83 protein-coding genes, 2 tRNA genes and 1 pseudogene (1 of these 86 running past the window's edge) are annotated in these 115,343 nt (G+C 74.6%); 45 read left to right on the forward strand and 41 right to left on the reverse strand.

Annotated features, from left to right (window positions below):
* From ACFV8H_RS14095 to ACFV8H_RS14135, 9 genes and pseudogenes are all read left to right on the forward strand, one after another.
* Window positions 1–238, forward strand: a pseudogene (locus ACFV8H_RS14095) (DNA polymerase III subunit gamma and tau); the annotation flags it as partial.
* A gap of 92 nt (window positions 239–330) precedes the next feature.
* Window positions 331–672 (forward strand): YbaB/EbfC family nucleoid-associated protein, encoded by a 342-nt coding sequence (locus tag ACFV8H_RS14100; RefSeq protein WP_360227091.1) that lies wholly within the window; start codon window positions 331–333, stop codon window positions 670–672.
* 182 nt (window positions 673–854) lie between these two features.
* Window positions 855–1,454 (forward strand): recombination mediator RecR, encoded by a 600-nt coding sequence (gene recR, locus ACFV8H_RS14105; protein ID WP_375887690.1) that lies wholly within the window; start codon window positions 855–857, stop codon window positions 1,452–1,454.
* Window positions 1,447–2,151: a DUF5063 domain-containing protein gene (locus tag ACFV8H_RS14110; RefSeq protein ID WP_375887687.1), complete on the forward strand. Its 705-nt coding sequence runs from the start codon at window positions 1,447–1,449 to the stop codon at window positions 2,149–2,151. Before recR ends, ACFV8H_RS14110 begins: the two co-directional genes overlap by 8 nt.
* A gap of 413 nt (window positions 2,152–2,564) precedes the next feature.
* Window positions 2,565–3,845: an aspartate kinase gene (locus tag ACFV8H_RS14115; protein ID WP_375887685.1), complete on the forward strand. Its 1,281-nt coding sequence runs from the start codon at window positions 2,565–2,567 to the stop codon at window positions 3,843–3,845.
* A gap of 28 nt (window positions 3,846–3,873) precedes the next feature.
* Window positions 3,874–4,935 (forward strand): aspartate-semialdehyde dehydrogenase, encoded by a 1,062-nt coding sequence (locus tag ACFV8H_RS14120; RefSeq protein WP_380399474.1) that lies wholly within the window; start codon window positions 3,874–3,876, stop codon window positions 4,933–4,935.
* Window positions 4,936–5,323: 388 nt separating this feature from the next.
* On the forward strand, window positions 5,324–5,869 hold the full coding sequence (locus ACFV8H_RS14125; RefSeq protein WP_254802531.1) for a SigE family RNA polymerase sigma factor: 546 nt from the start codon (window positions 5,324–5,326) through the stop codon (window positions 5,867–5,869).
* Window positions 5,862–7,028 carry a hypothetical protein gene (locus tag ACFV8H_RS14130; RefSeq protein ID WP_380399476.1) on the forward strand — a complete coding sequence of 389 codons (1,167 nt, stop codon included), beginning with the start codon at window positions 5,862–5,864 and terminating at the stop codon, window positions 7,026–7,028. Before ACFV8H_RS14125 ends, ACFV8H_RS14130 begins: the two co-directional genes overlap by 8 nt.
* Before the next feature lie 208 nt (window positions 7,029–7,236).
* The gene (locus ACFV8H_RS14135; protein ID WP_380399477.1) at window positions 7,237–8,040 is read left to right on the forward strand and encodes an SURF1 family protein; all 804 of its coding nucleotides are present in this window, start codon (window positions 7,237–7,239) and stop codon (window positions 8,038–8,040) included.
* 9 nt (window positions 8,041–8,049) lie between these two features.
* On the opposite strand, the gene ACFV8H_RS14140 is transcribed toward ACFV8H_RS14135, so the two are convergent.
* The 4 genes from ACFV8H_RS14140 to ACFV8H_RS14155 form a co-directional block, all read right to left on the reverse strand.
* Window positions 8,050–8,706, reverse strand: a complete 657-nt coding sequence (locus ACFV8H_RS14140; RefSeq protein ID WP_380399479.1) for a hypothetical protein — start codon at window positions 8,704–8,706, stop codon at window positions 8,050–8,052.
* Window positions 8,703–10,553: a S9 family peptidase gene (locus ACFV8H_RS14145; RefSeq protein WP_380399480.1), complete on the reverse strand. Its 1,851-nt coding sequence runs from the start codon at window positions 10,551–10,553 to the stop codon at window positions 8,703–8,705. Before ACFV8H_RS14145 ends, ACFV8H_RS14140 begins: the two co-directional genes overlap by 4 nt.
* A gap of 158 nt (window positions 10,554–10,711) precedes the next feature.
* Window positions 10,712–12,175 (reverse strand): DHA2 family efflux MFS transporter permease subunit, encoded by a 1,464-nt coding sequence (locus ACFV8H_RS14150; RefSeq protein ID WP_380399482.1) that lies wholly within the window; start codon window positions 12,173–12,175, stop codon window positions 10,712–10,714.
* Between the two features lie 246 nt (window positions 12,176–12,421).
* Complete coding sequence (locus ACFV8H_RS14155) at window positions 12,422–12,799, reverse strand: nuclear transport factor 2 family protein (RefSeq protein ID WP_375887667.1); 378 nt, start codon at window positions 12,797–12,799, stop codon at window positions 12,422–12,424.
* Between the two features lie 178 nt (window positions 12,800–12,977).
* On the opposite strand from ACFV8H_RS14155, the gene ACFV8H_RS14160 reads away from it, so the two are divergent.
* On the forward strand, window positions 12,978–15,791 hold the full coding sequence (locus ACFV8H_RS14160) for an ATP-binding protein (protein WP_380399484.1): 2,814 nt from the start codon (window positions 12,978–12,980) through the stop codon (window positions 15,789–15,791).
* A 274-nt stretch (window positions 15,792–16,065) separates the two neighbouring features.
* Here ACFV8H_RS14160 and ACFV8H_RS14165 read toward each other — a convergent pair.
* The 3 genes from ACFV8H_RS14165 to ACFV8H_RS14175 form a co-directional block, all read right to left on the reverse strand.
* Window positions 16,066–16,139: transfer RNA gene (locus ACFV8H_RS14165), tRNA-Pro, on the reverse strand.
* Window positions 16,140–16,239: 100 nt separating this feature from the next.
* Window positions 16,240–17,184, reverse strand: coding sequence for a metallophosphoesterase (locus tag ACFV8H_RS14170; protein ID WP_375887655.1), 945 nt, complete (start codon window positions 17,182–17,184; stop codon window positions 16,240–16,242).
* Window positions 17,185–17,208: 24 nt separating this feature from the next.
* Window positions 17,209–17,916, reverse strand: coding sequence for a CGNR zinc finger domain-containing protein (locus tag ACFV8H_RS14175; RefSeq protein WP_380399487.1), 708 nt, complete (start codon window positions 17,914–17,916; stop codon window positions 17,209–17,211).
* 180 nt (window positions 17,917–18,096) lie between these two features.
* Here ACFV8H_RS14175 and ACFV8H_RS14180 point away from each other — a divergent pair, with 180 nt between their 5' ends.
* A complete protein-coding gene (locus ACFV8H_RS14180) occupies window positions 18,097–18,549 on the forward strand; it encodes a GatB/YqeY domain-containing protein (protein WP_375887651.1) in 453 nt (150 codons plus the stop codon).
* Window positions 18,550–18,678: 129 nt separating this feature from the next.
* Here ACFV8H_RS14180 and ACFV8H_RS14185 read toward each other — a convergent pair whose 3' ends face one another.
* Window positions 18,679–20,934, reverse strand: a complete 2,256-nt coding sequence (locus ACFV8H_RS14185; RefSeq protein WP_380399489.1) for a transglycosylase domain-containing protein — start codon at window positions 20,932–20,934, stop codon at window positions 18,679–18,681.
* A gap of 504 nt (window positions 20,935–21,438) precedes the next feature.
* Between ACFV8H_RS14185 and ACFV8H_RS14190 the strand changes: the two genes are divergently transcribed.
* Window positions 21,439–21,762: a WhiB family transcriptional regulator gene (locus ACFV8H_RS14190; protein WP_033333275.1), complete on the forward strand. Its 324-nt coding sequence runs from the start codon at window positions 21,439–21,441 to the stop codon at window positions 21,760–21,762.
* A gap of 156 nt (window positions 21,763–21,918) precedes the next feature.
* Here the strand turns inward: ACFV8H_RS14190 and ACFV8H_RS14195 are convergent, their stop codons facing one another.
* Window positions 21,919–23,046, reverse strand: a complete 1,128-nt coding sequence (locus ACFV8H_RS14195) for an ArsA family ATPase (RefSeq protein WP_380399617.1) — start codon at window positions 23,044–23,046, stop codon at window positions 21,919–21,921.
* An 83-nt stretch (window positions 23,047–23,129) separates the two neighbouring features.
* Window positions 23,130–24,203, reverse strand: a complete 1,074-nt coding sequence (locus ACFV8H_RS14200) for an ArsA-related P-loop ATPase (RefSeq protein ID WP_380399491.1) — start codon at window positions 24,201–24,203, stop codon at window positions 23,130–23,132.
* A gap of 338 nt (window positions 24,204–24,541) precedes the next feature.
* Here ACFV8H_RS14200 and ACFV8H_RS14205 point away from each other — a divergent pair, with 338 nt between their 5' ends.
* From ACFV8H_RS14205 to ACFV8H_RS14225, 5 genes are all read left to right on the forward strand, one after another.
* Window positions 24,542–24,700: a DUF4177 domain-containing protein gene (locus tag ACFV8H_RS14205; RefSeq protein ID WP_094743074.1), complete on the forward strand. Its 159-nt coding sequence runs from the start codon at window positions 24,542–24,544 to the stop codon at window positions 24,698–24,700.
* Window positions 24,697–25,164 (forward strand): RidA family protein, encoded by a 468-nt coding sequence (locus ACFV8H_RS14210; RefSeq protein WP_360227042.1) that lies wholly within the window; start codon window positions 24,697–24,699, stop codon window positions 25,162–25,164. Before ACFV8H_RS14205 ends, ACFV8H_RS14210 begins: the two co-directional genes overlap by 4 nt.
* A 69-nt stretch (window positions 25,165–25,233) precedes the next feature.
* The gene (locus tag ACFV8H_RS14215) at window positions 25,234–26,103 is read left to right on the forward strand and encodes an NUDIX hydrolase (RefSeq protein WP_380399493.1); all 870 of its coding nucleotides are present in this window, start codon (window positions 25,234–25,236) and stop codon (window positions 26,101–26,103) included.
* A gap of 94 nt (window positions 26,104–26,197) precedes the next feature.
* Complete coding sequence (locus tag ACFV8H_RS14220) at window positions 26,198–26,371, forward strand: hypothetical protein (protein ID WP_380399495.1); 174 nt, start codon at window positions 26,198–26,200, stop codon at window positions 26,369–26,371.
* Between the two features lie 49 nt (window positions 26,372–26,420).
* Window positions 26,421–27,254 carry an MBL fold metallo-hydrolase gene (locus ACFV8H_RS14225; protein ID WP_375887634.1) on the forward strand — a complete coding sequence of 278 codons (834 nt, stop codon included), beginning with the start codon at window positions 26,421–26,423 and terminating at the stop codon, window positions 27,252–27,254.
* A 102-nt stretch (window positions 27,255–27,356) separates the two neighbouring features.
* Here the strand turns inward: ACFV8H_RS14225 and ACFV8H_RS14230 are convergent, their stop codons facing one another.
* Together ACFV8H_RS14230 and ACFV8H_RS14235 are read right to left on the reverse strand one after the other, a co-directional pair.
* Window positions 27,357–28,031, reverse strand: coding sequence for a Crp/Fnr family transcriptional regulator (locus tag ACFV8H_RS14230; RefSeq protein ID WP_030288117.1), 675 nt, complete (start codon window positions 28,029–28,031; stop codon window positions 27,357–27,359).
* A gap of 152 nt (window positions 28,032–28,183) precedes the next feature.
* Entirely contained in the window at window positions 28,184–29,221 is a 1,038-nt protein-coding gene (locus ACFV8H_RS14235) for a DUF5937 family protein (protein ID WP_380399497.1), read from the reverse strand.
* A 110-nt stretch (window positions 29,222–29,331) separates the two neighbouring features.
* On the opposite strand from ACFV8H_RS14235, the gene ACFV8H_RS14240 reads away from it, so the two are divergent.
* Window positions 29,332–30,150 (forward strand): isocitrate lyase/phosphoenolpyruvate mutase family protein, encoded by an 819-nt coding sequence (locus ACFV8H_RS14240; RefSeq protein ID WP_380399498.1) that lies wholly within the window; start codon window positions 29,332–29,334, stop codon window positions 30,148–30,150.
* Window positions 30,151–30,218: 68 nt separating this feature from the next.
* On the opposite strand, the gene ACFV8H_RS14245 is transcribed toward ACFV8H_RS14240, so the two are convergent.
* Entirely contained in the window at window positions 30,219–30,845 is a 627-nt protein-coding gene (locus ACFV8H_RS14245; protein ID WP_380399500.1) for an RraA family protein, read from the reverse strand.
* Between the two features lie 211 nt (window positions 30,846–31,056).
* On the opposite strand from ACFV8H_RS14245, the gene nth reads away from it, so the two are divergent.
* From nth to ACFV8H_RS14265, 4 genes are all read left to right on the forward strand, one after another.
* Window positions 31,057–32,031, forward strand: coding sequence for an endonuclease III (nth, locus tag ACFV8H_RS14250; RefSeq protein WP_380399502.1), 975 nt, complete (start codon window positions 31,057–31,059; stop codon window positions 32,029–32,031).
* A complete protein-coding gene (locus ACFV8H_RS14255; RefSeq protein ID WP_375887621.1) occupies window positions 32,028–32,762 on the forward strand; it encodes an NUDIX hydrolase in 735 nt (244 codons plus the stop codon). The genes nth and ACFV8H_RS14255 overlap by 4 nt, the downstream gene beginning before the upstream one ends.
* Window positions 32,763–32,808: 46 nt before the next feature.
* Window positions 32,809–33,993 carry a MarP family serine protease gene (locus ACFV8H_RS14260; protein ID WP_375887619.1) on the forward strand — a complete coding sequence of 395 codons (1,185 nt, stop codon included), beginning with the start codon at window positions 32,809–32,811 and terminating at the stop codon, window positions 33,991–33,993.
* Between the two features lie 143 nt (window positions 33,994–34,136).
* On the forward strand, window positions 34,137–34,838 hold the full coding sequence (locus ACFV8H_RS14265; RefSeq protein ID WP_375887618.1) for a metal-dependent hydrolase: 702 nt from the start codon (window positions 34,137–34,139) through the stop codon (window positions 34,836–34,838).
* A 62-nt stretch (window positions 34,839–34,900) separates the two neighbouring features.
* Here the strand turns inward: ACFV8H_RS14265 and ACFV8H_RS14270 are convergent, their stop codons facing one another.
* The 4 genes from ACFV8H_RS14270 to nhaA all read right to left on the reverse strand — a co-directional run bounded on the left by ACFV8H_RS14270 (window position 34,901) and on the right by nhaA (window position 38,500).
* On the reverse strand, window positions 34,901–35,101 hold the full coding sequence (locus ACFV8H_RS14270) for a hypothetical protein (RefSeq protein ID WP_375887616.1): 201 nt from the start codon (window positions 35,099–35,101) through the stop codon (window positions 34,901–34,903).
* Window positions 35,102–35,253: 152 nt separating this feature from the next.
* A complete protein-coding gene (locus tag ACFV8H_RS14275; RefSeq protein WP_380399505.1) occupies window positions 35,254–36,297 on the reverse strand; it encodes an alpha/beta fold hydrolase in 1,044 nt (347 codons plus the stop codon).
* An 83-nt stretch (window positions 36,298–36,380) separates the two neighbouring features.
* On the reverse strand, window positions 36,381–36,857 hold the full coding sequence (locus ACFV8H_RS14280; RefSeq protein WP_380399507.1) for a phage holin family protein: 477 nt from the start codon (window positions 36,855–36,857) through the stop codon (window positions 36,381–36,383).
* A 248-nt stretch (window positions 36,858–37,105) separates the two neighbouring features.
* The gene (nhaA, locus tag ACFV8H_RS14285; RefSeq protein ID WP_380399509.1) at window positions 37,106–38,500 is read right to left on the reverse strand and encodes a Na+/H+ antiporter NhaA; all 1,395 of its coding nucleotides are present in this window, start codon (window positions 38,498–38,500) and stop codon (window positions 37,106–37,108) included.
* 377 nt (window positions 38,501–38,877) lie between these two features.
* Between nhaA and ACFV8H_RS14290 the strand changes: the two genes are divergently transcribed.
* On the forward strand, window positions 38,878–40,311 hold the full coding sequence (locus ACFV8H_RS14290) for a serine hydrolase domain-containing protein (protein WP_380399511.1): 1,434 nt from the start codon (window positions 38,878–38,880) through the stop codon (window positions 40,309–40,311).
* A 135-nt stretch (window positions 40,312–40,446) separates the two neighbouring features.
* Here ACFV8H_RS14290 and acs read toward each other — a convergent pair whose 3' ends face one another.
* The 3 genes from acs to ACFV8H_RS14305 all read right to left on the reverse strand — a co-directional run bounded on the left by acs (window position 40,447) and on the right by ACFV8H_RS14305 (window position 46,784).
* Entirely contained in the window at window positions 40,447–42,414 is a 1,968-nt protein-coding gene (acs, locus tag ACFV8H_RS14295) for an acetate--CoA ligase (RefSeq protein WP_380399513.1), read from the reverse strand.
* A gap of 463 nt (window positions 42,415–42,877) precedes the next feature.
* A complete protein-coding gene (locus ACFV8H_RS14300; protein ID WP_380399515.1) occupies window positions 42,878–45,241 on the reverse strand; it encodes a SulP family inorganic anion transporter in 2,364 nt (787 codons plus the stop codon).
* Window positions 45,242–45,776: 535 nt separating this feature from the next.
* Entirely contained in the window at window positions 45,777–46,784 is a 1,008-nt protein-coding gene (locus ACFV8H_RS14305; RefSeq protein ID WP_380399517.1) for an ATP-binding protein, read from the reverse strand.
* A 219-nt stretch (window positions 46,785–47,003) separates the two neighbouring features.
* Here ACFV8H_RS14305 and ACFV8H_RS14310 point away from each other — a divergent pair, with 219 nt between their 5' ends.
* Entirely contained in the window at window positions 47,004–47,894 is an 891-nt protein-coding gene (locus tag ACFV8H_RS14310) for an oxidoreductase (protein ID WP_380399519.1), read from the forward strand.
* A gap of 405 nt (window positions 47,895–48,299) precedes the next feature.
* On the opposite strand, the gene ACFV8H_RS14315 is transcribed toward ACFV8H_RS14310, so the two are convergent.
* Window positions 48,300–49,097: an HAD family hydrolase gene (locus tag ACFV8H_RS14315; RefSeq protein ID WP_375887701.1), complete on the reverse strand. Its 798-nt coding sequence runs from the start codon at window positions 49,095–49,097 to the stop codon at window positions 48,300–48,302.
* A gap of 873 nt (window positions 49,098–49,970) precedes the next feature.
* On the opposite strand from ACFV8H_RS14315, the gene ssd reads away from it, so the two are divergent.
* From ssd to ACFV8H_RS14355, 8 genes are all read left to right on the forward strand, one after another.
* The gene (gene ssd / locus ACFV8H_RS14320) at window positions 49,971–51,095 is read left to right on the forward strand and encodes a septum site-determining protein Ssd (RefSeq protein ID WP_380399521.1); all 1,125 of its coding nucleotides are present in this window, start codon (window positions 49,971–49,973) and stop codon (window positions 51,093–51,095) included.
* A complete protein-coding gene (locus tag ACFV8H_RS14325; protein WP_380399523.1) occupies window positions 51,095–52,432 on the forward strand; it encodes a TadA family conjugal transfer-associated ATPase in 1,338 nt (445 codons plus the stop codon). Before ssd ends, ACFV8H_RS14325 begins: the two co-directional genes overlap by 1 nt.
* On the forward strand, window positions 52,429–52,650 hold the full coding sequence (locus ACFV8H_RS14330; protein WP_380399525.1) for a hypothetical protein: 222 nt from the start codon (window positions 52,429–52,431) through the stop codon (window positions 52,648–52,650). Before ACFV8H_RS14325 ends, ACFV8H_RS14330 begins: the two co-directional genes overlap by 4 nt.
* A 1-nt stretch (window position 52,651) precedes the next feature.
* Window positions 52,652–53,674 carry a type II secretion system F family protein gene (locus ACFV8H_RS14335; protein WP_380399527.1) on the forward strand — a complete coding sequence of 341 codons (1,023 nt, stop codon included), beginning with the start codon at window positions 52,652–52,654 and terminating at the stop codon, window positions 53,672–53,674.
* Between the two features lie 299 nt (window positions 53,675–53,973).
* Window positions 53,974–54,543: a type II secretion system F family protein gene (locus ACFV8H_RS14340; RefSeq protein ID WP_380399529.1), complete on the forward strand. Its 570-nt coding sequence runs from the start codon at window positions 53,974–53,976 to the stop codon at window positions 54,541–54,543.
* Between the two features lie 75 nt (window positions 54,544–54,618).
* Window positions 54,619–54,891, forward strand: coding sequence for a DUF4244 domain-containing protein (locus tag ACFV8H_RS14345; RefSeq protein ID WP_375887585.1), 273 nt, complete (start codon window positions 54,619–54,621; stop codon window positions 54,889–54,891).
* On the forward strand, window positions 54,881–55,393 hold the full coding sequence (locus tag ACFV8H_RS14350; RefSeq protein ID WP_380399531.1) for a TadE family type IV pilus minor pilin: 513 nt from the start codon (window positions 54,881–54,883) through the stop codon (window positions 55,391–55,393). Before ACFV8H_RS14345 ends, ACFV8H_RS14350 begins: the two co-directional genes overlap by 11 nt.
* Window positions 55,394–55,479: 86 nt before the next feature.
* Window positions 55,480–56,049 (forward strand): Rv3654c family TadE-like protein, encoded by a 570-nt coding sequence (locus ACFV8H_RS14355; RefSeq protein WP_380399533.1) that lies wholly within the window; start codon window positions 55,480–55,482, stop codon window positions 56,047–56,049.
* Here the strand turns inward: ACFV8H_RS14355 and ACFV8H_RS14360 are convergent.
* A complete protein-coding gene (locus tag ACFV8H_RS14360) occupies window positions 56,044–58,443 on the reverse strand; it encodes a DEAD/DEAH box helicase (RefSeq protein ID WP_380399535.1) in 2,400 nt (799 codons plus the stop codon). The two genes, ACFV8H_RS14355 and ACFV8H_RS14360, sit on opposite strands and share 6 nt — an antisense overlap.
* A 230-nt stretch (window positions 58,444–58,673) precedes the next feature.
* Here ACFV8H_RS14360 and bldG point away from each other — a divergent pair, with 230 nt between their 5' ends.
* The 11 genes from bldG to ACFV8H_RS14415 all read left to right on the forward strand — a co-directional run bounded on the left by bldG (window position 58,674) and on the right by ACFV8H_RS14415 (window position 75,184).
* A complete protein-coding gene (gene bldG, locus ACFV8H_RS14365) occupies window positions 58,674–59,015 on the forward strand; it encodes an anti-sigma factor antagonist BldG (RefSeq protein WP_188305076.1) in 342 nt (113 codons plus the stop codon).
* Window positions 59,016–59,171: 156 nt separating this feature from the next.
* Window positions 59,172–59,591, forward strand: coding sequence for an ATP-binding protein (locus tag ACFV8H_RS14370; RefSeq protein WP_380399536.1), 420 nt, complete (start codon window positions 59,172–59,174; stop codon window positions 59,589–59,591).
* Between the two features lie 177 nt (window positions 59,592–59,768).
* Entirely contained in the window at window positions 59,769–60,137 is a 369-nt protein-coding gene (locus ACFV8H_RS14375) for a cyclophilin-like fold protein (RefSeq protein WP_375887574.1), read from the forward strand.
* A 165-nt stretch (window positions 60,138–60,302) separates the two neighbouring features.
* Complete coding sequence (locus tag ACFV8H_RS14380; protein WP_380399538.1) at window positions 60,303–61,079, forward strand: small secreted protein; 777 nt, start codon at window positions 60,303–60,305, stop codon at window positions 61,077–61,079.
* Between the two features lie 184 nt (window positions 61,080–61,263).
* Window positions 61,264–62,796: a methyltransferase gene (locus ACFV8H_RS14385; RefSeq protein WP_380399540.1), complete on the forward strand. Its 1,533-nt coding sequence runs from the start codon at window positions 61,264–61,266 to the stop codon at window positions 62,794–62,796.
* 216 nt (window positions 62,797–63,012) lie between these two features.
* Window positions 63,013–63,489 (forward strand): DUF3592 domain-containing protein, encoded by a 477-nt coding sequence (locus tag ACFV8H_RS14390; RefSeq protein ID WP_380399542.1) that lies wholly within the window; start codon window positions 63,013–63,015, stop codon window positions 63,487–63,489.
* 393 nt (window positions 63,490–63,882) lie between these two features.
* On the forward strand, window positions 63,883–66,753 hold the full coding sequence (topA, locus tag ACFV8H_RS14395; protein ID WP_380399544.1) for a type I DNA topoisomerase: 2,871 nt from the start codon (window positions 63,883–63,885) through the stop codon (window positions 66,751–66,753).
* A gap of 240 nt (window positions 66,754–66,993) precedes the next feature.
* Window positions 66,994–70,347, forward strand: a complete 3,354-nt coding sequence (gene tmk, locus ACFV8H_RS14400) for a dTMP kinase (RefSeq protein ID WP_380399546.1) — start codon at window positions 66,994–66,996, stop codon at window positions 70,345–70,347.
* Between the two features lie 274 nt (window positions 70,348–70,621).
* Window positions 70,622–71,833, forward strand: coding sequence for a DNA polymerase III subunit delta' (locus ACFV8H_RS14405; protein WP_380399619.1), 1,212 nt, complete (start codon window positions 70,622–70,624; stop codon window positions 71,831–71,833).
* Window positions 71,834–72,175: 342 nt separating this feature from the next.
* Window positions 72,176–73,363, forward strand: a complete 1,188-nt coding sequence (locus ACFV8H_RS14410; RefSeq protein ID WP_380399547.1) for a hypothetical protein — start codon at window positions 72,176–72,178, stop codon at window positions 73,361–73,363.
* Between the two features lie 132 nt (window positions 73,364–73,495).
* Complete coding sequence (locus ACFV8H_RS14415) at window positions 73,496–75,184, forward strand: alpha/beta hydrolase (RefSeq protein WP_380399549.1); 1,689 nt, start codon at window positions 73,496–73,498, stop codon at window positions 75,182–75,184.
* 39 nt (window positions 75,185–75,223) lie between these two features.
* Here ACFV8H_RS14415 and leuE read toward each other — a convergent pair whose 3' ends face one another.
* Window positions 75,224–75,880 carry a leucine efflux protein LeuE gene (gene leuE, locus ACFV8H_RS14420; RefSeq protein ID WP_375887555.1) on the reverse strand — a complete coding sequence of 219 codons (657 nt, stop codon included), beginning with the start codon at window positions 75,878–75,880 and terminating at the stop codon, window positions 75,224–75,226.
* Between the two features lie 184 nt (window positions 75,881–76,064).
* On the opposite strand from leuE, the gene ACFV8H_RS14425 reads away from it, so the two are divergent.
* Window positions 76,065–76,138, forward strand: a tRNA-Thr gene (locus tag ACFV8H_RS14425).
* 89 nt (window positions 76,139–76,227) lie between these two features.
* On the opposite strand, the gene ACFV8H_RS14430 is transcribed toward ACFV8H_RS14425, so the two are convergent.
* From ACFV8H_RS14430 to sbnA, 13 genes are all read right to left on the reverse strand, one after another.
* Window positions 76,228–76,872: a LuxR C-terminal-related transcriptional regulator gene (locus ACFV8H_RS14430; protein ID WP_380399551.1), complete on the reverse strand. Its 645-nt coding sequence runs from the start codon at window positions 76,870–76,872 to the stop codon at window positions 76,228–76,230.
* Window positions 76,836–78,155, reverse strand: coding sequence for a histidine kinase (locus tag ACFV8H_RS14435; RefSeq protein ID WP_380399553.1), 1,320 nt, complete (start codon window positions 78,153–78,155; stop codon window positions 76,836–76,838). The genes ACFV8H_RS14430 and ACFV8H_RS14435 overlap by 37 nt, the downstream gene beginning before the upstream one ends.
* 93 nt (window positions 78,156–78,248) lie before the next feature.
* Window positions 78,249–78,731 (reverse strand): MaoC family dehydratase, encoded by a 483-nt coding sequence (locus ACFV8H_RS14440; RefSeq protein WP_380399555.1) that lies wholly within the window; start codon window positions 78,729–78,731, stop codon window positions 78,249–78,251.
* Window positions 78,732–78,831: 100 nt separating this feature from the next.
* Window positions 78,832–79,962, reverse strand: coding sequence for a 2,3-diaminopropionate biosynthesis protein SbnB (gene sbnB, locus ACFV8H_RS14445; RefSeq protein ID WP_380399557.1), 1,131 nt, complete (start codon window positions 79,960–79,962; stop codon window positions 78,832–78,834).
* Between the two features lie 40 nt (window positions 79,963–80,002).
* Entirely contained in the window at window positions 80,003–81,724 is a 1,722-nt protein-coding gene (locus ACFV8H_RS14450; protein ID WP_380399559.1) for a phytoene desaturase family protein, read from the reverse strand.
* A 23-nt stretch (window positions 81,725–81,747) separates the two neighbouring features.
* Entirely contained in the window at window positions 81,748–82,476 is a 729-nt protein-coding gene (gene fabG, locus ACFV8H_RS14455; protein ID WP_380399561.1) for a 3-oxoacyl-ACP reductase FabG, read from the reverse strand.
* Entirely contained in the window at window positions 82,473–83,645 is a 1,173-nt protein-coding gene (locus ACFV8H_RS14460) for a beta-ketoacyl synthase N-terminal-like domain-containing protein (protein WP_380399563.1), read from the reverse strand. Before ACFV8H_RS14460 ends, fabG begins: the two co-directional genes overlap by 4 nt.
* The gene (locus ACFV8H_RS14465) at window positions 83,645–84,919 is read right to left on the reverse strand and encodes a beta-ketoacyl-[acyl-carrier-protein] synthase family protein (RefSeq protein ID WP_380399565.1); all 1,275 of its coding nucleotides are present in this window, start codon (window positions 84,917–84,919) and stop codon (window positions 83,645–83,647) included. The genes ACFV8H_RS14460 and ACFV8H_RS14465 overlap by 1 nt, the downstream gene beginning before the upstream one ends.
* Window positions 84,920–85,033: 114 nt before the next feature.
* Entirely contained in the window at window positions 85,034–85,282 is a 249-nt protein-coding gene (locus tag ACFV8H_RS14470; protein ID WP_375887537.1) for an acyl carrier protein, read from the reverse strand.
* Window positions 85,283–85,383: 101 nt separating this feature from the next.
* Window positions 85,384–85,587 (reverse strand): MbtH family protein, encoded by a 204-nt coding sequence (locus ACFV8H_RS14475; protein ID WP_380399567.1) that lies wholly within the window; start codon window positions 85,585–85,587, stop codon window positions 85,384–85,386.
* A gap of 38 nt (window positions 85,588–85,625) precedes the next feature.
* The gene (locus tag ACFV8H_RS14480; RefSeq protein ID WP_380399569.1) at window positions 85,626–93,113 is read right to left on the reverse strand and encodes an amino acid adenylation domain-containing protein; all 7,488 of its coding nucleotides are present in this window, start codon (window positions 93,111–93,113) and stop codon (window positions 85,626–85,628) included.
* Complete coding sequence (locus ACFV8H_RS14485; protein WP_380399571.1) at window positions 93,110–101,233, reverse strand: amino acid adenylation domain-containing protein; 8,124 nt, start codon at window positions 101,231–101,233, stop codon at window positions 93,110–93,112. Before ACFV8H_RS14485 ends, ACFV8H_RS14480 begins: the two co-directional genes overlap by 4 nt.
* Before the next feature lie 60 nt (window positions 101,234–101,293).
* Complete coding sequence (sbnA, locus tag ACFV8H_RS14490) at window positions 101,294–102,379, reverse strand: 2,3-diaminopropionate biosynthesis protein SbnA (RefSeq protein WP_380399573.1); 1,086 nt, start codon at window positions 102,377–102,379, stop codon at window positions 101,294–101,296.
* A 256-nt stretch (window positions 102,380–102,635) separates the two neighbouring features.
* Here sbnA and ACFV8H_RS14495 point away from each other — a divergent pair, with 256 nt between their 5' ends.
* Entirely contained in the window at window positions 102,636–110,012 is a 7,377-nt protein-coding gene (locus tag ACFV8H_RS14495) for an amino acid adenylation domain-containing protein (protein ID WP_380399575.1), read from the forward strand.
* Between the two features lie 38 nt (window positions 110,013–110,050).
* Here ACFV8H_RS14495 and ACFV8H_RS14500 read toward each other — a convergent pair whose 3' ends face one another.
* From ACFV8H_RS14500 to ACFV8H_RS14520, 5 genes are all read right to left on the reverse strand, one after another.
* Window positions 110,051–110,809: a BTAD domain-containing putative transcriptional regulator gene (locus ACFV8H_RS14500; protein ID WP_380399577.1), complete on the reverse strand. Its 759-nt coding sequence runs from the start codon at window positions 110,807–110,809 to the stop codon at window positions 110,051–110,053.
* A gap of 135 nt (window positions 110,810–110,944) precedes the next feature.
* Entirely contained in the window at window positions 110,945–111,235 is a 291-nt protein-coding gene (locus ACFV8H_RS14505; protein WP_375887523.1) for a helix-turn-helix transcriptional regulator, read from the reverse strand.
* Window positions 111,236–111,513: 278 nt separating this feature from the next.
* Entirely contained in the window at window positions 111,514–113,820 is a 2,307-nt protein-coding gene (locus ACFV8H_RS14510) for an MMPL family transporter (protein WP_380399579.1), read from the reverse strand.
* A gap of 70 nt (window positions 113,821–113,890) precedes the next feature.
* Window positions 113,891–114,478 carry a 4'-phosphopantetheinyl transferase family protein gene (locus ACFV8H_RS14515; RefSeq protein WP_380399581.1) on the reverse strand — a complete coding sequence of 196 codons (588 nt, stop codon included), beginning with the start codon at window positions 114,476–114,478 and terminating at the stop codon, window positions 113,891–113,893.
* Window positions 114,479–114,771: 293 nt separating this feature from the next.
* On the reverse strand, window positions 114,772–115,343 hold the 3' portion of the coding sequence (locus ACFV8H_RS14520; RefSeq protein WP_380399583.1) for an acyl-CoA dehydrogenase family protein. It continues 589 nt past the right edge of the window; the window shows 572 of its 1,161 coding nt (coding positions 590–1,161); its start codon lies beyond the right edge, outside the window — the gene reads right to left on this strand; it ends in the stop codon at window positions 114,772–114,774.

Consider the following 115,343-nt stretch of genomic DNA (forward strand, 5'->3'; position numbering starts at 1 on the left):
CGCGCAGGCCCCGGTCCAGGCGCCGCCCCGGCCGCAGGTGCAGGCCCCCGCGCCGGTGCAGGCCCCGCCGCCGGTGGCGGCGCCCCCGGCCCGCCCGGTGCAGTCGGTGCGGCCGGAGGACGACATCCCGGAGGAGGACGACCCGGACCTCAACGAGGAGACGTTCTCCGGCCAGGATCTGATCATCCGCGAGCTGGGGGCCACGGTGCTGGAGGAGATCCACCACCGCGGCAACTGAGCGCTCCCCGGGAGCGGGGCCACGGCATCCGCCCCGGGCCCGTAGGCTCGACCGTGACGAACGACGAACCGTGTGACAGCAAGGAGTGAGCCGTGTTCCCCGGTGGTGGTCAGCCCAACATGCAGCAGCTGCTCAAGCAGGCGCAGAAGATGCAGGAGGAGCTCGCGAAGGCCCAGCAGGAGCTGGCCGAGGCGAAGGTGAACGGTACGGCGGGCGGCGGCCTGGTCGAGGCCACGGTGACGGGTTCGGGCGAGCTGGTGGCGCTGACCATCGCCCCGGCGGCCGTGGACCCGGAGGACACCGAGACCCTGGCCGACCTGGTCCTGGCGGCCGTGCGGGACGCCAACCAGGCGGCCCAGAAGATGCAGGCCGAGCGGATGGGCCCGCTGACCCAGGGCCTGGGCGGCGGCGGCATCCCCGGCCTGCCGTTCTAGGGAAACGCCGGCCGGGGGCCCCGCCGCGGGGGTCGACGGTCTGGAGTTCAGACGGCGGACCCATGTGATTTCTGTGGGAGTCGGGCGTCGGGCGGTGTGTCCGGCGCCCGATTCGTTGGATGATGGCACCGGGGCACCTCCGACCAGGAGCACCACCGGACCATCCGAGGGAAGGCGCGACGTTGTACGAGGGCGTGGTTCAGGACCTGATCGACGAACTGGGCAGGCTGCCCGGCGTCGGGCCCAAGAGCGCCCAGCGGATCGCCTTCCACGTGCTGCAGTCCGACCCGGTCGACGTGCGCCGTCTCGCGCACGCGCTGCTGGAGGTCAAGGACAAGGTCCGGTTCTGCGCGGTCTGCGGCAACGTCGCGGAGGCCGAGCGGTGCCGGGTCTGCCTGGACCCGCGGCGCGACCTCGGCGTCATCTGCGTGGTCGAGGAGCCCAAGGACGTCGTCGCCATCGAGCGCACCCGTGAGTTCCGCGGCCGCTACCACGTGCTGGGCGGCGCGATCAGCCCCATCGAGGGCGTCGGCCCGGACGACCTGCGCATCCGCGAGCTGCTCGCGCGCCTCGCGGACGGCACGGTCGCCGAGCTGATCCTGGCCACCGACCCCAACCTGGAGGGGGAGGCGACCGCCACCTATCTGGCCCGGCTGTGCAAGCCGATGGGCCTGAAGGTGACCCGGCTGGCGAGCGGACTGCCCGTCGGCGGGGACCTGGAGTACGCGGACGAGGTCACCCTCGGTCGCGCCTTCGAAGGGAGACGACTGCTCGATGTCTGACCGGACGATCAACCAGCAGCCCCACGGCTCCCCGCAGCCGGAGGCCGGGGCGACCGCCCCGCACACCCACGGCCACGGCTCGGAGCCGGACGACTTCGCCGTGCAGATCGCCGACTCGGTGGAGAGCTTCGTGCTCGCCGTCACCGAGGTCGCCAAGGGCGACGAACCGGGCAGCGCGGTCTCGCTGCTGCTCCTGGAGGTCTCGCAGCTGCTGCTGGCCGGCGGCCGGCTGGGCGCGATCGAGGACGTCGTCCCCGAGGACCGCTTCGAGCCCGACGCCGGGCCGGAGCCGGACGGCGAGCAGCTGCGCGAGCGCCTCGCCGTGCTGCTCGCGCCGATCGACGTCTACCACGAGGTCTTCGACCCGTACGGTCCGCCGGAGAAGCCGAACGCCTTCCGGATCTCGGACGACCTGGCCGGCGTGGTCAGCGAGCTCCAGCACGGCCTGACCCACTACCGCGAGGGCCGGGTCAGCGAGGCGCTGTGGTGGTGGCAGTTCTCGTACCTCTCCAACTGGGGCACGACCTGCACGGCGGTGCTGCGGGCGCTGCAGTCGCTGATCGCCCACGTCCGGCTGGACAGTCCGATCGGTGCGGCGCCGGACGGCGCGGACACGGACGACGACGGGCTGACCGACGAGCAGTTGGAGCAGCAGGCGGGCGACCTGATGGAGGCCGAGCTCGGCCTCGGCCGGTAGGCGGCGGGTAGCCGGCCCTCGGCCGCAACCGAAGGGCCGTAACCGAGGGCCGCAACCGAAGGGCCGTAACCGAGGGCCGCAACCGAAGGGCCGCGACCGAAGGCCGCCGCCGGGCATCGCGGCGGCCGTCGGTGATTGTGACGAATGCCTCAGCAATCCCCCCGGAAAAGAAATCCGGCCGGGGTACCCGGTATTCGTCCGGGAATTCTTCGGAACGGCGCCCGGTGTCCCGCAGACCTGCCGGTGGCACCGCCCGAACCGCCGCCCACGTGCTGAAACGGCCGTCTCATCATATGGAAAGCGCCGGTCAGGGCACCCCTGCTCGGTAGACTGGCGCGGACCGCACCCCCCTTTCCCCCGGGGGGTACGGGGGCCTGGAGCCCCCGGAAAACGACACTAGTCGAGGAGCGCACGTGGGCCTTGTCGTGCAGAAGTACGGCGGCTCATCCGTTGCGGATGCCGAAGGCATCAAGCGCGTTGCCCGCCGAATCGTTGACGCCAAGAAGGCCGGCCATGAGGTCGTCGTCGTGGTGTCCGCGATGGGCGACACGACGGACGAGCTCATCGAACTCGCGGAGCAGGTGTCACCGCTTCCTGCCGGCCGTGAGTTCGACATGCTGCTGACCGCTGGAGAGCGCATCTCCATGGCGCTGCTGGCCATGGCGATCAAATCCCTGGGGCACGAGGCCCAGTCCTTCACGGGGAGCCAGGCCGGTGTCATCACGGACTCCGTCCACAACAAGGCACGCATCATCGACGTGACGCCGGGTCGCATCCGCACCGCCCTGGACCAGGGCAACATCGCGATCGTGGCCGGCTTCCAGGGCGTGTCCCAGAGCAGCAAGGACATCACCACGCTGGGCCGCGGCGGCTCGGACACCACCGCCGTCGCGCTGGCCGCCGCGCTCAAGGCCGAGGTCTGCGAGATCTACACCGACGTGGACGGCGTGTTCACCGCCGACCCGCGCGTGGTGAAGAAGGCGCGCAAGATCGACTGGATCGCGTACGAGGACATGCTGGAGCTGGCCTCGTCCGGCTCCAAGGTCCTGCTCGACCGCTGTGTCGAGTACGCGCGGCGCTACAACATCCCGATTCACGTACGCTCGTCCTTCTCGGGTCTTCCCGGGACGATCGTCAGCAACGACAACCCGAACAAGCCCGAAGGGGGCGAGATGGAGCAGGCCATCATCTCCGGGGTCGCCCACGACACCTCCGAAGCCAAGGTCACCGTCGTCGGCGTGCCCGACAAGCCGGGCGAGGCGGCGCGCATCTTCCGCGCCATCGCCGACGCCGAGGTCAACATCGACATGGTGGTGCAGAACGTCTCCGCCGCGTCGACCGGTCTGACCGACATCTCCTTCACCCTGCCGAAGACCGAGGGCCAGAAGGCCATCGACGCGCTCGGCCGGGTCAAGGAGGGCATCGGCTACGAGTCGCTGCGCTACGACGACGCGATCGGCAAGATCTCGCTGGTCGGCGCCGGCATGCGCTCCAACCCGGGCGTCACCGCGACCTTCTTCGAGGCGCTCTCGGCCGCGGGCGTGAACATCGAGCTGATCTCCACCTCGGAGATCCGCATCTCGGTGGTCACCCGCGCCGACGACGTGCCGGAGGCGGTCCGCGCCGTGCACAGCGCCTTCGGCCTGGACAGCGAGAGCGACGAGGCCGTCGTCTACGGCGGCACCGGTCGATGACCCGGGAGCCGGGCCGGGGCACCGGGCGGTGACCCGGCGTCCCAACCTCGCCGTGGTCGGCGCCACCGGCGCGGTCGGCGAGGTGCTGCTCGGCCTGCTCTCGCTCCGTCAGGACGTCTGGGGCGAGGTCCGACTCGTCGCCTCCCCGCGCTCGGCCGGCCGTACGCCGGTCGTGCGCGGGGAGGCGGTCCCGGTGGTGCCGCTGACCGAGGAGGCCTTCGCCGGGATCGACGTCGCCGTGTTCGCCGTCCCCGACGAGGTCTCCGCCCAGTGGGCGCCGATCGCGGCGGCCAAGGGCGTCGTGGTGGTCGACGACTCGGCCGCCTTCCGCACCGCCGGGGACGTACCGCTGGTCGTCCCCGAGGTGAACGCGGCCGCGCTGCGGATCCGTCCGCGCGGGATCGTGGCGAGTCCGGCCGGCCCCACGCTGGCGCTGGTCACGGCGGTCGGCGCGCTGCACGCCGAGTACGGCCTGGAGCAGCTGGTGGTGGCCACCTACCAGGCCGCCAGCGGCGAGGGCCGGGCCGGCACCGCGGCGCTGCGCGAGCAGACCGCCCTGGTGGCCGGCACCGAGGTCGGCCGGCAGACCGGCGACCTGCGCGCGGTGATCGCCGACGAGGGGCCGTTCGCCGCCCCGCTCGCCCTGAACGCGGTGCCCTGGACCGGCGGCCTCCAGGACGGCGGCTGGTCCGCCCAGGAGCTGGGCCTGCGCGACGAGGCCCGCAAGGTCCTCGGCCTGCCCGCCCTCAAGGTCTCCGCGACCTGCGTGCGGATCCCGGTGGTGCGCACCCACGCGCTGGCCGTGCACGCCCGCTTCGAACGCGAGGTCAGCCAGGAGCACGCCCAGGACATCCTGCGCGAGACGCCCGGCGTGGTCCTCTACGACGACCCGGCGGCCGGGGAGTTCCCCACCCCGAACGACGCGGTCGGCACCGACCCGGTCTGGGTCGGGCGGGTGCGCCGGGCGCTGGACGAGCCGGACGCGCTCGACCTCTTCCTGTGCGGCGACAACCTGCGCAAGGGGGCCGCGCTCAACCTGGTGCAGATCGCCGAGCTGGTGGCCGCCGAGCTGGCGCTCCAGGCGGACTGAGGGCGGCCGCCGAGCCAGTGCTCCAGGCGGACTGAGAGTGGCCGCCGAGCCAGTGCTCCAGGTGGACTGAGGGCGGCCCGAACTGACGGTGGGGGAGGCTCAGGACCCGTCATCGGCCCGGCTCTGAGGGCCCTTTGTGCCCGCGGACGTCCGGACCTGTGTCCGCTCCTCGACACAATCTGTCCGGAATCCCGTGGGAATCCCCTGGAGGCCGCTTCCGCCGATGCGGAAGAATGGCCCCCGGGCTGGGCAACCATGACAGGGGATCGAGTGTCCAACGGGCGTGGCGAACGTGATGGTGGGGGCAAGGGCGGGCATCGGGGCGAGAGCCGTGGTGGCCTTTCCGGCGCGTTCCCCGTGGTCTTCGAGTAGGCCGGAAGACGACCAGATGACGGCGGCCGCACCCGGTGCGGCGGACTCCGGCGCGGGTACCGACGCGGGTACCAGCGAGGACCTGCTCACCGAGACCTACCAGGCGCACTACCGCTCGCTGCTGCGCCTCGCCGCGCTGCTCCTGGACGACCTCTCCACCTGTGAGGACGTCGTGCAGGAGGCCTTCATCCGGGTGCACGCCGCCCGGCGCAGGGTGCGCGAGCCCGAGAAGACCCTGGCCTACCTGCGGCAGACGGTGGTCAACCTGTCGCGCTCCACGCTGCGACGGCGGATCCTCGGCCTGCGACTGCTGCCCAAGCCGATGCCTGACATGGCCAGTGCAGAAGAAGGTGCCTACGATGCCTTGGAGCGCGACCAGCTGAAGGCCGCGTTGAAGGGTCTGCAACGCCGTCAGCGGGAGGTTCTGGTGCTGCGTTACTTCGTGGACATGACGGAGGCGCAGGTGGCCGAGACCCTGGGCATCTCGCTCGGTTCGGTGAAGGCGTACGGCTCGCGCGGACTCGCCGCCCTCCGGACCCAGATGGAGGCCGGACATGGCTGACGGCGCCCGCCAGCGGCCCGGGGACGACCACCTCCCGGACTTCTCCGCCGAGGAACGGGCGCTGCGCGAGCTCATGCACCACGCGGTGGACCGGATCCAGCCCGGAGTCGGCGCCCTGCCGCGGATCCGTCAGGCCGTACCCCGGCGGCGGGCCGCCCGGCGCGGGGCCTGGACGGGCGCGGCGGCGCTGGCCCTGGCGGTCGCGATCGCGCTGCCCGTCCTGCACGAGGGCGACCACCTCGGACTGTCCGGCGGGCCCGGCTCGGCGAACGCCGGCGGCGCGACCCTCGCCGCCCCCACCGGCAGCGCGATCGGCGGCAGCGCCACCGGCGGGGGCGTGCGCTCCGGCCCCGGCGGCGCGGGCAGCACCTCCCCGACCGGCACCGGCAGCGCCTCGCCGAGCCCCGGCGCGGACGCCACCCACCCCGGCCCCGCCACCCCCACCGGGGCCCCCGGCACCGGGGACGGCGGGATCGTCCCGCTCTGCACCCGGGCCGACCTCGGCCAGGGCACCGCCCAGGTCGGCCCCGCGGACACCCAGGGCCGGATCTACGGCTCCTTCACGGTGTACAACGTCTCCGGCCGCAGCTGCCGCCTCGGCGGGCCGGGCGCGGTGGCCGTCACCGACGTCAGTGGCACCGACCGCAACCGGGTCCGCTCCGCCGACCACACCCCGGGCGACCCGGCCGGAAACCTGCCCGCGATGGACGCCGAACCGCCGCTGCTCGCCCCGCAGGCCGGGTACAAGGTGCCGTTCGCCTGGATCCCGGACCAGGGCTGCGCCTCCTCCGGCGGCGCCACCACCGCGCCGACCTCCGGCACCAACCAGGCCTCCCTGACCACCCAGGGCCCCGCCGGCTCCTCCGGCGCGGCCCCGAACTCCGGCACCGGCGCCTCAGCGGCGCCGAGCTCCAACCCGCAGGCCAGCCCCTCGCCCACCTCCGGGCCCACCGCGGCGCCGAGCCCCACCGCCACCCCGAGCGGCAACCCGACCGGCGCCCCGCCCACCGCGACCATCGCCCACACCCCGGCCCCCGGCAGCCCGGCGGTCGCCACGGCCTCGCTGCCGGTCGGGTGCGGGGGGACGCTCTACCGGGGCGGGGTCCAGCCGTCCGGCGGGTCGGCGGCCCGGCCCTCGGGGACGCCCGCGGCGGGCTGATCCGGGGCGCGGCGCGGGCGTCGTCGGCTCAGGACCTGGGGGAGGCGCGGGCGTCGGCGGTGCAGGACCCGGACCCGGCGTGGCCGTCGGCCGTGTAGGACCCGGACCCGGCGTGGCCGTCGTCGGCGCGGCGTTCCGCGGCCGATCCGGCGGGCGGAGGCGGACCCTGTGGTCCGGCGCGGTGTGAGGAGTGGTTACCGTGGGGGGTGTGTACCGGTTCCTCCTGACTCCGCGCTGGCTGGGCGGCACCGCCCTGGCCGTGGCGGCCGTGGCGGTCTGCGTCTGGCTGGGCTCCTGGCAGCTCGGCCGGTTCGAGGACCGCGTCTCCACTCACCAGGAGACCAAGCAGTCGCTCACCGCTTCGGGTGAAGCCCGCCCGATCGACGCGCTGCTCGGCCCGGCCACCCCGCAGGTGACCACGGAGACCGTCGGCAAGTCCGTCACGGCCTCCGGGGAGTACGACGCCGAGCACCAACTCCTCGTCCCCAACCGGGTGTTGGACGGCAAGCAGGGCTACTACGTGCTGACCCCGCTGCGCACCGCCGACGGACACGCCGTCGCCGTGGTGCGGGGCTGGGCGCCCGGCAACCCGCCCGCCGACCCGTCCGGCGCCGCCCACGCGGCCGAGCCGGCCCCCACCGGGCCGGTGACGGTGACCGGGCGGCTCCAGGCCAACGAGTCGGTCGGCAGCAACGGCGCGGTCGCGGGCGGCCTGCCCGCCGGGCAGCTCGGCATGATCAACCGGGCCTCGCTGCTGAACGTGCTGGAGTACGACGGCTGGTACGACGGCTGGGTCTCCGCCGACCAGGTGCCCGCCGGGCTGACCGCCGTACCGACCGTCCAGCCGCAGGGCGGGGACGGGCTCACCCTGCGGGCCTTCCAGAACCTGGGCTACACGCTGGAGTGGTTCGTCTTCGGCGGGTTCGTGGTCTTCATGTGGTTCCGCCTGGTGCGCCGGGAGGCGGAGGCGGAGCAGGACCGGGCCCTCGGGCTGGACCCGGTCCTGGACTGAGCCGCCCGGTCAGCGGGTCGGCTTGCCGGGGGGCGGGGTGGGCACCGGGGTCGGCTTGAGCGGTGCGGTCGGTGCGCCGGTCGGTGTGATCGGTGCTGCGGGGCCGGTCGGGGGCCCCGACGGGGTCGACGAGCTACCTCCGCTACCCCCGCTGCCGAACGGTGTCGCCGTGTCCTCGTCCACCGGCGCGCTCCCGCCGCGGCAGTGGCCGCGCCCGGCCGACCCGTTGTTCGAGCCGTAGTGGTCGATGTGGTGGTGCGTGGTGCGACCGCCGCCCTTCGAACCGCTGGTGTCGCTCGAACCACCGGAGCTGCTGGAGCCGTGCGAGCCGCCGGAACCGCCGGAGCTGCTGGACCCGCTGGACCCGCTGGACCCGCTGGACCCGCCGGAACCGTGCGAACCGCCGGACCCGTGCGATCCGCCGCGCTCGGCCGCGTCCTCCCCGGTGCCCGGCTCGTAGGACGCCCGGAGGACCGTCGCCCCGGCCACCGGTGCGCTCGCCCGGGTCGCCGAGCCGCTGGGCGCGGGCGCCGGGTGCGCGGCGGGGGCCGTGGTGGCCGGGGGCGGGCAGGCGACCTCGTCGCCGTGCGAGCCCGAGCAGCTGCTCAGCACCAGCACCAGCACCACGGCCACCGCCGCCCCCGCGACCGCCGGCAGACGTCTCACCCAGCCGCTCCGGTACCGCCGTCGGGGACCCCGAGGTGCCGCCGGACGAAGTCGATCTCCAGCCGCAGCTGCCGGATCCGCTCCTCCACCACCAGCGAGCCGTGCCCGGCGTCGTACCGGTACACCTCGTGCGGCTTGTCGAGCTGCTCCAGCCGCTCGACGTAGTTCTCGATCTGCTGGATCGGGCAGCGCGGGTCGTTGACCCCGGCGCTGATGTACACCGGCACCCGCACCTGCTCGACGTAGCTCAGCGGCGACGAGGCGGTGAAGCGCTCGGGAACCTCCTCGGGGGTGCCGCCGAAGAGGGTGCGGTCGAGCGACTTGAGCGCCTCCATCTCGTCGGCGTACGCGGTGTGGTAGTCCGCGACCGGTACCGCGGCGACGCCCAGCGACCAGCTGTCGGGCTGCACGCCCAGGCCGAGCAGGGTCAGGTAGCCGCCCCAGCTGCCGCCGGTGAGCACCAGTCGCCGCGGGTCGGCGAGGCCGCTGGAGACGGCCCACTCCCGGACCGCCGCGATGTCCTCCAGCTCGATCAGGCCGACCCGCTCGTGCAGCGCGTCCGTCCAGGCCTGGCCGTAGCCGGTCGAGCCGCGGTAGTTGACCCGGACCACCGCGAAGCCGTGGTCCAGCCAGGCGGCCGGTCCGGCGGCGAAGGAGTCGCTGTCGTGGTGGGTCGGGCCGCCGTGGACCTCGAAGACCGTCGGGTACGGCCCCGGGCCCCCGGTCCGCGGGCGCTGCACCAGGGCGTGCACCCGCCCGCCGGGACCGTCCACCCAGACGTCCTCGACCGGGACGGAGCCGGGCGGCACCGGGCCGGGCGCCCGCAGCACGACCGCGCCCGCGGTGGAGCGGACGGCGGAGGGCTCGGCGGCCGAGGACCACAGGTACTCGACAGTGCCGTCCGGGCGGGCGGTGGCGCCGCCGACCGTGCCGCGCGGGGTCTCCAGGCGGGTCAGCCGGCCGTCCGCGAGGTCGTACGTGAACAGCTCGCTGCGCGCCTCGTACTCGTGCTCGACCAGCAGCGCCCCGGCGTCGGGGCGCCACTGCGCGGAGACGTCGCCGGGCAGCTCCCGGCCCTGCTCGTCGCGGAGCGGGAGGGCGGTCTCGGCGCCGGTCGCGACGTCCCAGATCATCGGCTCCCAGCGGCCGGTGCGCTGGTGGGCGACCAGCAGCCGGGTGTCGCCCTCGACCGGGGCGAAGCCCAGGCAGGCGACGCCGCGCGGCTCGTCCCGTCCGGTGACCTCGTCCAGTTCGGCGACGGTCTCGATCCCGTCCCCGGTGAGCCGGACCACCCGGATGGCGGAGTGCATCGCGTCGCCGTGCTCGGTGTGGTCGACGGCCAGCAGGGTGGCGTCGTGGCTGAGGTCGCCGACGCCGCCGTACTCCTCGTGCCGGTAGATCTCGACCGGCTCGGCCGCGCCCGGTCGGCGCAGGTGCAGGGTGGTGCCGTCCTCGTCGGTGGAACGGCCGACGACCACCGTGCCGTCGCGGCCCAGCGCCAGGCCGGCCGAGTAGGAGGCGGCGAGACCGGGCACGGCCTCCTCGTCCGGGCCGCCCGCGAAGGGCTGGCGGCGCCAGACGCCGAACTCGTCACCGTCGTGGTCGTCGAACCACCAGACCCAGGCGCCGTCCGGGGACAGCTCGGCGTCGGTGGTGCCGTTCGGCCGGTCGGTGACCCGGCGGTGGGAGCCGGTGGCACGGTCCCAGGCGTAGACCTCGTAGGTGCCGGTCGCGTTGGACACGTACAGCGCCCGGTCGGGGGCGTCCTCGGCCCAGTCGGGCAGTGACACCCGGGCCGCCCTGAACCGCTGCTCCCACGCCGGTACGGTGCTCTTCTCCTCGCTCATCCGACCATCCAACCCGATCGGGGGGACGGAACGGAACGGGCGGGCGGGGATCGCCCCGCCCGCCCGGCTTCCTCCGGCGGCCTGCCCGGTCGTGCTCCCAGGGCGTGCTCCCGGGTCGTGCCCCCGCGACGTTCTCCCGGGTCGTGCCCCCGCGGCATTCACGAACGGCGCGGCACCAGCCGGACCAGGCCCACCAGCACCAGCTCAAGCACCGCCAGCACCGCCGTGCTGCGGACGAAGGCCGCCGTCGGGTCGCCGGCGCCGTAGTAGACCAGGCCGATCAGCGCGACCCCGACGGCGCCGCCGACCTGCTGCACGGTCGCCACCGCCCCGGCCGCCGCCCCGGCCAGCTGCGGCTCCACGGCCGCCAGGGCGACGGTGGTGACCGGCGCGATCACCAGGCCCATGCCGAGGCCGTCCACGAACAGTCCGGGCGCCAGCCACCAGACGCTGCCGTCCGCGCCGGCGTCGGCGGCGAACGCGAGCAGGCCCAGCCCGGCGGCCATCAGCAGCCCGCCGACGGTGATCGTGCGCGGCTCGCCGAGGCGCGCGGTGACCCGGTGGGTGGCGTTCGAGGTCAGCAGGTAGCCGAGGCCGATCGCGGTGAACACCAGCCCGGCACCGAGCGCGTCCAGTCCGCGGCCCAGTTGCAGGTGCAGGGCGAGCACCAGGAAGAACGAGGCCTGGCCGAGCCAGAAGACCAGCTGGGCGAGCAGCCCGGTGCCGAAGGCGCGGCCGCGGAACAGCCGGGTGTCCACCAACGGGGTGCCCCGGCCCGTACTGCGGTGCTGGTGGACGGCGAACGCCACCAGCAGGGCCACCGCCGCGCCGAGGCAGAGCAGCGTCCACAGCGGCCAGCCGAGGCCCGGCCCCTGGATCAATGGCAGCACCAGGGCGGTCAGCCCGACCGTCACCAGCAGCACCCCGACCGGGTCCAGGCCCGGCCGCTTCGGCGCCCGCGACTCCGGCAGGCAGCGCCGGACGGCGGCCAGCGCGGCCAGGCCGATCGGCAGGTTGATCAGGAAGCAGCTGCGCCAGCCCAGGCCGAGAAGGTCCGCGCGGATCAGCAGCCCGCCGATCAGCTGGCCGAACACCGCGCCGACGCCCATCGTCAGCCCGTACCGGGCGAAGGCCCGGGCCTGCGCGGCGCCGCTGAACGCCGTCCGCAGGATCGCCAGCACCTGCGGGCCCATCAGCGCGGCCGCCAAGCCCTGTGCCACCCGGGCACCGACCAGCGCGGCCGCCGTCGGGGCGAGGCCGCAGCCCGCCGAGGCGAGGGTGAACAGGGCCAGACCGAGCGCGAACACCCGGCGCCGGCCGTACCGGTCGCCGAGCCGGCCGGCGGTGACCAGCCCGACGGCGAGGGCCAGGCCGAACCCGGCCATCACCCACTGGACGACCGCCGGGCCGGCGCCCAGATCCGCCTGGACGGAGGGGACGGCGACGTTGACGACGAAGGTGTCGAGGGCGGTCATGAAGGTGGCGGTCAGGATCACCGGCAGCAGGCCCCGGGGGGCGGGTGCCGCCGGGGTAGCGGGGGCAGCCGGGGCAGCGGGGGTCGCGGGCGGAACGGGGGTAGCCGGGCCGGGGGCCTTGGCGGGGACTTTCAGTGCGGTGCTCAACTCGGGCTCTCCTCTCTCGGGCGCCCCGCCCTCAGGGGGCGGGGCGCCGCCGTGGGGGTGCGGCGCCCCTGGAACCGGCCTGTCCGGTGTTCGGACGGGCGTCTGGTACGGACGTACGTATGGATTGGACGTCCGTTTGGCTCGTACGTCCGTCTCGCTGAAACGTCCGCTTGGCTTGGACGCTCGTCTTGCTCGTACGTCCGTCTTCCTGGTTTCGTCCGCCTGGTTCGGACGTCCGTCCCGGACTCAGGCGCCCGGCACGCGGTCCAGGAACCCGTGCACGGTGCCGATCCGGCCTGCCGGCGTGGCCGCCAGCACGTCGAAGCCGATCACCACCGGCTCGGCGCCGGCCGGGCCGAGGTTCCAGGTGAACCGGGCGATGTCGTGGTGGGCGTCCACCGGGCCGAGGGTGAACTCCAGGCCCGGGAACTGGGCCTGGGCCGCGCCGATCAGCGCGTCGATCGCGTCCCGGCCGGCCACGGCGGCCAGCGGGTCGGTGTAGCGGCCGTCCTCGGCCCACACCTCGTCGATCAGCTTGCGGCGGGCGGCCGGGTCGGTCTCGTTCCAGACCGCCAGGTAGCGCTCGGCGAGCTGCTGGAGGGCGGCGGTGGTGATCTCGGTCATGGTTCGTCTCCCTTGTTCCGGTGGGCTGTTGGCGGGTCGTTCCCGCTGCTCACAAAGGTAGGGACGGGCCGCCGCGGGCGAATCGGTCACGGATAGGCATGGGGGTACGTAGGTATTCGCACCCGCCTACGTAGCCGTTGCGCCGGAGCGCCGGCGGCCGGCTCGGTAGGGTCGGGGCATGCTGTACGGGAGGGAACACGAACAGGTCGCGGTGGACGGCCTGTTGGCGCGGGCGCGGGACGGCGGCGCCGGGGCGCTGCTGCTCCGCGGCGAGGCGGGCATCGGCAAGACCGCCCTGCTGGACGACGCCGTGGCCCGGGCCGGGACGGCCTTCCGGGTGATCAGGGCGGCCGGTGTCGAGTACGAGGCGGAACTGCCCTTCGCCGGGCTGAGCCTGCTGCTGGCCCCCGGCCTGGACCGGCTGGACGTCCTGCCGGGGCCGCAAAGGCGCGCCCTGGAGGCGGCGTTCGGGCTCGGCGAGGCGCCCGAGGATCCGGCAGCGGCACCATCTGCCGCACCCGCCTCCGCACCCGCCTCCGCACCCGCCCCCGCCGACCGGCTGCTGGTCGGCCTCGCCACCCTCGGACTGCTCGCCGAACTCGCCGCCGACCAGCCGCTGCTGTGCGTGCTGGACGACGTCCAGTGGCTGGACCGGGCCTCCCTGGACGCCCTGCTGCTCGCCGCCCGTCGCCTCCAGGCCGAAGGGGTGGCCCTGCTGCTGGCCGCCCGCAGCGAGCCCGGCGCCTCCGCCGAGCGCCAACTCGGCCTGCCCGAGGTGCGGGTGACCGGCCTCGCCGAGGCCGATGCCACCCGGCTGCTGGCCGAGCGGGCCGGCCCCGACCTGCCCGCCGCCGTCCGCGACCGCCTGCTCGCCGAAGCCGCCGGTAACCCGCTCGCCCTCACCGAACTCCCCGTCGCCACCGGCCCGCAGGCGCACACCGCAGGCGGGCTCCCGCTCACCAGCCGCTTGCTGATCGCATTCCACGGCCAGGTCACCGGCCTGCCCCCGGCCACCCAGACCCTGCTGCTGGTCGCCGCCGCCGAGGAGAGCGGCGAGCTGGACGTCCTGCTGCCCGCCGCGGCCGCGCTCGGCGTCGGCGCCGAACACCTCGCCCCCGCCGAGGAATCCGGCCTGGTCACCGTCACCCCCGACCGCCGGATCGCCTTCCGCCACCCGCTGCTGCGCTCCGCGATCCTGCAACGCGCCCCGCACCACCAGCGGTTGACCGTCCACCGCGCCGTCGCCGGAGCGCTCCCGGACGGCGACCGCCGCACCTGGCACCTCGCCCTCGCCGCCACCGCCCCCGACGCCGCCCTCGCCGACGCGCTGGAACGCACCGCCGTCCGCACCGGCCGGCGCGGGGGCCACGGCGGCGCGGCCGCGTACGAACGCGCCGCCCGGCTCACCCCCGACCGCGACGCGGCCACCCGCCGACTCGTGCTGGCCGCCGAAGCCGCCACCGAGGAAGGCGAGTTGGCGCGCGCCGAGGCCCTCGCCGACGAGGCCGCCGCCCGCACCGACAGCGTCCTCGCGCACGCCCTGCTGGACCACGTCCGGGCCACCGCGCACTTCTGGCGCGGCTCCTACCCGACCGCGTACCGGCTGCTGCTGGACGCCGCCCTCGCGCTCGCCACCTCCTCCGACGCCCCCGACGTCGTCGAACCCGCCCACGCCGCCCGGATGCTGTTCCAGGCCTTCCACGCCGCCTGGTACGCGGGGGAGGAGCCGGTGGCCGAGGTGCTCGACCGGCTCGCCGCCCTCCCGCTCGCCGACGACGACCCCGTCGCCCCGCTCGCCCGCTACCTCCCCGCCGCCGTCCTCCCGGCCCTCGGCCGACCCGCCGCCGCACCGGCACGCGCCGCCCTGCCCCCGGCCCGGGAAGCCGTCGAAGCCGCCCGCCGGGCCGGCGCCGAGAGCCCCGCCGACCTGGTCCAACTCTGCGGCGCCACCCTCGTCCTGGGCCGCGACGAGGAGACCGTCGACCTCGGCGGCGAACTCGTCGCCGAGGCCCGCGCCAAGGGCACCCTCGGTGTGATGCCCACCCTGCAGTTCTTCCTCGCCGAGGCCGAGCTCTTCCACGGCCGCCACGCCGACGCCGAACTCACCGCCACCGAGGCCCTCGACCTCGCCCGGGACACCGGCCAGCACCAGTGGGTCAGCCAACTCAGCGCCCTGCTCGCCTACCTGGCCGCCCTCGACGGCCGCACCGAACGCTGCACCGAACTGGCCACCACCGCGCTCGCCACCACCGGCCCGCAGACCGCAGCCCCCGCCGCCGGCCGCCCCTGGGCACACTGGGCCCTCGCCCTGCTCGACCTCGGCCAGGGCCGCGCCGCGGGCGCCGCCGACCGCCTCCACGCCCTCACCACCGGCCCGCACCGGCACCACGTCAGCGCCACCCGAGCCGTCCCGGACCTGGTCGAAGCCGCCGTCCGCCTCGGCACCCCGGACCGCGCCGCCGAGGCCTACGAACGCTTCGCCCGCTGGACCACCGCCGCCGACCGCCCCTGGGCCGAGGCACTACGCCTGCGCTGCCAGGCCCTGCTCGGCCCGGACGAACTCGCCGAACCCGCCTACCGCGCCGCCCTCGACCTCCACGCCACCACCCACCGCCCCTTCGAACAGGCCCGCACCGCCCTGCTCTACGGCGAATGGCTCCGCCGCACCCGCCGCCGCACCGACGCCCGCCCCCACCTCACGGCCGCCCTCGAAGTCTTCGACCGCCTCGCCGCCCACCCCTGGTCCACCCGCGCCCGCACCGAACTCTCCGCCACCGGCACCCCGGCCCCCACACCCCAGCCCTCCCAGGCCCTCCCGAACCCCCTGACCCCTCAGGAACTCCAGATCGCCCGCCTGGCCGCCCAGGGCCTCACCAACCGCGACATCGCCGCCCAACTCTTCCTCAGCCCCCGCACCGTCGCCCACCACCTCTACAAGGCCTACCCCAAACTCGGCATCACCTCCCGCACCGCCCTCCCCACCACGCTCTGACGCGGGGAGAGGCAGCAGTCATCGCGGACCGACCCGTACGGACACCCGGCGGCCGTGGAGAGCGGAGCCGCCCGGTCCGGGCCCCGGCGCCCCGCAAGGAACCCAGCGGGCCGCGATCGCCCCGACCGGTGAAGGTGATCGTCCCGCCGCACCCCGGCCGTCCCGACTCCGACGGCGCCCGGATGTACACGGGCAGCGGGCGGGGTTCCGGAGCTCCTCCGGATACAACGTCAGAGGGCCCACCGGATTTCTCCGATGGGCCCTCTGTACTGGGTCGGGGTGGCGGGATTTGAACCCACGGCCTCTTCGTCCCGAACGAAGCGCGCTACCAAGCTGCGCCACACCCCGGTCATTCTGTTTGTCGCTCCGTCTCCTTCGCGACGAGTAGAACTCTACCGGACGCTCGCCGAGACACGAAATCCGGTTTCGGGCGGGCGTCCGGTCGGGGTCAGCGGGGGGCCGGGGTGAGGGTGAGGAGGGTGGCTTCCGGGGGGCAGGCGAAGCGGATCGGGGTGTAGCGGTTGGTGCCGCAGCCGGCGGAGACGTGGAGGTAGGAGCGGTGGCCGCCGGCCTTGTGGGTGGAGAGGCCCTTGACCCGGCGGGTGTCGAGGTCGCAGTTGGTGACCAGGGCGCCGTAGAAGGGGATGCAGAGCTGGCCGCCGTGGGTGTGGCCGGCCAGGATCAGCGGGTAGCGGTCGGCGGTGAAGGCGTCGAGGACGCGCAGGTAGGGGGCGTGCACGACGGCGAGGGAGAGGTCGGCGTCGGCGGAGGGGCCGCCGGCGACGGCGGCGTAGCGGTCGCGGCGGATGTGTGGGTCGTCGAGGCCGGTGAACTCGAGGTCGAGGCCGTTGACGGTGAGGCGGCCGCGGGTGTTGGTCAGGTCGAGCCAGCCGGCCGCGTCGAAGCCGTCGCGGAGCTTCTCCCAGGGGTTGTGCACGGCGCCGCTGATGCCGCGATTGCCGGTGCCGTCGGGGTTGTTCATGCCGTGGACGCCGCTGCGCATGGCCTGGAGGTAGCGGGCCGGGTTCTTGCGGGCCGGCCCGTAGTAGTCGTTGGAGCCGAAGACGTAGACGCCGGGGAAGTCCATCAGCGGCCCGAGGGCGTCGAGGGTGGCGGGGACGCCGAGCGGGTCGGAGAGGTTGTCGCCGGTGTTGACCACGAGGTCGGGGCGCAGGCCGGCGAGGCTCTGCAGCCAGCGCTGCTTCTTGCCCTGCCCGGCCACCATGTGGATGTCGGACACCTGGAGGACCCGGAGGGGCTTGGCGCCGTGGGGCAGGACGGGGACCTCGACGCGGCGGAGCCGGAAGGCACGTACCTCGTACCCGACGGAGTAGGCGAGGCAGGCGGCGCCGGCAGCGGCGACACCGAGGGGGACGGAGTACAGCGGTCGCATCAGCCCATGCTCTCAGACGGTGGATCAGCTGGTGAACGTCCGGTGGCACGGTGCGGACACGGCCACCGTGACCTGCACCGGGTCGACCGGGGCAACGGGGTCGACCGGGGCAACGGGGTCGGTGTCCCGGCGGGCGCGCAGGGCCCGGACCTTGTTGCGGTTGCCGCAGCGTTCCATCGAGCACCAGCGCCGCCGCCCGGGCCGCGAGGTGTCGACGAAGAGCAGCCGGCAGTCGTGCGCCCGGCATTCCCGGATCCGGTCGGCGTGCGGGCCGGTGAGCAGGGCGATGGCGTCCCGGGCGAGGGTGGAGACGAGCTGGGCGCCGTCGGCGGGCAGCGGGGCGGCCGCGGTGCCGTCCGGGGCGATCCGGGGGACGAGCGGGGGGTGGGCGGCGGCCCGGTTGAGGGCGGTGCGGTCCATGGGGTCGCCGGGGCGGCCGTGGGCGCGGTCGGCGGCCAGGCGCCAGAGGGCGTCGCGCAGGGTGCGGGCGGCGCCGAGCTGGCCTTCGGTGATCCGTACGGTGCCGGCGGGCAGCCGCAGCCGGGAGCGCGTGAGCCAGTCGGTGAGGTCGGACGGGTGGTGCAGCACTTCGTACCGGGCGTAGGGGCCGGGGCCGCCGGTGGTGAGCAGTTCCAGGCAGAGGGCGCCGGGGTCGAAGTGGAAGCGGGCGCCGGCGGCCGTGGTGAGGACCAGGCCGGTCGGGTGTTCCGCGGCGCCGTCTCCGTCGGTCATGTAACCAGGGTAGGTGGTTACGGATCCGGCGGTCGCGGCCGACCGTTGACGGCGGTGCTTGACGGCGGTGCTTGACGGCGGTGCTTGACGGCGGTGATTGACGGCAGCCGTTGACGGCAAGCGTTGACGGCAGCCGTTAATGGCAAGCGACGGAACGCCCCAGGTGGGAGACTCGGGCCCATGACGACGCTCAAGGCGCAGCTGCAGGAGGACCTCACGGCTGCCATCAAGGACCGGGACGAGCTGCACTCGTCCACCATCCGGCTCACGCTTTCCGCCGTCACCAGCGAGGAGGTGGCGGGCAAGGAGAAGCGCGAGCTGTCCGACGCCGAGGTGCTGAAGGTGATCACCCGCGAGGCGAAGAAGCGTCGCGAGGCGGCCGAGGCCTTCGACCAGGCCGGCCGGGTGGAGCAGGCCGCGCGCGAGCGCGCCGAGGGCGAGGTACTGGCGGGTTACCTGCCGAAGCAGCTCTCGGACGAGGAGCTGGCCGCGATCGTGGCCGCCGCCGTGGCCGAGAGCGGGGCGAGCGGTCCGCAGGCGATGGGCGCCGTGATGAAGCTGGTGAAGCCGAAGGTGGACGGTCTGGCCGAGGGCGGCCGGGTGGCCGCCGCGGTGAAGGCCGCGCTGCTCTGAGCTGCCCGCCGCCACCGCTGTCGCCGCCGTAGCCGCAGTGACGGCCGTACCGCCGACACGGCGAAGGGGCGCCCTCCGGAAGATCCGGAGGGCGCCCCTTCGCCGTCGTACCGGGCGGTGCCGGGTCGGTCAGTGCCTGCCGCCGTTGCCGTTCCCGTTGCCATTGCCGTTACCGCCCCCGCCGATCATGCCCGGCGGGAGGGTGAACCCTCCCCCTATCACCCCACCGGGGTTACCGGGGTTCCCGCCGCCCGGTGCGGGCGGCGGCGGGTTCTGGGCGCCCGGCTGCTGGGCGTTCGGGTCGGTGGTCGGGCTGGCGCCCGCCGGCGGGGTGGCCGGCTGGGGGTCCGGGATGTTGGTGGTCTGGATGGACTCCAGCGGCGAGCCCTTGAGCGCCTGGTTCATGGCCATCTGCCAGATCGGGCCGGGGCCGTCGGCGCCGAACACCTCGTCGAAGTGCTTGCCGCCGATGTTGATGTTCTTCATCTTGACGCCGCCGGCGGGGCCGCCGAGCCAGACCGCGGTGGCCAGCGACGGGGTGTAGCCGTCGAACCAGGCGGCCTTCTTCTCGTCGGTGGTACCGGTCTTGCCGGCGATCTTGCGGCCGTCGTCGAGGCCGAGGGCGGCCGCGGTGCCCTTCTCGGTCACGTTGAGCAGGACGGTGTTGAGCGAGTCCGCGGTCGACTCGGAGAAGGCCTGGCTGCACTGGGACTGCGGGACCTTGAGCTCCTTGCCGTCGACCGTGGTGATCTTGTTGATCGCGATCGGGGTGCAGTACTTGCCGCGGGCGGCGAAGGTCGCGTAGACGTTCGCCATGGTCAGCGGGGAGAGCTCCAGGGTGCCGAGGACCATCGAGGGCACCTCCTGGAACTGGTCGCCCTTCGCCGACTGGGTGATGCCCAGCTTGTTGGCCATCTGCTTCATCGCGCAGAGGCCGACCTGCTGCTCCATCTGCACGAAGTACGTGTTGACCGAGAGCGCCATGGCCTGCTTGAGCTCGTACGGGCCGACCTCGCCGGTCGACTCGTTCTTCACCGTGGCCTTGGGCTTGTCGGTGTTCTTCCAGGTGCTGTTGCAGGTCGACATCTGGGGGTAGTCGATCTTGTTCTCGGACGGGAACGACTGGGTGTTCGACATGCCCGCCTCCAGCGCCGCCGCGGCGAGGATCGGCTTGAAGGTCGAACCGGTCTGGAAGCCGTTGCCGCCGCCCATCGAGGCGTCGACGTTGAGGTTGACGACGGTCTGGTTCTTGTTCGGGTCCAGGCCGTACGGGCGGGTCTGGGCCATCGCCAGGATCTTGCCGGTGCCGGGCTCCATCATGGTCGCCGCGGCCGACACCTGGTCGGTCACGTTGACCTTCTTGGTGACGGCGTTCTGGGCGGCGGCCTGCTTGTCCGGGTCCAGCGTGGTGTAGATGTTCAGACCGCCGGTGTCCCACAGCTTCTTGCGGTCGTCGGCGTTCTTGCCGAAGGCCGGGTCCTGCTTGACCACGTGGCGCACGTAGTCGCAGAAGAAGCCCATGCCCGCCTGGGCGGTGATGCAGCCGTTCTGCGGGTCCTTGTACTTGAGACCCAGCGGGGCGGCCTTCGCCTCGGCCGCCTGCTGGGGAGTGATGTGCTTGTTCTCCAGCATCTTGTCGATGACGACGTTGCGGCGCTTCACCGTGTTGTCGGGGTAGCGCACCGGGTCGTACTGCGACGGGTTCTGGACCACGCCGGCGAGGGTGGCGGCCTCGGCGACGGTCAGGTCCTTGTTGCTCTTGCTGAAGTAGCGCTGGGACGCGGCCTCGACCCCGTAGGCCTGGTGGCCGTAGAAGGTGATGTTGAGGTAGTTGGTGAGGATCTGATCCTTGGTCAGGTCCTCCTCCAGCTTGATCGCGACCTTGAGCTCCTGGATCTTGCGGCCCAGGGTCTTGCGCTGGGCCTCCAGGACGGCCGCCTGGTCGTCGCCGGCCTTCTCCACGTTGACGTTCTTGACGTACTGCTGGGTCAGCGTGGAGGCGCCCTGGGAGGCGGTGCCGCTCTCCGCGTTCTTGCCGACGGCGCGCAGGACACCCTTGAGGTCGACGGCGCCGTGCTCGTAGAAGCGGGCGTCCTCGATGTCCACCTGGGCGTGCCGCATGAAGGGCGACATCTGGTCGGCGGTGAGGACGGTGCGGTCGCGCTCGTAGACCTTGGCGATCAGGCCGCCCTTGGCGTCGAAGATCTGGGTCGCCTGGGTGAGCGGCGGGGTCTTGAAGTCGTCGGGGATGTTCTGGAAGCTCTCCGCCGTGTCCTTGGCGGTCAGGCCCATGGCACCGACGGCAGGCAGGGCGAGGCCTGCCAGCAGGACTCCGGAGAGCACGCTGACGCCCAGGAACTTCACGCCGTTGCCGACGTGGTCCATCGGTGATCCGCCGCTCTTGCGTCGCGGAGCTCCGGGATTGCCTGGGGGCTGGGGTGCCGATGGGCGCTTCGGTGCCATGGGGAGAACCCTACGTCCCCGATTCCCGTACATCGGGGCAGGTGTTCGCCTAGGCTTGTCACAAGCTTGCGACAGCTTCGGTGCGTCAACATCGCTCACTCTTGTGAGTGCGGAGACTTGCCCGAATTGCTCACCCTTGTCCGGGTTTTGAGGCAGCTGTGGCCTGTTGTGTTCGAGTGAACGGTTGCGCTGCGTGACGGCGCCTGCGGCGAGAGTGGGGGCCTCGCGGCTCGCAAGTGCCGCGACCTGCGATCACTCCAACGAGTGAGATGACAGATACCCATAGTCCGATCGGGTCATTCGAGATTGAGCCCGAAGGGGCTGTTGCAAGCAGTCCATCTTCCGTAACGTCCTCAACTGGCAACGGTGAATATGCCGTTGCCGCCGTGGGGGAGCCTCGAATCATCGGGAGAGGACGGCGCCGGCATGGGCTGGGTTGACGACTGGAGTGCGCAGGCCGCCTGCCGCACGAGTGATCCGGACGAACTGTTCGTCCAGGGGGCGGCACAGAACCGGGCGAAGGCGGTGTGCAGTGGGTGCCCCGTCCGGACGGAGTGCCTCGCGGACGCGCTGGACAACCGGGTGGAGTTCGGGGTGTGGGGCGGGATGACGGAACGCGAGCGCCGGGCGCTGCTGCGCCGCCGCCCGACGGTCATGTCGTGGCGGAGGCTGCTGGAGACCGCCCGCACCGAGTACGAGGAGTCCCTCGCGACCGGCGTGATACTGACGGACTACGCCCAGGCGGGCTGACCCGGGCCGCACCTCGCGGTCCGGGGCTCCCCCCGTTCCGGCCCGGACCACCCGGCCGGAGTGCCCGGACCACTCGGACCACCCGGCCCGGCCCCCACCGGCCCCGGCCCGGACTGCGTCGCGCCACCAGCCGGCCCCCACCGGCCCCGGCCCGGACTACGCCGCGCCGCCGAGCCGGCCCCCGATGGCCCGCAGCCCGTCCAGGTCGTGGACGTCACCCGGCAGCGCGGCCACCTCCACGATCGGCACGTCCGGGTACACCGAGACGAACCGGTCCCGGGTCCGCCGTTCGCGCCCCATGATCTGCATCCGCTCGGCGTGCAGCCGCAGCAGTCCGGCCGCCAGCAGCTCCGCCTCCGGCGAGGAGTGCTCCGAGCCGTTCTCCTCCAGGGCCTCGGCCGCCGCCAGCGCCCGCTCCGCGGTGAGCTGCGGCGCGCCCGTGCTGTGCACCCGGTTGAGCACCAGTCCGGCCAGCGGCATCCGGTCCGCGGCGAGCCGGTCCACGAAGTACGCCGCCTCGCGCAGCGCGTCCCGCTCCGGCGCCGCCACCACCAGGAACGCCGTGCCCGGCGCCTTCAACAGCTGGTAGGTGCGGTCGGCGCGCTCGCGGAAGCCGCCGAACATCGAGTCCATCGCGCTGACGAAGGTCTGTACGTCGGTGAGCAGCTGGGCGCCGAAGATCTTGCCCAGGGTGCCGGTGAGCAGGCCCATCCCGGCGTTGAGGAAGCGCATCGCGCTGCGGCCGCCGACCTTGGCGGGCGCGGTCAGGATCCGGATCACCCGGCCGTCCAGGAAGGACCCGAGCCGGTTGGGGGCGTCCAGGAAGTCCAGCGCCGAGCGGGACGGCGGGGTGTCCACGACGATGAGGTCCCACTCCTCGGCGGCGCGCAGCTGCCCGAGCTTCTCCATCGCCATGTACTCCTGCGTGCCCGCGAAACCGGCCGACAGGGACTGGTAGAACGGGTTCTCCATGATCGCCCTGGCCCGTTCGGGCTCGGCGTGGGCCAGCACGACCTCGTCGAAGGTCCGCTTCATGTCGAGCATCATGGCGTGGAGCCGGCCGTCCCCGGCCACCCCCTTGACCACCCGGGGGGTGTTGTCCAGTTCGGTCAGACCCATGGACTGGGCCAGCCGCCGGGCCGGGTCGATGGTCAGCACCACGACCTTGCGGCCGCGCTCGGCGGCCCGCAGACCGATCGCCGCGGCGGTGGTGGTCTTGCCGACGCCGCCGGAGCCGCAGCAGACGATGATCCGGGTCTTCGGGTCGTCGATCAGCTCGTCCACCGCGAGCCGGTTCCCGCCGTTGCCACCACCGCGGCCCTCGCCGCCGCCAACGCCACTGCCGCCGCTGCCGCCGTTCGCCGGAGTCACGCCGCCCCCTGCCGCTTGAGTTCGCCCGCCAGCCGGTACAGCCCGCCGAGGTCCACGCCCTCGCCCAGCAAGGGGAGTTCGTACGTCGGGAGCCGCAGCTGCTGCAGGTCGGCCCGTTGCGCGCGCTCCAGCTCGACCCGCTCGGCGTGCTCCCTGGCCTGCTCCAGCAGCGGGTCGATCAGCGGCTCGACCGCCGCCCGGACCGTCTCCGCCTTGCGCGAGCGCCCGCCCAGCCCGGCCTCGCCGAGCGCCAGCGCGACCTCCTCGCGGTGGTCCCCGTCCACTGCGGCCACCGCAGCCGCGTCCAGCAGCGGGGGCCGGACCATGTTGACCATCACCCCGCCCACCGGGAGCTTCGCCTCGCGCAGTTCCGCGAAGCCGTCGACCGTCTCCTGCACCGGCATCTCCTCCAGCAGGGTGACCAGGTGCACCGCCGTCTCCGGGGACCGCAGCACCCGCATCACGGCCTGCGCCTGGGTGTGTATCGGGCCGATCCGGGCCAGCCCGGCGACCTCGGAGTTGACGTTCAGGAACCGGGTGATCCGCCCGGTCGGCGGGGCGTCCATCACCACCGCGTCGTAGCGCCGCCGCCCGTCCGGGCCCTTGCGGCGGGCCGCCTCGCAGGCCTTGCCGGTGAGCAGCACGTCCCGTACGCCGGGGGCGACGGTGGTGGCGAAGTCGACGAAGCCGACCTTCTGCAGCGCCTTGCCGGCCCGGCCGAGCTTGTAGAACATCTCCAGGTACTCGAGCAGCGCCAGCTCGGTGTCGATCGCCAGCGCGAGCACCTCGCCGGGCCCGCCCTCGCCGGCCGGCAGCCCCAGTTGGGGGCGGGAGACCGAGGCGATCCGGCGCTCCTCGTAGGGGAGGGCGGCGATCCCGAACAGTTCGGCGATGCCCTGCCGCCCCTCGACCTCGATCAGCAGCACCCGATTGCCGTCGGCGGCCAGGGCCAGCGCCAACGCGGCGGCCAGCGTGGTCTTCCCGGTGCCGCCCTTGCCGCTGACCACGTGCAGCCGGACCCCCTCCCAGTCGGGGTCGCGCCGGGTCGCCTGGCCGGGGGTGCGTGCCACGCTGCGTCTCCGTCCGTCTCCGTCCCTGCGGGCGCCCCTCCTGCGGGGTGCCCCTGCCGAGGGGGCCGCTCGCGGACGAGGGCGCCCCTCCACGAGGGTGCCGCTCCGTACGGACGCCCCTCCCTGCGGGTGCCCCCTCGCGAGGACGCCCTCTCGCGAGGGTAACCAGGGAGCGCTCCCGATGCCCGGAGCACCTGGGGTGCCAGGACTGAATCATGCCCCCTTTGTGCTCCACCTCACACGCCGGTCGGCGAGGGCCCGTACGGCGGCCTGTGCGGCGGCCCGTACGGCGGCCCGGGCGGCGGCGATCGCCGGGACACCTCGTCTAGAGTCTGGCCATGACCAAGTGGGAATACATGACGGCGCCCCTGCTGGTGCACGCCACCAAGCAGATCCTGGACAACTTCGGCGAGGACGGCTGGGAGCTGGTCCAGGTCGTGCCCGGCCCGAACCCGGAGCAGCTGGTGGCCTACTTCAAGCGGGAGAAGAACGCATGAGCAAGGTCGAGTCGAAGCTCGCCGAGCTGGGCCTGACCCTGCCGCCGGTGGCCGCCCCGGTCGCCGCCTACGTGCCGGCCGTCCGGTCCGGTGAGTTCGTGTTCACCTCCGGCCAGCTGCCGGTCGTCGGCGGCAAGCTGGTGAGCACCGGCAAGGTCGGTGCCGAGGTGTCCCCGGAGGAGGCCAAGGAGCTCGCGCAGACCTGCGCGCTGAACGCCCTGGCCGCCGTGAAGTCGGTGATCGGCGACCTGGACCTGATCGAGCAGGTCGTGAAGGTGGTCGGCTTCGTCGCCTCCGCCCCCGACTTCATCGGCCAGCCCGCCGTGATCAACGGTGCCAGTGAGCTGCTCGGCACCGTGCTGGGCGAGGCCGGTGTGCACGCCCGCAGCGCCGTCGGCGTCGCGGTGCTGCCGCTGGACGCCCCGGTCGAGGTCGAGCTCCAGGTGCGCGTCAAGAGCGCCTGACCCCGAGCGTGATCACGAAGGCGGGGTCGGGCCTGTCCAACCCCGCCTTCGTGCGCTTAGCATCCGGGCATGGACCATCGAGCAACGACGCTCCCGATGCCGCCCGGCTGGCCCGCCCGGATCCGGGCGGTCGACTCCGGCCTGCTCACCCCGGCGGTGGCCAGACCCGCCGCGACGGTCGTGCTGCTGCGCGACGCCGCCGACGGGCCGGAGGCCTACCTGCTGCGCCGCCGCACCTCGATGGCCTTCGCGGCCGGGATGTACGCCTACCCGGGCGGCGGGGTGGACCCGCGGGACGCCGAGGTCGAGACCGGCTGGGCCGGGCCCTCGCCCGAGGAGTGGGCGCAGCGGCTCGGGGTGGACGCCCAGACGGCGCGGGCGGTGGTCTGCGCGGCGGTGCGCGAGACCTTCGAGGAGGCCGGCGTGCTGTTGGCCGGGCCGGACCCGGAGAGCGTCGCCGCGCCGCGCGACTGGTCCGCGGAGCGGGCCGCGCTGGAGGCGCACGAGCTGTCCTTCGCCGAGTTCCTGCGGGACCACGGCCTGGTGCTGCGCAGTGACCTGCTGGGCGGCTGGGCCCGCTGGATCACCCCGGAGTTCGAGGAGCGGCGCTACGACACCTGGTTCTTCGTCGCCGCCCTGCCGGCCGGGCAGCGCGCGGCGCTGGAGGTCGGCGAGGCCGACCGGGTCGCCTGGCTGACGCCCGCCGAAGCGGTCCGGGGGCACCGGGAGGGCCGGTTCGGCATGCTGCCGCCGACGGTCACGGTGCTGCGCGAGCTGTCGTCGGTGCGGACCACCGCCGAGGCACTGGCCGCGGCCGCCGACCGGGCACTGGAGCCGGTGCTGGGCCGGGCCGAGGTCCGCGGCGACCGGATGACGGTCCGCTGGCCCGGGTACGACGAACTGACCATCGACGGGGAGTTCCCCGCCGAGGGATCCTGACCCCCTCCGTACGAGAACCCCTCCGTACGAACCCCCTCGTACCGACCGTTGCACGACGCTTCGAGAGACGCCGACCGGAAAGGACCGACGACCGATGGACCACGACGATGTGGCTCGCCGGACGGCCCCCGAGCTGCCCGCCCGCCGAGTGACCCCCCGTTCCGCGGCCTGTGACGGTCCGGTCCCGTTCGTCGAGGTCGCCCAGCGCGCCCTCGTCCGGGCCCTGCCGCTGCGGGCCCTGCACCGCGGCCTGGAGGGCAACCGGTGAGCGGGCGGAGCGGGCGGAGCGGGCGGATCGTCGAGGGGCGCGTGGCGGCATGAGCGGAGTCCTGCCGGGCGACCCCGCCGCGGTGGTGGGCGGGGAGGCCACCGCCCGGGCGCTGTGCGTGCTGGCGCCGAACCCGTCGCCGATGACCCTGGACGGCACCAACACCTGGCTGCTCTCCGAGCCCGGTTCGGACCTCGCCGTGGTGATCGACCCCGGCCCGCTGCACGAGGGCCACCTGCGCCGGGTGCTCGACCTCGCCGAGGAGCGCGGCAAGCGGATCGCGCTCACCCTGCTGACCCACGGCCACGCCGACCACTCCGAGGGCGCGGCCCGGTTCGCCGAGCTGACCGGCACCGAGGTGCGGGCCCTGGACCCGGCGCACCGGCTGGGCTCCGAGGGCCTGGTCGGCGGCCAGCGGCTGGACGTCGGCGGCCTCGACCTGCGGGTGGTCGCCACCCCCGGCCACACCTCGGACTCGCTGACCTTCCACCTGCCGGACGACGGCGCGGTCCTCACCGGGGACACCGTGCTCGGCCGCGGCACCACGATGGTCGCCCACCCGGACGGCCGGCTCGGGGACTACCTGGACTCGCTGCGCCACCTGCACACGATGGCCTCCGCGCACGGCGTGCGGACGGTGCTGCCCGGCCACGGTCCGGTGCTCGCGGACGCGCTGGGCGCGGTCGACTACTACCTGGCGCACCGGGCCACCCGGCTCGCCCAGGTGGAGACGGCGGTCGAGGCGGGCTGCCGGACGGCCGCCGAGGTGGTCGCCCGGGTCTACGCGGACGTGGACCGGGCGCTCTGGCCGGCCGCCGAGCTGTCGGTGCGGGCCCAGCTGGAGTACCTGGAGGACCACGGGCTGATCCCGGACCAGGGCTGACCCCGGTCCGGGACCTAACCGGCCCCGGACCAGCCCCGGACCGGTCCGGGAACGCCGAAGGGCCCGTCCGGCTCGGACGGGCCCTTCGCGGTGCTCGGATCGTCAGCGCGAGCGGCGCGACAGCCGCTCGACGTCCAGCAGCACCACCGCGCGTGCCTCCAGCTTCAGCCAGCCGCGGCCGGCGAAGTCGGCGAGCGCCTTGTTGACCGTCTCGCGGGAGGCGCCGACCAGCTGGGCCAGCTCCTCCTGGGTGAGGTCGTGGGCGACGTGGATGCCCTCCTCGGACTGCACGCCGAAGCGGCGGGAGAGGTCCAGCAGGGCCTTGGCGACACGCCCGGGCACGTCGGAGAAGACCAGGTCGGACATCACGTCGTTGGTCCGGCGCAGTCGGCGGGCGATGGCCCGCAGCAGCGCGATGGAGACCTCGGGGCGGGCGTGCAGCCAGGGCTGCAGGTCGCCGTGGCCGAGGCCGAGCAGCTTGACCTCGGTCAGCGCGCTGGCGGTGGCGGTGCGCGGGCCCGGGTCGAACAGCGACAGCTCGCCGATCATCTCGCTGGGGCCGAGCACGGCCAGCATGTTCTCGCGGCCGTCCGGCGAGGCACGGTGCAGCTTGACCTTGCCCTCGGCGACGACGTACAGCCGGTCGCCCGGGTCGCCCTCGTGGAACAGCGACTCACCACGGGCGAGGGTGACCTCGGTCATGGAAGCGCGCAGCTCGCCGGCCTGTTCGTCGTCGAGTGCCGCGAAGAGTGCGGCGCGCCGCAGAACGTCGTCCACGTGCTTCCTCCTTCTCGGCCGTCCGGCGGGTGGGCCGTCCGGCGCAAGTTCCGTTCAGTGTTCTGCATCACCAAGCATGGCGCATGTCGCTCCGATCATATGAGGAGGGGGTGTGTCCGGGTGTGCCGTGCGGGGCCATTCGTACCGGCGGGTCACGGGGCGGGGCGCCCGGCGGCGGCCGTCCGGTCGCCTTCCCGTCCGTCCTGATCGAACAGGGAGTCGCCCACGGCGGTGCGGGCGGAGAGGACGGCGTGCCCGGCCCGGTGGGCGCTGGTCAGGCCGGCCGTACGCAGGGCGGCGAGGTGCTGGGAGACGGCGGCGGGGGACAGTCCGGTCCGGCGGGCCAGCTCGGTGGTCGAGGCCGGGGAGTCCAGTTCGGCCAGCAGCCGAGCCCGGGAGCGGCCGAGGACGGCGGCCAGCGCGTCGGTGCGCGCGGCCGAGCCCGGGCGCTCCTCCCAGAGCGCGGCCGTGCCGCGCGCCGGGTAGACCAGCTGCGGCGGGTCCGGCGGCAGCATCCGGGTGAGCACCCGCGGCCAGGCGAAGGCCGAGGGGACCAGCAGCAGTCCGGCCGCGGCGTTCAGCCGGTTCACCGCGCAGTGGCGGTCCTCCAGGCGCAGTGCGGTGCCGTCCCAGCGGACCGTCCCGTGCAGGTCGTCCAGCATCCGCGCGCTGCCGTGCTCGGCGGCCTGCCGGGAGCGGTGGAAGACGTCCGCGGCCAGCAGCGCGCTGATCCGGGCCCAGTACGGGGCGAGCGCCAGCTCCCAGTACGCCTCGATCTCGGCGGCCAGCCGGGGCAGCTGGCCCGCCGGGTCGCGGTGCAGCGGTTCCAGGCCGGCGGGCAGCCGGCCGCCGGCCTCGGCGGCCAGGATGTCGAGGTCGGCGCGGACCTGCCCGGCGCCGGTCGCGGTGATCGCGGCCAGCTCCTCGGCGAGCCTGGTCGAGCAACCCGCCGGGGCGGGGTTGAGGAAGTCGGGCAGGTGGCCCTCGGGCGGGACCATCGCGGCCAGTCGTCCCCGGTCCAGTCCGGCGGCGGCCAGCCGTTCGCGCACCTGGCCGGCCCAGCGGCGGTGCAGCGCCGGGACGGGGGAGCGGGCCAGGGCGCGCAGGCTGGTCACCACCTCCTGCATCGGGCTGACCGCGAACCGGGTCAGCGCCAAGTCCTGGGTGGAGAAGTGGAGTTCCGTCCGCACGCCGCGGCCCCTTCGGAAGATTCGGCCCCAGCTTAATCACTGGTGGCGGCCCGGAGCGGGGCGCAGGATGCCTGCGTTCCCACCGATCCGTACGAAAGCCGGTGACCACCATGTCCACCACCCCCGAGGCCCGCGAGCGGGCGCTGCGGCTGCGCGAACTCCTCGCGGAGGGCGTGCTCGTCCTGCCCAACGCCTGGGACGCGGGCAGCGCCGCGGTGATCGCCTCGGCCGGCGCCCGGGCCATCGCCACCACCAGCGGCGGCGTCTCCTGGTCGCTCGGACACGGCGACGGCCAGCGGATGGACCGGGCGGCAGCGGTCGCGGCGGCCCGCCGGGTCGTCGCCGCGGTGGACCTGCCGGTCACCGTCGACGCCGAGGGCGGCTACGGGCCGCTGCCCGCCGACGTGGCCGCGACCGTCACCGAACTGGTCGGCGCCGGCGCGGCCGGGGTCAACCTGGAGGACTCGACGGCCGTCGGCGGGCCGCTGTTCCCGGTGGCCGCGCAGGCCGAGCGGCTGCGCGCGGCCCGGACGGCGGCCGCGGCGGCCGGACTGCCCGAGCTGCTGGTCAACGCCCGGACCGACGTCTTCCTGTTCGGACTGGGCGGGCTCGACGACGTGCTGGCCCGGGCCGAGGCCTACGCGCAGGCGGGCGCCGACGGCCTGTTCGTCCCCGGGCTGCTGGACCTCGACCTGCTCACCGAGCTGTGCCGGCGCTCCCCGCTGCCGGTGAACGCGATGGCCGGGCCGGGCGGGCCGACCGTCGCCGAGCTGGCCGCCACCGGGGTACGGCGGATCAGCGTCGGCACCGGCCTCGCCCAGGCCGCGTACACGGTGGCCCACCGGGCCGCCGTCGAGCTGCTCGGCGCCGGGACGCTGACGGAGCTCGACGGGGCGCTCGGGTTCGGGGAGCTGAACGGGCTCTACTGACCCGCTACCGGCCGGTGCGGGCCGTACCGGCCGTACGGGCCGTACCGACCTACAGGCTCTGTGAGAGCTCAGCCCGTGAAGCCCAGCTCGGCCAGACTCTGCTCGATCCGGGCGCGGTGGGCGGCCTCCCAGTCGTCCAGGGTCTCGGCGGCCTCCTTGGCCAGCTTGGCCCGGGCCGCCTCCAGGACCGCCGTCCGCTCGGCGGCGGGCACCGCCACGACGCCCTCCTCGTCGGCCACCACGATGTCGCCGGGCGCCACCAGCACGCCGCCGCAGAGCACCGGGACGCCGTGGGCGCCCAGCTGCTTCTTGGCGCCGGGGATCGGGATGACGCCCCGGGCGACCACCGGGAAGCCCAGGTCGCGGACCTCGGCGAGATCCCGGATCAGGCCGTCGGCCACGAAGGCGGCGACGCCCCGGCGCTGGGCCACCGCGCAGACGTTGCCGCCGGCCAGCGCGTAGTCCAGGTCGCCGGACTCCACCACGATCACCGAGCCGGGCTCGGCCCGGTAGATCGCGGCGTGCAGCATCAGGTTGTCGCCGGGCGGGCACTGCACGGTGAAGGCCGGTCCGGCTACCCGGGGCATGCCCGCCCACAGTGGGCGCAGTCCGATGTCCATGACCCGGGCGCGGCCCAGGACGTCGGCCAGGGTGGTGGTGGGAATGTCCGCAAAGTCCTTGAAGTCCCCGTCCATGCTTCCTCTTTCCTCGATCGTTCCCTCGATGGTCGGACGATCGGAAGACTAGAACGGGCCGGTCGACGGAGCACCGGAACCCTGGCGCCCGTACGCGCCCGTACGCGCCAGCACCCCGCCCGCCACGTCCTCGGCCGACCCGGAGCACGGCCGTCCGTTCTTCCTCCTTGATCCGCCCCAAGCGGTCCGTCGCTCGGCGTAGCCTTCGTGCATGGCAGAGAGCAAGGCCCGGAAGACCGCGACCAAGCCGGCCGCGGAGCCCGCTGCGAAGACGGCCGCGAAGAAGACGGCCGCGAGGAAGACGGCGGCCGAGAAGACGGCCGCGAAGAAGACGGCGGCCGAGAAGACGGCCGCGAGGAAGACGGCGGTGAAGCCGAGGAAGCCCGAGTCGCACCTGGCGATGGTGCGGCGGGCCCGGCGGATCAACCGCGAGCTGGCGGAGCTGTACCCGTACGCCCACCCGGAGCTGGACTTCGAGAACCCGTTCCAGTTGCTGGTGGCCACCGTGCTGTCGGCGCAGACCACCGACCTGCGGGTGAACCAGACCACCCCGGCGCTGTTCGCGAAGTACCCGACGCCCGAGGACATGGCGGCGGCGAACCCGGAGGAGCTGGAGGAGATCATCCGCCCGACCGGTTTCTTCCGGAACAAGGCGAAGTCGCTGATCGGCCTCTCGACCGCGCTGCGCGACGAGTTCGGCGGTGAGGTCCCGGGCCGGCTGGCCGACCTGGTGACCCTGCCCGGGGTCGGTCGCAAGACCGCCAACGTGGTGCTCGGCAACGCCTTCGGAGTCCCCGGGATCACCGTGGACACCCACTTCGGGCGGCTGGCCCGCCGGTTCGGCTGGACCACCGAGGACGACCCGGTGAAGGTCGAGCTGGCCGTCGCCGAGATCTTTCCGAAGTCGGAGTGGACGATGCTGTCGCACCGGGTGGTCTTCCACGGCCGGCGGATCTGCCACTCCCAGAAGCCCGCCTGCGGGGCCTGCCCGATCGCGCCGCTCTGCCCCGCGTACGGGGAGGGCGAGCTGGATCCGGAGAAGGCCCGCAAGCTGCTCAAGTACGAGATGGGCGGCCAGCCCGGCCAGCGGCTCAGGCCGCCGTCGGACTTCCCCGGCGAGGCTGCCGCCCGCGCCGACGCGGTCGCCCACCAGGGGCGGGTCGCGGACCAGGGGGTGGAAGCGTGACCGAGGGTGTTGTCGAGCGGAACGACCTGCCGGGCTGGCTGGAGCCGGTCCGGGACGCGGCCGAGCGGGTGCTGCCGGAGCAGCTGAGCCGCTTCCTGCCGCCGAGCGAGGGCGGTCGGGCGGCGGCGGTGCTGATGCTGTTCGGCGAGGGCCCGGACGGGCCGGACCTGCTGCTGATCGAGCGGGCCCGCTCGCTGCGCTCGCACGCCGGCCAGCCGTCCTTCCCGGGCGGCGCGCTGGACCCGGAGGACGGCGACCCGGACGGCTCCGGCCCGATCGCGGCGGCGCTGCGCGAGGCCTGGGAGGAGACCGGCCTGGACCCGGCCGGGGTGCAGGTCTTCGCCGCGCTGCCCCGGCTGTACATCCCGGTGAGCCGCTTCGTGGTCACCCCGGTGCTGGGCTGGTGGCGCGAGGAGTCGCCGGTGCGGCCGGTGGACCGGGGCGAGACCGGCGCGGTGTTCCGGGTGACGATCGCCGACCTCGCCGACCCGGCGAACCGGGTCCGGCTGCGGCACCCGTCCGGGCACGTCGGGCCGGCCTTCGCGGTGGCCGGGCGGCTGGTCTGGGGGTTCACCGCCGGGGTGATCGACCGGGTGCTGCACCACAGCGGGCTGGAGCGGCCGTGGGACCCGTCCCGGGTCGTCGACCTCTCGGACGACGCCCTGGCACTCGTCCAGGGCGACCTAGAGCACTCCCGGGTCCTGCCGGGCGGCGGCGCCGACGGCTCGTGACGGACCGTCGGCGCGGCACGGTCGCGAAGCGTGGGAGGGTGTCGGAGTGAACGTGCTGGATGTGCTGCTGGTCCTCGCCGCCGTCGGATTCGCCATTTCGGGCTACCGGCAGGGCTTCGTGGTGGGCGTCCTGTCGCTGGTCGGCTTCCTCGGCGGCGGCCTGCTGGCCGTCCAGCTGCTGCCGCTGCTGCTCGACCACCTCAGCCCCGGCACCACGGCCTCGGTGGTGGCCGTGGTGGTGGTGATCGTCTGCGCCGCGATCGGCCAGGCGGTCACCGCGCACTACGGCTGGAAGCTGCGCGGCCACATCGACCGCCGTCCGGCCCGGGTGCTGGACGCGTCCGGCGGCGCGGTGGTCAACGTGATCTCGATGCTGCTGGTCGCCTGGCTGATCGGCTCCGCGCTGGCCGGCACGTCCCTGCCGACGGTCTCCAAGCAGGTCCGCTCCTCGGCGATCCTCAGCGGCGTCCAGGAGGCGCTGCCGGGTGACGCGCCGAACTGGTTCTCCGACTTCTCCAAGGTGCTCGCCCGCAACGGCTTCCCGCAGGTCTTCAACCCCTTCGAGCACGAGCCGATCACCCAGGTCGACACCCCGGACCCGGCGCTGGCCAACAGCCCGGCGGTGGCCCGGGCGCGGCAGAGCCTGGTCAAGGTGGTCGGCACCGCGACCTCCTGCGGCAAGACCCTGGAGGGCAGCGGCTTCGTCTTCGCCCCGCATCGGGTGATGACCAACGCCCACGTGGTGGGCGGCGTCGACGAGCCGACCGTGCAGATCGGCGGCGTCGGCCAGTTGTACGACGCCACGGTGGTCCGCTACGACTGGCAGCGCGACATCGCCGTCCTGGACGTGCCCAAGCTCAACGCGCCCGCACTGACCTTCGCGGGCGAGGCGAGGACCAACGACAGCGCGATCGTCGCGGGCTTCCCCGAGAACGGCGCCTTCAACGTCCAGCCCGCCCGCATCCGCGGCCGGATCCAGGCCAACGGCCCGGACATCTACCACCGCGGCCAGGTGGTGCGCGACGTCTACTCGGTGCGCTCGCTGGTCCGCCAGGGCAACAGCGGCGGCCCGCTGCTCACCCCGGACGGCCAGGTGTACGGCGTGGTCTTCGCCAAGTCCCTGGACAGCGCCGACACCGGGTACGTGCTGACCTCGGCCGAGGTGCGCGAGGACGCGACGGCGGGCAGCACCGCGAGCGGCCGGGTGGACACCCAGGGCTGCGCGCTCTGAGACCGCGCCCCGAAACCGCGGGGCCCGCCGGTGCGGGATCCGTCGTACCGTCAGGCCGCCCTGGTAGCCTCGGCGGCGCTCACCCGTTCGGCTCAACCGGGTTGCCGTCCCGGAGTGAGTCAACGGGAGGTCGTGGTAGTCCGATGATGGGTCATTCGCACGCGGTGAGCGGGGCGATGCTGTACGCGGCCTCGGCCCCGTTCCTGCCCCCGCTGCTGCTGCACACCACGCTGCAGCCGGCGGACATACTGATGGGCACGGTGCTGTGCGCGGGCGCGGCACTGCTGCCGGACCTCGACCACCACGACGGTTCGATCGCCAACTTCCTCGGCCCGCTCTCCAAGGCGCTCTGCCGCTTCGTGGCCTGGGCCTCCGGCGGGCACCGGCACGCCACCCACTCGCTGCTGTTCGTCGCGCTGATGGGCGGCGGCACCTGGGCCGGCGTCACCTTCCTGGGCCGCTACTTCACCCTCACGGTGACGTTCTTCCTGCTGGCACTGGCGGTCAAGGCGCTGCGGCTCTGCCCGCCGAGCAACGGCCCGGAGGCGTGGATCACCGTCATCGGCCTGGCCGCGCTCGGCACCTTCGGGATGAACACCTGGATGCCCAACGCGCCCGGCTGGCTGCCGTACGCGGTCGGGCTGGGCACGCTGGCGCACCTGTTGGGCGACTGCCTGACCAAGAAGGGCGCGCCGCTGCTGTGGCCGCACAAGGAGCGCTACGAGATCGTGCTGATCAAGCGCAGCGGCAACAACGTCGAGACCAAGGTGCTGGTGCCGATCATGTCGGTGGCGACCTTCGTGCTGCTCTGGTTCACGGCGCTGTCACCGCAGATCGTGAACTAGCCGCAGAACGTGAATCAGCCGCAGAACGTGAACTGAACGGCGGCCGGCAGCGGCGCGGGGCCTCAGGTCTCGCGCCGCAGCCGTGCGCCCACCCACCGGGCGCGCCGGCCGAGGATGCGCGGGATGCCCAGCTGCCGCTGCGCCCCGCGCTGGCGGCGGTCGAGGCCCTCGAAGCCGAGGTCCTCCGCCCGGTCCGGGAGGTGTGCGGGGCGCTGGGGACTGTTGTGGCGTCGGCCGCGCGGGGCGTCGTCGCGATCGGGCATCCAGGTCATACCGGAATGGATGCCCCTGGGCCGGAGGGAGTAACCGCCCGGGTGCGCCGAAACTGGCCCATGCGCATGTCATATGAGCGCAACATCAAGGGAGTTGGGACTTCCGACCCCTTCCGGGAGCCCCGGGGAGGGCCCTCCGGTCGTCACTCCTTGTGGCGACCGACCCAGTCCAGCAGCTCCGCCGTGAACTCCTCCGGAGCCTCCTCGTGCGGGAAGTGCCCGACCCCCGGCAGCAGCCGCCAGCGGTACGGCGCCGCCACGTACTCGCCGCCGCCCAGCGCGGTGTGCGACAGCAGCACCGGGTCCGCGGCGCCCTGGACGTGCAGGGTCGGCGCGGTGATCGGCTTCTTCATCCGACGGGCGAACTGGATGCCGTCCGGCCGGGCCATCGAGCGCAGCAGCCAGCGGTACGGCTCGATCGAGCAGTGCGCGGTGCTGGGGATCTGGATCGCCTGCCGGTACGCGTGCACCGCCGCCCCGTCCAGCTTGTTCGGCCCGGCCCACTCGTCCAGGTAGCGGCCCACCAGCGCCGCGTCGTCGGCGACCAGGCGGCGTTCCGGTATCCACGGCCGCTGGAAGCCCAGGACGTGGTCGAAGGCGGCGATCTGCTTGCGGTCCGTCAGCAGCGCCCGGCGCAGGTCCCGGGGGTGCGCCGCGGAGACCGCGGTGAGGCTCTGGATCACCGAGGGGCGCATCACCGCCGCCACCCAGGCCAGGGTGCCGCCGGAGGCGTGCCCCACCAGGTGCGCGCGGCGCTCGCCGAGCGAGCGGATCACCCCGGTGATGTCCAGGGCGAGGTTGCCCGGGTCGTAGCCGCGCGGGGTGCGGTCGCTGCCGCCGATGCCGCGCAGGTCGAGCGCCACGGCGCGGTAGCCGGCCTCGGCCAGCGCGGTCAGCTGGTGGCGCCAGGCCCACCAGTACTCGGGCCAGCCGTGCACCAGCAGCACCAGCGGGCCGGAGCCCAGCTCGGTGATGTGGAAACGGGCGCCGTTGGCCGCCAGGTCGCGGTGCTTCCACGGACCGGACTGCCGGATGCTCCACGCCTCGGCAGCGGCGTCCTCGGACCGCCCGGGGGCGGCGGCGCCCTCGACGGCCTCCGGGCCGGTCTCCGGGCCGCCCTCGGGCCCCGAGGCGGGGCCGGAGACGGCGGACGGCTGCGCGGGAGCGGGCTTCTGGTCGAGCGGCATACCGAGAGCGTGTCACATCCGTGCGAAGGACACGTGCCCGGCACTCGCTGCGGGCGGGTCCGGGCACGTACGGGCGGGGGCGGTTACGGGATGCGGCCCAGGCCCCGGTCGATCTCCTCCTGGGTGGCCGGGCGCGGCCGGGCGTTCCTCAGCACCTCGGCGGTCTTCTGGACGCCCTCGATGGTGCGCTCCGGCTTCTGGATCTTCTTGAAGAAGCGCCGCGCCAGGACGAACAGGACGGCGGCGAGCACCCAGTAGGCGCCTGCCACGATGAGGAAGGACCAGCCGAGCGACAGGCCCAGCGCGTGGATGCCGAAGGCGAACGCGGCGCTCAGCATCGGGACGGAGAACAGCAGCACCACGGCGGCGACGGCGACCGAGACGCCGCCGGAGACGCCGCGCTTGACGTCCGCCTTGATCTCGGACTTGGCGAGCGCGATCTCGTCGTGGACGAGTGCGCTCAGGTCGGCGGTGGCCGCCGCGAACAGCTGCCCCACCGAACGCTCGCCCTCGTAGGGCGCCCGGCCGTTGCTGGACGGGTCTGCGGCTCCTGTGGGCATCAGCGGTTCTCCTCTGCGGCTGTTGCGGCGTGACGCCGTCGCGGTGCGCGGTTTCCGGGGCCGGTGGGGGATCCGGAGGCGTCAGTGGTGTGTCGACAGCTCAGAATCATGCCCCTACCGGTCAGTCGGACACCACTCCGGGGCCCCGCCGGAGGGACGTGTCCTGGCTTCGGAAGGCGGCTGCAGGGTGTGGGGCGGTGCGGGGTGCGGCGCGGTGCGGGGTGCGGTGCGGGGCCCCTCGGCGAGGCTCAGCGGTCGCTGCCGGGACCTTCGCCCGGCTGGGGCCGGGGTGCCTCGGTGAGCGCCGCCCGGTCGGCGGTCCGGGCCCGCCAGGCCGGATCGTCCTGCTGGTAGACGTCCGGGATGCCGTCGCCGTCCTCGTCCCGGTCCTCCTCCTCGCACAGGGCGCGGTAGTGCCGGTTGCGCAGCTTGAGCAGCACGGTGGCGACCACCGCGCAGAGCAGCGAGCCGACCAGGACGGCCGTCTTGGAGCGGTCGGCCAGCGCCAGGTCGTCCGGGAACGCCAGTTCGCTGATCAGCAGCGAGACGGTGAAGCCGATCCCGGCGAGCACCGAGACGGCGAACAGGTCGGCCCACTTGAGCTGGGGGTTCAGCTCGGCCCGGGTGAACCGGGCGGCCAGCCAGGTGCCGCCGAATATGCCCACCGTCTTGCCGACCAGCAGGCCGATCACGATGCCGAGCGGGGCGGCCTGGGTGAACACCTCGCGCAGTGCCGGGCCGGAGATCGTCACCCCGGCCGCGAACAGCGCGAACACCGGGACGGCCAGTCCGGCCGAGAGCGGGCGGACCAGGTGCTCGATGTGCTCGCCGGGGGAGTGCTGCTCGTCGCCCTCCCGGTGGCAGCGCAGCATCAGGCCCATCGCGACGCCGGCGACGGTGGCGTGGATGCCGCTCTCGTGCATCAGCGCCCAGACCACGAGGGCCAGCGGCACGAACAGGTACCAGCCCTTCACCCCGCGCCGGTGCAGGAACCAGAACAGCACCAGGCCGGCGAAGGCCAGGCCGAGCGCCCAGAACTTGATCCCGGAGCTGTAGAAGACCGCGATGATCAGGATCGCGATCAGGTCGTCGACCACGGCCAGGGTCAGCAGGAAGGCGCGCAGCGCGGAGGGCAGGTGACTGCCGACCACGGCCAGCACCCCGAGGGCGAAGGCGATGTCGGTGGCGGTCGGGATGGCCCAGCCGCCGGGGTGGCCGCCGCTGCCGGAGTTGACCAGGGCGAACAGGATCGCGGGCAGGGCGACGCCGCAGATGGCGGCGATCACCGGCAGCAGTGCGGCGCTCGGGGTGCGGAGCTCGCCCGCGACGAACTCGCGCTTGAGTTCGATGCCGGCCACGAAGAAGAAGACCGTCAGCAGGCCGTCCTTGGCCCAGTTGGCCAGGGTGAGGTCGAGGTGGAGCGGGGCGGAGGGGCCGATCCGGTGGTCGAGCACGCTCTCGTACGCGTTCGGCCAGACGTTGGCCCAGACCAGCGCGACCACGGCGGCGGCCAGCAGCAGCATGCCGCCGACCGTCTCGGTGCGCAGGGCGTTGGTGACGAAGGTGCGCTCGGGCAGTGACAGCCGACCGAGGAACTGCCGGCGGCGGGTCGTCGGCTCGTGGGCGGGCGGCTGGTCGGTCACGGGGACCTCCTGGGGCTGGGAGCGGCAAACGGATGCACGGGTGGTGCAGTTGCCGACCAGACTTCCCGGCGCGCCCTGTGACGCCCGCGGATCCTGTCAAGGGCCTTGATGCGTCCTTAACAGTCTAGCGGGACGTTCAGATGACATCCGGATTGTCCTAGTAAATGACTTAAGCCCTGCGGGCCGCTACTGCACTCCCGAGGAGCAGCGGACCGGTACCCGAACGGCCCAGGCCGAGTGCAGTCGGGTGAACGGCTCCCTAAGGTCGATCGCAGGCGCCCGCCCGATCCGGGCCGGTGCGCACCCCTTCGGTTCCTGCTGTTCCCGCTGTCCTCGCTGTTCTCGCTGTTCTCGCTGTTCCCGCTGGAGGCACGACCATGTCCGGTGGTGGCACCACCCTGCCCCAACCGCCCCTCTTACCCGGTGAGCCTGCCGACGCCGACCGGCATCCCGGCCGGGTGCTCCACCCGGACCCTCGTCCGGATCTTTGGCCGGGATCCCGGCCGCCGTTCCACCCTGACTCCCGCCCGGAGTTCGGTCCGAAGTGCCGTGCGGAGACCGCCGAGGACGTCCCGGCGGACCTCGACCGGCTGCTCCGTCCGCTGTTCCGCTCCGCCGGACCGGACGGCGGCGTCGCCGTCGTGGTGATCCGCGGCGACGAGCGGACGGTCGCCTGCCGGGGGCACTCCGACCGCTCCGGCCGCCACCCGGTCCGGGCCGACACCCGCTTCGAGCTCGGGTCCGTGACCAAGACCTTCACCGGACTGCTGCTCGCCGAGATGGCCGCCCGCGGTGAGGTCCGCTACGACGACCCGATCGACCGCTACCTCCCCGCGAACGCCGTCCCCGGCTACCCGCACGAGCGGCCGATCACCCTGCTCCACCTGGCCACCCACACCTCCGGCCTGCCCCGGCTGCCGGTCGGCCTGCTGCCGGCCGCGGCACCCCGGTGGTTCACCCGCCCGTACGCCACGTTCGGGCCGACCCACCTGCTCGACGCACTGTCACGGACCCCCGTCCGGGGCACCCCGGGCACCCAGGTGCGGTACTCCAACCTCGGCTCCGGGCTGCTCGGACTGCTGCTGGCCAACGCGGCCGGACAGCGCTACGACGACCTGCTGGCCACCCGGGTCTGCGGACCGCTCGGCCTGTTGGACACCTCCAGCGGCCCCGGCCGGGAGGATGTCAGCGGGTACCGGCGCGGCCGACGGGTGCCGTCCTTCCGGCTGCCCGCCCTGCCGGGCGCCTCGGCACTGCGCTCCACCGCGGACGACATGCTCCGCTACCTTCAGGCCCACCTGTCGCTGGACGCCGTGCCGCTGCCCGAGCGGGCCGACGCGGCGGCGCTGCGTACGGCGCTCGGCGAGGTCCGTCGGCCGAGGGTGGGGCGGCGCCGGGGCGGTACCCGGCTCTGCGTGGGCTGGAACCAGTGGGGGCCGGGCGGTGCGCCGGGCGGTGTGCTGGGCGGTGTGCCGGGTGGGGGCGGCGCTGACGGCGACGGCGGCGAGGCCGGTGCGATCGGCTCGGTCGGTGAACTGGCCGCGGTCGGCGCGGTGGGGGCGCCGGCCGAGGGGGAGGGCGCCGAGGAGCTGGTGTTCCAGGTCGGGTCGACCCGGGGGTTCAGCGCCTTCGTCGGGTTCAGTCCGCGGGCCCAGGTCGGGCTGGCGGTGCTGGCCGGAGCATGGACGGGAGTGCGGGTCCTGCGCGGCCGGGGCATCGTCCAGGGCGCCTACGAGACCCTGCGCACCCTGGCCGCCCAGCGCGGCACGGCGATCGGTACGGTGGCCGGTACCGCAGCGGTGGAGGGGTGAGCCCCGTACGACGTGACGACGTGATGCCGTGACGGCGTGATGCTGTGACGACGTGACGGCGGGGCCCCGGGTGGTGGTCACGCACCGCCCGGGGCCCCGCTCCGTATGGCTGCTGAAAGGCTTCTGATGCCTCGATCAGCCGTTGTTGCCGTTGCCGTCGCCGTGCGGCGGCAGCTGGGCCTGGATCTGGCTCATCACCGTGCTGTCGGCGAGGGTGGTGGTGTCACCGACCTCGCGGCCCTCGGCGATGTCGCGCAGCAGACGGCGCATGATCTTGCCGGAACGGGTCTTCGGCAGCTCGCCGACGACCTTGATCTGCTTCGGCTTGGCGATCGGGCCGAGCGTGCGGCCGACGTGGGCGCGCAGCTCCTCGACCAGCTCGGGGGTCTCGGTGACGCCGCCGCGCAGGATCACGAACGCGACGATGGCCTGGCCGGTGGTCGGGTCGGCGGCGCCCACCACGGCGGACTCCGCCACGGTCGGGTGGCCGACCAGGGCCGACTCGACCTCGGTGGTGGAGATGTTGTGGCCCGAGACGAGCATGACGTCGTCGACCCGGCCGAGCAGCCAGATGTCGCCGTCCTCGTCCTTCTTGGCGCCGTCACCGGCGAAGTAGCGGCCCTCGAAGCGCGACCAGTAGGTGTCGATGTAGCGCTGGTCGTCGCCCCAGATGGTGCGGAGCATGGACGGCCACGGCTCGGTGAGCACCAGGTAGCCGCCGGAGCCGTTCGGGACCTCCCGGGCCTCATCGTCCACCACGGTGGCCGCGATGCCCGGCAGGGCGCGCTGGGCCGAGCCCGGCTTGGTCTCGGTGACGCCCGGCAGCGGGCTGATCATCATGGCGCCGGTCTCGGTCTGCCACCAGGTGTCGACGATGGGGGCCTTGCCGCCGCCGATGTGCTCGCGGTACCAGACCCACGCCTCGGGGTTGATCGGCTCGCCGACGCTGCCCAGCACCCGCAGCGAGGACAGGTCGAACTTCGCGGGGATGTCGTCGCCCCACTTCATGAACGTGCGGATCGCGGTCGGCGCGGTGTAGAGGATCGTCACGCCGTACTTCTGGACGATCTCCCAGAACCGGCCCTGGTGCGGGGTGTCCGGGGTGCCCTCGTAGATGACCTGGGTGGCGCCGTTGGAGAGCGGGCCGTAGACGATGTACGAGTGGCCGGTGACCCAGCCGATGTCGGCGGTGCACCAGTAGACGTCGGTCTCCGGCTTGAGGTCGAAGACCGCGTGGTGGGTGTAGCTGGCCTGGGTGAGGTAGCCGCCCGAGGTGTGCAGGATGCCCTTGGGCTTACCGGTGGTGCCCGACGTGTAGAGGATGAACAGCGGGTGCTCGGCCTCGTGCGCCTCGGGGGCGTGCTCGGTGGACTGACGCGCCGTGATCTCGTGCCACCAGACGTCGCGGCCCTCGGTCCAGGCGATCTCCTGCTCGGTGCGGCGGATCACCAGGACGTGCTCGACGCCGTCGACCTTGGTGAGTGCCTCGTCGATGGCCGGCTTGAGCGCGGAGGGCTTGCCGCGGCGGTAGCCGCCGTCGGCGGTGATGACGAGCTTGGCCTGGGCGTCCTGGATGCGGGAGGCGACGGCGTCGGCGGAGAAGCCGCCGAAGACCACCGAGTGGGTGGCGCCGATCCGGGCGCAGGCGAGCATCGCGACGACCGCCTCGGCGATCATCGGGAGGTACACGGCGACCCGGTCGCCCTTGCGGACGCCGAGCTCCAGCAGCGCGTTGGCGGCCTGCGAGACCTCGTCCTTGAGCTGCGCGTAGGTGATCGAGCGGCTGTCGCCGGGCTCGCCCTCGAAGTGGATGGCGACCCGGTCGCCGAGGCCGTTCTCGACGTGGCGGTCGACGCAGTTGTAGGCCACGTTGAGCTTGCCGTCGGCGAACCACTTGGCGAAGGGCGGGTTGGACCAGTCGAGCGTCTCGGTCGGCTCGACGGCCCAGCTCAGGCGGCGGGCCTGCTCGGCCCAGAAGCCCAGACGGTCCTCGGAGGCCTGGGCGTACGCGGCCGCGGTGACGTTGGCCGCTGCGGCGAGCTCTGCCGGCGGGGCGAAACGCCGCTCCTCCTTGAGCAGGTTGGCCAGGCTCTCGTTGCTCAACGCGCACTCCTCATCGAGTCATGATCTGGGGCGATCCCGTGCGTGGGGATTGTCCCGTGTGTCCCAGCGCACAGCTCACCAGGCGAACGGGCCAGTTGACAAGAGGCTCCTTGCAATTGGTGTAGACCTTTGACCGATCGTCGAACGGTCGATCGCCGAATCCGCCGTACGGTGGGCCGATCCTGGTACGACGATCGCACGACTGTGGCGCCGGTCACGACGGTGATCATGATGCCGGTCATGACGGTGGTGACGGTCATGGTGGTGGTCTCGGCGACGAACCCGACTCGATGTCGGCTCGACCGCAGCCCGATCACGGCTCGACCGCAGCTCGACCGCAGCACGACCGCAGCGCACGAGTACGGCACGACCGCCGCGCGGCCCGCCACCCGGAGGCGGCAGGCCGTACGGCGGTCGGAGGGCCCGTGTCCCGGCCCGCCCGGCGGAGACACGGACCCGGCTCTCAGGCGGCCAGCTGGGGCCCCTCCTCGCTGCCGGCGGCCGGAATCCGGGCGTCGTTCCTCACCCGTTCGGCCGAATCGCCCTCCGGCCGGGCCTCGACCGGGCTGAACGTCCCGGCGGCGCGGTCCAGGACGTAGGCCTGGGCGGTGGCGAAGTCGAAGTACATTCCGACCAGGCGCAGGGTGCCCTCCTCGACCCGGCGCTCCACCGCGGGGTTCGCCATCAGCTGGTCCAACTGCTGCACCACGTTGGTGATGCAGAGCTGCTCCGCGAGGTCCACCACCGGCCGGTCGGCGAACTCGGCCGGGGCCCGTCGGAGCCGGTCCAGTGAGCCGCGGCCGTTGCGCAGCCAGCGGGTCAGCGGGGTGGGCGACCCGGGGCGCTCGTGCACGCCGTCCAGCAGGGCCTTCATCGCGCCGCAGCCGGAGTGGCCGCAGATCGTGATCGAGCGCACGTCCAGCGCCTCGACCGCGTACTGCACCGCGGCGGCCACCGAGTCGTCGGCCGCACCGGGCTCGAACGGGGCCGGCACCAGGTTGCCGACGTTCCGGACGGTGAAGAGGTCGCCCGGCCCGCTGTTGGTGATCATGCTGGTCACCATCCGGGAGTCCGCACAGGTCAGGAAGAGCTGGGACGGCGTCTGCCCCTCCCGGGCCAGCCGGGCGAGTTCGGGCCTGACCAGCGGGGCGGTGTGCTGCTGGAACACCCGGACGCCGTCCAGCAGCCGGCCGTGCGGGTCCTCCTGCTGCTCGATGCAGTGGTGGCCGCCCCAGGGCGTCCAGGCCCGGCAGCGGTGCGGGCCCGGTGAACTGCCCGCGCGGACGGTGCCGTCGGGGTCGAGCACCTCGTCGTCCTGGCGCCGCGTCACCAGCGAGACCTGACCGCCCGCGGCCTGGTGCCCCGTCCGCCAGTCGTGCAGCGTCTCGTAGGCGGCGTGGTCCAGGAAGGAACCGTCGTGCACCACGGTGACCTCGGCGCCCGTGGGGATCCCGGCCAGCGCCCGGCTCAGCCGGGGGACGGCGGTGAAGGTGAGCGGGCCGTGGGTCTGGACGGTGACCGAGCTGTCGGGGCCGGTCGCGACGTCCACGTGGGCCCGGGTGAGCCGGTAGAGCGCGAGCAGCACGGCGGTGGCCGCGCCGAGGCCGACGCCCCACAGCACGCCGAAGGCCACCACGGCGAGCAGGGTGGTCAGGTAGACCGGGAACTCGCGGTGCCGGTGCACGTTGCGGATGTGCGCGAAGCTCACCATCTGCAGCCCGACCACCAGCACCAGTGCGGCCAGTGCGGCCAGCGGGATCCGGCGCAGCCCACCGGTCAGCGCCAGGGCGGCGGTGAGCACCCAGACCCCGTGCATGACCGAGGCCCACCGGCTCTGCCCGCCGGCCCGGACGTTGGCCGTGCTGCGGACGGCGCCGCCGGCGATCGGCAGTCCGCCGACCAGCCCGCTGACCAGGTTGGCGAGGCCCTGCCCGCGCAGCTCGCGGTCGAGGTCGCCGGTGCGCTGGGACATCCGGTCCACCGCCACGGCGGACAGCAGCGATTCCACGCTCGCGACGGCGGTGACGGTGAGGACGGCGGCGAGCACCCCGGCGAGCGAACCGTGCGGCAGCGCGGGCACGAGTGAGTGCGGCTGCCAGGCGGGCAGTTCGATGTGGGCGAGCTGCAGGTCCAGGGCGAGGGCGAGCGCGGTGGCGACGGCCACGGCGGCCAGCGGGCCGGGCACCTTGGTGAGGCGGGCACCGAACTCGCCCGCGCGGCCCGGGAGTCGGCCGAGCCTGGGCCAGCCCAGCAGCACGGCCACGGTCACCGAGCCGACCAGCAGGGCGGGTGGGTGCGGACCGGCCAACTGCCCCGGCATCGCCAGCAGGTTGGCGATCGCCGAGCTCTGCGGGGAGCCGCCGAGGACGACGTGCAGCTGGGCGATGGCGATGGTCAGCCCGACCCCGGCCAGCATGCCGTGCACGATCGCGGGCGAGACGGCGAGCGCCGTCCGGGCCACCCGGCGTGCACCGAGCAGGAGTTGGAGCAGTCCGGCGGCGAGGGTGATGGCGCAGGTGGCCCGCCAGCCGTACTGGGCGATCAGCCCGGCGGTGATCACGGTCAGCGCGGCTGAGGGGCCGCTGACCATGAGCGGGGTGCCACCGAACAGCCCGACCACGATGCCGCCCACGGCCGCTGCTGCCAGCCCGGCGGTGAGCGGGGCGCCGGTGGCGAGCGCGATGCCGAGGGAGAACGGCACGGCGATCAGGAAGACCACCACGGAGGCGGAGAGGTCCTGGGCCCACCGGGCCCGGGAGCCGGGGCCGGGTGGCGCGTGGTCGGTGGTGTCGGAGGCGATGGGTGCGCTGGAGATGTCGAGGGTCATGGTCTTCCCGTCTGTCCGGGGGAACGAACGCAGTCAGGTCCGGTGGTGAGTCCGGGGTGGGGCTCCGGGGCGGATCGGCTGTCGTGGGTCGCGACGGTGTGGCGGGATGGCGTGGGCGCGGCGGGGAATGCGGGTGTCACCGGCCGGCGTCGACCATCTGGGCCCGCCAGGGGCCAGGGCGAGGAGCGGGATGTCTCGCCGAGGGCCGTCGGAACGGGCCATCAAGACTCGGTAAACCGAGGGTAATGAAAGCTTTGCACAGCGTTGTTCTCGGAGGGAAGCGGAAAATCGCCGGTTCACCCCATTGGGTGGTGTTCGAACGGACGGGAATCTGCTGGTGGGAGGCTCGGGCCGGCCCCTGGGCGCTCCCTGGGCGCTCCCTGGGCGCTCCCTGGGCGACCCTGGGACGTCGGCCGGGGGTGGGGCCGGGGGTGGGGCCGGAACGGCGAACGGGCCGCGGCGTCCCCCGGGGTGAGGGGGAGGCCGCGGCCCGTCCGGTCGGTGGCGGTGCCGTGCTCGGGACCGCGCGGTGATGTCAGACGGGGGCTCCGGCCGGGAGTCCGCTCGGGCGGCCGCTCGGGATTCCGCCGAGGACGAAGTCCTCGTCCACCTGGGTCGCCAGGTCGATGCCGACCTTGGCGTTGGCCCAACTCTCCGCGTTGCGCCGGTGGAAGAGCACCGCCTGCGCGGTGTAGCGGTGCTCGTCGCGCAGCCCGTACGCCGCTTCGGCCTCGACCCGCAGCTGCTCCAGCACGGCCCGGTTGGCCGGCTCCAGCGACCTCAAGGGCGGCTCGGCGCCCTGCTCCAGTCGGCGTACCCAGTCCGACTGCCCGAAGGTGGTGAGCAGGTCGTCGCCGACCTCGCGGCGCAGGAACGCCAGGTCGTCCGGGCCCTGCACCTTGTTGCCGATCACCCGCAGCTGCACGCCGAAGTCTCGGGCGTAGTCCTTGTACTGCCGGTAGACCGAGACGCCCTTGCGGGTCGGTTCGGCGACCAGGAAGGTGAGGTCGAAGCGGGTGAACAGCCCGGAGGCGAAGGAGTCCGAGCCGGCCGTCATGTCGGTGACCAGGTACTCGTCCGGGCCGTCCAGCAGGTGGTTGAGCAGCAGTTCCACCGTGCCGACCTTGGAGTGGTAGCAGGCCACCCCGAGGTCCTCCTCGGTGAACGCGCCGGTCGCCAGTAGCCGGACCGAGCCCTCGTCCAGCGCGATCGGGCGGGCGCAGGCGGCGTAGACCGGGTTCTCCTCGACGATCCGCAGCAGGCGCGAACCGTGCCCGGGCGGCGTGGTTTTGATCATCTCGTCGGCCGAACGGATCAGCGGGTTGCTGCCCCGCAGGTACTCCTTGATCTCCGGCAGGTGCGCGCCGAGCGAGGGCAGGCCGGCCGCATGAGCGTCCGTCAGGCCGAGTGCGGGGCCGAGGTGCTGGTTGATGTCGGCGTCGACGGCGATCACCGGTCGGCCGATGGCGGCCAGGTGGCGGATGAACAGTGCGGACAGCGTGGTCTTCCCGCTGCCGCCCTTGCCGACGAAGGCGATCTTCATCTGGGGCTCCGGCTCTCGCTCTGGGCCCTGGGGGCGGGCCGCGTGCTCAGGGGCGCGCAGGTGGCGGCGCCCCCTAACTGGAAATCGTTATCGTCTCCGATAGTGGCCATGCTAGCCGGGGTTTGGGGTCCGCCGGGGGAGGGAAGTGAGGATTGCCTCTAACGGGTGATGCGGGGTTGCTGTTCCGGGAGGGGCCGCCCGTTCATTACTCTCGGGTAGGTGAGCACTGGAACAGATCCCCTCGCCCCGTTGGCCCAGCTCCCCGGGGTGCCCGACGCCGTGGCCGAGGTGCGCAAGGCCGTCGACCGGCTCTACGGCCACCGGGTGATGCGCCGCCGCGCGACCGAGGTCACCTCCGAGTCCGCGCTGCGCGGCGCCCGCGCGTCGGCGGCCGTGGCCGGGGCCGACTGGCCCCTGGAGGAGGTCCGGCGGCGGACCGATTTCAGCGCGGACGCCGAGGCCCGTACGGTCGGCGCGGCCCTGCGGATCACGGCCGAGGCGGGCCAGCTGCTCAGCGTCTGGCGGCACTCGCCGCTCCAGGTGCTGGCCCGGCTGCACCTGCTCGCGGTCGGCGACACCGACCCGGCCGCCGGCCGGCCGCGCCGGACGGGGGAGGGGGCCGAGGAGCTCTTCCCGCTGGAGCTCGAACCGGTGGAGAGCGTCGAGGTCGAGGCCGCGGTCGGGCCGACGCCCGTGCTGCCGCCCGCGCCGGGCACGGAGGAGGTCGCGGCCCGGCTGGACCAGCTCTCCCGGCTGCTGGTGGCCCGCGCGGAGGGGCAGGGCGTGGGTACGCCGGCCCTGGTGGTCGCGTCGGTGGTGCACGGCGAACTGCTCGCCCTGCGGCCGTTCGGCAGCCACAACGGGATGATCGCGCGGGCCGCCCAGCGGATCGTGCTGATCGCCGAGGGCCTCGACCCGAAGTCGATCTGCCCCACCGAGGTCGGCCTGGCCGAGCTGGGCACCGACACCTACCGGCGCGCCCTCGCGGGCTACCTGGCGGGCACGTCCGAGGGCATGGCGGCCTGGATCGCCCACTGCGGGCGGGCGCTGCGACTGGGGGTGCGGGAGAGCACGGCGGTCTGCGAGGCGATGCAGCGCGGCATGGCCTGAGCCCGGGCGGAGAGTTCGCGCGACGCGAACCCCGCGGGCACGAAGATGCGGCGGCACCTGATCCTGCTGGGTGCCGCCGCTGGTGCAGACAGCCGGGTGACCAAGCATGCACCGGAAGTGCCGATCAGACGGGGATCCTGCCCGTTCGTCTGGTCCGGCGGCCCGACAGCGGGTCGGCTGCATGTGGGTGCTCGGATGTCTGTACGTGCGGTCCGTGGGGCCTGAACTGCGTTGTCGGTTTGACCTCTTCGGTCCTGACCGGGTCTCGCGGGCCGTGCTTCCTTTGTATCGCGTTTCGGTCGAAAGGGGAACCCGAAACGGGAAGTCTGTGCCGATCTGCCCGTTTCGGGGCTTTCTGCTGGATTGCACCGGATTGCGGTGGATCAAGGTCTCCCGGTGGGCGCCTCAGGCGGCCGGGCGGCGCCGGCGGGCCAGGTACCAGATGACCCCGGCGGTCACCGCGGCCGTCCCGACCGCCACGGCGGTCAGCACCGAACCGCTCGGCGCGGAGAACTCCGGCACCCGCCGTCGCAGTTGCACCGGCCGGTCGAAGACCAGCACCGGCCACTCCCGGGCCTGCGCCTCCTTGCGCAGCGCGCGGTCGGGGTTGACGGCGGAGGGGTGGCCGACCGCCTCCAGCAACGGCAGGTCGGTCGAGGAGTCGCTGTAGGCGTACGACGCGGCCAGGTCGTAGCCCTCCGTCCCGGCCAACTCCCGGATCGCCGCGGCCTTGTTCTCCGCGTAGGCGTAGTACTCGATCTCGCCGGTGTAGCAGCCGTCCTCGACCTTCAACCGGGTCGCGATCACGTGGTCCGCGCCCAGCAGTTCGCCGATCGGCTCGACCACCTCGGAGCCGGAGCTGCTGACGATCACCACGTCCCGGCCGGCCGCGTGATGCTGTTCGATCAGTGAGGCGGCCTCGTCGTAGATGATCGGGTCGATCAGGGTGTGCAGGGTCTCGGCGACGATCTCGCGGACCTGCTGGACGTTCCAGCCCCGGGTGAGCGCGGAGAGGTACTCGCGCATCTTCTCCATCTGGTCGTGGTCCGCGCCGCCCGCCAGGAAGACGAACTGGGCGTACGCGCTGCGCAGTACGGCCCGACGGTTGATCAGGCCGCCCTGGTAGAAAGGCCGGCTGAACGCCAGCGCGCTCGACTTGGCGATGATGGTCTTGTCGAGGTCGAAGAAGGCGGCGGTCCGCAGGCCGGTCGGCCGGGGGCGGGCGGGTGCGCTCGGCTCCTCGGGCCCGGTGGGGTCGCCCTGGGACTCGTCGGCGTGGTCGTCGGCGTTCTCGGTGGTGTCCACGGGAACCGAGGATAGAGGGAGCCACAAAACACCCCGCCATTCGGTGTACTCGTGGGCGTGCGGGTTTGTGTTTCTGGCCGCTCGGGTACACCATGGAAGTCACGGATCGTTCGCGACCGTGCTAACCCGGTCCGGCTCCTCCCCCCCGAGTCGGGCTGTGGATAGACGACCCCCGCTCTCCCCCCCGGCGGGGGTCGTCGCACGTCCGGGGCCATTTTCAGGGCTTGAAGGCCCTTCGCGCAGGCTTCCGCGCGGTCCTTCCCGAGGTGTACAGGTGGTGTCGACGGCTCGATCCGTCCACCACCTTTCGTCACTCTGCGTTGCCGTTTGCTCATGACGCGCAGGATGCCCACGGCTGGTTCCGATCGGCTCCCCGGGGTCGTTCCGGCGGGGTGCGCGGGGCGGTCCTGGCGAGGTGAGCGGGGCCGTTCTGATGGCGCGCGCGGGGCCGGTGGGGCGGGGGCCGGGAGGACGGTCGGCCGGGGGGCGATGGACGGCCGGTCCGTCCCCGCGACCCCCTTTCGTCAATTCTTCGACGAATAGCCCCCCGTCCGGGTGAACGTTTTCATCCACAACCCCCGAGTTATCCACAGGCAATCGGAACGTGGATGACGGAATCCGGATCTCCCCCCACCGTGATGGTCGGCGGCGGTCGCCGGGCAGGGCCTCACCCCTTCCTCTCCCAGAGGTCTGCCTGGCGGCCGTCCGTCGGAACCGTCCGACGCGTGCCGCGGCCGCCCCTGGTGGCCGCGGCACAGAGGGGAGAACACCATGTCGACGCCGATCACCTCCCACGTCACCGCCGAGGGCCCCGCGGCCACCGGGCCGCTCGTCGTCACCGGGGACGAGGACCTGGCCGAGCACCTGCTGCGGGTCTGCGCGGCAGCGGGCACCGAGCCCCGGCTGATCAGGGGCGCGCCGCCGCCGCGCGAGTTGTGGGAGGCCGCCCCGCTGGTCCTGGTCGGGGACGACCGGGCGGAGCACTGCGCCGGGCTGGGCCGGCGCAGCGGGGTCCTGCTGCTCGGGCTGGACCTCGACGACCCCGGCGTGTGGGTCAGAGCCGTCCAACTCGGCGCCGAGCACGTGCTGTTCCTGCCCGACGCCGAGGCCTGGCTGCTGGACCGGATCGCGGACGCGGCCGAGGGCGTCGGCTCCCCGGCCGTCACCGTCGCGGTGCTCGGCGGCCGGGGCGGGGCCGGGGCCTCGACCCTGGCCTGCGCCCTCGCGGTCACGGCCGCGCGGACCGGGCGGCGGACCATGCTCCTCGACGGCGATCCACTGGGCGGGGGCCTGGACATCCTGCTCGGCGGCGAGACGGCCCGCGGGCTGCGCTGGCCCGACCTGGCCGGTTCGCGCGGGCGGGTCAGCGGGGCCGAACTCGCCAGGGCGCTGCCGGCCCTCAAACGGCTCTCCGGGCTGTCCTGCCTGTCCTGGGACCGCGGCGACACCCTGACGGTGCCGCCGGCCGCCATGCGCAGCGTGCTGGCCGCCTCCCGACGGCGCGGCGGGCTGGTGGTGGTCGACGTGCCGCGCCACCTGGACGCGGCCGCCGGGCAGGCGCTGGAGCAGTCCGACCTGGCGCTGCTGGTCGTCCCGGCCGAACTGCGTGCGGTGGCGGCCGCCGACCGGGTCGCGGCGGCGGCCCGGATGCGGCTCGGGGACGTCCGGGCCGTGGTGCGGCCGGTGCGGGCCGGCGGGCTCCCGGCCCACCGGATCGCCCGCGGGCTGCGGCTGGAGCTGGCGGGGGAGCTGGAACCGGAGCCGGGGCTGACCGAGGACGTCGAGAAGGGCGTCCCGCCCGGCACGCGGGAGGGCGGTCCGCTCGCGCGCTTCTGCGCGAGCTTCCTGAACGAGGTGCTGCCGCCGGTGTCGGCGGTCGGAGGAGGTGCGTACTGATGGTCCGTCTGCGCAGGACAGGAACGCGGGGCGGTGCCCCGGCCCCGGGCGACGGTGCGCGGGAGCACCGGCCGCTCCGGAGCGTGCCGCCGCCCGGCGGGCCGGGCCCGGCCGGACACGGGCCCTGCCCGTACGGTCGGACGGCCAGCGAGGAGCGGTCGGCCGAGCTGGTGGACGCGGTCCGGCTGCGGCTGGCCGAGTCCGGGGCCGCCCCGACGGCGGGCTCGGTCGCGGCCGTACTGCGGGCCACCCGGCCACCGCTCGGCGGGGACGAAGTGCTGGACACCGTGCGCTCGCTGCGCGCCGAACTGGTGGGTGCGGGCCCGCTGGAGCGGCTGCTGGCGGCGCCCGACGTCACGGACGTGCTGGTGAACGGTCCGGACGAGGTGTGGGTCGACCGTGGCGGCGGTCTGCACCGGGCCACCGGGGTCCGGTTCGCCGACGCCGAGGCGGTGCGGCGGTTGGCCCACCGGCTGGCCACCGCGGCCGGGCGGCGCCTGGACGACGCCCGGCCCTGGGTGGACGCCCGACTGCCGGACGGCACCAGGCTGCACGCGGTGCTGCCGCCGATCGCGGCCGGCTGCACGCACATCTCGCTACGGGTGTGGCGGCCCCGGCCGTTCACGCTGGACGAGTTGGTGGCGGGCGGCGCGCTGCCACCGGAGGGTGCGGAGCTGTTGGCCGGCATCGTGCGGGCGCGGCTGTCGCTCCTGGTCTCGGGCGGGACGGGATCGGGCAAGACGACCCTGCTCGCGGCCCTGCTCGGCCTGGTCGGTCCGGACGAACGGATCGTGGTCGCCGAGGACTCCGCCGAACTGCGGCCGGCCCACCCGCACGTGGTCCGACTGCAGAGCCGACCGCCGAACCAGGAGGGGCTGGGCGAGTTCACCCTGCGGGACCTCGTCCGGCAGGCACTGCGGATGCGGCCGGACCGGCTGGTGATCGGCGAGGTGCGCGGGGCCGAGGTGTCGGACCTGCTGGCCGCGCTCAACACCGGCCACGAGGGCGGTTCCGGGACCGTCCACGCCAACACGGCGGCGGACGTGCCGGTCCGGCTGGAGGCGCTCGGTTCGCTCGCCGGGCTCGACCGCCCGGCCCTGCACAGCCAACTGCGGGCCGCGCTGGACGTGGTGGTGCACCTGGTCCGGGACTCGGACTCGGGGCGGCGCCGGGTGGCGGAGATCCACACGCTGGCCGGGGACGGCAACGGGCTGGCGGTGACCACCCCGGCGGTGCGGTTCCCGGCCACGGGCGGCCTGGTGCCCGGGGCGGGCTGGGAACGGCTGGCCGGGCTGCTGGCCGCACGCGGGGTGGCGATCGGGGCGGTGACGCCATGAGGGCCGTGGCGGCGGCGGTCTCGACCGCGGTGCCGGTGTGGGTGCCGGCCCCGGTGTCGGTGGCGGCGGCGGTGGCGCTGACGGGGGCGGGCCGGGCCGAGCGGGAGCTGCGGCTGGTGGAGATCGGGTTCGTGCTGTTCCTGGTCGCGTGTGCGACGGGCGCCTTGGTGCTGCTCGGGGCTGCGGGCCGGAAGGGACGAGGGCAGGGAGGTGGGTGACATGACGCAGGTCCAACCGGCGCTCTGCTGGGTGACGTTGCTGTGCCTGCTGGCCGCCGTCGGATGGCGGGCGGTCCAGGAGCAGCTACCCGGTGGGCGGCGCTCCAGGCTGGTGCTGGCGGGCAGCGGGCCCCCGGTGTACGGGCCCCCGGTCCACGGGCCGCAGCCGGAGGAGGTGGGCCGGGTGCGGGGTCGGCCGCCTGGGCTGCTGGCGCCCGAACTGCTGGCGCTGCCGGTGGGCTTGGTCGTCGGCCAGGCGACCGCCTCGCCCGTGCCGGTGCTCGCGGGAGTGCTGGCCGTCCTCCCCCTGAGGAGGTGGCGGCTGCGGCGGCGACGGGAGGCCGAGGCCGGGCGGCGGGCCGCCGCGGTGGTGGAGCTGTGTGCCGCACTGGCCGGGGAGTTGCGCAGTGGTGCGACCCCGGAGCAGGCGCTGCACCTGGTCACGGCTCGGCTGGCCGCGGACCCGGACGGGCTGCGCCGGCTCGGCGCGGAGCCGGTGGCCCGGTTGGCGGCGGGGCGCTACGGCGGGGACGTCCCCGCTGCGCTCCAGCTGCTCGCCGAACTGCCCGGCGGCAGCGGGGCGGCAGCGATCGCGGCCTGCTGGCGGGTGGCCTCCGACGGCGGGTCGGGGCTGGCCGCCGCGCTGGACCGGGTCGCGGAGGCGCTGCGCGGTGAGCGGGCCTTGACCGAGGAGATCGCGGGGGAGCTGGCCGGACCGCGCGCGACGATCGCGGTCCTGGCCGCCCTGCCGGGCGCGGGGCTGCTCCTGGGCGGAGCGCTCGGGGCCCGTCCGGTGGAGGTCCTGCTGCACACCCCGGCCGGACTCGGCTGTCTGGGGGCGGGGGCGGTGCTGGAGGGCCTGGGGGTGCTCTGGACGGCCCGGATCGTCCGGTCGGCGGCCCAGGGCGCGTTGGAGGCTCCCTGGGGCGTGGGGAGCCGTCCTGGGGTGACGGGCCTGCCTCAGCGCGGCGGTGGGCGGCGAGGGGGCTCGTGGGCGCTCGATGTCGGAGCGGGGGCGGGGTGATGCGACTGGGCGGGTGGGTTGCGGCCGGGTGGGTGCCGGCTGGGCTCTCGGTGACGGCCGGGCTTTCGGTGACGGCCGTGGCGGTATCGGCGGCTGCGGCCGGGGTGGCCCGGCACGGGGCGGGGCGCAGCGCCGGACGGAGGGCGTTCGCCTGGCAGCGGGAACGGGAGGAGGTGCGGAGTCGAACCAGGCCCGGGTGCACCGGTGTTGGGCGCACTGATCTCGGGCGCACCGATGTTGGGCACAGCGGTGTTGGACCCCGGCGGCGACTGGCGACGGCGGTCGTCGCGGGGCTGGCGGTGGCGGCGCTGATCGGTGGTGGCCCCGGTGCGGTGGCCGGGGTGCTGGCAGCGGTGGGCGTGCACTGGTGGTCGGCCCGGGCCAGGTCGCCGACGGATCGCCGGGCGATGCTGGAGGAGCAGTTGCTGCTCAGGCAACTTCCCCTGGGCGCCGAGCTGTTGGCGGCCTGCCTCGGAGCGGCGGCGCTGCCCTCGGCGGCGGTGGCGGCGGTGGGGCGGAGCGTGGGCGCACCGCTGGGGCCGAGGCTGGTCGTGATCGGGGCCGAGCTGGTCCTGGGCGCACCGCCGGAGCTCTGCTGGACCAGGTTGGGCGCACAGCACCCGGCGCTGGCGCCGCTGGCGCGGTGCCTGGTCCGGACGAGCCTCGGTGGAGCTCCCGCGACCGGTCCGTTGGTCGAACTGGCCCGGGAGCAGCGGACCGCCGCCGCCCGGGCGGCCCACATCAGGGTCCGCCGGGCCGCGGTGCTCGCCACCGCGCCGCTCGGGCTCTGCTTCCTGCCGGCCTTCGTCCTGATCGGAGTGGTGCCGGTGGTGATCGGCCTGACCAGCCGTTTCGGGTGGGCGATGTGAGTGGGTGTCGGGTCCGGGCCCTTCGGGCCGGGACCCGCGAGAGGGACCGGTAAGTATCCAGAACAGGAGAGATCGATGACTGCAGTTTTCGCGACCAGGCCCAGCATCGGGCGTCCGTTCCAGCACCTGCCGGGAGCGTGGCGGCGGAAGAGCCGCGGGGTCGCCGGCCGGGTGCGCAGGGTGGCGCGGTACCGGGGGCGTTCGGACGCCGGGATGACCACGGCTGAGTACGCCGTCGGCACGCTGGGTGCGTGCGCCCTCGCGGCCGGGCTGTACAAGGTGGTCACCAGCGCGGCCATCACCGGTGCGCTGACCGAGACGCTGGAACGGGCGCTCCGTGCGACGTAGCGCCCGACCGCGACCCGGCCGGTCGAACCGGGCCGTACGGGCCGTACGGGCCGTACGGAGGCCGTGGCAGGGGTCCTGGCGGGGGCGGCGCGGGGACGCCGGCTTCGTCACGGCGGAGACGGCGGTGCTGCTGCCCGCGCTCGTCCTGCTCGCGGCGATGCTGATCTGGGGCGTGCTCGCGGCCGCGGCGCAGATCACCTGCGTGGACGCGGCCCGGATCGGCGCCAGGGCGGCCGCCCGGGGCGAGGCGGACGCCGCCGGACTCGCCCGTGCGGCGGCTCCGCCGGGAGCGCGGGTCCGGGTGGCGGTCGCGGCGGACACGGTACGAGTCGACGTGGACGCCCCGTGCGCGGCGCCGGGGAGGCTGGCTGGGCTGCTCGCCGTCCGGGTCGGTGCGATGGCGGTGGCCGCCCGGGAGGACGTGCTGGGCAGCACTGCGGAAGGAACGGAAGGAGCGGAAGGGACCGTGGGAGGAGGAGGTGGAGGTGGATGGCCCGCCTGACGGCTCGACAGGTGACCCGGAGGGCTGCCAGGTCGGCCGACTGCCGTGCGGTTGGCCGTCGGTGGGCGGTGGAGTGGCTGGAGCGGTTGGCGCGGGTCCGTAGCGCTCGGGCGGCGGTACCGGGCAGGTGCGGGTACGGGGCGGACACGGGCTCGGCGACGGTCTGGCTGCTCGCCCTGGCGATGCTGGGGACGGCGGTCTTCGCGGCGACGGTCGCGGTCGGCACGGTGGTGGCCGCCCGGCACCGGGCCGAGTCGGCAGCCGACCTGGCGGCCCTCGCGGCCGCGGACCTGCTGCTGCTGGACCCGGACGGCGGCTGCGCCCGGGCCGTCGGGATCGCGGCGGCGCAGGGTGCCGCGGTGGTGTCCTGCGCGGTGGACCGCTCCGCGGACGCCGTCGAGGTGGTGGCCGAGGTGCCGGTCGGTGGGCTTCCGCGGCGGCTGCCGGTCGGTCCGGCGCGGGCGAGGTCGCGGGCCGGACCGGTGCGGGCCCCGGCCACCGCGGCCGAGGACGGCCTCGGTGCGGCGCTGGGCGGCCCTGGCGGTCCTGGCGGTCCCGGGACCTCGGGCGGGACCCCGAGCGCCGCGCCCACGGCCCCGGGCCCGTTGCCGACCCCCGGCGCGCCCACGGCCCCGGGTGGGGCGGTGGCCTCATGAAGCGGCCGGTGCTCCGCCGTCCGGGTCCGCTGCGGGCCCTACCGCCGGGCCTGCCGCGGGGGCCGCCGCTGCGGCCGCCCCGGGCGCTCCGGCCAGCAGGACGTCCAGCAGCCGGACGGCGGCCGTCTTGTCCAGCGGGTCGTTCCCGTTGCCGCACTTGGGTGACTGGACGCAGGACGGGCAGCCGCGCTCGCACTCGCAGGAGGCGATCGCCGCGCGGGTGGCGGTGAGCCACTCGACGGCGCGCTGGAAGCCGCGTTCGGCGAAGCCGGCCCCGCCCGGGTGGCCGTCGTAGACGAACACCGTGGGCAGCCCGGTGTCGGGGTGCAGCGGGACGGAGACGCCGCCGATGTCCCACCGGTCGCAGGTGGCGAACAGCGGCAGCAGCCCGATCGAGGCGTGCTCGGCGGCGTGGGCGGCGCCGGGCAACCGGTCGAGCGGCAGGTCCGCGTCGAGCAGTTGGTCCTCGGTGACGGACCACCAGACGGCGCGGGTGCGCAGGGTGCGGGGCGGGAGGTCGAGCTTGCTCTCGCCCATGATCTCCCCGGTGGAGATCCGCTTCCGGAGGTAGCCGACCACCTGGTTGACCACCTCCACCGAGCCGAAGCTGAGCCGCCCCTCGCCCCAGTGGACAGTGGTGTCGGTGTCGAGGACGGAGATGGAGGTGATGTCACGGGCGGCCGTGGTGTACGGCGGGTCGGCCGGTTCGACCAGGGCGACCGAGTCCTCCAGGTCGAGCTCCCGGACCAGGTACGTACGGCCCTGGTGGAGGTGGACGGCCCCGGTGTGGACGGTGGTGTGGGCGGCCGCGGCGTCCACGGTGCCGAGCAGCCGGCCGGTGTCGGCCTCGACGATCTGCACCGGGCTGCCGCCGCTGCCCCGCAGGTCGACGGCGTCGGCGGCGCGCTCCCGGCGGGTCCAGTACCAGGAGCCGTCGGTGCGCCGGCGCAGCAGGCCGCGCCGTTCCAGTACCGGCAGCAGCGGTGCGGTGGAGGGCCCGAACAGCTCCAGGTCGGCGTCGGTGAGCGGGAGTTCGGCGGCGGCCGCGCACAGGTGCGGGGCGAGTACGTGCGGGTTGTCGGGGTCGAGCACGGTGGCCTCGACGGGTGTCGCGAACAGCGCCTCCGGGTGGTGCACCAGGTAGGTGTCCAGCGGGTCGTCGCGGGCGATCAGGATGGCCAGCGCGCCCTGGGCCTCCCGGCCCGCCCGGCCGGCCTGCTGCCAGAGCGAGGCCCGGGTGCCGGGGTAACCGGCCATCAGGACGGCGTCGAGGCCGGAGATGTCGACGCCGAGTTCGAGGGCGGAGGTGGAGGCGAGTCCGAGCAGTCGGCCGGAGTGGAGGTCGCGCTCCAGGGCCCGGCGTTCGTCGGCGAGGTAGCCGCCGCGGTAGGCGGCCACCCGGTCGGCGAGCGGTCGGCCGAGCTGGTCCTGGGTCTGCAGGGCGACGAGTTCGGCGGCCCGCCGGGAGCGGACGAACACGACCGTCCGGGTCTGCCGTTCGACCAGGTCGGTCAGCAGGTGCGCGGCCTCGGCGGTGGCGGTGCGGCGCACCGGGGCGCCGTGCTCCCCGACGTTCTCGGTCAGCGGCGGCTCCCAGAGGCCGAAGACCATCGGACCGCGCGGCGAGGCGTCCTCGGTGACGGCGACCGCGGGCAGACCGGTCAGTCGGTGGGCGGTGACGGCCGGGTCGGCGGTGGTGGCGGAGGCGAGCAGGAAGGTGGGTGACGAACCGTAACGGGCGCAGAGGCGGCGCAGCCGCCGCAGCACCTGGGCGACGTGCGAGCCGAACACGCCCCGGTAGCTGTGGCACTCGTCGACGACCACGTAGCGCAGCGCCTTGAGGAAGGAGGCCCAGCGGGCGTGCGCGGGGAGGATGCCCCGGTGCAGCATGTCCGGGTTGGTGAGCACGTAGGAGGCGTACTGGCGGACCCACTCGCGCTCCTCGGGGGGCGTGTCGCCGTCGTACAGGGCGGCCCGGACCCGCGGCGGGGCGAGTTCGGCGGCGCGGCGGCGCTGGTCGGCGGCGAGCGCCTTGGTCGGGGCCAGGTAGAGCGCGGTGGCGCCGCGGCCGTTGCGGGCCTCGGTGCCCTCCAGCAGGTCGCTGAGGACCGGTGCCAGGTAGCCCAGCGACTTGCCCGAGGCGGTGCCTGTGGCGATCACCACAGTCTGGCCGCTTTTGGCCAGGTTCATCGCTTCTGCCTGGTGCGCCCAGGGCTGTTGCACCCCGGCGTCCGCCGCGGCGGCGACGATCTCCGGTCGGATCGAGTCGGGCCACGGTGAATAACGCGCAGGCCGGGCGGGAAGGTGCTCCGTATGGGTGAGCCGGTCGGCCCGCCCCCGACTGGTGGACAGGGTCGTGAGCAGTGCCTCGGGCAGGCTGTGTCGGGGCGGCATGAGGACCCAGTGTGTCACCGGCGTGACGGAGAATCGTCGTAAGCCATCGTGCGGTCATGGTCGCAGGTGGTTGAATGTGGCCGTGACGGCCGTATGGCCGTGGGTCGCAGCGCTGAGGCTCGCCACGCGTTGGCTTGTTGGCTTGGCGCGCCCGGGCTCGCGACCATGCGGTGGCGGCCGTCCGGCCGAGGATCGCACATGACGTAGCAAGGCAAGGTGCTGGAGGTTCCGTGGACCTGTCCCTGTCGACCCGTGCAGTCGGCGATCGTACGGTCGTCGAGGTTGGCGGCGAGATCGATGTGTACACCGCCCCGAAGCTGCGGGAGCAGCTGGTCGAGCTCGTCAACGACGGCAAGTACCACCTCGTCGTCGACATGGAGGGCGTCGACTTCCTCGACTCGACCGGCCTCGGCGTGCTCGTGGGCGGTCTGAAGCGGGTGCGTGCCCACGAGGGCTCGCTGCGCCTGGTGTGCAACCAGGAGCGCATTCTCAAGATCTTCCGGATCACCGGTCTGACGAAGGTCTTCCCGATCCACACTTCGGTGGACGACGCGGTCGCCGCGACCGACTGACGCGTCCGGGCCGGCCCCTGTGGTCGGCCCGCCCGTTCCACGCGTTCGGGGCGCGGGGGCCTGTGCGGCCCCCGTTTCCCGGGCGTCTCAGGGCCGGTCCAGCCGGTTCGCGGGGCCGCACTGTCGGCCCCGGTCGGAGTACCCCGAGGGGGAGAGATGGCAACCGTCGAACTTCGATTCAGCGCGCTTCCCGAGCACGTGCGGACGGCCAGGCTGGTCGCCGCGGCCGTCGCCAGACGGGCCGGGGTCGACGAGTCGGTGCTCGACGAGGTACGGCTCGCGGTCGGTGAGGCGTGCTCCCGTGCGGTCGGTCTGCACCAGCGCGGTGGGATCGGTGGCACGGTGCGGGTCGCGTTGACCGACCAGGAGAAGCGTTTCCTCATCGAGGTCGAGGACGAGGCGGGCCCCGCCGCGGTCCCGTCCGCCGGTGCCGCCGAGGGCGGCGACCCGGACGAGGACACCCTGGGCCTCGCCGTGATCACCGGTCTGGTCGAGGACCTGGAGGTCACCAACGGCGCCGACGGCGGCGTGATCCGGATGAGTTGGCCGGTTTCGGTGCCCTCCGTCGCGGTCTGACGTCACCCGGGTGTGCCTGCGGGTGCCCACGCTTCGGATGCCCACGCCCCGGATACCTACGTTCCGGACGCCCACGTTCCGGACGCCCGTTGACAAGGTGCGCGGCCCGGCGGTTCGCTGCTTCCGGCACGACCGGGTCCGGTCATCGACCGGACCTCGTCGCGGAAGAGGAAGCACATGCGGATCCGCATCCTGTGGCCGGCCGGGCAGGCCACCGCCACGCTGGCGGCCACCCCCACCACCGAAGCGCTCTGGGCCGAGCTGCCGATCAGTTCCACGGCCTCCACCTGGGGCGAGGAGGTCTACTTCGGCACGCCCGTGAGCGTGCCGCGTGAGGACGGTGCCCGGCAGGTGGTCGAGCCGGGGACGGTCGCGTACTGGACCGACGGCGACAGCCTCGCGCTGCCGTACGGACCGACCCCGATCTCGCACGACGGCGAGTGCCGACTGGCCGGCCCCTGCAACGTCCTCGGCCTGCTGGACGGCGACGCCCGGGTGCTGAGCACCGTGCGGCCGGGCGATCCGATCCGGGTCGAGCGGGCCTGAGCGTCGGGGAGGGGGCGGGGGCCGGGGTTTGGGGCCGGGCGCCGTGCGTGGGGCGGGAGTTCGGGGCCGGGAGGGGCGGGAGCCGGGCAGCCGGGAACCGGACGGTCGGTGACGGCCGTGTAGGTTCGACGACCGAAGACGACCGAAACCGAAAGGCTCCTCCCGGTGAACAAGCGACTGCTGGCCGTACCCGCCCTCGGCGTGCTGCTCGCGTTCGGCGCCGTCGGCTGCGGCGGCGACGACAACAGCAAGCAGCTGGACTCCTGGGCGTCGAACGTCTGCGGCGCGGCCAAGGACCCGATCGCCCAGGCGCAGGTCGCGCTCGCCGACACCGCCCAGGTGAAGACCGGCGAGTCCCCGACCGACCTGCGGAAGCGGTTGTCGGCGGACATCGGGCGACTGGGCAAGACCAACCAGGACATCGCGGCCGCGATCGACGCGGCCGGTGCGCCCAAGGTGGACAACGGCGCCGCGCTGCAGAAGGACACCGTCGACGAGTTGAAGAAGGCGGCCGACGGCTACCTGGACGTCCAGAAGAAGCTGGACGCCCTGGCCATCGACGACCAGGCGAAGTTCGCGGACGGGCTGAACAGCGTCGGCGACCAGCTGCGCCGGCTGTCCTCGCTGTCCACCCAGGCGCAGAGCAAGCTGGGCAGCGGCGACCTCGGCAAGGCGATGGCCAAGCAGGAGGGGTGCAAGCCCTCCCAGGCCACCCCGGGCGCCGGGGCGAGCGGCAGTGCCGGTGGCTCCACGGCCACCCCCGGCGCGGGCGGCAGCCCGAGCGCCGGTGCCACCCCCTCGGCGGGTGCCCCCAGCGGCAGCCCCGCGCCGGGCGGGACGGACAGCGCGAGCCCGGCGGCCACCCCCTCGGCGGGCGCCACGACCCCGGCGGCCCCGGCTTCGTCCTCGGCCCCGGCCACGCCGGCACCCAGCGCGAGCTGAGCCGAGGCCCCGTCCGGCGTCCGGCCCGAGGCTCCGCCCGGCCTCCGGAGGCCCTGCCCGACGTCCCGGTGCGCCCGGTGGGGCGCTCCGGCCGTCGGCGGGGGCGTGGGGTCGGACCTGCGCTCCCGGTGGGGTCGGCGGGCCGGTGGGGCCGGGGCGGGGTGAGGCGGGGGACAATGGCGGGGTGATCAGTAGCCCCGTTCTCGACCCGACCCGCCTGGCCAAGCTGCGCGAGGCGCTGCTGGCCGCCTCGTTCACCGCCGATGGGTGCCTGGACCTCCTGGGGCCCACCGGCTACGCGGCGTTGGCCCGTAGTGAGGCCGTCCCGGCGCTGCGCGCGACGCGGGGCGGCAGCCCGCTGGAGACGCTGGTGCGGCTCTTCCTGCTGCAGCAGCCGGTGCCGTACCGGGCGGCCGCCGCCGCGCTGCCGGTGGAGGACTGCCTGGCGGACGGCTGGCTGCGCCCGGACGGGGACCTGGTGCGCGCCACCGTGGACGTCCGGCCGTACGCCAACGAGGTTTCCGGGATGCCCAGTTCGGACGCCTGGGTGGTGTCCGACCTGGGGTGCGCGGTCGGTGGCGCGGGCGGGATCGGCTCCGGTGAGACCGCGCACGGGGTGGCCCGCAAGGACCTGGTGCTGGGGGTCGGCGGGGCGTCCACCACGCTGGCCAACATCACCGTGCGACGCCCCGTCCGGGCGGCGCTGGACCTCGGTTCGGGCTCCGGCGTGCAGGCGCTGCACGCGGCCCGGCACGCCGGGAGCGTCACCGCCACCGACCTCAACCCGCGTGCCCTGCGGTTCACCGAACTGACCCTGGCGCTGTCCGGGTTCGACGACACCGAGGTGTTCACCGGCAGCCTCTTCGAGCCGGTCGGGGAGCGGAAGTTCGACCTGATCGTCTCCAACCCGCCGTTCGTGATCTCGCCCGGCGGCCGGTTCACCTACCGTGACGGCGGCATGGCCGGGGACGACCTCTGCCGCAGCCTGGTGCGGTCGGCCGCCGAGCACCTGGAGCCGGGCGGCTACTGCCAGTTGCTCGCCAACTGGCAGCACGTCAGGGGCGAGGACTGGCAGGAGCGGCTGGCCGGCTGGGTGGCGGGCACCGGACTGGACGCCTGGGTGGTCCAGCGCGAGGTCCAGGACGTGGCCCAGTACGCCGAGTTGTGGCTGCGCGACGGCGGTGACCACCGCGGCCCGGGCGGCGACTACCAGGCCCGGTACGGCGAGTGGCTGGACGCCTTCGAGGCGGGCCGGGTCGAGGGCATCGGGATGGGCTGGATCACCCTGCGGGCGGGCGGCGCCGAGCGTCCGACCGTGCGGGTGGAGGAGTGGCCGCACCCGGTGGAGCAGCCGCTCGGTCCGCACATCGACGAGTGGTTCGACCGGCAGGACTTCCTGCGCTCGCACGACGACGCGGGCCTGCTCGCGGCCCGCTACGTGCTGGCCGACGAGGTGGTCCAGGAGCAGGTCGGCGCGCCGGGGGCGGAGGACCCGGAGCACGTGGTGCTGCGGCACAACCGGGGCATGCGGCGGGCCACCAAGGTGGACACGGTCGGCGCCGGGTTCGTCGGGGTGTGCGACGGCACGCTGTCGGCGGGAGAGATCGTGGACGCCATCGCGCACCTGCTGGGCGAGGACCGGGTGGTGCTGCGGGACCGGGTGCCGGAGTCGCTCCGGCTGCTGACCGAGCAGGGGTTCATCGACCCGGTGCGGTGAGGTCCGGTGCGGTGCCGTGCCGTGCCGTGTGGCGTGGTGCCGTGCCGTGCCGTAGTCCGGCCCCGTTCGGTAGAACGCCGCCCCGGCACCTTCCGGTTCACCCTCCCGTACCCCCTGGTTCGTCCGGTGGCCCCCGTCCGGCTGCCCGCCGTTGGTCGGGTGCTGTGAGGCTCTGTCCACAGGCTGTGGACAGAGTTGGGGAGCCGGGGGCCAGGGGTGGACACGACGACGGCGACCGTCGGCGGGCTGGTGCTCGCCCTCTTCGGTGGCGCGCTGCTGCTCTGGTGCGCCGCCGAAGTGCGCCTTCGCCACCGGGTGCGCCGCTCGGGGGTTCCGGTGGTGGCGACGGTCGTCGCCGAGAGGGACGTGCACGGCCAGCTGGACAGCGCGCCGCTGCTCTCCTTCTCCGTGCCGCCGGCGGTCGGCGGGGCCGGGTCGGGCTCCGGCTCCGGTTCCGGCCGGATCGCGGAACTCGTGCTCACCCGGCCGCGCGGGCACACCCCGCTGCGCCGTCCGGAGCGGTTCGCGCCCGGAGCCCCGGTGCGGATCTGCTACGACCCGGACCGCCCCCGCCGGGCGGTGCTGGCGGCCGGGGAGATCGGCCGGGCGGCGGTCGTCGACCTGCTCTGGTGCGCCCTGGGGGTGGCGTGCCTGGGGGCGGGAGCCGGGCTGCTGGCGGCGATCGGCCGCTGAGGGGGCGAGCAGCCCCTCGGTCGGTCGGCAGAGTCCGTCGGCCGTCGTTCGGCGGCCGGGTCCGGCGCGATCCGGAGAGCGCCATACCGCATGCGCGCCGATTCTCCGTTGACAGATCTTGAAATCCGTCATTCCATCCTCCGGAACCTGCCGAAGCCCCCCTCCACGGGGCGCGAACCTCCGTCATCGGGTTACCGTTCGAGTGGCGTCGGTGAGCGCGGCAAGCGAAACAGCGGGATCCGTCCGTTTGACAAGGGTGGCCGGGGTACGGTCACACTCCGCTGGTGGGGTGTCGTGCAGTGGCGACCCCGGGACGGTGGAGGGGTCGGGCGGAGCGCAGCCCGTGCTGCCAGCGCCGACCAGCCACATAAGGACCGGGAGAGAAGAGCGAAGGTGTCCCCGAGCAGCGAGACCGCGCACGGACAGCGACTCGTCATTGTCGAGTCGCCGGCCAAGGCGAAGACGATCAAGGGCTACCTGGGCCCCGGCTACATCGTCGAGGCGAGCGTCGGGCACATCCGCGACCTGCCCAGCACCGCGGCCGAGGTGCCGGACAAGTACACCGGCGAGGTGCGCCGCCTCGGAGTGGACGTCGATCACGACTTCGCCCCGATCTACGTGGTCAACGCGGACAAGAAGTCCCAGGTCAGCAAGTTGAAGTCGCTCCTGGCGGAGTCCGACGAACTCTTCCTGGCCACCGATGAGGACCGCGAGGGCGAGGCCATCGCGTGGCACCTCCAGCAGGTCCTCAAGCCCAAGGTGCCGGTGCACCGGATGGTGTTCCACGAGATCACCAAGACGGCGATCCAGGAGGCCGTGGCCAACCCGCGCGAGCTGAACCAGCGCCTGGTCGACGCCCAGGAGACCCGCCGCATCCTCGACCGCCTCTACGGCTTCGAGGTCTCGCCGGTGCTGTGGAAGAAGGTCATGCCGAAGCTGTCGGCGGGCCGGGTGCAGTCCGTGGCGACCCGTCTGGTGGTCGAGCGCGAGCGTGAGCGGATGGCCTTCCACACCGCCTCGTACTGGGACCTGGTCGGCACCTTCGGCACCGGCCGCACCCCGGCCGACGCCGCCAACCCGGAGACCTTCGGCGCCCGGCTGGCCTCGGTCGACGGCAAGCGGATCGCCAGCGGCCGTGACTTCGGTTCGGACGGCCGGCTCAAGGCCGGCAGCACCAACACCCTGCACCTGGACGAGCAGGCCGCGCGTCAGCTGGCCGCCGCCCTGGAGCAGACCGCGTTCAGCGTCCGCAGCGTCGAGTCCAAGCCGTACCGCCGCTCGCCGTACGCGCCGTTCCGCACCACCACGCTCCAGCAGGAGGCCAGCCGCAAGCTGGGCTTCGGTGCCAAGCGGACCATGCAGGTGGCCCAGAAGCTGTACGAGAACGGCTTCATCACCTACATGCGCACCGACTCGACCACGCTGTCGGAGACGGCCGTCACCGCCGCCCGCGCGCAGGTCACCCAGCTGTACGGTGCCGACTACCTGCCGGACGCCCCGCGCACCTACGCCAGCAAGGTCAAGAACGCCCAGGAGGCGCACGAGGCCGTCCGCCCCTCCGGCGACCGCTTCCGCACCCCCGCCGAGACCGGTCTGAGCGGCGACGACTTCCGGCTGTACGAGCTGATCTGGATGCGCACCGTCGCCTCCCAGATGAAGGACGCGGTCGGCCAGTCCGTCACCGTCCGGGTCGGTGGCGCCTCCGCCGACGGGCGGGACGTCGAGTTCTCCGCCTCCGGCAAGATCATCACCTTCCACGGCTTCCTCAAGGCCTACGTCGAGGGCGCCGACGACCCGAACGCCGAGCTCGACGACCGCGAGCGCCGGCTGCCGCAGGTCGCCCAGGGCGACCCGCTGGCCGCCGAGCGGATCACCCCGGAGGGCCACGCCACCAAGCCGCCGGCCCGCTACACCGAGGCCTCGCTGGTCAAGGAGCTGGAGGACCGCGAGATCGGCCGCCCCTCCACCTACGCGTCGATCATCGACACGATCATCCAGCGCCGGTACGTGTTCAAGAAGGGCACGGCGCTCGTCCCGTCCTTCCTCTCCTTCGCCGTGGTCAACCTGCTGGAGAAGCACTTCGGCCGGCTGGTCGACTACGACTTCACCGCGAGGATGGAGGACGACCTCGACCGGATCGCCGCCGGTGAGGCGAAGTCCGTGCCGTGGCTCAAGCGCTTCTACTTCGGTGAGGGCGAGGGCGCGGCCGGCGGTGCCGCCGAGGCCGGCAACGGCGACGGCGACCACCTGGGCGGCTTGAAGGAACTGGTCACCGACCTCGGCGCGATCGACGCCCGGGAGATCAGCTCGTTCCGGATCAGCGACAACATCACCCTGCGGGTCGGCCGCTACGGCCCGTACGTCGAGCGCGCCTCCGCCGTCGAGGGCGAGCCCGGCCAGCGCGCCGACATCCCGGACGAGCTGCCGCCGGACGAGCTGACCGTCGAGCTGGCCGAGGAGCTGCTGGCCAAGCCCAGCGGCGACTTCGAGCTCGGCCCGGACCCGGTCAGCGGCAACATGCTGGTCGCCAAGGACGGCCGCTACGGCCCGTACGTGACCGAGATCCTGCCCGAGGGCACGCCCAAGACCGGCAAGAACGCCGTCAAGCCGCGCACCGCCTCGCTGTTCAAGACGATGGCGCTGGACACCGTCACCCTGGAGGACGCGCTGCGGCTGCTCTCGCTGCCGCGCGTGGTCGGCACCGACGCCGAGGGCGCCGAGATCACCGCGCAGAACGGCCGCTACGGCCCGTACCTCAAGCGCGGCACCGACTCGCGCTCGCTCACCAGCGAGGACCAGCTCTTCACCATCACCCTCGACGAGGCGCTGGCGATCTACGCCCAGCCCAAGCAGCGCGGTCGCGCCGCGGCCGCCCCGCCGCTCAAGGAGCTGGGCACCGACCCGGTCTCCGAGCGCCCGGTGGTGGTCAAGGACGGCCGCTTCGGCCCGTACGTGACCGACGGCGAGACCAACGCCACGCTGCGCAAGGACGACGAGGTCGAGACCATCACGCCGGAGCGCGGCTACGAGCTGCTCGCCGAGAAGCGGGCGCGCGGGCCGGTGAAGAAGGTGGCGAAGAAGGCCCCGGCGAAGAAGGCCGCGGCCAAGAAGACGACCACGGCCAAGGCGACGGCGACCAAGACCGCCGCCAAGAAGACGGCGGCGAAGAAGACCACCACCACCACCACCAAGACGGCGGCGGCGAAGAAGACGGCCGCGAAGAAGACCGCGGCCGCCAAGACCACCGCCACCGACGAGGGCTGATCCGACGAGGCTGATCCGACGGGGCTGATCGGACGGGGCTGATCCGCCGGGGCTGATCGGACGGGGCTGATCCGCCGGGCGGCAGCCCGACGGCAGCTCGACGGCGGCACCGGGCCCGCGTCCCCCACCAGGGGGCGCGGGCCCGAGGTCTGTGCAGGGATCGTCACAGGCCGGTGATGAGGGCGAACCGGAACCCCCTTCGTCTCAATCCGGCAAAGCCCAGCCCGCTACGCTGACCGTATGACGAGCGAGGAGCAGCCCACCCCCAGCGCCGCCCCGGCCGCCGGAGCCACCGGGCCCGACCTGCCCGAGGTCGCGCCCGCCGGCACCCCGGTGGACCGGGCCCGGGCGCTGCTGCGGACCAGGCCCTACCGGCGCCTGTGGACCACCCAGCTGATCGGCGGCACCGCCGACCGGCTCGGGCTGCTGGTGCTGCTCGCGCTCACCGTGATCGCCGTCGCCCAGGGCGGGCAGTTCGGCGACCTGCCGCGCAGCCTCGCCTTCGCCGTGGCGGCCGTCCTCGCCGCCCGGGTGGCGGCCACCGGGCTGGTCGGCGTGGCGCTGCTGGAGCCGGTGCACCGGTTGGTCGCCGGCAAGCTCGACCGGCGCTGGACGCTGGTCGGCGCCGACGCGCTGAGCGCCCTGCTGATCGGGCTCGCGCCCTGGTGGACGGTCTGGCTGGGCTCCGGCCCCCGGCCCTCCGGCGGGGCCGGCTACGTGCTGCTCGCCACCGTGTTCCTCACCGGTGCGGCCGAGCGGGTCCGGGGGATCGCCAGGGCCGTCGCCGTCCCCGGCCTGCTGCCGCCGGCCAACCCGTACGCCCCGGCCGCCGAGCGGCGGCCGGCCGTCGCCAACCTGGACACCGTCCGGAGCATCGACCGGTTCACCGGCTGGGTCACCGTGCCGCTCGGCGCCGTCGGCCTGGTCGCGTTCACCCTGGTCAACAACGTCGGTGCGGCGCTCGGCTCGGACTGGCTGCGCGCCCACCAGCTGACCTTCGCGGCGCTCGGCGCGGCCGGCCTGTTCGCCGCCGCGGCCGTCCGCGGCCACCTCCAGCAGCTGCCCGGCGGCCCCGTGGCCGTCGCCCCGCACTCGCCGCTGACCGGCCTGCGCGCCCCCACCGACGCGACCCCCGGCCCCGCCCTGGGCAAGGGCCGCACCGGCAGCGCCCCGTACTTCACCTTCGCCGTCGCGGCCGGCTACGCCTCGATGGCGGGCGTCGCCGCCCTGGCGCTGCTCACCGCCGCCGAGCACCGGGCCGGACCGATCGGCTACGGCCTGGTCGTGCTCGCCGCGGCCAGTGCCCCGGCGCTGGGCGCCCGGCTCACCCGGGCCACCCTGCCCTCGCTCTCCCGCCGCCGGCTGCTCGCGCTGGCGCTGCTCGCCGAGGGCGTCGCGCTGATCCTGGCCGGGTTGGTGCTGGACTTCGTGCTGGTCCTGCTGCTCACGGTGCTGGCCGGACTGGCCGCCGGGATCGTCGTCTCCGCCGGGCGGGGCCTGCTCGCCCAGGAGGTCGAGGAGGCCCGGCTGCCCAAGGTCACCGAGCACCTGTACGCGGTGCTGCGGGCCGTGGTCGCCGCCGCGCTGGTCGTCGTCCCGCTGATCGCCGCCGGGTACGGGGACGTCGAGTACGGCACCGTCGAGCCCGGCTCGTTCACCTTCATCCACGGCGGCGGCGCCCTCGCCGTCGCCACCGCGGGGCTGCTCACCCTCGTCCTCGCCGCCGTCGTGCTGCTGCGCACCGACGACCGGCGCGGCACCGTGCCGTTCGGCCGGGACCTGGTCGACTCCGTCCGCGGCGGCAGCGGCCCGGTGCCGCACCGGGGCGCGGGCACCGGCTTCTTCATCGCCCTGGAGGGCGGCGACGGCGCCGGCAAGTCCACCCAGGCCCAGGCACTCGCCGAGTGGATCCGCGGCAAGGGGCACGAGGTCGTGCTCACCCGCGAGCCCGGCGGCAGCCCGGTCGGCCAGCGGCTGCGCGGCCTCGTCCTGGACGTCGGCAACACCGGCCTGTCGCACCGCGCCGAGGCGCTGATCTACGCGGCCGACCGCGCGGAGCACGTCGAGAACGTCATCCGGCCGGCCCTCGCCCGCGGCGCCGTGGTGATCACCGACCGGTACATGGACTCCTCCATCGCCTACCAGGGCGCCGGGCGCGACCTGGCCGCCACCGAGGTCGCCCGGATCTCCCGCTGGGCGACCGGCGGACTGCTGCCCGACCTCACCGTGGTGCTGGACGTCGACCCGACCCGGGCCCGGCAGCGCTTCACCGAGGCGCTCGACCGGCTGGAGTCCGAGCCCACCGAGTTCCACCAGCGGGTCCGGGCCGGCTTCCTCGCCCTCGCGGCCGCCGACCCGGCGCGCTACCTGGTGGTGGACGGCAGCCAGGCCCCCGGCTTCGTCACCACCGCCATCCGCCACCGGCTCGACCGCGAGCTGCCGCTCTCCGAGCAGGAGAAGGCCGCCCGCGCCGAGCAGGAGCGGCTGGCCAAGGAGGAGGCCGAGCGGCGCGCCGCCGAGGAGGCCCGCAAGAAGGCCGAGGAGGAGGCCGCCGAGCGCAAGCGCCAGGAGGTGCTGGCGCAGCTGCGGGCCGAGCAGGCCGAGCAGGAGCGGCTCGCCAAGGAGGAGGCCGAGCGGGTCGCCGCCGAGGCGCGGCGCAAGGCCGAGGAGGAGGCCCGCCGCCGGGCCGAGCAGGAGGCCCGTCGCCGGGCGGAGGAAGAGGCTCGCCGTCGGGCGGAGGAAGAGGTCCGGCTGGCGGCGGAGGCCGCCGAACGGAAGCGGATCGCCGACGAGGCGGCCGCCCAGGCCGAGCTCCAGCGGCAGCGGGAGCTGGCGCGTGAGGAGCAGCGGCGCCGGGCGGAGGAGGCGCTGCAGCGGGCCGAGGAGGCCCGGCTGGCGCAGGCCGCCGCGCTCGCGGCTGCGGCTGTCGCGGCGGAGACGGCTGCGGACCGGGCCGGTGCGGCGGCGACGGCGGAGCTTCGGGCGGTTCGGGACACTTCTCGGGACGCGCCTCGGGACGCGGCGGGCGGCCTCGGGGACGAGGCGACGCGGGAGCTGACGCCGCAGGACCGGCAGGCGGCCGTCCGGGCGGCGGAGGCCGCTGATGCTGCGAAGGCCGCGAAGGCCGCTGAGGCCGCTGGGGCTGTTGAGGCGACCACCCGGCTGCCGAAGGTGCCGGCCGTCGACGAGACCGCGGTGCTGCCGAAGGTGCCGGCGGCGGACGAGACGGCCGTGCTGCCGCGGGTTCCCGCCGTGGACGAGACCGCGGTGCTGCCGCGGGTCGGTCCGGGGCGTCCCGGCGAGCCGGTGGACAGCACCCGTGAGCTGCCGGTGGTTCCGCAGTCTGGAGGGGCGCAGTCCGGCGAGTCGCAGTCCACCGCCGAGCGGCCGAGGCCGGACTGGGCCGAGGAGACGCCGATGGACGACCTGCCGAGCCTCACCGACACGCTGCTCGGCTCGCGGGACGAGTGGGCGCACTGGGACCACGGCGGAGACCGGGCCGACTCCGGCCGCGGTGGCGGGGACGCCCGCGGCGAGGACGGCGGCAAGGGCAAGGACAAGGGCAAGAGCCGGCGCTGGGGCCGGCGCAGCTGAGCAGCGCGGGCCGGGAGGTCCGACGGCCGGTTGGAGGACGGGCGGTGTCGCACCGGGGGAGCCCCCAGGGTGGCACCGCCCGTCGTCGTACCGGGGGTGCGCGGCTGTCGGTCGGGGGTTCGGCCGCGGGCTCGGTGGGGGTGCGGCGGCGGTTCGGCCGTCGTTCGCGGCCCGGTGTGCCTCGGACGGAGCAGTGGCTGTCGGAGCGGAGACGTATGCTCGACGGCGGGGAATCGGCGCCTGGCGCGCTGCCGTACGGAGCTTGGGAGCAGCAGTGGCCGTCTGGGACGACCTGGTGGGCCAGGATCGGGTGGTCGAGCAGCTGACCGCCGCGGCCCGGGCGGCCGGGGCGACGGTCGAGGCCGGTCGCGGCGCCGCCGCCGACCAGGGCGGGAACGCCTCCCTGATGACGCACGCCTGGCTGTTCACCGGCCCGCCCGGCGCCGGGCAGGTCACCGCCGCGCGCGCCTTCGCCGCCGCCCTCCAGTGCACCAGCCCCGATCTCGCGCTGGGCGGCACGCCCGGCTGCGGGTTCTGCGACGGCTGCCACACCGTGCTGGCCGGCAGCCACGCCGACGTCAAGTACGTGCGGACGGACGGCCTGTCCATCGGCGTCGGCGACATGCGCGACCTGGTCCTGCGCGCCTCCAGCTACCCGACCGGCGGCCGCTGGTCAGTGATCCTGGTGGACGCCGCCCACCGGCTCACCGAGGCCGCCGCCAACGCGCTGCTCAAGGGCGTGGAGGAGCCCTCCCCGCGCACCGTCTGGCTGCTGTGCGCCCCCTCCGTCCAGGACGTGCTGCCGACCATCCGCTCGCGCTGCCGCCTGCTGGTGCTGCGCACGCCCGCCGCCGAGGCGGTCGCCGACATGCTGGTCGGCCGTGACGGCGTCGACCCGGAGACCGCCCGGCTCGCCGCGCTCGCCGGCCAGGGCGACATCGAGCGCACCCGCCGCCTCGCCGTGGACGAGCAGGCCCGCACCCGCCGGGCCGAGGTGCTGCGGATCCCGCTGGAGGTCGCCGACATCGGCGGCTGCCTGACCGCCGCCCAGCGCCTGGTCGACACCGCCAAGGCGGACGCCGAGGCCCTCGCCGAGACCCAGGACGCCAAGGAGACCGACGACCTCAAGGCCGCCTACGGCGCCGCCGAGGGCAGCAAGGCGCCGCGCGGCATGGCCGGGGCCGTCAAGGAGCTGGAGAAGCGGCAGAAGAGCCGGGCCACCCGCACCCGCCGGGAGACGCTCGGGGTCGCGCTGCTCGACCTGCTCGGGTTCTACCGGGACGTGCTGGCGATCCAGCTCGGCTCCACCGGTGTGCTCGCCAACGAGGACCAGCGGCAGGCGCTCGACCGGGTCGCCCGGGACGGGACGGCCGAGAACACCCTGCGCCGGATCGAGGCGGTGCTCGCCTGCCGGGTGGCGCTGGACCGCAACGTGGACCCGCTGCTCGCGGTCGAGGCGATGACGATGGCGCTGCGGGCGGGCTGAGGGGCGTCCCGGTCGGGGGCGCTTGTCCGGCTGACCTGCTGTCCGGCTGTCGGGTTGTCAGCTTGGGCGGCTCTGCGGCCGTGCGGGCGATGGTGGGGCCAGGGGCCGTACGCCGCCCGGAGGTGCCGGGGGTCGGTCCGGCGTCCCACCTTCGAGTGAACGGGCGATACTCGCCGGGCACACCCGCGTGTGACGGCGTGCCCGTTGTGCACGCTGGGGGCCGACTGTGCCCCGGCCGTACCCCGGTCCTCCCCGTCGGGAGGGCCCGCCGCCGGAGCGGTCGCCCCCGCACGGCACCGGGTCCGGTCCGGCGCCGGCCCTCGTCCCGAGGTGGTGCGTTCCGTGGTTCGTCCGCTCCTCGTCATTCCCCTGCTGGCTGCCGCCATCGGCGGACTCTGGCTGGCGCGCGGTGCGCTCCAGCGCTGGCGCGACCTGCAGTCCGCCGCGACCTACGAGCTGGCGGGCGACCGGTGGCCGATGCTGGTCCGGGCGGGAGGGGCGATGGTCTGCGGGGTGTGCGTCACCGCGTTGACGCTGCTCACCGCGCTCGGGGCGTTCGGTGGTCTCGGGCATGGTCCGTCCTCGACGGACCGGACCGAATCGGCCGTCGACGCGGCCGCGGCCGGGGCCTGGTCGGGCTCCGCGCCGGGGACGGCGGGCCGGCAGCAGGCGGCGCCGCCCGTCGCCACCGAGCCGGCCGCGGGTGCGGCGGGTCCGGCGGGTGCGGGTGCGGCGGGTGCTTCGGCATCGGCGGCCGCCCCCGCCGTGGTCAGCCGCTTCGACAGCGTGGGGCACCCGGGCGGCGGCGAGTTGCTGCAGTCCGCCGTGCTCGCCCCCGACGGGAAGCCGCGCAACGTCCGGGTCTGGCTGCCCGCGCAGTACGCCAAGGAGCCCAACGCGCGCTTCCCGGTCGTCGTGATGCACGCCGCCACCCCGGGCAAGACCGCCGACGCCGAGGTCCCGGACGTCTTCGAGGGCGTCGGCGCCGCCCTGCAGGCCGGCCGCGCCCGTCCGTTCATCCTGGTCGCCCCCGAGGCGCCGAACGGCACCGCGCACCCCTGCGAACTGGTCGCCGCCGCCCCGGCCGCCGTCGCCGACGACGCGGCCCTGCGCACCACCATCGCCGCCTCCTTCCGCACCCTCCCGCCCGGCCCGGCCTCCTGGGGCACCCTCGGGGTCGACGGCGGCGCGCCGTGCGCCGCCGCGGCCGGGCTCTCCCGCCCGGACCTGTACGGCGCCGCCGCCGCCGTCTCCGGCCGCTACGACACCGCCGCGCTCACCCAGACCGGCGCCGAGGCCCCGGCGGGAAGCTCGGCCAAGCTGCTGCTCGCCGCCGCCAAGGGCGACTCCGCCGGGCTCGACGCGGCCCGCAAGCTGCAGGCCTCGCTCAAGGCCGCTCCGGGCCCGGCGGCCAAGGCCGAGGTGCGGATCTCGGACAACGTGCAGGACTACTCGGCGGACCGGGAGCGGCTGCGACTGGTCCGTCAGGCGGCACAGTTCCTGGCCGAGGCGCTGGCCAAGGCTTCCTGAGCGACGCTGGTGGAGGCGTCGTGAGCGCCGGCCGAGCCGGCGTTACGCTGCCCGGTGCCCGGGGTGGGTACCGGGCAGCGGTGTTCCTTCGTTCCCGTGCGTTTCTCGGACTGGTGGGTTGGGAGGAGACGGATGAGGGGCTTCGCGCGGTTGCGGGCGGTTGCGGTGGTGCTCGCGGTCGGGCTGCTGGCGGCGTCGGCGGGCGGGTGCGGCCGGGGTTCCTCGGGGCCGGCGGGTGGGAACGGCGCGTCCGGCGTGTCCGGACAGGCCTCCTCCGACTCGACGGCTGCGGACGCGGGTACGGGCGCGGACGCGGGTGCGGGGGCGCGGCCCGGTGGTGGTGACGGTGCCGGCGTCGGAGCCACCCCCTTGGAGCCGCTGCCCGCCGCCGTTCCCGCCGCGCTCGCGCCGTACTACGCGCAGCACCCGGCCTGGCAGTCGTGCGACGGCGGCTTCGAGTGCGCGACCTTCCGGGTCCCGATGGACTACGACCACCCCGGTGACGGTGAGCTCACCCTCGCGGCCGCCCGCGCCGCCGCCCTGCCCGGCGACCCCGGCGGCTCCGGCGACACCCCCCGGGCGGGCTCGCTGCTGCTCAACCCGGGCGGCCCCGGCGGCTCGGCGGTCGAGTACCTGGAGGCCGTCGCCGGGACGTACGACCGCACGGTGCGCGCCCGGTACGACCTGGTCGGCCTCGACCCGCGGGGGGTCGGCCGCAGCAACCCGGTCAGCTGCCTGAACGGCGAGCGGATGGACGCCTTCACCGCCGCCGACCTGGCTCCCGGCGACCAGGGGGCGGTCGACGCGCTGGTCGCCGTCGACAAGGAGTTCGCCGAGGGCTGCCGCAGGCAGGCCGGGACCGCGCTCGGCCACCTCAGCACCGTCGAGTCCGCCCGCGACATGGACGTGCTGCGCGCCCTGCTCGGCGACGAGCGGCTCAACTTCGTCGGAAAGTCGTACGGCACCTTCCTCGGCGCCACCTACGCGGGCCTGTTCCCGACCCGGGTCGGGCGGGTGGTGCTGGACGGCGCCATGGACCCGGCGCTCGACTCCGTCACCGGCAACCGCACCCAGGCGGGCGGGTTCGAGACCGCCTGGGCCGCCTTCGCCGAGGACTGCGCCAAGCGCGAGGACTGCCCGCTCGGCCGCACCGGACAGCAGGTCGGCGACCAGCTCACCGCCCTGCTCGCGACCGTCCACGCCCACCCGCTGCCCAGCACCGACAACGGGCGCCGGCTCACCGAGGCCCAGGCCACCACCGGCGTCGTCCAGGCCATGTACGCCGAGTTCCTGTGGCCCAAGCTGCGCACCGCGCTCACCGACGCCAGGGCCGGCGACGGCACCGGGCTGCTCAAGCTCTCCGACGCCTACTACGGGCGCGAGGCGGACGGCTCCTACCCCAACCTGATGTTCGCCAACACGGCGGTCAACTGCCTCGACCTGCCCGCGCCGTTCCGCTCGCCCGAGGACGTCCAGCGGGCGGTGCCGGACTTCGAACGCGCCTCGCCGCACTTCGGCCGCGACATGGCCTGGATGGCCCTGACCTGCGCCTACTGGCCCGTCCGGGCCACCGGCGCGGCCCACACCATCCGCGCCGCCGGCGCCGCCCCGATCGTCGTCATCGGCACCACCCGCGACCCGGCCACCCCCTACGCGTGGGCCCGCTCGCTCGCCGGACAGCTGGAGTCCGGCCGCCTGCTCACCTACGACGGCGACGGCCACACCGCGTACGGGCGGCGCAGCAACTGCGTCGACGGCGCGGTCAACCGCTTCCTGCTCACCGGGGAGGCGCCGGAACAGGGCAAGCGCTGCGACCGGTAGCCCCGCGGAGCCCCGGGCAGCCCCCGGCCGGGCCTCCGCTCAGGCGGAGGAGACCGCCAGCTTCGCGGCGAAGCCCGCGAACAGGACGGCGACACCGCTGGTCAGGGTCGCGGACAGGCGCCGGCGGCGACGGAAGGCCGTCGCGAGCGTGGTGCCCGCGAATATCAGCAGCGAGAGGTACAGCATGCTGAAGGTCTGCAGGATCCCGCCCAGCAGCGCGAAGGAGAGCACCGGCTGCCCGTAGGACGGGTCGACGAACTGGGTGAAGAACGACAGCAGGAACAGGATCGCCTTCGGGTTCAGCAGGCTGATCACCAGCGCCCGCCGGAACGGCCGCTCACCCGCCTCCTCCACCGCCTCCGCACCGCCCGCCGGATCGGCCTCGGCCCGGTGCTCGCGCCACAGCTGGCGGGCCGCCCGCAGCATCCCGAACCCGATCCACAGCAGGTACGCGGCGCCGCCGAACTTCACCACCGCGAACACCGCCGGGTTGGCCTTCAACAGCGAGGCCGCCCCCAACGAGGTCAGGCTGATCAGCGTGAGGTCGCCGACGAACACCCCCGCCGCGGCCCGGTACCCGGTCCGGACGCCCTTGCGGGCGGCGACTGACAGCACGTACAGCGAGTTGGGGCCGGGCAGCAGAATGATGACGAGGGCGCCGAGGACGTACGTCGCCAGGTCGTTGACACCGAACACGGTGGCTCCGGGAGTGGGGAGGGGCCGGCAGGGGGGCGCTCATCGTAACGTCGTACCGGCGATCGACCGAAGCGAAAACCATCCACCCCCCGCCGCACCCCCACCCCGGCCCCACTGCCCCGGCTACGGATCACCTGCGAACCTGTGTAGACTGACCCGCGTTGCCACCACACGTGGCAGCGGTGCCGCCTTAGCTCAGTTGGCCAGAGCAACGCACTCGTAATGCGTAGGTCGCGGGTTCGAATCCCGCAGGCGGCTCTGTAGAAGCCCCAGGACTCACTCGCCGTGACCTGGGGCTTTTGCCTTTTCTCGGCCTGGGGGCAGGCCCGGTGCGCGGGTGCCGGGGGTTATTGGTCGAGGTAGGTGAGGACGGCGAGGACGCGGCGGTTGTCGGTGTCGGTGGGGAGGAGGTTGAGCTTGGTGAAGATGTTGCTGATGTGTTTGGCGACGGCCTTCTCGGTGATGAAGAGGCCCTGGGCGATGCCGGCGTTGGAGCGGCCCTGGGCGAGCCATTCGAGGACTTCGCGTTCGCGGGTGGAGAGGGCGGCGACGGATTCGTCGCGTTCCTTGCGGACGAGGAGTTGGGAGATGACCTCGGGGTCCATGGCGGTGCCGCCGTCGGCGACGCGGCGGATGGAGTCGAGGAACTGGGAGCCGTTGGTGACGCGGTCCTTGAGCATGTAGCCGACGCCGCGGCCGCCGCTGGCGAGGAGTTCGCGGGCGTAGAGGGGTTCGACGTACTGGGAGAGGAGGAGGACGGGGAGGGTCGGGGTGGTGCGGCGGGCGGTGAGGACGGCGCGCAGGCCCTCGTCGGTGAAGTTGGGGGGGAGCCGGACGTCGACGACGGCGACGTCCGGCTGGTGGTCGGTGAGGGCGCGGAGGAGGTCGGCGCCGTTGTCGACGGCGGCGGTCACCTCGTGGCCGTAGGCCTGGAGGAGGCGGATCAGGCCGTCCCTCAGGAGGAAGTGGTCTTCGGCGAGGACAATGCGCACGGGAGCTCCATGGTGACCATGGTGGGGCCGTTGACGGGGCTGCTGACGGCGAGGACGCCGTCGAAGGTGGCGAGCCGTCGTTCGATGCCGCGCAGGCCGGTGCCGCGGGTGGCGTCGGCTCCGCCGCGGCCGGTGTCCGTGACGGTGACGCGCAGCATGCCGTGATCGTAGCGAATGTCGATCCAGGCGCGGTCCGCGTGCGAGTGCTTGGAGACGTTGGTGAGGATCTCCGAGATGGCGAAGTAGGCGGCGGACTCGACGGGCATCTCGGGGCGGCCGGGGAGGTCGACCGCGACCTCGGTGGGGACCGGGCAGACCATCGCCAACGCCCGGACGGCGTCGGCCAGTCCGCGGTCGGCGAGGACCGGCGGGTGGATGCCGCGGACCAGGTTGCGGATCTCCTCCAGGGCCTTGGAGGAGGACTCCCGGGCCTCGATCAGCAGGGCGCGGACGGCGTCCGGATTGGTCTCCAGGAGGTGCTCGGCGGCGTCCAGGGTCATGCCCATCGCGACCAGGCGGGCCTGGGCGCCGTCGTGGAGGTCGCGCTCGATCCGGCGGATCTCGGCCATCTGGGTGTCCACCGCGGTGCTGCGGGTGGTGGTGAGGTGCTCGATCCGGCTGGCCATCAGCTCCTGCTCGCTCGGGGCGAGCATCGAGCGGGTGTGGAGGGCGTGCCGGCGCACCGCGCGGGGCGCCGTCCAGAGGGCGAGCGGGAGTTGGAGCAGGCCGAGGACGCCGGCCAGGACGGCGGTGGCCTGGCCGTCGATCGGGATGAACTGGTACCAGAGGCCGTCCCACTCGGTGGACAGCGGGACGCCGAAGAAGGCCAGGAAGATCCCCCAGAGGCCGCTGAGCACCAGGGCGATCGGGCCGAAGGCGAGCAGGCCGCCGGCGATCGGGTCGGTGAGGATCCAGGCGAACTCCCGGCGGGTCTGCGGGTCGCTCATGATCCAGCGGTAGCGGGCGATCGCCCCGGAGGCGCCCTGGGGGACGGGCGGCAGCGGTCCGGGCGGGCCCGGGATCCGGACGCCCGACCAGTCCTCGGCCAGGCCGCGCTGACGGGCCGCCAGGGCGCGGACCCGCTCCATCGCCCGGGGCACCAGGCCGAGGCCGGGGCCGACCAGGGAGATCGCGGTGGTGAGTCCGAGGGACCGGCCGAAGGCGGAGACGGAGAGCCAGCAGAGCGTCAACGCCCGCCGGAGTCCGGTGAGTCCGGCGGAAGCGGAGAAGCCCCTGATCTCGACCGGTGCCGGGTCGGGCCCGAGCTGCATCGTGCGGTCCATGGACGCGCTCCTCTCTGGTGCCTGCGTGCTGCTCCCGGCCGCGGTGGCCGTGGGGACCATTCTGGCGGCGGCGGGGTGCGGGACGCGGTGGTACTAACTCCCCTCTTGGGGCGATGGTTTCGGGGCGGCGAGGAAGAGGGAGAGGGTGTCGGCGACGCAGGCCGCGCGGGTCTCGCCCTCGATCTCCACGGTCATCCGCACCGCGGCCAGGTGGCCGGCCGGGGTCTCGCGCACGCTGGTCACCCGGGCGCCGCCGCGGACCCGGGCGCCGACCTTCACCGGGTGCGGGAAACGCACCTTGTCCAGGCCGAAGTTGACGCCCATGGTGACGGACTCGATCGCGAAGATGGCGCGCATCATCGCGGGCAGCAGGCCGAGCGTCAGGTAGCCGTGGACGATGGTGGTGCCGAAGGGGCCGGTGGCGGCGCGTTCCGGGTCCACGTGGATCCACTGGAGGTCGCCGGTCGCGCCGGCGAACCGGTCGACGCTGTCCTGGGTGACGACCAGCCAGTCGCTGTAGCCGAGGTGCTCGCCGGTCGCCTCGGTGAACTCGGCCAGGGTGGCAAAGGATCTCATGGGGTGATTCTCCGCCGTGGCGGCTGACGCTCAACTGACGTGCCGCTGACGGAGGATGGGGGAGGGCGGAGGAAGGGGAGAGGGAGGGGGAGCGGCGGGGTCAGCCGTAGCGCTTGAGCTCGTGGAAGAAGTCGGGGACGGTGTGCAGCCGGCCCGCCGCCAGGACCTGGTCGTGGACGTGCTTGGCGACGGCCAGGTCGAGCACGCCGAGGCCGAACGGGGAGAAGACCACCGTGCGGTCGGCGGGCGGGGTGATCGTGCCGGTGAGCACGTCGTACAGCGTGCCGGCCACGAACTCGCGGTGGCCGACGCGCTGTTCGGCCAGGTGCGGGGAGGTGCCGGCCTTGAGGCAGTGGTCGATGTCGTCGACCACGTTCCAGGAGTCGAGGACGATCTCCGGGGAGAGGTCGCGCAGCGAGATGTGCAGGACGAGCGGGTGGTGGGCGAACCAGGCCGGGTCCGTCACGTGCGGTTCGCCGGCCACGGTGGCGAAGACGACCAGGTCGGCGGAGCGGACCAGGTCCTCGGGCTTCTCGTGGACGGTGACGGCCAGGTCCTCGCCCTCGGCCCGGCGCAGGTAGTCGGCGAAGCCGTGGGCGTGGTCGGCGGAGAGGTCGTGGACGCCGGCCTCGGTGAAGTCGAAGCCGTTGGCGGCGAGGTAGGTGTGGAGGTAGCGGGCGATCAGGCCGACCCCGAAGAAGCCGACCCGGCGCGGGCGTTCGCCGCGGGCGTCGGCCAGCCGGGCGGCGGCGAGGGCGGCGGAGGCGGCGGTGCGGGCCGCGCTGATGATCGAGCTCTCCAGGCAGGCGAACGGGTAGCCGGTCTCCGCGTCGTTGAGGATCAGGACGGCGGAGGCTCGCGGGAGGCCGGCGGCCACGTTCCCGGGGAAGCTGGAGATCCACTTGATGCCGTGCACCCCGGGATCGTTCGAGGCGGAGTCGGAGCTGTCGGCCGAGGCCGAGCCGTCGCCCGCACCCGAGGCCCGGAGCGAGGCCGGCAGGGCGATGATCCGGTCGGACGGGCGGTCCGGGAAGCGCAGGAAGTACGAGTCCGGGTTGACCGTCCGCCCCTCGCCGTGCAGCCGGTAGGCGGCCTCGACGGTGGCGATGACGTCCTGCTCGTGGCCGTGCAGGGCCTCGTGCACCTGGGCGCCGGGGACGACGGCGAAGGTCGGGGCACTGGTCGCATCAGCACCGGTTGTGGCAACACCGGTTGTGGCAGCACTGGTCATGGGAACACTGCTCCTGCTCGGGTGCGGTACGGGAGTGGGTTCAGCCGATCCGGGCGAGGCCCTTGGCGCCCTGCCGGGCGCGCCCGCGGGAGACCAGCAGCGGGTCCCAGTCGGGGCCGCGGTCGGGGAGCCTGGCCGGGTCGCCGAGCACGGCGCCCGCGGCGACCTCGGTCAGCAGCGGGCGGTCGAGGATCTGCCCGGCGGCGACCATGCCGCCGGTGGCGACCGCGCTCAGGCCGCTGCCGAAGCGGGTGCTCTGGCCGACCACGTACAGGCCCTCGACGTCGGTGCGCACGTCGGGCCGCTTGCTGACGTTGCCCCAGCGGGCCATGCCGTACGGGGTGCCTCCGCTGCTGCGGGTGTAGCGCTCGTGGCTGAGCGGGGTGGCCGTCTCCAGGTGGGTGATGCGGTCCCGGAAGGGGCCGACCACCTTCTCGGCGGCGGTCACCATCAGTTCGGTGAACTGCTGCTTGCGGGCCTGGTAGGCGGCGTCGCGGCGGTAGGGCTCGCCGTCCACCGGGCCGCCGCGGACGCCCCAGAAGTCGTAGCCGGGCGGGCAGAGGGTGAGCAGCTGGAAGTTGGAGTGGCCGGGCGGGCAGACCGCGGTGGCGTCCGGGTCCTTGCGGGAGGCGAAGGAGAACATCAGCTGGGGTATCGAGTCCACCGTGCGGTCGCGTTCCCAGCGCTCGATCATGGCGGCGTGCGCGGCCTCCATGTCGTCGCTGCCGTGCCACCAGAGGTTGGCGTTGGGCAGGCCGGGCAGCTCGGTGTCGAGGGCGATGTACACCGCGACCAGGGCGCCGCGCATGGTGGCCGCGCGGGTCCGGTCGACCAGGTCGGCGGGGAAGGCCCGTTCGCCGCCGCACAGGTCGAGCACGGTGCGTCGGTAGTCGGCGTTGGAGATCACCAGGGGGGCGGAGATCCGGGTGCCGTCGGTGAGTTCGACGCCGGTGGCGCGACCGTCCTCGATCAGGATGCGGCGCACCTCGCAGCGGGTGCGCAGCTCGCCGCCGTACGACTCCAGGGCCTCGACGAAGGCGGCCACCAGGACCTGCCCGCCGCCCTCCGGGTAGTAGGCGCCGCGCAGGTAGTGGTCGAGCATCGCGGCGTGCTCGGCGAAGGTGATGCCGTCCGGCATGGTGCCGTAGTTGCCGGCCTGGGCGGCGAGCAGGGTGCGGGCCTTGGGCGAGAGGCCGCAGTGGTCCAGGGCCTCGGCGAGGGTCCGGGCCCGGCGGGCCCAGCGCATGGTGTCCGGGTACTGGCGGAACAGGTCGACCATGGGGCGGCCGAGCAGGGCCTCCCGGGTGGCTCCGGCCACCGTCTCGGCGAGGTGGACGAAGCGGTCGACGCCCTCGGCCTCCTCGGGCAGGGCCGCGCGCAGCCGGTCCCGGTAGCCCGGCCAGCCGGCCGGCACGTCCAGGGTGGCGGTGGGGGTGATGATCCGGTCGAAGCCCTGCTCGTTGTCCATCGGGCGGAAGGACACCCGGTCGCGGACGCCGAGTCCGGACAGGATCGCGGGGAAGATGCCGTCCGGCCCGCAGTCGCCGACGTAGTGGGTGCCGACGTCGAACTCGTACTTGCGCCGGCGGCGGAAGACGTGGGCGTTGCCGCCGGCCACGTCGTGCTGTTCGAGGACGAGCACGCTGCGCCCGTCGGCGGCCAGGTAGGCCGCGCTGACCAGTCCGCCGAGGCCGCTGCCGACCACGATCGCGTCGTAGTGGTCTCTGCCGCCTCCGGCCGTCGGACCCTGCACTTCCCGCATTCCCGCCCCCACTCGTCGGACCATCAGAACGTGCCGCCGCCGTGGATCTCGAAGACCGACCCGCTGATGTACGCCGCCCGGTCGGACAGCAGGAAGGAGACCAGGTCGGCCACCTCTTCCGGCTTGCCGACCCGCCCGAGCGCAACGCTCCCCAGCATCCGTTCCAGCGCTGCCCCGGACATCCCGCCGACCATGTCGGTCGCGATCAGGCCCGGGGCGACCACGTTGGCCCGCACGCCGCGCGGGCCGCACTCCTTGGCCAGGGATTTGGTGAAGCCGATGATCCCCGCCTTCGAGGCGGCGTAGTTGGCCTGGCCGACGTTACCGTAAATCCCGGACACTGACGACAGATTGACGATCACTCCGGTACGCCGCTTGCTCATCGCGAAGGCCGCCGCGCGGCACACGTGGTAGACGCCGTCCAGGTTCGTGCGCAGCACTTCGTCCCAGTCGGTTTCGGGCATCAGGATCACCGGACGGTCCCTGGTGATGCCCGCCGAGGTGACCGCGGCGTCGACCGGGCCGAGGTCGCGCTCGGTGCGGGCGAACCAGTCGCGGACCGCGGCGGAGTCGGCCACGTCGCAGCGGGTGGCGGTGATCCGGGTGCCGGCCTCCCCGGCCTCCTTGACCAGCCGGTCGGCGGCGTCGGCGTCGGCGCGGTAGCAGAAGGCGACGTCGTAGCCGTCCCGGGCGAGGCGGAGCACGATCGCCCGGCCGATGCCCCGGGAGCCGCCGCTGACCAGGGCGATCATGCGTCGGCTCCGTTCGGGGCGGTCGGCTTCGGGGCCGGGGCGGTGGTTGCAGGGGCCGGGGCCAGCAGGCGGAGCACCGCGCAGCCGACCGCGCCGTCCCGGTCGACGGCGGTGACCAGGGCGGTCCGGCCCGCCGCGGCCGGCTCGGTCTCGGCGATGCTGAGCAGCGCCTGGATCTGGAAGGTCGCGGCGGCCGCGCTGGTGTCGCCGAGCAGTGCCATGGACGGGACGGCGGTGAGCGCCGGGGCGGGCAACAGCGCGGCCAGTGCCGCCCGTTCGGCCCGGCCGGCCGCGGTGGGCGCGGCGCTGGGAACGGCGGCCCACACCTCCTCGGCGGTGGCACCGGCCCGGGCGAGGGCGCGGCGCACGCAGGTGGTGACGGCGGCGCCGGGGTCGTCGTCGATGTCGACCCGGGTCTCGATCGCCAGGACGGCGGCCAGCGCCGGGCGTCGGGCGGTTCCGGCCGGTTCGAGCACCAGCAGGCCGCAGCCCTCGCCGAGCAGCGGCGACGGGTCGCCGGGGGCGACGGCGGCGTGCTCGATCCAGGCGTGGGCGGCGGAGAACTCCTCGGCCGAGCCCACCAGGTACGTGGTCGCCCGGCCCTGGCCGAGCAGTCGGCGGGCGTAGTTGAGCGCCAGCAGGCCGCTGACCCGGCCGCCCGCGACGGTGGTGTTGGGGCCGGTGAGGCCGTGCCGGATGGCGGTGGCGCCGGCGGCGTGGTTGAGGCTGCCGAAGGGGATCCGGCCGGCGTCCACGTGGAAGGGCAGCGCGTTGGTGTACGACTGCTTCAGGAAGTTGGTGACGTTCTCCAGGCTGCCCATCGAGATGCCGAGGACCACGCCGGTGCGCTCGTCGGTGGGCACCACCCGCCGGCCCCCGGCGTCGTTCAGCAGGCCGTCGGAGGCGACCAGGGTGAGTGCGGTGAGCCGGTCCATCTTGGCGGTGCCGGTGGGGCCGAGCAGGCCCTTGATGTCGAAGCCGGGCACCAGGCAGGCCTCGGCCGAGGGCAGCGGGCCGTACGCCTCGCCCGGCTCGGCGGCGGTGCGGGCGCGGGCCCGCAGGCCGTCGGCGAAGGCCCGGCTGGTCAGGCCGTACGGCGAGACGGCCGACCAGCCGGTGATGACGGGGGTCTCCGGCGGCAGGGCCGGCGGTGCGGTGGCGGTGGTCATCAGCGGTCTCGCTCTCCGTACGTGCCGAGGATCAGGACGGCGTTGTTGCCGGCGAAGGCGCTGGAGTTGTTCTCGACGATCCGGACCTCGGCGTCGACCGCCCGGTTGGGGACGACGTCCAGCGGGCATTCCGGGTCGGTCTCCCGGTGGTTGATGGTCGGCGGGATGAACTGGTCCGTGATGGCGATGCTGCAGGCGATCGCGGCGAGCGCGCTGGCGGCGCCCATCGAGTGGCCGAGCATCGACTTCACGGCGACGGTGGGCGGCGGGGCGTCGCCGTAGACGTCGAGGATCGCGGCCGACTCCGTCCGGTCGTTGGCCTTGGTGCCGGTGCCGTGCGCGGAGATGAAGTCGACCTCGTCGCGCTCGACCCCGGCGTCGGCCAGGGCCAGCCGGATGCCGCGGGCGATGCCGTCCCGGTTGGGGGCGGTGGCGTGGGCGGCGTCGCAGCTGAGGCCGTAGCCGAGCACCTCGGCGTGGATTCGGGCGCCGCGGGAGAGCGCGGAATCCAGGCTCTCCAGGACGAGGATGCCCGCGCCCTCGCCGGTCAGGATGCCCTGGCGGTCGCGGTCGAACGGTCGGACCACGTCCGGGGTGAGCGCGCCGAAGCGCTTGAACAGGGCGAAGGCCTTGCGGCAGACCGCGTCGGCGCCGCCGCACAGCGCGATGTCGACCTCGCCGGAGCGGATCGCGTCCAGCCCGTAGCCGATCGAGTAGTTGCCGGCCGCGCAGGCGGTGGTGATGGTGGTCGGCTCCACGTTGGGCATCCGCAGTTCGCGGGCGATCGCGGTGCTCAGCCGGCCGGCGTTGATCCGGCGGGACAGCACCGGGTCGATCGCCTTCGGGCTCCCGGCGGCCAGCTCCTGCTCCACCAGCAGCCCGATGTCGTGCGACTCGCCGTCGGTGGTGCCGACGCTGATCACGGCCTGGCGCTCGCCGAGGTCGTCCTCGGTCAGCCCGGCGTCGTCGACCGCCATCCGGGCCGCCGCGACGGCGAACTGGCCGGCCCGGCCGATGTCCTGGAGCGGGACCCGGTGGATCCAGCGCTCCGGCTCGAAGTCGGGGACCTCGCAGGCGATGTTCTGGCCGAAGCCCTCGGTGTCGAAGCGGGTGATCGGCCGTGCGCCGGAACGGCCGGACCGCAGCCCCGCGGTGTACTCCTCGATGCCCGTGCCGATGCTGGAGATCGCCCCGAGACCGGTGAGGACGACCCGGCGGCGCCCGGCCGGCGTACCGGACCGGGGGGCCGCTGGTGACTGTGCGGTGGATTCCATGGGACCTCTCCTGGAGCGCGGTGTGGAGCGGTGTGGAGCGGTGTGGAGCGGTGTGGAGCGGGAGGGGGTGCGTACGGGGTGCGGGTGGTACGGACGGCGCGGGCGGCGCGCGGGCTACCAGCCGGCGGCGGCCGCCGTCACCTCGTAGGTGGCCGCCACGTTCACCATCTTCGGCAGCTCGTTCATGTCGATGACGATGGAGTACTCCATCTCCAGCGCGCTCAGCACGTCGATCAGCTTGAGCGAGTCCGCGCCCAACTCGTCCACGAACAGGGCGGTGTCGGCGAACTCGGTGTGGACGTCGATGTTCTCGGCGATGATTTCGCGGATACGGGCGAGGCGTTCGGGCGCAACCGTCGTCATTTCTCGTTTCCTCCGTTTTTCCAGGCGTCCGGAAATCTGCTTCCGGCCAGAAAGCTAATGAGCGCCGATGACGGGTCGATGACGTTCAACTGACGTCTGGTTCAATCCAGTTGTTGCAGGCTGAGCGGGCGCAGGTCGGTCCAGTTGGCCTCGACGTGGGCGACGGCGGCGGCCCGGTCGGTGGCCTCCAGCGCGACCGACCAGCCGGACGGGACGGCGGCGAAGGACGGCCAGAGGGAGTGCTGGCCCTCCTCGTTGACGAGGACGAGGAAGGTGCCGTCCTCGCGGTCGAAGGGGTTGGCCATGGCGGTTCGCTCCTGTGGGTGGCGGTGGTGGGTCGGGGTCAGGGGTGGTCGGGCGGTTCGGGGGCGGCGAGCGCCGCGTCGAGGACGGCGGCGATCGCGGCGGCCGGGCCGGGGTCCAGCAGCTGCTGGTGGCCGGCGTCCACGTCGTGCGGGCGGACGGCCGGACCGACGTACGGCTCCCAGCTCTTGAGCCTGAGGGCGCGCTCCTCCGGGGTGGGGCGGCGGGGGCCGCCGGTGGCCACGAAGAGGGTCATCGGGCAGTCGTCCAGGCGGTGCGGGGTGAAGCGCTGGAACAGCTCCAGGTTGTTCCGCATGACGGCCAGCAGGCGTTCCAGCAGGGCGGGTTGGAGGCCGGCCAGCGGGCCGGGGGTGCGGGCGAGGTGGGCGGCGACGGCCTGCGGGGTGAGCGGGGCGGTGGGGCCGACGAGGGCGGTGGGGTCGACGGGGGCGGGTCCGGCGCCGGCCTCGGCCAGGAAGTCGGCGAGGAACTCGGCGTCGCTCGGCCGGGCGCCGCGGGCGTCGTCGGGGTAGGCGTCCAGGTTGGCCAGCAGGGCGACCCGCTCGCCCGCGGCGCGCAGCCGGACCGCCATCTCGTGGGCGACCACCCCGCCGTAGGACCAGCCGAGCAGGTGGTACGGGCCGTGCGGCTGGATCGCCCGGATCCGCGCCAGGTACTCCTCGGCGACCTGGCCGAGGGCGGTGGGCAGCGGGCCGTCGTCGGACAGGCCGCGGGCCTGGAGGCCGTACACCGGCCGGGACGGGTCGAGGTGCTCGGCGAGGGCGGCGAAGGGAAGCGCGAAGCCGAGGCCGCCGTGCACGCAGAACAGCGGGGCGCGGCTGCCGGTGGGGCGGATCGGCAGGACGGGGGCGAGCGGGTCGAGGGCGGGTCGGTCGAGGGCGAGTCGGTCGAGGGCGTCGCCGGTGCGGAGGTCCGCGGGTCCGGCGGCGGCAGCGGCGGCAGCGGCGGCCAGGGTCTCCAGGGTGCGGTGCTCGAAGACGTCGCCCAGGGCGAGCGGGAGGCCGGTCCGGGCGGCCGCGTTGACCAGCCGGATGGCCTTGAGGCTGTCCCCGCCGAGGGCGAAGAAGGAGTCGTCCGGGCCGACCCGGGGCAGGCCCAGGACCTCCTGGACGGCCGCGCAGAGCAGGCGCTCGGCCGGGGTCCGCGGGCCCCGGGTCGAGGCGGGGACGGCGGTGGGCTCGGGCAGCGCACGGACGTCCAGCTTGCCGTTGGCGTTCAGCGGCAGCTCCGGCAGCACGGCGTAGGCGTCCGGGACGAGGTGGCCGGGCAGTGAGCGGGCCAGGTGGCGCCGCAGTTCGGCCGCGGAGGGCGCCGGGCGGCCCTCGGCGGGGACCAGGTAGGCGACCAGTCGGCGCTGTCCGGTGGCGTCGGCGGGGGCCCGTACGGCGGCCCGGGCGACGGCCGGGTGGGCGGCCAGCAGGGCCTCGATCTCGCCGGGTTCGACCCGGAAGCCGCGGATCTTGACCTGCTGGTCGGCGCGGGCGACGTACTCGATCCGGTCGTGCCGGTCCCAGCGGACCAGGTCCCCGGTGCGGTACATCCGGGCGCCGCCGGGTTCGAAGGGGCAGGCGACGAAGCGTTCGGCGGTCAGCGCGGGCCGGCCCAGGTAGCCGCGGGCCAGGCCGGGGCCGGACAGGTACAGCTCGCCGACCACCCCGCGCGGCACCGGGTGCAGCGCCTCGTCCAGGACGTACGCGCCGGTGCCGTCGATCGGCAGGCCGATCGGGACGGTGCCGTCGGCGCGGCCGAGGTCCTGGCCGGTGGCGAAGGTGGTGGTCTCGGTCGGGCCGTAGACGTGGTGGACGGCGGTGCCGGGCAGGGCGGCCCGCAGCCGGTCCAGGTGGTCCCGGGAGTGGGCCTCGCCGCCGGTGAGCAGGGCGCGCAGTGGGGCCAGGGCCTGCGGGCGGGTGTCGGCGAGGGTGTTGACCAGCTGGGTGGTGAGGAAGGCGACCGTCACCCCGGCCAGGGCCAGGAAGTCCGCCAGGGCCTGCGGGTCGGCGGGGCCGGGCGGCTGGACGGCCAGCCGGGCGCCGTGGGCGAGCGGGCCCCAGATCTCGAAGGTGGAGGCGTCGAAGGCGACCGGCGCGAAGTACAGGAAGGTGTCCTCGGCGGTCGGGGCCAGCTCCGGCAGGCCGAGCACCAGGCGGGCGGCGGCGCGGTGGGTGACGGCGACGCCCTTGGGGCGGCCGGTGGAACCGGAGGTGTGGATGACGTACAGCAGGCCGTCGGGGTGGACGGTGACCTCGGGGGCGGTGGCGGGCCGGGTGGCGAGCTCGGCCGCCGTCCCGGGGTCGTCCAGGACCAGCGGACGGACCTCCGGGGGCAGGGCGAGGTCCGCCAGGGAGCGCTGGGTCAGCAGCAGCCGCACGCCGCTGTCGGTGAGCACGCCGTGCACCCGCTCGGCGGGGTGGGAGGGGTCGATCGGCAGGTAGGGGGCGCCGGTGCGGGCGATCGCCAGCAGGGCGGTGACCACCGCCGGGCCGCGCTCCAGGCGCAGTGCGACGGGTGCGCCGCGGCCGGCGCCGTGGGCGGTCAGCAGTTGGGCGAGGCGGTTGGCGTCGGCGTCCAGTTCGGCGTAGCTGGTGTGCCGGAGTCCGTCCGGTCCGGCGTGGACCAGGGCGACGGCCTGCGGGGCGGCGGCGATCCGGCGGTCGACCAGGGTGGTGAGGGTGGTCGGCGGTCCGGTCCGGGTGAGCCGGCGGGTGCCGAGGGCGAGCAGTTCGGCCTGCTCCTCGGGGGTGGTCAGGGGCGGCCGGGAGAGCGGGGCGGTGGGGTCGGCGAGGGCGGCGGCGAGCAGGCGCAGGTAGGCGTCGGCGATCCGGCGGGCGGTGGCGGGGGTGAAGAGGTCGGTGCGGTGTTCGAGGGTGAGGGTGAGGGTGGGCGGGCGGTCGGGGCGGGAGGGGAGGGCAGGGCCGTCGGAGCGGTGGGGGCGGTCGGTGGTTTCGGTGAACTGGAAGGAGAGGTCCCACTTGGCGGTGCGCACCGGGACGGGCTCCTCGGAGACGGTGAGTTCCGGGTCCTCGCCGGGGGCGGCGGTGCGGTGGTGGTGGCCGATCATCACCTGGAACAGCGGGTGCCGGGCCGGTGAGCGCTCGGGGTTGAGCGCCTCGACCAGCCGTTCGAAGGGCAGCTCCTGGTGCTGGTGGGCGGCGAGGTCCAGGTCCCGTACCCGTTCCGCGAGTTGGCGGAAGGACGGGTCGCCGGAGGTGTCGGTGCGCAGCACCAGGGTGTTGACGAACATGCCGACCAGGTCGTCGAGTTGTGCGTCGGTGCGGCCCGCGATCGGGCTGCCGAGCGGGATGTCGGTGCCCGCGCCGAGCCGGGTGAGCAGGGCGGCGAGGGCGGTGCGCAGCAGCATGAAGGGGCTGACCGCCCAGGCGGCGGCGGTGCGGTGCAGCTGCTCGACGAGCCGCGGTGGGAGGGAGGCCCGGTGGGCCGCCCCGAGGTGGTCGGTCCGGGGGCCGCGGGGGTGGTCGAAGGGCAGTGCCAGCTCGGCCGGGAGGTCGCGCAACCGGTCGCTCCAGTAGTGGAGTTGACGGGAGAGCTCGCTGTCCGGATCGTCCTCGGTGCCGAGTCGGCCGCGCTGCCAGAGGGTGTGGTCGGCGTACTGGACGGGCAGCGGCGGGAGTTCGGCGGGCCGGCCGTCGCGGCGGGCCCGGTAGCAGGCGGTGAGGTCGCGGGTGAGCGGGGCGAGCGACCAGCCGTCGGCGGCGATGTGGTGCAGCACCAGGGAGAGCACGTGCCGGTCCGCGCCGAGGGTGAAGAGCCTTGCCCGGAGGGGGAGTTCGCTTTCCAGGTCGAAGCCCTGGGCGGCCTCGGCGGCGAGTGCGGCGGGCAGGTCGGCCTCGGTGCTGCGGCTCACCGGGAGCGGGAGGACGGCCTCGGCGGGGTCGAGCACCCGCTGTTCGGCGACGACCGCGCCGTCGGAGTCGCGGCGGGGGAAGACGGTCCGCAGCGCCTCGTGCCGGGCCAGTACGTCCTGGAGGGCGGCGGCCAGGGCGAAGGTGTCCAGTCGGCCGGAGAGCCGGACGGCCAGCGGGAGGTGGTACAGCCCGTCGGGGGCGCCCAGTCGTTCGATGAACCAGAGCCGTTGCTGGGCGGGGGAGAGCGGGAGCACGGGCGGGCGGGGCCCGGCGGTGAGCGGGGTGCGGCGCCGGGCGGTGGCGGTGGTGGTTCCGGTGTCGGCGGCCGTGGTGGTCGCAGTGGTCGCGGTGGCTGCGGTGGCTGCGGTGGCGCGGTCGAGCCGGGTGGCGAGCCGGGCCGGGGTGGGGGCCTCGAAGAGGTCCCGGATCTGGAGTTCGGCGCCGAGCTCGACGCGGGCCCGGTTGACGATCCGGGTGGCGAGCAGCGAGTGGCCGCCGAGGGCGAAGAACTCGTCGTCGGGGCCGACCTCCGGCAGTCCGAGCGCCTCGGCGAAGGCCGCGCAGAGCAGGTGCTCGGTGCGGTTGCGCGGGGCGCGGGCGGTGGTGGCGTACGCGGGGGCGGGCAGGGCGCGGCGGTCGAGTTTGCCGTTGGTGGTCAGCGGCAGCGCGGGGAGGACGACCACGGCGGCCGGGACCATGTGCTCGGGCAGCCGTTCGGCGGCGAACGCCCGTACGCCCTGGGCGAGTTCCGGTGTCCCGGGCGCGGCCGGGACGACGTAGCCGACCAGGCGCTGGTCGCCGGGCCGGTCCTCGCGGGCCAGTACGGTGGCCTCGGCGACCAGCGGGTGCCGGCCGAGGACGGCCGCGATCTCGCCCAACTCGATCCGGAAGCCGCGCAGTTGGACCTGTTCGTCGATCCGCCCCAGGTACTCCAGGGTGCCGTCCGGGCGCCACCGGGCGAGGTCCCCGGTGCGGTACATCCGGGCGCCGCCGGGTTCGAAGGGGCAGGCGACGAAGCGTTCGGCGGTCAGCGCGGGCCGGCCCAGGTAGCCGCGGGCCAGGCCGGGGCCGGTGACGTACAGCTCGCCGGGTACGCCGGGCAGGACCGGCCGCAGGGCGCCGTCCAGCAGATAGGTCCGCAGGTCGGGGAGGGCGCGGCCGATCGCGCTGCCGCCGCCCCCGGCGGGGGCCGGGGCAGTGGTGGTGCCGGCGGGGGGTGGTGCGGCGGACAGCTCGTGCCGGGTGACGTGCACGGTGGTCTCGGTGATGCCGTACATGTTGACCAGCCGCGGCGCGTCCTGCGGATGCCGGGCGTACCAGTCGGCGAGATCGCCCTGCTCCAGCGCCTCGCCGCCGAACACCACGGTACGGAGGGCGAGTCGGCGCGGTCGTTCGGCGTCGGCGCGGCTCAGCTGCCGGAAGGCGGACGGGGTCTGGTTGAGGACGGTGACCCGCTCCGCGGCGAGCAGGTCGAGGAAGGCGTCGGGGGAGCGCGAGACCTCGTACGGGACCACGACCAGGCGGCCGCCCGACAGCAGGGCGCCCCACAGCTCCCAGACGGTGAAGTCGAAGGCGATCGAGTGGAACAGCGTCCAGACGTCCCGCGGCCCGAAGCGGAACGGCCGCTCGGTGGCGTCCAGCAGCCGGACCACGTTGCGGTGCGGCACCACCACCCCCTTGGGGCGGCCGGTGGAGCCGGAGGTGAAGATGACGTAGGCCGGGTGGTCGGGGCCGACGGCGGTCACGGGGGCGGTGGCCGGGGCGGCGGTGAGGGCGGCGGCGGTCTCCGGGGCGTCGAGTTCGATCCTCGGGAGGTCGGCGCCGGGCAGCAGGCCGGCGGTGGTGACCAGCAGGAGGGGCCGGGCGTCCGCCAGGGCGTGGCCGGTCCGTTCGGCCGGGTGGGCGGGCTCCAGTGGCAGGTAGGCGGCGCCCGCCTTGAGTACGGCGAGGACGGCGACGACCAGCTCGGCGCCGCGCGGCAGGGCGATGGCGACGAAGGACTCCGGGCCGGCGCCGCGGGCGACCAGCAGGTGGGCCAGGCGGTTGGCGCGTTCGTCCAGTGCGCGGTAGTCGAGCCGGGCGTCCGGGGCGGTGACCGCGACGGCCTCCGGGGTGCGGGCGGCCTGTGCGGCGAACAGCGCGGGGAGGGTGGTGTTCCGGGGCGGCGGGGCGGCGTCGACCGGGGCGAAGGGCTGGGCGGCCGCTCCGGGCGTGCCCAGCCGGGCGAGCGGGGTGTGCGGGTCCTCGGCGACCTGCTCCAGGATGCGCACCAGCCGGTCGAGCAGCCGCTCCGCCCCGGCCGGGTCGAGAGCGGAGGGGCGGTGGCCGAGCCGGAGGTCCAGGCGCTCGCCGGGGAAGACGGTCAGGCTCAGCGGGTAGTGGGTGGCGGAGTGGATGCGGGCCGCGCTGACCGTGCCGCCGGAGTCCCGGTACAGCGCCGCCTCGTCCAGCGGGAAGCTCTGGAAGGCGAGCACGGTGTCGAACAGCTCGCCCCGCACCCCGGAGGCGGCCTGCACCTCGGCCAGCGGCAGGTGTTCGTGCGGCATCATCGCCAACTGCTGGGCGGCCAGGGCGGCGAAGAGGTCGCTCGCCCGGCGGTCCGGGCGCAGGTCGGCGCGCACCGGGAGGGTGTTGGCGAACAGCCCGATCATCGTCTCGACCCCCGGCACCTCGGCCGGACGGCCGGAGGTGACGGTGCCGAACACCACGTCCTGGCGGCCGGTGAGCCCGCCGACCAGCAGGGCCCAGCAGCCCTGCACCACGGTGTTCAGGGTCAGGCCGTGGGCGCGGGCCCAGCCGGCCAGCGCGGTGGTGTGCCGCTCGCCCAGCAACCGCCGTACGGAGGAGGGGAGTTCGGGGCGCGAGTCGATCGGCGGCAGGGCCCGGACCGGACCGTCCAGGTCCGCCAGCAGGCCCGCCCAGGCGGTGCGGGCGGCGGCCCGGTCGCGGCCGTCCAGCCAGCCGAGGAAGGACCGGTACGGCGCCGGCGCGGGCAGCGCGGCGGCGCCGGCCGGGTCACCCAGCAGGCCCAACTCCCGTACGGCGAGCGGGAAGGACCAGCCGTCCAGGACGATGTGGTGCGCCGACCAGAGGAAGCGGTGGCGCCCCTCGCCGAGCCGGATCAGGGTGAACCGCATCAGCGGCGGCCGGGCCAGGTCGAAGCGGCGCAGCCGGTCCTCACGGGTGAGCCGCCGGGCCTCGGCCTCCCGTTCGTCCTCCGGCAGGTGGGTGAGGTCCAGCAACTGCCACGGGGGCTCGGTGTCCTTGAGCACGACCTGGACGGGTTCGCCGCTGCGGCGGTGGCGGAAGCAGGCCCGCAGGTTGGGGTGGCGGCGCAGCAGGGCGGCGGTGGCGGTGCGCAGGCGTTCGGCGAGCCGTTCGCCGTCGACGGCGCCCGGGCCGTCCAGTTCGGCGACCAGCTGGAGGGTGTACAGGTCGGGTGCGGCCCGGTCGAAGGAGGCGAGGAACAGCAGGCCCTGCTGGAGCGGGGAGAGGGGCAGGACTTCGCTGATCCTTCCCGCCGAGGCGCCGGAGCCGCCGGAGCCGCTGGCGTCGGGGGATCCACCGGAACCGGGGGATCCACCGGAGTGGGGGGAGTCGGGGGTGTTCGCTCTCGGGCCGCTCGTTCCGGGGCCGCTCGTCACGACAGCTCCTCGTTCAGTTCGAGTTCCAGATCGGCCAGTTCTTCCTCGGACAGCTCGACCAGGCCGGCGCCGGGCTCCGCCGGGGCGGGCTCGACGGTTCCGGTTCCGGGTCCGGATCCGGCCTCCTCGGCCTCCTCGGCCAGCCGGGCGAGGGCGGCGGCGGTCTTGTGGGTGAAGACGTCCCGGGTGGTGAGGGTGAGTCCGGCCTTGCGGGCGCGGCTGACCAGTTGGATGGAGCGGATGCTGTCGCCGCCGAGGGTGAAGAAGTCCTCGTCGATGCCGACGGCGGGGGTGCCGAGCACCTCGGCGAGGAGTTCGCAGAGGATCCGCTCGTGCTCGGTGCGCGGGCCGCGGTGGCCGGTCCGTCCGGCGGGGTCGGGCTGCGGGAGGGCCTTGCGGTCGAGTTTGCCGTTGGGGGTGAGCGGCAGGGCGTCCAGGACCAGCCAGGAGGCCGGGACCATGTAGTCGGGCAGTCGCTCGGCCAGCCGGTGGCGGATCAGTTCGGGGTCGACCCCCGGGCCGGTGAGGTAGCCGATCAGCCGGGGGTTGCCGGAGGGGTCCGGGAGGACGGTGACGGCGGCGTCGGTGACGGGGGTGAGGGTGCGCAGGACGGCTTCGATCTCGCCGGTCTCGACGCGGCGGCCGCGGATCTTGACCTGGTGGTCCCGGCGTTCGATGAACTCCAGTTGGCCGTCGGGGCGTTGGAGGACGCGGTCACCGGTGCGGTACATCCGGGTGCCGTGGCCGGCGAAGGGGTCGGCGAGGAAGGTGGTGGCGGTGCGGGCGGGGTCGTGGAGGTAGCCGCGGCCTACGCCCGCGCCGCCGACGTACAGTTCGCCGGGGACGCCGACGGGCACGGGCTGGAGTTCGTCGCTGAGCACGTACAGCCGGGTGTTGCGGACGGGGGAGCCGATCGGCACCCGGGCGTCGGGGCGGTCCGCCGCGGTCAGCACGGCGTGGGTGACGTCGTCGGAGCACTCGGTGGGGCCGTAGGCGTTCATCATCGGCACGTCGGGGTGGCGGCTGTGCCAGCGTCGGCAGAGGTCGGCGGGCAGGGCCTCGCCGGTGACCACCAGCCAGCGCAGCGAGGGGAGTTCGGGTGCGCTGCCGTCGAGGTCCCAGGCGTCTAGCGCAGCCCGCAGCAGTGCGGGGACGACCTCCAGGACGGCGACGCCCTCCGCCCGGACCAGGGCGAACAGCGCTGTCGGATCGGCGGCCGTCGCGACCCCCGCCACGCGGACGGTGCCGCCGACCACCAGCGGGGCGAGCAGCTGCCAGACCGAGACGTCGAAGGTCAGCGGGGCGTTCTGGACCACGGTCTCGCCCGCCGCGAGGTCGAGGTCCCCGACCTTGGCCCAGAGGTGGTTCATCATTCCCGAGCGCTGCACCATGGCGCCCTTGGGCTTGCCCGTCGAGCCGGAGGTGTACATCACGTACGCGAGGTCGAGCCCGGTGCCGATCGGCGCCGGCAGAGCAGTGGCGGTTCCGGTGGGTGGCAGCGCCAGTGGCAGGACGGTGACCGCGGTGGCGGCCGCGGCGGCCTCCGGGGCGCGGCAGCCCGCGCCGAGCAGCAGGTGGGTGGCGCCGCTGTCGGCCAGCAGGGCGGCGTTGCGGGCCGCCGGTGCGGCCGGGTCCAGCGGCAGGTAGGCCGCGCCGGCGCCGAGCACGCCGAGCACCCCGGCGACGAACGGCGCACCGGGCTCGGCGAGCATCGCGACCACCGAGCCGGTGCCGGCGCCCGCCGCGGTGAGGCCGGCGGAGAGTGCTCCGGCGGCTTCGACCAGCTCCCGGTAGCCGAGCGGGCCGTCGTCGTCCGTCACGGCGACGGCCTCCGGGGTGCGCCCGGCCACCGCGCGGACCCGTTCGACCACGCCGAGGCTCTCCTCGGGGAGCGTGGCGTCCCAGTCGCCGAGCAGGCCGCCGAGTTCGCCGGGGGTGGCGGTGCCGGTGAGGTCGGCCGGGGCGGTGACGTCGATCCGGGCGAGCGGCAGTTCGGGCTGCTCGGCGACGGTGCGCAGCAGGTGCAGCAGGACGGTCGCGAGCCGTTCGGCCTCGGCCCGGTCGAACAGCGCCGGGTGGTGGTCGAGGCGCAGGCGGAGCGCCTCGCCGGGGTGGACGACCAGGCTGAGCGGGTGGTGCCGGGCGTCCAGGGCCTCGGCGTGCACGACCCGGGGGCCTGTGCCGCCGGCCAGGTGCCGTTCGTCCAGCGGGAAGTTCTCGAACAGCACCACGGTGTCGAAGGCCTCGCCGGTGAGCCCGGCGGCCTGGTGGATCGCGGCCAGGCCGAGGTGCTCGTGCGGGAGCAGCGCGGTCTGCTGCTCCTGGAGGGCGTGCAGCAGGTCGGCGAGCGGGGTGGCCGGGTCCAGCCGGGCCCGGACCGGCACGGTGGTGAGGAACATGCCGATCATCGACTCGACGTCCGGCACTTCGGCCGGGCGGCCGGAGGTGACGGCGCCGAACAGCACGTCCTGGCGGCCGGTGAGCCGGCCGAGCAGCAGCGCCCAGCAGCCCTGGACGACGGTGTTCAGGGTGAGGCCCCGGCTGCGGGTCCAGGAGGTCAGGGCGGTGGTCAGCCCGGCCGGTACCTCGGCGTGGACGGATCGCGGCAGTGCGGGGGCCGGGGTCCGCTCGGCGGGGACGAGCAGGGTCGGGCCGTCGAGTCCGGCCAGGGCGGCGCGCCAGGCCGTCCGGGCGGCCTCGCGGTCCTGGGCGGCCAGCCAGGCGAGGTGGTCGCGGTAGGGGGCGGGGTCGGGCAGCCGGGTGACGTCCGCGTCGGGGGAGGCGAGGGCGAACAGCTCGCGGACCAGCAGCGGCATCGACCAGCCGTCGACCAGGATGTGGTGGCTGGTCCAGACGAACCGGTGCCGGCCATCGCCGTGGGTGAGCAGGGCGAAGCGCAGCAGCGGTGGGGCGGCGAGGTCGAAGCGGCGGGTGCGTTCGGCCTCGGTGAGCCGGGCCAGTTCGGCGGCCCGGGCGGGCTCCGGGAGGTCGGTCAGGTCGGCTTCGGACCAGGGGAGCCGGGCGTGTCGCGGGATCACCTGGACGGGTTCGCCGTCGGCCCGGGCGCGGAAGGCGGCGCGCAGGTTGGGGTGGCGGTCGAGCAGGGCCTGGCCGGCGGCGCGCAGGGCGGCCGGGTCGACCTCGCCTTCGAGGTCGGCGACGATCTGCAGGGTGTAGACGTCGACGGCCCGGGCGGCGGCGCGGCCGGAGGCGGCGGTGTCGCGGTCGGCGGAGGTGTCCCCGCCGGAGGTGGCGTCGTGGTCGGCGTGGAAGAGCATGCCCTGCTGCAGCGGGGTGAGCGGCAGCACGTCGGCCAGTGCGGTGCCGGCCCGGGCGAGTTCGGCCTCGTACTCCTCGATCTCCGCCTGGTCGAGCCGGACCAGCGGCAGGTCGGCGGGGGTGTGGCCGCCGGGGCCGGCGTGGCGGGCGAGCAATTCGAGGGCGCGGAACCAGGTCTCGGCGACGTCCCGGGCGTCCTCCTCGGCGACGGTCTGCCCGGCCCAGGCCCAGTTGGCGATCAGGTGGGGGCCGTCCGGCCGGTCCTCGGTGGCCGGGGTGACGTCCAGCAGGTGCGGCAGCGGCAGGCCGGGGTCGGCGCCGGTGCCGACCACGCCGTCCCCGCCGACCGGCTCCCAGTGGCCGCGGTGCCGGGCGTCGAAGCGGCCCATGTAGTTGAAGCCGATCTGCGGCCGGGGCCGGCCGGCCAGCGCCCGGGCGGCGTGCGGGTTGAGGTGGCGCAGCAGGCCGTAGCCGACGCCGCGGTCGGGCAGGGCGCGTAGCTGTTCCTTGATCCGCTTGAGTGCGCCGGCCAACGCGGGCCCGCCGGACCACAGTTCGTCCCAGTCGGGCTCGCCGGGGTCGAGTCGGACGGGGAAGGCGGCGGTGAACCAGCCGACGGTGCGGGAGAGGTCGAGCCGGTCGTCGAGCTGTTCGCGGCCGTGGCCCTCCAGCTCGATCAGGGTGCGGGCGTGGTCGGCGTGGCCGTGGCGACGGCGCCAGTCGGCGACGGCGATGGCGAGGCCGGTCAGCAGGACGTCGTTGACCTCGGCGTGGAAGGCCGCCGGGACGTCGGTGAGCAGTGGGCGGGTGGTTGTGGGGCCGAGTTCCAGGCGCAGGGTGCGCCGGGTGCCGTGCACGTCGGTCTCCGGGTCGAGCCGGTGGCTGCCGATCAGCGGGTCCGGTCCGTCCAGGGTCCGTTGCCAGTGGGCGAGTTCGGCGCCGCGGACCTGGGTGCGGGCCTGTTCGGCGAGCAGCCGGGACCAGGCGCGGTAGGAGGTGCCGACCGGGTCGAGGGCCGGGAGGCGGCCCTCGGCGAGCGCGGCGCAGGCGGCGGCCAGGTCGGGCAGCAGGATCCGCCAGGAGACGCCGTCGACGACCAGGTGGTGGGCGCAGAGGACGAGGTGGGCGCTGTCGGTGCCGGTGCCGGTGCCGGTTCCGGCGTCGCTGTCGCTGTCGGTGCCGGGCGCGGCGGGGATCAGCACGGCCTGGAGCATCACGCCGGCGCCCGGGTCCAGCCGGGCCAGGGCGGCGGTGGCCTGCCGTTCGGCGGAGCCCGGCACGCCGCCCTGGGCGTCTGCCGCGGTGGTGGCCAGCCGGACGCCGGCCAGGGCGCCGGGGGCCGGCACCTCCAGGTGCCACAGGCCGGGGGAGGGCTCGGTGGCCCGGGTGCGCAGCGCGTCGTGGTGGTCGGCCAGGGCGTGCAGGGCGGTGTCGAGCAGGTCGGCGTCCAGTCCGGCGGGGACCCGGACCACCACGTACTGGCCGTACGAGGCCACCGGGCCGTCGAGGCTGCCGGTGTCCTGGTGCAACTGGGCGGCGATCGGGGTGAGTTCGTACGGTCCGGTGCCGTCCTCCTCCTCCCGACCGGCCGGGCGGTCGGCGGTGTCGCCGCCCGCGGCGCGGGCCAGGGCGGCGGCCGTCCGGTGGGTGAACATGTCCCGGGTGGTGAGGAACAGCCCGGCCTTGCGGGCGCGGCTGACCACCTGGATGGAGCGGATGCTGTCGCCGCCGAGAGTGAAGAAGTCCTCGTCGATGCCGACGGCGGAGGTGCCGAGCACCTCGGCCAGGATGTCGCAGAGGAGCCGCTCGCGTGCGGTGCGCGGGCCCCGGCTGCCGTCCCGGTCGGTGGCGGCGGGGCGGGGGAGGGCCTTGCGGTCGAGCTTGCCGTTGGGGGTGAGCGGCAGGGCGTCCAGGACCAGCCAGGAGGCGGGGATCATGTACGCGGGCAGCAGCTGGGCGAGTTCGGCGCGCACCTGGCTCGGCCGGACGTCGGGGCCGGTGAGGTAGCCGATCAGGCGGGGGTTGCCGGAGGCGTCGGGGAGGACGGTGACGGCGGCGTCGGTGACGGGGGTGAGGGTGCGCAGGACGGCTTCGATCTCGCCGGTTTCGACGCGGCGGCCGCGGATCTTGACCTGGTGGTCCCGGCGTTCGATGAACTCCAGTTGGCCGTCGGGGCGTTGGAGGACGCGGTCGCCGGTGCGGTACATCCGGGTGCCGTGGCCGGCGAAGGGGTCGGCGAGGAAGGTGGTGGCGGTGCGGGCGGGGTCGTGGAGGTAGCCGCGGCCGACTCCGGCGCCGCCGACGTAGAGCTCGCCGGGGACGCCGACGGGGACGGGCCGGAGTTCGTCGCTGAGCACGTAGAGCAGGGTGTTGCGGACGGGGGAGCCGATCGGGACGCGGGCGCCGAGTTCGTCGTCGACCGCGATGACGGCGTGGGTGACGTCGTCGGAGCACTCGGTGGGGCCGTAGGCGTTCATCATGGGGACGTCGGGGTAACGGGTGTGCCAGCGTCGGCAGAGGTCGGCGGGCAGAGCCTCGCCGGTGACCACCAGCCATTCCAGCGAGGGGAGTTCGGGTGCGCTGCCGTCGAGGTCCCAGGCGTCCAGGGCGGCCCGCAGCAGTGCGGGGACGACCTCCAGGACGGCGACGCCCTCCGCCCGGACCAGGGCGAACAGGGCGTTCGGGTCGGCGGCGGTCTCCGGGCCGGTGACCCGGACGGTGCCGCCGACCACCAGCGGGGCGAGCAGCTGCCAGACCGAGACGTCGAAGGTCAGCGGGGCGTTCTGGACCACGGTCTCGCCCGCCGCGAGGTCGAGGTCGTCGATCTTCGCCCAGAGGTGGTTCATCATCCCCGAGCGCTGCACCATGGCGCCCTTGGGCCGGCCCGTCGAGCCGGAGGTGAACATCACGTACGCGAGGTCCGATCCACCGCCCAGGGCGGGAAGTTCGGCGGTGCTGTCGGCGTCGGCGGGGTCGGCCAGCGGCAGGACGGTGACCGCGGTGGCGGTAGCGGCCACGGCGGGGTTCGGGGCGGCGTCCGGGGCCGGGGCCGGGCAGTCGGCGCCGAGCAGCAGGTGGGTGGCGCCGCTGTCGGCCAGCAGGGCGGCGTTGCGGGCCTCGGGCGCGGCCGGGTCCAGCGGCAGGTAGGCGGCGCCGACCGCCTGGACGGCCAGCAGCCCGGCGACGAAGGGCACCCCGGGCCCGGCGAGCATCGCCACCACCGTGCCGCGGCCCGCCCCCGCGGCGGACAGCCGGGCGGCCGCTCCGGCGGCCCGGGCGAGCAGCCGGCGGTAGTCGACCTCCTCGCGGCCGTCCCGGACCGCCACCGCGCCGGGGCGCTCGGCCGCGACGGCGCGCACCCGGTCCACCAGGCCCTGGTCGGGTGCGGCCGCGGTGTCCCGGCTGCCGAGCAGCCCCAGCGGCTCGCCGTCCGCCCCCAGGCCGATCCGGCCGAGCGGGCGGTCGGCGGGCATGGTGGCCAGGGTGCCCAGGAAGGTCGCGAACCGGGCCAGGTGGGTGGCGAGTTCGGCGGCGCTGTACATGGCGGGGTTGCCGTCGAGGTGGAGTTCCACGGTGCCGTCGGCGGCGTTCAGGACGGTCAGGATGAGGTCCTTGACGATGCCGGTGGACAGGTTGACCACCACGCCCTGGCAGTGCGGGCCGAAGGCCAGCTCCGGGTCCTGGTCGAGCACGTTGATGAACGGGCCGAAGGCGCGCCGGTCGTCGATCCGCAGGCCGATGTCCCGGCGGATCCGGTCCCCGCGGTAGCGCTGGTGCTGGAGGGCGCGGGCGACCTCGCGCCAGGCCGCGCGCAGCAGTCCGGTGCGGGTCAGCTCCGGCCGGATCGGCACGGCCAGCGGCAGGTAGTTGGCGAGCATGCCGGGGATCGCGCGGCTGACCGCGCCGACCCGGCCGGTGACCGGCAGGGTGAGCAGCGGCGCGGCGGCACCGGTGGCCCGCTGGGTGTAGGCGGCCATCGCGGCGACCATCAGCACCGGCAGGGTGACCTTGCCGTCCTGGGCGAGGGCGTGCAGCGCGGCGGTGGTCTCCGGGGAGAGCCCGACGGTCTCGCGCAGGGCGACCCGGGCGGGGGCCGGCTCCTGCTCGGAGAGCGAGACCAGCTCGGGCAGCGGGCCGTGCCGGTCGGAGGTCAGGCGGTCGGTCCAGTAGTCGCGGTCCCGGTCGACCATCTTGGAGTCCAGGTACCGGCGTTCGGCGTCCAGCAGCCGGTGGAACGGCGGCATCGCCGCGAGGTCCGCGGGGCCGATGTCGGTGCCGGAGCCGGAGCCGTCCGCAGGGCCGTCCGCGGGGCCGGCCTCGGAGCCGGTCGCGGCGGCGAGCCGGGTGTAGCGCCCGGAGAGCTCGGGGTAGATCAGTCCGCGGCTGAAACCGTCCGCGAGGATGTGGTGCATGCACAGGTAGAGCAGGTGCCGTTCGGGGCCGAGCCGGATCAGCGCACCGCGGAACAGCGGGAAGTCGGTGACCTTCATCGGGTCGGCGTGGTCCGCCCGCATCCACTGCTCGGCGGCCGCCAGCGGCTCGGTGTGGCCGGTGAAGTCCAGCCTTTTCAGAGGGAGTTGGGCGAGCGGGCGGATGATCTGGCCGGGCCCGCCGTCCTCCTCGACGAACTGCACCCGCAGCCCCTCGGCCTGGTGGCCCAGCTGCTGGAGGGCCCGTCCGAGCAGGTCGGGGTCGAGCGGCCCGTGCAGGTCGATGTAGTCCGCCATGTTGTAGGCCAGCGGCCCGGCGGCGAACTGCTCGTCGAACCAGATCTCGGCCTGCGCCGCGGTGAGCGGCAGGACCGCGCCCGGGTTCGCCGTCGTTGCTTCGTTCTCCGTCATCCTCGCCTCAGCCCGCGTCGAAATCTCTGGCAACTCTCGGAACCGCCGGAACGCCCCGGCTCAGCCGGTCACCGCGTGCAGCCCGGCGCCGGTACCCGCACCTGCACCCGCACCCGTGTCGGCACCTGCACCGGCACCCGCTCCGGCACCGAGGCCCGTACGGTCGACGCCCGGCAGCAGGCCCTCCGGCCCGATCGCACGGGCCACCCACTCGTCGTGGTAGACGGTGTCCAGGTAGCGCTCGCCGAGGTCCGGCGCGATGGTCACGGCCGTCACCCGCTCGCGCACGCCGCCCGCGCCGTCGCCGTGGTGCTCGTCCAGCCAGCGCAGCGCCCCGCCCACCGCCGTCCCGGTGGAGCCGCCGAACAGGAAGCCGCCGCGCATCAGTTCCCGGCAGGTGCGCACGGTGTCGCGCTCCTCGACGTGGACCGGGAGCTCCACCAGCGAGTCGTCCAGCAGCGGCGGGCGCACGCTGGTGCCCAGGCCGGGGATGTGCCGGGGGGCCGGCGGGGCGCCGAAGGTGACCGAGCCGACGCTGTCCACCGGGACCACCCGTACGGACGGGCGGCGCTCCCGGAAGTACCGGGCGCAGCCCATCAGGGTGCCGGTGGTGCCGGCGCCCACGAACAGCACGGTGAGGTCCGGGAACTGGCGGGCGATGGCGGGCGCGGTGGTGCGGTAGTGGGCCATCCAGTTGCCCGGGCTGAGGTACTGGTTGAGCCAGACCCGCCGCTCGTCCTCGGCCAGCAGCGCCCGGACGTGCCGGATCCGCGCGCCGAGGAAGCCCTCGACCGGGTGCGGCTCGGTGATCACGTGCACCTCGGTGCCGTAGGACTCCATGGCCCGCCGGGTGGCCTCGTTGCAGCGGGAGTCGGTGACGCAGACGAACCCGTAGCCGCGCGCCGCGGCGAGCACGCTCAGCGCCACGCCCATGTTCCCGGAGGAGGACTCCACCAGCGTCGATCCGGGCCCCAGCAGGCCGGCCGCCTCGGCCCGGGCGACCATTTCCCGGGCCGCCTTCAGCTTGATCGACCCGGCGAAGTTGAATCCCTCCACTTTCAGGAAGAGGCGGTGCCCGAAGATCGGCTGCAGATTCACGAAGAGGTCGCTGACCTCGAATTCGTGCGACGCGGAAATGACCGGCACGGGGACTCCTGGCCTTCGGTGACGAATTAGCCTCGGCGGCCAGCCTCCCGCCGCTCGCTGACGAAGGGCTGACGCAGGGCTGACGGACTGCTGACGGGCCGCGCCGATCCGGTTCTCCGCCCAGCTCGGCGTGGTGTGCCGGAAATCCGTCAGTTGCCGGTCAGTTGACCGTCAGCGGGATCGGAAAACGTTTGTTATTCCGTACGTGCACCGCACTTGAACCGCACTTGTGCGGGCCTTCCGTGAGGAGCCCGGTTTGAATCGGCCGTCCGCCATCAGTGAAGTCCTTCCGCTCTCGCCGCTGCAACAGGGACTGCTCTTTCTCTCGGAGTACGACCGCGCGGGCACGGACGTCTACACCGTTCAGCTGGTGCTCGACTTCGAGGAGCTGACCGGCGCCGAGGCCGCGGCGCTGCGCACCGCGGCGGGTGCGCTGCTGGAACGGCACCCGAACCTCAAGGCCTGCTTCCGGTCGCGCCGCAACGGCGAGGCGGTCCAGGTGGTGCCGACCTCGGTCGCGCTGCCCTGGCGGGAGGTCGCGGTGCCGGGCACCGGGGTGGCGGCGGACACCGGGTTCGAGCGGCTGGCCGAGGAGGACCGGCTGCGCCGCTTCGACCTGGCCCGCCCGCCGCTGCACCGGCTCACCCTGGCCCGGGCCGAGGACGGGCGGTGCCGGCTGCTGTGGACCGTCCACCACATCCTGCTGGACGGCTGGTCGATGGTCACCCTGCTCGGTGAGCTCGCCGAACTGGCCCGGGCGGGTGCGGGCGCCGCGTCGACCGTGCTGCCCCCGGCCGCCCGCTACCCCGCCCACCTCGCCTGGCTCGCCGCCCAGGACCGGGCCGCGGCCCGGACCGCCTGGGGCGCGGCACTGGCCGGGGTGACCGAGCCGACCCGGCTGGTGCCGCCCGGCCGCACCCGGGGCGAGGGCGCGGACGCGCTGCCGCGGACCGTCCCGCTGGACCTCGACCCGGCCGTGCCGGAGGCGCTGACCGGCTTCGCCCGGTCCCGCGGCCTGACCGTCAACGCGGTGGTGCAGGGCTGCTGGGCGCTGCTGCTGTCCCGGCTCACCGGCCAGGACACCGTACTGTTCGGCGCGGTCAGCTCCGGCCGCCCGGCCGGGCTCGCGGACGTCGAGCGGATGGTGGGGCTGTTCGCCAACACCCTGCCGGTGCGGGTGGACGTCGATCCGGCGCGCACTCCGGCCGAGCTGTTCGCCGCCGTCCAGCACGCCCAGGCCGAACTGCTGCCGCACGAGCACCTCACCCTCGCCGAGGTGCAGCAGCTCACCGCCGTGCGCGGCGAACTCTTCGACACCGCACTGATGTTCCAGAACTACCCGATGGGCAGCCTGCGACCGGACCCGGGCGCCGGCCCCCGGCCGACCGGCGTCGACATCCGCTCGGCCACCGACTTCCCGCTCACCCTGACCGTCTTCCCCGGCACGCCCTTCGGCCTCGCCGTGAACCACCTGCCGACCCTGGTCGACGCCGCCGAGGCCGGGCGGATCGGGCGCTGCTTCGCCCGGCTGCTGGCCGCCGCGGTGGCCGCGCCCGACCGGCCCTGCGGCCGCCTGGACCTGCTGGACGAGGCCGAACGGGCCCTGGTCGTCGAGCGGCGCAACGCCACCGCGACCGCGCCGACCGCCCCCTGGCTCGCCCCGCTGCTGGCCGACACGGCCGCCCGCACCCCGGACGCGCCCGCCGTGCGGTGCGCCGGGCAGCGGCTGAGCTACCGCGAACTGCACGACCGCGCCGACGAGTTGGCGGAGCGCCTGACGGCCGCCGGGGCGGGCCCGGAGCGGGTGGTGGCGATCGCCCTGGACCGGTCGGTGGACCTCGTGGTGGCCGCCCTGGCGGTGCTCAAGACCGGGGCCGCCTACCTGCCGCTGGACCCGGACCACCCGGTGGAGCGGCTGCACCACATGCTCGCCGACGCCGCCCCGGTGGTCACCCTCGCCCACCGCCGGGTACGCGAACTGCTGCCGGAAGAAGGCCCGTTGTGGGTCCTGGACGACCCGGACGGCCTTCCGGCGTTGACGGCCGGGCGCGGTGCCGTGCGGGAGCCGGCCGGCGACCACCCCGCGTACGTCATCCACACCTCGGGCTCCACCGGCCGCCCCAAGGGCGTCGTGGTGCCGCACGCCGCACTGGTCAACCTCGTCCTGGACATGGCCGGGCGGTTCGCCGTCACCCCGGCCGACCGGCTGCTCGCCGTCACCACCTTCGGCTTCGACATCGCCAACCTGGAGCTGTTCGTCCCGCTCGCCACCGGCGCCGAACTCCTGCTCGCCGACCGGGAGACCGTCCGCGACCCGGCCGCCCTCGCCGAGGCGGTCACCGGCCTGGGCGCCACCGTCCTCCAGGCCACCCCGAGCCTGTGGCAGTCGCTCGCCGCCGAGCACGCCCCGCGTCTGGCGGGGCTGCGCGCCCTGGTCGGCGGCGAGGCGCTGCCCGAACCGCTGGCCCGCACCCTCACCGCGCACTGCGCCTCGGTGACCAACGTCTACGGGCCGACCGAGACCACCGTGTGGTCCACCGCCGCCACCCTGGCCGCGGACCGGCCCGGCCCGCCGCCGATCGGCACCCCGATCGCCAACACCCGCGCCTACGTGCTGGACGGCGCGCTGCGGCCCGTCCCGGACGGCACCTTCGGCGAGCTCTACCTGGCCGGTGCCGGCCTGGCCCGCGGCTACCTGGGCCGCCCCGGCCTGACCGCCGAGCGCTTCACCGCCGACCCGTACGGCCCGCCCGGCAGCCGGATGTACCGCACCGGCGACATCGTCCGCTGGGACGCGGCCGGCCGGGCGCTGGAGTACGGCGGGCGCGGCGACTTCCAGGTGAAGGTCCGCGGCCACCGGATCGAGCTGGGCGAGATCGAGTCGGTGCTGGCCGCGCAGCCCGGTGTGCGGCGGGCCGTCGTCACGGCCGGCACCGACCGGGCCGGGGACGTGCGGCTGGTCGCCCACGTGGTCCCGGCCGGGGTGGACGTCGACGCGCTGCGCGAGCGGGTGGCGGCGCTGCTGCCCGCGGCCATGCTCCCGGCCCGGTACGTCCCGCTGGACGAGCTGCCGCTGACCGCCAACGGCAAGGTCGACCGCAAGGCCCTGCCCGCCCCGCCGGAGGAGCGTCCGGGCGGCGGGCGCCCGCCGGTGGGGGAGCGGGAGGAGCTGCTCTGTGCCGTGTTCGCCGAGGCCCTCGGGCTGGCGCGGGTCGGCGCGGACGACGACTTCTTCGCGCTCGGCGGGCACTCGCTGTCCGCGACCAGGGTGGTGAACCGGCTGCGGGCCGAGCTCGGCACGGACGTCCCGCTGCGGGCGCTGTTCGACGCCCGGACGGCGGAGGCCCTGGCCCGCGGGCTGGCCGGCGCGCCGGAGCCCGCGCCCCTCGGGGCGGCGGCGGCCGCCGGGGCGGGGTCAGCGGGGCCTGCGGGGTCAGCGGGGCCGGCAGGGTCGGTGCGGCCGGTGCTGGGGGCCGCCGAGCGGCCCGCCACCGTGCCGCTGTCCTTCGCCCAGGAGCGGCTCTGGTTCCTGGACCGGATGGACGGCCCGACCGGCGCGTACCACATCCCGTTGGCCGTCCGGCTGGCCGGCCCGCTGGACCGGGGCGCGCTGGCAGCCGCCGTCCGGGACGTGCTGGAGCGGCACGAGAGCCTGCGCACGGTCTTCGCGGAGGCGGACGGGCTGCCCTGGCAGCTGGTGCTGACCGCCGCCGAGGCCGAACGCGCGGGCGGCGGACTGGAGTCGGTGGAGTCGGCCGTGGCCGGACTGCCCGCCGCGCTGGCCGCCGAGGCCGCCCGCCCGTTCCGGCTCTCCGCCCAAGTACCGCTGCGGGCGCGGCTGTTCGTCCTCGGCCCGGAGGACCACGCGCTGCTGCTGACCGTGCACCACATCGCCGCCGACGGTTGGTCGCTCGGCCCGCTGGTGCGCGACCTGGCCACCGCCTACCGGGCCCGCTCCGGGGGCCGGGCGCCCGACTGGCCGCCGCTGCCGGTGCAGTACGCCGACCACACGCTCTGGCAGCGCGCCCTGCTCGGCACCAAGGATGACCCGGACAGCCTGGCCGCCAGCGAACTCGCCTACTGGCGAGCCGAGTTGGCGGGCCTGCCGGAGGAGCTGGAGCTGCCCGCGGACTTCCCGCGCCCGGCCCGGGCCGGGCACCGCGGCGCCGAGGTCCGCGGTGGACTGCCCGCCGCGGCGCACGCCCGGCTCGCCGCACTCGCCCGGGCCGGCGGCGCCAGCACCTTCATGGCCGTCCAGGCGGGCCTGGCCGCGCTGCTCACCCGGCTCGGCGCCGGTACCGACATCCCGCTCGGCAGCCCGGTGGCCGGGCGCTCCGAGGAGGCCGTCCGGGAGCTGGTCGGCTGCTTCGTCAACACCCTGGTGCTGCGCACCGACACCTCGGGCGACCCGGCCTTCCGGGAGTTGCTCGGGCGGGTCCGGGAGACCGACCTGACCGCCTTCGCGCACGCCGAACTGCCCTTCGAGCACCTGGTGGAGGAGCTCAACCCGGTCCGCTCGACGGGCCGCCAGCCGCTGTTCCAGGTGGTGCTGGCCTTCGAGAGCCTCCCGGCGGGAACCGGCGCCCCCGGCAGCGCCCCCGGTGGCAGCGCCGCCGGAGCCGCCGGAGCCGTCGGTGTGCCCGGTGTGCCCGGCGTGCCCGGCGCGCTCGGGGGGCCGCTGCCGCTGATGCCCGGCCTGAGCGCCGAGGTGCTGCCGATCGACACCACCACCGCCAAGTTCGACCTGTCCTTCCAGGTCCGCGAGCGCACCGCCGCGGACGGCGCCCCGGCCGGGCTGGACCTCCTGCTGGAGTACCGCGAGGACCTCTTCACCGCCGACACCGCCGCCCGACTGCTCCGCTCGCTGGCCACCCTGCTCGCCTCCGCGGCCCGCACCCCGGACGCCCCGCTCAGCGCCCTGGAGCTGCTCACCGCCGAGGAGCGGCACGCCCTGCTCACCGCGTGGGACACCCCGCCGGCCCCACCGGTGCTGCCGGGCGCCCGCACCCTGCCCGCGCTGCTGGAGCACGCCGCCGCCCGGCACCCGGACCGCCCGGCGCTGATCGCCCCCGACGCCGTCCCGGCCGGGCCGGGCACCCTGCGGCTGGACCACCGCGAGCTGAACGCCCGGGCCAACCGGCTCGCCCACCTGCTGCTGGCCCGCCGGACCGGCCCGGGCGACGTGGTCGCGCTCGTGCTGCCGCGCTCCCCGCAGCTGGTGGTCGCCCTGTTGGCGGTGCTCAAGACCGGCGCCGCCTACCTCCCGGTGGACCCGCAGTACCCGGCCGAGCGGATCGCCCACCTGCTCGGCGACGCGGCACCCACCCAGGTGCTGACCGTCGAGGGGGTGGAACTGCCCGCGGGCGCGGCCCTGCCCGGGGGCGTCACCCCGCTCCCGCTGGACGCCCCCGGCACGCTCGCCGACCTGGCCGCCCGCCCCGACACCGACCCCGGCGACGCCGACCGCACCCGGCCGCTGACCCCGCAGGACACCGCGTACGTCATCTACACCTCGGGCTCCACCGGCCGCCCCAAGGGCGTCGCGGTGCCGCACGCCGGGGCGGTCAACCTGGTCGGCGCACTGCACCGGCTGCTCGGGCCCGGCCGCCGGGTGCTGCAGTTCGCCTCGTTCAGCTTCGACGCCACGGTGTGGGAGCTGGCCGCCTCGCTGTGCACCGGCGGCGCCCTGGTGCTCGCCACCGACGAGAGCCGGCTCGCCGGGGAGCAGCTGGCCGCCCTGCTGGCCGAGCACGCGGTCGACCACGCGATCCTGCCGCCCACCGTCGCGGCCGGCCTGCCCGAGGACGCACCGCTGCCCGCCGGCCTGCTGCTCGCGGTCGGCGGCGAGGCCTGCCCGCCCGCCCTGGTCGACCGGCTCGCCGGGCGGCTCGACCTGCGCAACGCCTACGGCCCGACCGAGGCCTCGGTCTGCGCCACCTGGAGCGAGCGGCTGCGCCCCGGCGACGCCCGCCCGCCGATCGGCCGGCCGCTCGGCGGCCACCGGGCGTACGTGCTGGACGCGGCGCTGACCCCGTCGCCGGTCGGCGTCACCGGTGAGCTGTACCTCGCCGGGGCCGGCCTCGCCCGGGGCTACCGGGGGCGCCCCGGCCTGACCGCCGAACGCTTCGTCGCGGACCCGTACGGCTCGCCCGGCAGCCGGATGTACCGCACCGGGGACCTGGTCCGGCGCCGGGCGGACGGCGCCCTGGAGCACGTCGGCCGGACGGACCACCAGGTCAAGCTGCGCGGCTTCCGGATCGAGCTCGGCGAGATCGAGGCCGCGCTGGCCCGGCACCCGGTCGTGGTGCAGGCCGCGGTGCGGGTCCGGCCCACCCGGACCGGGGCCCCGCGGCTGGTCGGCTACGTGGTGCCGCTGCCCGGGGTGGCCGCCGTGGACGGTCCGGTGCTGCGGGCCTTCCTCGGCGAGTCGCTGCCCGCGCACATGGTCCCGTCCGCCCTGGTGACGCTGCCCGCGCTGCCGCTGACCGCCAACGGCAAGCTGGACGTCGGCGCCCTGCCCGAGCCGGGGGCTGAGCCGGACCCCGCGCCCCCGGGACGCCCGCCGGGCACGCCCGCCGAGGAGGCCCTGGCGGCCGTCTTCGGGGAGCTGCTCGGACTCGAACGGGTCGACGCGGACGGGGACTTCTTCGCGCTCGGCGGCGACAGCCTGCGCTCGGTACAGGTCGTCGGCCGAGCGGCGAAGGCCGGGCTGACCCTCTCCTTGGCCGACGTGTTCACCCACCGGACGGTGGCGGCCCTGGCGGCCGCCGCCCGGCCCGCCGGGGCTCCCGGGTCGGGCGGTGCCGGGGCCGGTGTCGGTGTCGGTGTCGGTGTCGGGGCGGAGACCGGGACCGGGGACGGGGCCGGGCCGCTCCCGGCGGCACTGCTGGAGCCGGTGCTGGCGATCCGGCCCGGCGGCAGCGCCGAGCCGCTGTTCTGCGTGCACGGCGGGGTCGGCTTCGGCCTGCCGTACGCCGCACTGGCCGCGCACCTGGACCCGGAGCGGCCGGTGCACGCGCTGCAGTCCGACGGCATCGCGGCGCCGGCCGGGCAGTGGCGGAAGCCGCTCGGCGTAAGGGAGTTGGCCACCGCGTACCTGGCCCGGGTGCGGGCGGTGCAGCCGCACGGCCCGTACCACCTGCTGGGCTGGTCCTTCGGCGGGCTGGTCGCGCACGAGCTGGCCGTCCAACTCCGGGCGGCGGGGGAGCCGGTGGCCTTCCTGGCGGCGCTGGACGTGCGGCCGGTGCACGCCGGCGACCCGAACCCGACCGACGAGGAGATCCGAGCCGCCTTCCTGGCCCACCACGCGGCCGGTGGCGGCGTCGACGGGGCGGAGCTGGCCCGGCTGATGGTCGTGATGCGCCACCACACCGACATCGCCCGGGAGTTCACCCCCGGGTGGTTCGACGGCCCGCTGCTGCTGTTCGTCGCCACGGGCGCCGACGGGGCCGACGGGGCCGACGGGGCCGACGGCGATGCCGCCGACGCCGACGCCGCCGACCGCTGGCGGCCGCACCTCGGCGGCCCGGTCACGGTGCACCGGGTGCCTTGCGGCCACGAGGAGATGCTGCACGCGGAGGCGGCCGGGCGGATCGGCGGGATCACCGATGCCGCCCTGCGCCGCCTCCGCTGACGCCCGTGACCTCGGGGTGAGCTGCCCTCACCCCGAGGTCACAGCGACGGGTCCTGCATCAGGATCGCCTGGTACAGGTGGTGGAGCCGGCGGCTCGGTTTGAGCCCCAGTTCCTCGTCCAGCCACTTGCGGGTGCGGTGGAAGATGTCGACGGCCTCCGACTGGCGGCCGCAGCGGTACAGCGCGATCATCAACTGCTCGCTGAACCGCTCCCGTTCGGGGTACTGGGCGAGCAGCTGCTTGAGTTCGGCGACCACCGCGCCCGCCTCACCTGCCTGCAGCTGCGCCGCGATCAGGTCCTCGCGGGCGGTCTTGCGCTGCTCGTCCAGCCGCAGGGCGACGGCTCTGCACCACGGCCCGTCGCTGGTGTCGAGCAGGGCCGGTCCGCGCCACATCCCGAGCGCCGACCGGAGGGTGTCCATCGCTTCGTACGGCCGGTGTTCGACCAGCCCCGCGCCCTTCTCCGCCGTCCGCAGGAAGCGGTACGCGTCGACCGCCTCCTCCGGGACCGTCAGCAGGTAGCCGTTGTCGACGGTCCGGATGAGTTCCTGGTCCGGTCTTTCCAGGCCGAGTTCGGCCAAGGACTTCCGCATGCGCTTGACGTTGGCCTGTAGGGCGTTGCGCGCGTTCTTCAACGGCGCCTCCCCCCACAGTTCGTCGATCAGTTCGTCGAAGGCGACCACCTGACCGGCGTTCAGAGCGAGCATGGTGAGCATGACGCGGTTCTTCTTCGCCCGTAAGCCCACGGTGCGCGGACCGTCGCCGATCAGCAGTGGGCCCAGTATGGAGATGTGCACCAAATTCCCCGTCCCTAGCGGTGAACTCCAGCCACAAGCTTGTCCGTTGTGCCCTCCTGGCGCCACCGTCGGAAGCGGTCGGCTTGTTTGAAGGGGACTGAAAAAGGGGAAAAGCCCGGGTATCATTCGCGCCGGTCAAGTATCGGACACCGGTGGCTCGTCCGGCCATGTACCTTCGTACATGAGTTGGTGGACCTGGGCCACCAGGCCCGCCTGGAGCCGGGACTCCACGCCCAACTTGGCCAGGACGCTCGCGACATGGGCCTTCACCGTGCGCTCGGTGACGTGCAGCCGGTCGGCGATCCCGCGGTTGGAGTGGCCCGCCCCGATCAGGTCGAAGACCTGCCGCTCCCGGCCCGAGAGCGTGCCCACCCGGGCGAGTTCGTGGCGCCAGCGCGCCGAGGCGAGGCCGCCGTCACCGTGCATGCCCCACCACCGACAACCGCCCCCGCTTCCGTGGCGCGTCCCACTGCGGGGGCGTCGTCCTCCCGTCGGGGAGGCGATCCGCGCACCCGCGAACGCGTTTGCGATTCAACAACTCCCGTAACAAACCACCGCTGGCAGTGCGGCGTCAAACCCCTTGCAGCGCTTGATCGGTGGCGCCGTACACGCACCAAGGCGGCCGGGGCGGGCGCGGGCCCGCCCCGGCCGTCCGGCCGGGTGTGACGGCTGTTGCCGAAGTGTCCCGCGCGCCGCCGGGGGCGTTACGGGAGCGTCGTGCGGGCCGCCGCCGCGGCGGTCGCGGCAGCGACGATCGGGGGCATCCGCGGGGCCCTGGCGACCGACTGGCGGGCCAGTCGGGAGGGCCACCAGGTCTTCCAGCCGAGCAGGGTGATCACCGCCGGCAGCACCACGATCCGGATCACCGTCGCGTCCAGCAGCACCGCGCAGGCCATCCCCACGCCCATCTGCTTCATCTCGATGTAGTTCAGCGAGGCCAGCAGGGCGAACACGCAGACCATCACCACCGCCGCGCTGGTGACCACCCCGGCGGTGCGGGTGATGCCCTGCTCGACCGCCTCCCGCAGCGAGAGCCCGCCGCGGGCCGCCTCCCGGATCCGGCTGACCACGAAGACGTGGTAGTCCATGGACAGCCCGAGCAGGATCACGAACAGCATCAGCGGCATCCAGGCCACCACCCGGCCGGTGGACTCGAAGTGCAGCAGGCCCTCGGCCCAGGTGTGCTGGAAGATCAGCGCGAGCGCGCCGAAGGAGGCCGCCGTGGAGAGCAGGTTGAGCGCCACGGTGATCAGCGCGAGGACGACCGAGCGGAAGGCGAGCGCCATCACCAGGAAGGTCAGCGCCAGCGCCACCCCGAGCACCCAGGGCATCTTGTCCATCACGTTCGCCCGGTAGTCCACGTCGTACGCCACGTCGCTGCCGCCGACCGCGAACTGGGCGCCCGCCACCGCGCCGAGGGTCTGCGGGGCGAGTTCCCTGCGCAGCCGGGCCAGCGAGGCGCGGGCCTGGGCCGAGCCGCTGTCGAACCGGGTGCCGATCGCCACCGTGGCCACCGTGCCGTCCGCCGAGGTCCGCACCACCGGCGCCGGGTCGTGGACGAAGAGCCCGTCCTTGAGCGTGCGGCGCACCAACTCGTGTACGGCGGCGCTGAGTTCGGGGGCGTGCCCGGACGGGACCCGGGCCGCCACGGTGTGGGTGTCGGACTGGCTCGGGAAGGAGAGGGTGAGCCGCTCGTAGGACTGCATGGCCGGCATCGACCGGGGCAGGTCGTCGATCCCGGTGGCCTTGAGCTTGAGCCCGAGCGCGGGCAGTGCCAGCACCAGCAGCGCCGCGACCGAGGCCACCAGGGCGATCACCGGGTGGCGCAGCGCGGGCTTGAGCATGGTCGACCAGAGCCGCGGCTTGACCCCGCCCTTCCGGGTGAGCCGCCACACCAGCGGCACCCGGGGCGCGTCCAGGTAGCGGCCGAACCGGGACAGCATGGCCGGCAGTACGGTCAGCGAGGAGATGATGGCGATCGAGACCACGATCACCGCACCGGTGGCCATCGACTCGAAGGCGATGTGCCCGGCGAGGTACAGCGCGGCCATCGAGACCAGCACCACCACGCCGGAGACCAGCACCGAGTGTCCGGAGGTGGCCGCCGCGATCTCGATCGCGTCGGTGTTGTCGGCCCCCAGGGCCCGTTCCTCGCGTTGGCGCTTGAGGTAGAACAGCGAGTAGTCGACGCCGATCGCCATGCCCATCAGGACGATGAACTGGGTCACCGGCCCCGGGTCGGGGATCACCTGCGAGGCGACGCCCCACAGTCCGAGCCCGGCGAGCACCGAGGACAGCCCGAGCACCACCGGGACGCTCGCCGCGACGATCGCGCCGAAGACGAAGACCATCACCAGCAGGGTGACCGGCAGGCTGAGCACGGTCGCCTTGCCGAGGTCCCTGCTCAGCATGTCGTTCAGCCCGGCCTTGATCGAGCCGGCGCCGACCAGTTCCATCCGTACGTCGCCGTGCCCCTGCCTGGCCCCGGCGACGGCGTCCAGCAGCGGCTGCACCCGGTCGGCCGCGGTCTCCGGATCCCCGGCGAGGGTGACCGGGACGAGCAGGGCGGAGCCGTCCGGGGAGGGCAGCGGCTGGCCGATCGAGGCGATCCCCGTGACGCCGCGCAGGCCCCGGGTGGCGTCGTCCACGGCGGCCTGGGCCCGGACCGGGTCGAGCCGGCCGCCACCCCAGGAGCTGACCAGGAGGTTCTCCACGGCGCGCTCCTGGAGGCCGCCGGTGCGGGCGATCGCGGCGGCCCGGCCGGACTCGCCGATCGAGAGGTCGGAGTTGGTGGCCTGCCGGGTGCCGGTGAGGCCGCCGACCACCAGCGCGCCGACCACGAACGCCACCCAGAGCGCGATCGCCCACCACGGGTGGACCGCGCTCCACCGGGCCGCCCTGGTGATCACGTTCCTGCCTTCCACGATCACGTTCCCCTCCTCCTCGGCGGAGTCGACCGGCCCGGTACGGGGCGGGCCGGGGGCCCGGCCGCGCGGTGCGGTGCGTCCCACCGAAGGAATCTAGTGACGATCCGGCCCGCGGCCACGGGTGCAACTACGCCGATTCGTGGGGGAGTTTCCTCTACTTGACACCCTGTCGGTGCCGCTCGGGGCCGGATCCCGCGGGTGCTCCTGGATACCACACGCCCCACGCGACGTCGAAGGGCCCGGCGCCGAGCAGGGCCACCGACCCGGCGTACGCCTCCGGCTCGTGCGGCAGGAGCAGGTCGGCCACCCGCCACGGTCCGGCGAGCCCGCCCGGGGCCGGGGCGTGCACGGTGGCCTGGACGGCGGTGTGGGCCACCGGGAGCGCCAGGCCCTCGGTGAGCCGCCCGCCCGAGGCCTTCACGCAGGCCTCCTTCCTGGTCCACAGCCGGGCGAACGCCGGGCGGCCGCCCCGGGCCACCAACTCCCGTTCCTGGCACGGGAAGAAGCGCCGCGACAGCCGTTCGACGTCCCGCCCGGAGCGGAGCAGTTCGAGGTCCACCCCGACCGGCCGCCGGGCCACCGCGAGCAGGGCCAGCTCCCCCGAGTGGGACAGGCTGAAATGCAGGCCTGGCGCGTCCGCGACGGCCGGCTTGCCCCAGCGGCCGCGGGTGAAGCGCAGCCGCTCCGGCGGGCGGCCCAGCCGGGCGCCGAGCAGGATCCGGGTGGCGGCGTGCGCGACCACGAAGCGGCGCCGCAGCCCGGGCAGCAGGCCGCTGCGGGCCCGGGCCCGCTCCTCCGGGTCGAGCAGGCGTTCCAGCGCCGCGAGGTCGGGCCGGGCCGGGTGGCCGGGGTGGGCGAGGTGGGCCGGGTCGGCCGGGTGGCCTGGGTGGCCTGGGTGGCCCGGGTGCGCGAGGTGGCCGGGGTGGGCCGGGTCGGCCGTCCGGCCGCCGGACAGCGGGATGCGCCAGACCTCGACGGTCCCCCGGGCCCGGTTCGGTGCCGCGCCCGTCGTGTGCGGCGCCGGTCCGTGCCGGTTCAGAGCCGGTCCACCTTTCCGGTGTGCAGCCCCTGGAAGAGGTTGAGCTTTTGGACGTTCCTGGTCCCCTCCATGAACTCCACCCCGCGGGCGTCCCGGGCGAGCTTGTCCAGCAGGGGGTGGTCCAGCCGGGCGCCGGGGCCGAAGAAGCCGGGCGCGCGCAGGGTGACCTCCTCGGCGACCTGGCAGGCGCGCGCCTTCGCGGCCGAGGCGAGGTACCCGTCGGAGGGGCGGCGGTCCACCGCGAGCGCCGCGCGGTGGGTCAACCGCCGGGCGGCGTCGATCCGGCGGCCCAGCTCCTCGTGGGCGTCCCGTTCCGCGCCGCGCAGTTCCTTGCGGTTCTCGCCGACGTACTCGTGCGCGGCCCGGGCGATGCCGAGGGCGACGGCGGCGACGGTCGGCCGCAGCCGGTTGAAGACCGAGACGATGCCCCACATCCCGCGCCGGGTGGGCGGCAGGTGGGCGCCCAGCACCCGGTCGGCCGGGACGTGCACCCCGTCGAGGACCAGCCGGCTCAGCTGCACCCCGCGCAGCCCCAGGGTGGGCAGCGGCTCGGCCCGGTAGCCGGGGT

The sequence above is a fragment of the Kitasatospora sp. NPDC059827 genome (assembly GCF_042731675.1).
Classification (GTDB): domain Bacteria; phylum Actinomycetota; class Actinomycetes; order Streptomycetales; family Streptomycetaceae; genus Kitasatospora.

Coding starts and splice junctions, on each gene's coding strand:
- ACFV8H_RS14110 (WP_375887687.1), top strand. CDS start 1,447: ATGTCTGACCGGACGATCAACCAGCAGCCCCACGGCTCCCCGCAGCCG.
- ACFV8H_RS14125 (WP_254802531.1), top strand. CDS start 5,324: ATGACGGCGGCCGCACCCGGTGCGGCGGACTCCGGCGCGGGTACCGAC.
- ACFV8H_RS14130 (WP_380399476.1), top strand. CDS start 5,862: ATGGCTGACGGCGCCCGCCAGCGGCCCGGGGACGACCACCTCCCGGAC.
- ACFV8H_RS14145 (WP_380399480.1), bottom strand. CDS start 10,553: ATGAGCGAGGAGAAGAGCACCGTACCGGCGTGGGAGCAGCGGTTCAGG.
- ACFV8H_RS14155 (WP_375887667.1), bottom strand. CDS start 12,799: ATGACCGAGATCACCACCGCCGCCCTCCAGCAGCTCGCCGAGCGCTAC.
- ACFV8H_RS14160 (WP_380399484.1), top strand. CDS start 12,978: ATGCTGTACGGGAGGGAACACGAACAGGTCGCGGTGGACGGCCTGTTG.
- ACFV8H_RS14170 (WP_375887655.1), bottom strand. CDS start 17,184: ATGCGACCGCTGTACTCCGTCCCCCTCGGTGTCGCCGCTGCCGGCGCC.
- ACFV8H_RS14175 (WP_380399487.1), bottom strand. CDS start 17,916: ATGACCGACGGAGACGGCGCCGCGGAACACCCGACCGGCCTGGTCCTC.
- ACFV8H_RS14180 (WP_375887651.1), top strand. CDS start 18,097: ATGACGACGCTCAAGGCGCAGCTGCAGGAGGACCTCACGGCTGCCATC.
- ACFV8H_RS14185 (WP_380399489.1), bottom strand. CDS start 20,934: ATGGACCACGTCGGCAACGGCGTGAAGTTCCTGGGCGTCAGCGTGCTC.
- ACFV8H_RS14190 (WP_033333275.1), top strand. CDS start 21,439: ATGGGCTGGGTTGACGACTGGAGTGCGCAGGCCGCCTGCCGCACGAGT.
- ACFV8H_RS14205 (WP_094743074.1), top strand. CDS start 24,542: ATGACCAAGTGGGAATACATGACGGCGCCCCTGCTGGTGCACGCCACC.
- ACFV8H_RS14210 (WP_360227042.1), top strand. CDS start 24,697: ATGAGCAAGGTCGAGTCGAAGCTCGCCGAGCTGGGCCTGACCCTGCCG.
- ACFV8H_RS14215 (WP_380399493.1), top strand. CDS start 25,234: ATGGACCATCGAGCAACGACGCTCCCGATGCCGCCCGGCTGGCCCGCC.
- ACFV8H_RS14220 (WP_380399495.1), top strand. CDS start 26,198: ATGGACCACGACGATGTGGCTCGCCGGACGGCCCCCGAGCTGCCCGCC.
- ACFV8H_RS14225 (WP_375887634.1), top strand. CDS start 26,421: ATGAGCGGAGTCCTGCCGGGCGACCCCGCCGCGGTGGTGGGCGGGGAG.
- ACFV8H_RS14240 (WP_380399498.1), top strand. CDS start 29,332: ATGTCCACCACCCCCGAGGCCCGCGAGCGGGCGCTGCGGCTGCGCGAA.
- ACFV8H_RS14245 (WP_380399500.1), bottom strand. CDS start 30,845: ATGGACGGGGACTTCAAGGACTTTGCGGACATTCCCACCACCACCCTG.
- nth (WP_380399502.1), top strand. CDS start 31,057: ATGGCAGAGAGCAAGGCCCGGAAGACCGCGACCAAGCCGGCCGCGGAG.
- ACFV8H_RS14265 (WP_375887618.1), top strand. CDS start 34,137: ATGATGGGTCATTCGCACGCGGTGAGCGGGGCGATGCTGTACGCGGCC.
- ACFV8H_RS14270 (WP_375887616.1), bottom strand. CDS start 35,101: ATGCCCGATCGCGACGACGCCCCGCGCGGCCGACGCCACAACAGTCCC.
- ACFV8H_RS14275 (WP_380399505.1), bottom strand. CDS start 36,297: ATGCCGCTCGACCAGAAGCCCGCTCCCGCGCAGCCGTCCGCCGTCTCC.
- ACFV8H_RS14280 (WP_380399507.1), bottom strand. CDS start 36,857: ATGCCCACAGGAGCCGCAGACCCGTCCAGCAACGGCCGGGCGCCCTAC.
- ACFV8H_RS14290 (WP_380399511.1), top strand. CDS start 38,878: ATGTCCGGTGGTGGCACCACCCTGCCCCAACCGCCCCTCTTACCCGGT.
- ACFV8H_RS14300 (WP_380399515.1), bottom strand. CDS start 45,241: ATGACCCTCGACATCTCCAGCGCACCCATCGCCTCCGACACCACCGAC.
- ACFV8H_RS14305 (WP_380399517.1), bottom strand. CDS start 46,784: ATGAAGATCGCCTTCGTCGGCAAGGGCGGCAGCGGGAAGACCACGCTG.
- ssd (WP_380399521.1), top strand. CDS start 49,971: ATGTCGACGCCGATCACCTCCCACGTCACCGCCGAGGGCCCCGCGGCC.
- ACFV8H_RS14325 (WP_380399523.1), top strand. CDS start 51,095: ATGGTCCGTCTGCGCAGGACAGGAACGCGGGGCGGTGCCCCGGCCCCG.
- ACFV8H_RS14330 (WP_380399525.1), top strand. CDS start 52,429: ATGAGGGCCGTGGCGGCGGCGGTCTCGACCGCGGTGCCGGTGTGGGTG.
- ACFV8H_RS14335 (WP_380399527.1), top strand. CDS start 52,652: ATGACGCAGGTCCAACCGGCGCTCTGCTGGGTGACGTTGCTGTGCCTG.
- ACFV8H_RS14345 (WP_375887585.1), top strand. CDS start 54,619: ATGACTGCAGTTTTCGCGACCAGGCCCAGCATCGGGCGTCCGTTCCAG.
- ACFV8H_RS14360 (WP_380399535.1), bottom strand. CDS start 58,443: ATGCCGCCCCGACACAGCCTGCCCGAGGCACTGCTCACGACCCTGTCC.
- ACFV8H_RS14370 (WP_380399536.1), top strand. CDS start 59,172: ATGGCAACCGTCGAACTTCGATTCAGCGCGCTTCCCGAGCACGTGCGG.
- ACFV8H_RS14375 (WP_375887574.1), top strand. CDS start 59,769: ATGCGGATCCGCATCCTGTGGCCGGCCGGGCAGGCCACCGCCACGCTG.
- tmk (WP_380399546.1), top strand. CDS start 66,994: ATGACGAGCGAGGAGCAGCCCACCCCCAGCGCCGCCCCGGCCGCCGGA.
- ACFV8H_RS14415 (WP_380399549.1), top strand. CDS start 73,496: ATGAGGGGCTTCGCGCGGTTGCGGGCGGTTGCGGTGGTGCTCGCGGTC.
- ACFV8H_RS14435 (WP_380399553.1), bottom strand. CDS start 78,155: ATGGACCGCACGATGCAGCTCGGGCCCGACCCGGCACCGGTCGAGATC.
- ACFV8H_RS14440 (WP_380399555.1), bottom strand. CDS start 78,731: ATGAGATCCTTTGCCACCCTGGCCGAGTTCACCGAGGCGACCGGCGAG.
- sbnB (WP_380399557.1), bottom strand. CDS start 79,962: ATGACCAGTGCTGCCACAACCGGTGTTGCCACAACCGGTGCTGATGCG.
- ACFV8H_RS14450 (WP_380399559.1), bottom strand. CDS start 81,724: ATGCGGGAAGTGCAGGGTCCGACGGCCGGAGGCGGCAGAGACCACTAC.
- fabG (WP_380399561.1), bottom strand. CDS start 82,476: ATGATCGCCCTGGTCAGCGGCGGCTCCCGGGGCATCGGCCGGGCGATC.
- ACFV8H_RS14460 (WP_380399563.1), bottom strand. CDS start 83,645: ATGACCACCGCCACCGCACCGCCGGCCCTGCCGCCGGAGACCCCCGTC.
- ACFV8H_RS14465 (WP_380399565.1), bottom strand. CDS start 84,919: ATGGAATCCACCGCACAGTCACCAGCGGCCCCCCGGTCCGGTACGCCG.
- ACFV8H_RS14470 (WP_375887537.1), bottom strand. CDS start 85,282: ATGACGACGGTTGCGCCCGAACGCCTCGCCCGTATCCGCGAAATCATC.
- ACFV8H_RS14475 (WP_380399567.1), bottom strand. CDS start 85,587: ATGGCCAACCCCTTCGACCGCGAGGACGGCACCTTCCTCGTCCTCGTC.
- ACFV8H_RS14485 (WP_380399571.1), bottom strand. CDS start 101,233: ATGACGGAGAACGAAGCAACGACGGCGAACCCGGGCGCGGTCCTGCCG.
- ACFV8H_RS14505 (WP_375887523.1), bottom strand. CDS start 111,235: ATGCACGGTGACGGCGGCCTCGCCTCGGCGCGCTGGCGCCACGAACTC.